The 110,177-nt window shown below is 70.3% G+C and carries 101 protein-coding genes, 2 other RNA genes and 1 riboswitch (2 of these 104 running past the window's edge); of the genes, 58 read left to right on the top strand and 45 right to left on the bottom strand.

Annotated elements, in window-relative coordinates:
- From pyrC to G8A07_RS22125, 4 genes are all read left to right on the top strand, one after another.
- On the top strand, nucleotides 1-208 hold the end of the coding sequence (gene pyrC, locus G8A07_RS22140) for a dihydroorotase (protein ID WP_195794113.1). 839 nt of this gene lie to the left of the window's left edge; 208 of the gene's 1,047 nt are visible here — the last part of the coding sequence; its start codon lies beyond the left edge, outside the window; the stop codon is at nucleotides 206-208.
- Between the two features lie 59 nt (nucleotides 209-267).
- On the top strand, nucleotides 268-921 hold the full coding sequence (locus G8A07_RS22135) for a DUF3025 domain-containing protein (RefSeq protein ID WP_249937093.1): 654 nt from the start codon (nucleotides 268-270) through the stop codon (nucleotides 919-921).
- A 64-nt stretch (nucleotides 922-985) separates the two neighbouring features.
- Complete coding sequence (locus G8A07_RS22130) at nucleotides 986-2,323, top strand: serine protease (RefSeq protein WP_249937092.1); 1,338 nt, start codon at nucleotides 986-988, stop codon at nucleotides 2,321-2,323.
- Nucleotides 2,299-3,282 (top strand): FHA domain-containing protein, encoded by a 984-nt coding sequence (locus G8A07_RS22125; RefSeq protein WP_195794111.1) that lies wholly within the window; start codon nucleotides 2,299-2,301, stop codon nucleotides 3,280-3,282. The genes G8A07_RS22130 and G8A07_RS22125 overlap by 25 nt, the downstream gene beginning before the upstream one ends.
- Before the next feature lie 10 nt (nucleotides 3,283-3,292).
- On the opposite strand, the gene G8A07_RS22120 is transcribed toward G8A07_RS22125, so the two are convergent.
- Nucleotides 3,293-4,159: a LysR family transcriptional regulator gene (locus G8A07_RS22120; protein WP_195794110.1), complete on the bottom strand. Its 867-nt coding sequence runs from the start codon at nucleotides 4,157-4,159 to the stop codon at nucleotides 3,293-3,295.
- Nucleotides 4,160-4,257: 98 nt separating this feature from the next.
- Between G8A07_RS22120 and G8A07_RS22115 the strand changes: the two genes are divergently transcribed.
- Nucleotides 4,258-5,151 carry a DMT family transporter gene (locus G8A07_RS22115; RefSeq protein WP_249937091.1) on the top strand — a complete coding sequence of 298 codons (894 nt, stop codon included), beginning with the start codon at nucleotides 4,258-4,260 and terminating at the stop codon, nucleotides 5,149-5,151.
- Here the strand turns inward: G8A07_RS22115 and G8A07_RS22110 are convergent.
- Nucleotides 5,146-5,222, bottom strand: a non-coding RNA gene (locus G8A07_RS22110) — sX9 sRNA. The genes G8A07_RS22115 and G8A07_RS22110 overlap by 6 nt on opposite strands.
- A gap of 62 nt (nucleotides 5,223-5,284) precedes the next feature.
- Complete coding sequence (gene cysK, locus G8A07_RS22105; protein ID WP_195794108.1) at nucleotides 5,285-6,202, bottom strand: cysteine synthase A; 918 nt, start codon at nucleotides 6,200-6,202, stop codon at nucleotides 5,285-5,287.
- Between the two features lie 191 nt (nucleotides 6,203-6,393).
- On the opposite strand from cysK, the gene G8A07_RS28190 reads away from it, so the two are divergent.
- Complete coding sequence (locus G8A07_RS28190) at nucleotides 6,394-7,971, top strand: methyl-accepting chemotaxis protein (protein ID WP_195794107.1); 1,578 nt, start codon at nucleotides 6,394-6,396, stop codon at nucleotides 7,969-7,971.
- A gap of 26 nt (nucleotides 7,972-7,997) precedes the next feature.
- Nucleotides 7,998-8,442: RNase P RNA component class A (rnpB, locus tag G8A07_RS22095), an RNA gene on the top strand.
- Between the two features lie 5 nt (nucleotides 8,443-8,447).
- Here rnpB and G8A07_RS22090 read toward each other — a convergent pair.
- Nucleotides 8,448-9,365 carry a LysR family transcriptional regulator gene (locus tag G8A07_RS22090; protein WP_195794106.1) on the bottom strand — a complete coding sequence of 306 codons (918 nt, stop codon included), beginning with the start codon at nucleotides 9,363-9,365 and terminating at the stop codon, nucleotides 8,448-8,450.
- 114 nt (nucleotides 9,366-9,479) lie between these two features.
- On the opposite strand from G8A07_RS22090, the gene G8A07_RS22085 reads away from it, so the two are divergent.
- On the top strand, nucleotides 9,480-10,406 hold the full coding sequence (locus G8A07_RS22085) for an alpha/beta fold hydrolase (RefSeq protein WP_195794105.1): 927 nt from the start codon (nucleotides 9,480-9,482) through the stop codon (nucleotides 10,404-10,406).
- On the opposite strand, the gene G8A07_RS22080 is transcribed toward G8A07_RS22085, so the two are convergent.
- Entirely contained in the window at nucleotides 10,346-11,335 is a 990-nt protein-coding gene (locus G8A07_RS22080) for a Gfo/Idh/MocA family protein (RefSeq protein WP_195794104.1), read from the bottom strand. The two genes, G8A07_RS22085 and G8A07_RS22080, sit on opposite strands and share 61 nt — an antisense overlap.
- A 114-nt stretch (nucleotides 11,336-11,449) precedes the next feature.
- On the opposite strand from G8A07_RS22080, the gene G8A07_RS22075 reads away from it, so the two are divergent.
- Together G8A07_RS22075 and G8A07_RS22070 are read left to right on the top strand one after the other, a co-directional pair.
- Nucleotides 11,450-12,703 (top strand): multidrug effflux MFS transporter, encoded by a 1,254-nt coding sequence (locus G8A07_RS22075; protein WP_195794103.1) that lies wholly within the window; start codon nucleotides 11,450-11,452, stop codon nucleotides 12,701-12,703.
- 38 nt (nucleotides 12,704-12,741) lie between these two features.
- Nucleotides 12,742-13,704 carry a carbonic anhydrase gene (locus G8A07_RS22070; RefSeq protein WP_249937090.1) on the top strand — a complete coding sequence of 321 codons (963 nt, stop codon included), beginning with the start codon at nucleotides 12,742-12,744 and terminating at the stop codon, nucleotides 13,702-13,704.
- A gap of 24 nt (nucleotides 13,705-13,728) precedes the next feature.
- Here the strand turns inward: G8A07_RS22070 and G8A07_RS22065 are convergent, their stop codons facing one another.
- The 3 genes from G8A07_RS22065 to G8A07_RS22055 form a co-directional block, all read right to left on the bottom strand.
- Nucleotides 13,729-14,460 carry an ABC transporter substrate-binding protein gene (locus tag G8A07_RS22065; protein ID WP_195794102.1) on the bottom strand — a complete coding sequence of 244 codons (732 nt, stop codon included), beginning with the start codon at nucleotides 14,458-14,460 and terminating at the stop codon, nucleotides 13,729-13,731.
- Between the two features lie 30 nt (nucleotides 14,461-14,490).
- Nucleotides 14,491-16,761 carry an ATP-binding protein gene (locus tag G8A07_RS22060; RefSeq protein ID WP_195794101.1) on the bottom strand — a complete coding sequence of 757 codons (2,271 nt, stop codon included), beginning with the start codon at nucleotides 16,759-16,761 and terminating at the stop codon, nucleotides 14,491-14,493.
- Nucleotides 16,762-16,931: 170 nt separating this feature from the next.
- The gene (locus G8A07_RS22055) at nucleotides 16,932-17,978 is read right to left on the bottom strand and encodes an ornithine cyclodeaminase (protein WP_195794100.1); all 1,047 of its coding nucleotides are present in this window, start codon (nucleotides 17,976-17,978) and stop codon (nucleotides 16,932-16,934) included.
- Nucleotides 17,979-18,121: 143 nt separating this feature from the next.
- Here G8A07_RS22055 and G8A07_RS22050 point away from each other — a divergent pair, with 143 nt between their 5' ends.
- From G8A07_RS22050 to G8A07_RS22040, 3 genes are all read left to right on the top strand, one after another.
- The gene (locus tag G8A07_RS22050) at nucleotides 18,122-18,553 is read left to right on the top strand and encodes an Lrp/AsnC family transcriptional regulator (RefSeq protein WP_195794099.1); all 432 of its coding nucleotides are present in this window, start codon (nucleotides 18,122-18,124) and stop codon (nucleotides 18,551-18,553) included.
- Nucleotides 18,554-18,625: 72 nt separating this feature from the next.
- Nucleotides 18,626-18,716: riboswitch (cyclic di-GMP riboswitch) on the top strand.
- Nucleotides 18,717-18,783: 67 nt separating this feature from the next.
- Entirely contained in the window at nucleotides 18,784-20,592 is a 1,809-nt protein-coding gene (locus tag G8A07_RS28185; protein ID WP_195794098.1) for a methyl-accepting chemotaxis protein, read from the top strand.
- 6 nt (nucleotides 20,593-20,598) lie between these two features.
- The gene (locus tag G8A07_RS22040) at nucleotides 20,599-21,189 is read left to right on the top strand and encodes a GAF domain-containing protein (protein ID WP_195794097.1); all 591 of its coding nucleotides are present in this window, start codon (nucleotides 20,599-20,601) and stop codon (nucleotides 21,187-21,189) included.
- Between the two features lie 173 nt (nucleotides 21,190-21,362).
- On the opposite strand, the gene G8A07_RS22035 is transcribed toward G8A07_RS22040, so the two are convergent.
- Nucleotides 21,363-21,560, bottom strand: coding sequence for a hypothetical protein (locus G8A07_RS22035; RefSeq protein WP_195794096.1), 198 nt, complete (start codon nucleotides 21,558-21,560; stop codon nucleotides 21,363-21,365).
- On the opposite strand from G8A07_RS22035, the gene mraZ reads away from it, so the two are divergent.
- The 22 genes from mraZ (at nucleotide 21,552) to G8A07_RS21925 (ending at nucleotide 45,872) form a co-directional block, all read left to right on the top strand.
- Nucleotides 21,552-21,980, top strand: coding sequence for a division/cell wall cluster transcriptional repressor MraZ (gene mraZ, locus G8A07_RS22030; protein ID WP_195794095.1), 429 nt, complete (start codon nucleotides 21,552-21,554; stop codon nucleotides 21,978-21,980). The two genes, G8A07_RS22035 and mraZ, sit on opposite strands and share 9 nt — an antisense overlap.
- A gap of 1 nt (nucleotide 21,981) precedes the next feature.
- Nucleotides 21,982-22,962, top strand: coding sequence for a 16S rRNA (cytosine(1402)-N(4))-methyltransferase RsmH (rsmH, locus tag G8A07_RS22025; protein ID WP_195794094.1), 981 nt, complete (start codon nucleotides 21,982-21,984; stop codon nucleotides 22,960-22,962).
- Nucleotides 22,959-23,246, top strand: coding sequence for a cell division protein FtsL (gene ftsL / locus G8A07_RS22020; RefSeq protein ID WP_195794093.1), 288 nt, complete (start codon nucleotides 22,959-22,961; stop codon nucleotides 23,244-23,246). The genes rsmH and ftsL overlap by 4 nt, the downstream gene beginning before the upstream one ends.
- A complete protein-coding gene (locus G8A07_RS22015; protein WP_195794092.1) occupies nucleotides 23,243-25,039 on the top strand; it encodes a penicillin-binding protein 2 in 1,797 nt (598 codons plus the stop codon). Before ftsL ends, G8A07_RS22015 begins: the two co-directional genes overlap by 4 nt.
- Nucleotides 25,039-26,514 (top strand): UDP-N-acetylmuramoyl-L-alanyl-D-glutamate--2,6-diaminopimelate ligase, encoded by a 1,476-nt coding sequence (locus G8A07_RS22010; protein ID WP_195794091.1) that lies wholly within the window; start codon nucleotides 25,039-25,041, stop codon nucleotides 26,512-26,514. The genes G8A07_RS22015 and G8A07_RS22010 overlap by 1 nt, the downstream gene beginning before the upstream one ends.
- A 1-nt stretch (nucleotide 26,515) precedes the next feature.
- On the top strand, nucleotides 26,516-27,985 hold the full coding sequence (murF, locus tag G8A07_RS22005) for a UDP-N-acetylmuramoyl-tripeptide--D-alanyl-D-alanine ligase (RefSeq protein WP_195794090.1): 1,470 nt from the start codon (nucleotides 26,516-26,518) through the stop codon (nucleotides 27,983-27,985).
- Nucleotides 27,975-29,153 carry a phospho-N-acetylmuramoyl-pentapeptide-transferase gene (gene mraY / locus G8A07_RS22000; RefSeq protein WP_195794089.1) on the top strand — a complete coding sequence of 393 codons (1,179 nt, stop codon included), beginning with the start codon at nucleotides 27,975-27,977 and terminating at the stop codon, nucleotides 29,151-29,153. The genes murF and mraY overlap by 11 nt, the downstream gene beginning before the upstream one ends.
- A 7-nt stretch (nucleotides 29,154-29,160) precedes the next feature.
- Nucleotides 29,161-30,924 carry a UDP-N-acetylmuramoyl-L-alanine--D-glutamate ligase gene (murD, locus tag G8A07_RS21995; protein ID WP_195794088.1) on the top strand — a complete coding sequence of 588 codons (1,764 nt, stop codon included), beginning with the start codon at nucleotides 29,161-29,163 and terminating at the stop codon, nucleotides 30,922-30,924.
- Complete coding sequence (gene ftsW / locus G8A07_RS21990) at nucleotides 30,924-32,192, top strand: putative lipid II flippase FtsW (protein WP_249937089.1); 1,269 nt, start codon at nucleotides 30,924-30,926, stop codon at nucleotides 32,190-32,192. The genes murD and ftsW overlap by 1 nt, the downstream gene beginning before the upstream one ends.
- Nucleotides 32,189-32,344 (top strand): hypothetical protein, encoded by a 156-nt coding sequence (locus G8A07_RS21985; RefSeq protein ID WP_195794087.1) that lies wholly within the window; start codon nucleotides 32,189-32,191, stop codon nucleotides 32,342-32,344. The genes ftsW and G8A07_RS21985 overlap by 4 nt, the downstream gene beginning before the upstream one ends.
- Complete coding sequence (gene murG / locus G8A07_RS21980; protein ID WP_195794086.1) at nucleotides 32,341-33,420, top strand: undecaprenyldiphospho-muramoylpentapeptide beta-N-acetylglucosaminyltransferase; 1,080 nt, start codon at nucleotides 32,341-32,343, stop codon at nucleotides 33,418-33,420. The genes G8A07_RS21985 and murG overlap by 4 nt, the downstream gene beginning before the upstream one ends.
- Before the next feature lie 85 nt (nucleotides 33,421-33,505).
- The gene (gene murC, locus G8A07_RS21975; RefSeq protein WP_195794085.1) at nucleotides 33,506-34,897 is read left to right on the top strand and encodes a UDP-N-acetylmuramate--L-alanine ligase; all 1,392 of its coding nucleotides are present in this window, start codon (nucleotides 33,506-33,508) and stop codon (nucleotides 34,895-34,897) included.
- A gap of 130 nt (nucleotides 34,898-35,027) precedes the next feature.
- Complete coding sequence (locus G8A07_RS21970) at nucleotides 35,028-35,999, top strand: D-alanine--D-alanine ligase (RefSeq protein ID WP_195794084.1); 972 nt, start codon at nucleotides 35,028-35,030, stop codon at nucleotides 35,997-35,999.
- 13 nt (nucleotides 36,000-36,012) lie between these two features.
- Nucleotides 36,013-36,846: a cell division protein FtsQ/DivIB gene (locus tag G8A07_RS21965; protein WP_195794083.1), complete on the top strand. Its 834-nt coding sequence runs from the start codon at nucleotides 36,013-36,015 to the stop codon at nucleotides 36,844-36,846.
- Between the two features lie 7 nt (nucleotides 36,847-36,853).
- Complete coding sequence (gene ftsA / locus G8A07_RS21960) at nucleotides 36,854-38,083, top strand: cell division protein FtsA (protein ID WP_195794082.1); 1,230 nt, start codon at nucleotides 36,854-36,856, stop codon at nucleotides 38,081-38,083.
- 119 nt (nucleotides 38,084-38,202) lie between these two features.
- Nucleotides 38,203-39,423, top strand: a complete 1,221-nt coding sequence (gene ftsZ, locus G8A07_RS21955; RefSeq protein WP_195794081.1) for a cell division protein FtsZ — start codon at nucleotides 38,203-38,205, stop codon at nucleotides 39,421-39,423.
- 230 nt (nucleotides 39,424-39,653) lie between these two features.
- Nucleotides 39,654-41,681, top strand: coding sequence for a sensor histidine kinase (locus G8A07_RS21950; protein ID WP_195794080.1), 2,028 nt, complete (start codon nucleotides 39,654-39,656; stop codon nucleotides 41,679-41,681).
- Nucleotides 41,682-41,698: 17 nt separating this feature from the next.
- Entirely contained in the window at nucleotides 41,699-42,634 is a 936-nt protein-coding gene (lpxC, locus tag G8A07_RS21945; protein WP_195794079.1) for a UDP-3-O-acyl-N-acetylglucosamine deacetylase, read from the top strand.
- Nucleotides 42,635-42,729: 95 nt separating this feature from the next.
- Nucleotides 42,730-43,257, top strand: a complete 528-nt coding sequence (locus G8A07_RS21940) for a TRAP transporter small permease (protein ID WP_195794078.1) — start codon at nucleotides 42,730-42,732, stop codon at nucleotides 43,255-43,257.
- A complete protein-coding gene (locus G8A07_RS21935) occupies nucleotides 43,254-44,552 on the top strand; it encodes a TRAP transporter large permease (protein WP_195794077.1) in 1,299 nt (432 codons plus the stop codon). Before G8A07_RS21940 ends, G8A07_RS21935 begins: the two co-directional genes overlap by 4 nt.
- Nucleotides 44,553-44,596: 44 nt before the next feature.
- Nucleotides 44,597-45,643 carry a DctP family TRAP transporter solute-binding subunit gene (locus tag G8A07_RS21930; protein WP_195794076.1) on the top strand — a complete coding sequence of 349 codons (1,047 nt, stop codon included), beginning with the start codon at nucleotides 44,597-44,599 and terminating at the stop codon, nucleotides 45,641-45,643.
- A 43-nt stretch (nucleotides 45,644-45,686) separates the two neighbouring features.
- Nucleotides 45,687-45,872: a hypothetical protein gene (locus G8A07_RS21925; RefSeq protein WP_195794075.1), complete on the top strand. Its 186-nt coding sequence runs from the start codon at nucleotides 45,687-45,689 to the stop codon at nucleotides 45,870-45,872.
- 4 nt (nucleotides 45,873-45,876) lie between these two features.
- Here G8A07_RS21925 and G8A07_RS21920 read toward each other — a convergent pair whose 3' ends face one another.
- Both G8A07_RS21920 and G8A07_RS21915 read right to left on the bottom strand, forming a co-directional pair.
- The gene (locus G8A07_RS21920) at nucleotides 45,877-46,137 is read right to left on the bottom strand and encodes a helix-turn-helix domain-containing protein (RefSeq protein WP_195794074.1); all 261 of its coding nucleotides are present in this window, start codon (nucleotides 46,135-46,137) and stop codon (nucleotides 45,877-45,879) included.
- Between the two features lie 29 nt (nucleotides 46,138-46,166).
- Nucleotides 46,167-47,084 carry a LysR family transcriptional regulator gene (locus G8A07_RS21915; protein WP_195794073.1) on the bottom strand — a complete coding sequence of 306 codons (918 nt, stop codon included), beginning with the start codon at nucleotides 47,082-47,084 and terminating at the stop codon, nucleotides 46,167-46,169.
- A gap of 97 nt (nucleotides 47,085-47,181) precedes the next feature.
- Here G8A07_RS21915 and G8A07_RS21910 point away from each other — a divergent pair, with 97 nt between their 5' ends.
- Together G8A07_RS21910 and G8A07_RS21905 are read left to right on the top strand one after the other, a co-directional pair.
- Nucleotides 47,182-48,198 (top strand): NAD-dependent epimerase/dehydratase family protein, encoded by a 1,017-nt coding sequence (locus tag G8A07_RS21910; protein ID WP_195794072.1) that lies wholly within the window; start codon nucleotides 47,182-47,184, stop codon nucleotides 48,196-48,198.
- Nucleotides 48,199-48,294: 96 nt separating this feature from the next.
- Nucleotides 48,295-49,197, top strand: a complete 903-nt coding sequence (locus tag G8A07_RS21905; RefSeq protein WP_213086192.1) for a sterol desaturase family protein — start codon at nucleotides 48,295-48,297, stop codon at nucleotides 49,195-49,197.
- On the opposite strand, the gene G8A07_RS21900 is transcribed toward G8A07_RS21905, so the two are convergent.
- Nucleotides 49,166-49,918, bottom strand: a complete 753-nt coding sequence (locus G8A07_RS21900; protein WP_195794071.1) for a helix-turn-helix transcriptional regulator — start codon at nucleotides 49,916-49,918, stop codon at nucleotides 49,166-49,168. The genes G8A07_RS21905 and G8A07_RS21900 overlap by 32 nt on opposite strands.
- A gap of 160 nt (nucleotides 49,919-50,078) precedes the next feature.
- On the opposite strand from G8A07_RS21900, the gene G8A07_RS21895 reads away from it, so the two are divergent.
- On the top strand, nucleotides 50,079-50,672 hold the full coding sequence (locus G8A07_RS21895; RefSeq protein ID WP_195794070.1) for a histidine phosphatase family protein: 594 nt from the start codon (nucleotides 50,079-50,081) through the stop codon (nucleotides 50,670-50,672).
- 3 nt (nucleotides 50,673-50,675) lie between these two features.
- On the opposite strand, the gene G8A07_RS21890 is transcribed toward G8A07_RS21895, so the two are convergent.
- The 4 genes from G8A07_RS21890 to G8A07_RS21875 form a co-directional block, all read right to left on the bottom strand.
- Complete coding sequence (locus G8A07_RS21890; protein ID WP_195794069.1) at nucleotides 50,676-52,445, bottom strand: patatin-like phospholipase family protein; 1,770 nt, start codon at nucleotides 52,443-52,445, stop codon at nucleotides 50,676-50,678.
- The gene (locus tag G8A07_RS21885) at nucleotides 52,442-54,259 is read right to left on the bottom strand and encodes an ABC transporter ATP-binding protein (protein ID WP_195794068.1); all 1,818 of its coding nucleotides are present in this window, start codon (nucleotides 54,257-54,259) and stop codon (nucleotides 52,442-52,444) included. The genes G8A07_RS21890 and G8A07_RS21885 overlap by 4 nt, the downstream gene beginning before the upstream one ends.
- 117 nt (nucleotides 54,260-54,376) lie before the next feature.
- Nucleotides 54,377-56,170, bottom strand: coding sequence for an ABC transporter ATP-binding protein (locus G8A07_RS21880; RefSeq protein WP_195794067.1), 1,794 nt, complete (start codon nucleotides 56,168-56,170; stop codon nucleotides 54,377-54,379).
- A gap of 80 nt (nucleotides 56,171-56,250) precedes the next feature.
- Nucleotides 56,251-57,711 carry a sodium:solute symporter gene (locus tag G8A07_RS21875; RefSeq protein WP_195794066.1) on the bottom strand — a complete coding sequence of 487 codons (1,461 nt, stop codon included), beginning with the start codon at nucleotides 57,709-57,711 and terminating at the stop codon, nucleotides 56,251-56,253.
- Between the two features lie 542 nt (nucleotides 57,712-58,253).
- Here G8A07_RS21875 and G8A07_RS21870 point away from each other — a divergent pair.
- Both G8A07_RS21870 and G8A07_RS21865 read left to right on the top strand, forming a co-directional pair.
- Nucleotides 58,254-61,061, top strand: a complete 2,808-nt coding sequence (locus G8A07_RS21870) for an ExeM/NucH family extracellular endonuclease (RefSeq protein ID WP_195794065.1) — start codon at nucleotides 58,254-58,256, stop codon at nucleotides 61,059-61,061.
- A 29-nt stretch (nucleotides 61,062-61,090) separates the two neighbouring features.
- The gene (locus G8A07_RS21865) at nucleotides 61,091-61,597 is read left to right on the top strand and encodes a PEP-CTERM sorting domain-containing protein (RefSeq protein WP_195794064.1); all 507 of its coding nucleotides are present in this window, start codon (nucleotides 61,091-61,093) and stop codon (nucleotides 61,595-61,597) included.
- A 53-nt stretch (nucleotides 61,598-61,650) separates the two neighbouring features.
- Here G8A07_RS21865 and G8A07_RS21860 read toward each other — a convergent pair whose 3' ends face one another.
- The 4 genes from G8A07_RS21860 to G8A07_RS21845 all read right to left on the bottom strand — a co-directional run bounded on the left by G8A07_RS21860 (nucleotide 61,651) and on the right by G8A07_RS21845 (nucleotide 64,183).
- Nucleotides 61,651-62,502, bottom strand: a complete 852-nt coding sequence (locus tag G8A07_RS21860; protein ID WP_195794063.1) for an anti-sigma factor — start codon at nucleotides 62,500-62,502, stop codon at nucleotides 61,651-61,653.
- Between the two features lie 19 nt (nucleotides 62,503-62,521).
- Nucleotides 62,522-63,052 carry an RNA polymerase sigma factor gene (locus G8A07_RS21855; protein ID WP_195794062.1) on the bottom strand — a complete coding sequence of 177 codons (531 nt, stop codon included), beginning with the start codon at nucleotides 63,050-63,052 and terminating at the stop codon, nucleotides 62,522-62,524.
- Nucleotides 63,053-63,076: 24 nt separating this feature from the next.
- Entirely contained in the window at nucleotides 63,077-63,487 is a 411-nt protein-coding gene (locus G8A07_RS21850) for a hypothetical protein (protein ID WP_213086190.1), read from the bottom strand.
- Between the two features lie 81 nt (nucleotides 63,488-63,568).
- Nucleotides 63,569-64,183 carry a LysE family translocator gene (locus G8A07_RS21845; RefSeq protein ID WP_195794061.1) on the bottom strand — a complete coding sequence of 205 codons (615 nt, stop codon included), beginning with the start codon at nucleotides 64,181-64,183 and terminating at the stop codon, nucleotides 63,569-63,571.
- A 151-nt stretch (nucleotides 64,184-64,334) separates the two neighbouring features.
- On the opposite strand from G8A07_RS21845, the gene G8A07_RS21840 reads away from it, so the two are divergent.
- Complete coding sequence (locus tag G8A07_RS21840; protein ID WP_195794060.1) at nucleotides 64,335-64,745, top strand: hypothetical protein; 411 nt, start codon at nucleotides 64,335-64,337, stop codon at nucleotides 64,743-64,745.
- A gap of 9 nt (nucleotides 64,746-64,754) precedes the next feature.
- Here the strand turns inward: G8A07_RS21840 and G8A07_RS21835 are convergent, their stop codons facing one another.
- The gene (locus G8A07_RS21835; RefSeq protein WP_195794059.1) at nucleotides 64,755-65,357 is read right to left on the bottom strand and encodes a YdeI family protein; all 603 of its coding nucleotides are present in this window, start codon (nucleotides 65,355-65,357) and stop codon (nucleotides 64,755-64,757) included.
- 123 nt (nucleotides 65,358-65,480) lie between these two features.
- Between G8A07_RS21835 and G8A07_RS21830 the strand changes: the two genes are divergently transcribed.
- Nucleotides 65,481-65,987 (top strand): endonuclease V, encoded by a 507-nt coding sequence (locus tag G8A07_RS21830; RefSeq protein WP_195794058.1) that lies wholly within the window; start codon nucleotides 65,481-65,483, stop codon nucleotides 65,985-65,987.
- Between the two features lie 42 nt (nucleotides 65,988-66,029).
- Here G8A07_RS21830 and ruvC read toward each other — a convergent pair whose 3' ends face one another.
- From ruvC to G8A07_RS21810, 4 genes are all read right to left on the bottom strand, one after another.
- Nucleotides 66,030-66,587: a crossover junction endodeoxyribonuclease RuvC gene (gene ruvC, locus G8A07_RS21825; RefSeq protein ID WP_195794057.1), complete on the bottom strand. Its 558-nt coding sequence runs from the start codon at nucleotides 66,585-66,587 to the stop codon at nucleotides 66,030-66,032.
- Nucleotides 66,588-66,729: 142 nt separating this feature from the next.
- Nucleotides 66,730-67,698: a phosphatidate cytidylyltransferase gene (locus tag G8A07_RS21820; RefSeq protein ID WP_371816387.1), complete on the bottom strand. Its 969-nt coding sequence runs from the start codon at nucleotides 67,696-67,698 to the stop codon at nucleotides 66,730-66,732.
- A gap of 14 nt (nucleotides 67,699-67,712) precedes the next feature.
- Nucleotides 67,713-68,345, bottom strand: coding sequence for a 1-acyl-sn-glycerol-3-phosphate acyltransferase (locus G8A07_RS21815; RefSeq protein ID WP_195794055.1), 633 nt, complete (start codon nucleotides 68,343-68,345; stop codon nucleotides 67,713-67,715).
- A 57-nt stretch (nucleotides 68,346-68,402) separates the two neighbouring features.
- On the bottom strand, nucleotides 68,403-70,025 hold the full coding sequence (locus G8A07_RS21810) for a methyl-accepting chemotaxis protein (protein ID WP_195794054.1): 1,623 nt from the start codon (nucleotides 70,023-70,025) through the stop codon (nucleotides 68,403-68,405).
- Between the two features lie 300 nt (nucleotides 70,026-70,325).
- On the opposite strand from G8A07_RS21810, the gene G8A07_RS21805 reads away from it, so the two are divergent.
- Entirely contained in the window at nucleotides 70,326-71,246 is a 921-nt protein-coding gene (locus G8A07_RS21805) for an alpha/beta hydrolase (RefSeq protein ID WP_195794053.1), read from the top strand.
- Nucleotides 71,247-71,259: 13 nt separating this feature from the next.
- On the opposite strand, the gene G8A07_RS21800 is transcribed toward G8A07_RS21805, so the two are convergent.
- From G8A07_RS21800 to G8A07_RS21775, 6 genes are all read right to left on the bottom strand, one after another.
- Nucleotides 71,260-72,876, bottom strand: coding sequence for a GMC family oxidoreductase (locus G8A07_RS21800; protein ID WP_195794052.1), 1,617 nt, complete (start codon nucleotides 72,874-72,876; stop codon nucleotides 71,260-71,262).
- Nucleotides 72,877-72,888: 12 nt separating this feature from the next.
- A complete protein-coding gene (locus G8A07_RS21795) occupies nucleotides 72,889-74,301 on the bottom strand; it encodes a coniferyl aldehyde dehydrogenase (RefSeq protein WP_195794051.1) in 1,413 nt (470 codons plus the stop codon).
- Nucleotides 74,302-74,543: 242 nt separating this feature from the next.
- A complete protein-coding gene (purH, locus tag G8A07_RS21790; protein ID WP_195794050.1) occupies nucleotides 74,544-76,127 on the bottom strand; it encodes a bifunctional phosphoribosylaminoimidazolecarboxamide formyltransferase/IMP cyclohydrolase in 1,584 nt (527 codons plus the stop codon).
- Between the two features lie 37 nt (nucleotides 76,128-76,164).
- Nucleotides 76,165-76,398: a helix-turn-helix domain-containing protein gene (locus G8A07_RS21785; protein WP_195794049.1), complete on the bottom strand. Its 234-nt coding sequence runs from the start codon at nucleotides 76,396-76,398 to the stop codon at nucleotides 76,165-76,167.
- Complete coding sequence (dusB, locus tag G8A07_RS21780; protein ID WP_195794048.1) at nucleotides 76,395-77,447, bottom strand: tRNA dihydrouridine synthase DusB; 1,053 nt, start codon at nucleotides 77,445-77,447, stop codon at nucleotides 76,395-76,397. Before dusB ends, G8A07_RS21785 begins: the two co-directional genes overlap by 4 nt.
- A gap of 78 nt (nucleotides 77,448-77,525) precedes the next feature.
- Complete coding sequence (locus G8A07_RS21775) at nucleotides 77,526-78,368, bottom strand: ABC transporter substrate-binding protein (RefSeq protein ID WP_213086189.1); 843 nt, start codon at nucleotides 78,366-78,368, stop codon at nucleotides 77,526-77,528.
- 163 nt (nucleotides 78,369-78,531) lie between these two features.
- Between G8A07_RS21775 and G8A07_RS21770 the strand changes: the two genes are divergently transcribed.
- Entirely contained in the window at nucleotides 78,532-79,020 is a 489-nt protein-coding gene (locus G8A07_RS21770; RefSeq protein ID WP_195794047.1) for a YqaA family protein, read from the top strand.
- 43 nt (nucleotides 79,021-79,063) lie between these two features.
- The gene (locus tag G8A07_RS21765; RefSeq protein WP_195794046.1) at nucleotides 79,064-80,560 is read left to right on the top strand and encodes a carboxypeptidase M32; all 1,497 of its coding nucleotides are present in this window, start codon (nucleotides 79,064-79,066) and stop codon (nucleotides 80,558-80,560) included.
- Between the two features lie 85 nt (nucleotides 80,561-80,645).
- Here G8A07_RS21765 and G8A07_RS21760 read toward each other — a convergent pair whose 3' ends face one another.
- The 3 genes from G8A07_RS21760 to G8A07_RS21750 form a co-directional block, all read right to left on the bottom strand.
- Complete coding sequence (locus G8A07_RS21760; protein ID WP_195794045.1) at nucleotides 80,646-81,275, bottom strand: PEP-CTERM sorting domain-containing protein; 630 nt, start codon at nucleotides 81,273-81,275, stop codon at nucleotides 80,646-80,648.
- Between the two features lie 263 nt (nucleotides 81,276-81,538).
- Entirely contained in the window at nucleotides 81,539-82,759 is a 1,221-nt protein-coding gene (locus G8A07_RS21755) for a patatin-like phospholipase family protein (RefSeq protein ID WP_195794044.1), read from the bottom strand.
- A gap of 8 nt (nucleotides 82,760-82,767) precedes the next feature.
- Nucleotides 82,768-83,349 carry a phasin family protein gene (locus G8A07_RS21750; RefSeq protein ID WP_195794043.1) on the bottom strand — a complete coding sequence of 194 codons (582 nt, stop codon included), beginning with the start codon at nucleotides 83,347-83,349 and terminating at the stop codon, nucleotides 82,768-82,770.
- A 184-nt stretch (nucleotides 83,350-83,533) separates the two neighbouring features.
- Between G8A07_RS21750 and G8A07_RS21745 the strand changes: the two genes are divergently transcribed.
- The gene (locus G8A07_RS21745) at nucleotides 83,534-85,528 is read left to right on the top strand and encodes an SDR family oxidoreductase (protein ID WP_195794042.1); all 1,995 of its coding nucleotides are present in this window, start codon (nucleotides 83,534-83,536) and stop codon (nucleotides 85,526-85,528) included.
- A 13-nt stretch (nucleotides 85,529-85,541) separates the two neighbouring features.
- On the opposite strand, the gene G8A07_RS21740 is transcribed toward G8A07_RS21745, so the two are convergent.
- Nucleotides 85,542-86,471 carry a zf-TFIIB domain-containing protein gene (locus G8A07_RS21740; RefSeq protein ID WP_195794041.1) on the bottom strand — a complete coding sequence of 310 codons (930 nt, stop codon included), beginning with the start codon at nucleotides 86,469-86,471 and terminating at the stop codon, nucleotides 85,542-85,544.
- A gap of 115 nt (nucleotides 86,472-86,586) precedes the next feature.
- Between G8A07_RS21740 and G8A07_RS21735 the strand changes: the two genes are divergently transcribed.
- Nucleotides 86,587-87,027, top strand: a complete 441-nt coding sequence (locus tag G8A07_RS21735; protein ID WP_195794040.1) for a VOC family protein — start codon at nucleotides 86,587-86,589, stop codon at nucleotides 87,025-87,027.
- A 29-nt stretch (nucleotides 87,028-87,056) separates the two neighbouring features.
- Here the strand turns inward: G8A07_RS21735 and G8A07_RS21730 are convergent, their stop codons facing one another.
- On the bottom strand, nucleotides 87,057-88,619 hold the full coding sequence (locus tag G8A07_RS21730; RefSeq protein ID WP_195794039.1) for a methyl-accepting chemotaxis protein: 1,563 nt from the start codon (nucleotides 88,617-88,619) through the stop codon (nucleotides 87,057-87,059).
- Nucleotides 88,620-88,714: 95 nt separating this feature from the next.
- On the opposite strand from G8A07_RS21730, the gene nudC reads away from it, so the two are divergent.
- Nucleotides 88,715-89,536 carry an NAD(+) diphosphatase gene (nudC, locus tag G8A07_RS21725; protein ID WP_195794038.1) on the top strand — a complete coding sequence of 274 codons (822 nt, stop codon included), beginning with the start codon at nucleotides 88,715-88,717 and terminating at the stop codon, nucleotides 89,534-89,536.
- 7 nt (nucleotides 89,537-89,543) lie between these two features.
- Here the strand turns inward: nudC and G8A07_RS21720 are convergent, their stop codons facing one another.
- Nucleotides 89,544-90,581: a zinc-binding alcohol dehydrogenase family protein gene (locus tag G8A07_RS21720; protein ID WP_195794037.1), complete on the bottom strand. Its 1,038-nt coding sequence runs from the start codon at nucleotides 90,579-90,581 to the stop codon at nucleotides 89,544-89,546.
- 90 nt (nucleotides 90,582-90,671) lie between these two features.
- Here G8A07_RS21720 and G8A07_RS21715 point away from each other — a divergent pair, with 90 nt between their 5' ends.
- The gene (locus G8A07_RS21715) at nucleotides 90,672-91,661 is read left to right on the top strand and encodes a LysR family transcriptional regulator (protein ID WP_195794036.1); all 990 of its coding nucleotides are present in this window, start codon (nucleotides 90,672-90,674) and stop codon (nucleotides 91,659-91,661) included.
- 21 nt (nucleotides 91,662-91,682) lie between these two features.
- Here G8A07_RS21715 and G8A07_RS21710 read toward each other — a convergent pair whose 3' ends face one another.
- The 7 genes from G8A07_RS21710 to imuA all read right to left on the bottom strand — a co-directional run bounded on the left by G8A07_RS21710 (nucleotide 91,683) and on the right by imuA (nucleotide 99,643).
- Entirely contained in the window at nucleotides 91,683-92,492 is an 810-nt protein-coding gene (locus G8A07_RS21710) for a copper resistance protein NlpE N-terminal domain-containing protein (RefSeq protein ID WP_195794035.1), read from the bottom strand.
- Nucleotides 92,493-92,531: 39 nt separating this feature from the next.
- Complete coding sequence (locus G8A07_RS21705; protein WP_195794034.1) at nucleotides 92,532-93,092, bottom strand: hypothetical protein; 561 nt, start codon at nucleotides 93,090-93,092, stop codon at nucleotides 92,532-92,534.
- 16 nt (nucleotides 93,093-93,108) lie between these two features.
- Nucleotides 93,109-93,330: a hypothetical protein gene (locus G8A07_RS21700; RefSeq protein WP_195794033.1), complete on the bottom strand. Its 222-nt coding sequence runs from the start codon at nucleotides 93,328-93,330 to the stop codon at nucleotides 93,109-93,111.
- An 80-nt stretch (nucleotides 93,331-93,410) separates the two neighbouring features.
- Nucleotides 93,411-94,211, bottom strand: a complete 801-nt coding sequence (locus G8A07_RS21695; RefSeq protein WP_195794032.1) for a CHAP domain-containing protein — start codon at nucleotides 94,209-94,211, stop codon at nucleotides 93,411-93,413.
- A gap of 78 nt (nucleotides 94,212-94,289) precedes the next feature.
- On the bottom strand, nucleotides 94,290-97,511 hold the full coding sequence (locus G8A07_RS21690; RefSeq protein WP_195794031.1) for an error-prone DNA polymerase: 3,222 nt from the start codon (nucleotides 97,509-97,511) through the stop codon (nucleotides 94,290-94,292).
- 82 nt (nucleotides 97,512-97,593) lie between these two features.
- Nucleotides 97,594-98,913 carry a DNA polymerase Y family protein gene (locus tag G8A07_RS21685; RefSeq protein ID WP_249937088.1) on the bottom strand — a complete coding sequence of 440 codons (1,320 nt, stop codon included), beginning with the start codon at nucleotides 98,911-98,913 and terminating at the stop codon, nucleotides 97,594-97,596.
- Nucleotides 98,858-99,643: a translesion DNA synthesis-associated protein ImuA gene (gene imuA / locus G8A07_RS21680; RefSeq protein WP_195794030.1), complete on the bottom strand. Its 786-nt coding sequence runs from the start codon at nucleotides 99,641-99,643 to the stop codon at nucleotides 98,858-98,860. Before imuA ends, G8A07_RS21685 begins: the two co-directional genes overlap by 56 nt.
- A gap of 258 nt (nucleotides 99,644-99,901) precedes the next feature.
- On the opposite strand from imuA, the gene G8A07_RS21675 reads away from it, so the two are divergent.
- Nucleotides 99,902-100,549: a GNAT family N-acetyltransferase gene (locus G8A07_RS21675; RefSeq protein WP_213086188.1), complete on the top strand. Its 648-nt coding sequence runs from the start codon at nucleotides 99,902-99,904 to the stop codon at nucleotides 100,547-100,549.
- A 110-nt stretch (nucleotides 100,550-100,659) separates the two neighbouring features.
- Here the strand turns inward: G8A07_RS21675 and G8A07_RS21670 are convergent, their stop codons facing one another.
- Complete coding sequence (locus tag G8A07_RS21670; RefSeq protein WP_195794029.1) at nucleotides 100,660-101,049, bottom strand: RidA family protein; 390 nt, start codon at nucleotides 101,047-101,049, stop codon at nucleotides 100,660-100,662.
- Between the two features lie 160 nt (nucleotides 101,050-101,209).
- Between G8A07_RS21670 and G8A07_RS21665 the strand changes: the two genes are divergently transcribed.
- From G8A07_RS21665 to G8A07_RS21630, 8 genes are all read left to right on the top strand, one after another.
- Nucleotides 101,210-102,820 carry an ABC transporter substrate-binding protein gene (locus tag G8A07_RS21665; RefSeq protein WP_195794028.1) on the top strand — a complete coding sequence of 537 codons (1,611 nt, stop codon included), beginning with the start codon at nucleotides 101,210-101,212 and terminating at the stop codon, nucleotides 102,818-102,820.
- A gap of 15 nt (nucleotides 102,821-102,835) precedes the next feature.
- Entirely contained in the window at nucleotides 102,836-103,777 is a 942-nt protein-coding gene (locus G8A07_RS21660) for an ABC transporter permease (RefSeq protein WP_195794027.1), read from the top strand.
- Nucleotides 103,778-103,850: 73 nt separating this feature from the next.
- Nucleotides 103,851-104,693 carry an ABC transporter permease gene (locus G8A07_RS21655; protein ID WP_195794026.1) on the top strand — a complete coding sequence of 281 codons (843 nt, stop codon included), beginning with the start codon at nucleotides 103,851-103,853 and terminating at the stop codon, nucleotides 104,691-104,693.
- The gene (locus tag G8A07_RS21650) at nucleotides 104,690-105,712 is read left to right on the top strand and encodes an ABC transporter ATP-binding protein (protein ID WP_195794025.1); all 1,023 of its coding nucleotides are present in this window, start codon (nucleotides 104,690-104,692) and stop codon (nucleotides 105,710-105,712) included. Before G8A07_RS21655 ends, G8A07_RS21650 begins: the two co-directional genes overlap by 4 nt.
- Nucleotides 105,712-106,692: an ABC transporter ATP-binding protein gene (locus G8A07_RS21645; protein WP_195794024.1), complete on the top strand. Its 981-nt coding sequence runs from the start codon at nucleotides 105,712-105,714 to the stop codon at nucleotides 106,690-106,692. Before G8A07_RS21650 ends, G8A07_RS21645 begins: the two co-directional genes overlap by 1 nt.
- Nucleotides 106,689-107,996 (top strand): alanine racemase, encoded by a 1,308-nt coding sequence (locus tag G8A07_RS21640; RefSeq protein ID WP_195794023.1) that lies wholly within the window; start codon nucleotides 106,689-106,691, stop codon nucleotides 107,994-107,996. Before G8A07_RS21645 ends, G8A07_RS21640 begins: the two co-directional genes overlap by 4 nt.
- Before the next feature lies 1 nt (nucleotide 107,997).
- Entirely contained in the window at nucleotides 107,998-108,903 is a 906-nt protein-coding gene (locus G8A07_RS21635) for a MurR/RpiR family transcriptional regulator (RefSeq protein ID WP_195794022.1), read from the top strand.
- On the top strand, nucleotides 108,900-110,177 hold the 5' portion of the coding sequence (locus tag G8A07_RS21630; protein WP_195794021.1) for an amidohydrolase family protein. It continues 171 nt past the right edge of the window; only the first 1,278 of its 1,449 coding nucleotides appear in the window; its start codon is at nucleotides 108,900-108,902; its stop codon lies off the right edge, out of view. Before G8A07_RS21635 ends, G8A07_RS21630 begins: the two co-directional genes overlap by 4 nt.

The following is a 110,177-nucleotide window of genomic DNA, read 5'->3' as shown; positions in this document are numbered from 1 at the left end:
CGAGGCCTTCGAGCTGGCCGGCGCGCTGGACAAGCTGGAGGCCTTCGCGGCCTTCAACGGCCCGGACTTCTACGGCCTGCCGCGCAACCAGGGCCGGGTGACCCTGCGGCGCGAGAGCTGGACCCTGCCGGACAGCGTGCCCTTCGGCGAGGCGCGCCTGAAGCCGCTGCGCGGCGGCGAGAGCATCGGCTGGAAGTTCATTCCCTGATTCCCGAGATCGACTGGTCCGCGCCCTGGCTGGCGCCCTACCGGGCGCGGGGCCAGGTCTTGCACCGGCGCTGGCAGGCCGGCGCCTCGGTGGCCGAGGCCCTGAACGGGGCCGACGCCGAGGCGGCCATGCCGCGCTTCGTGCCACAGGCCGAGCTGCCGGCGGGCGAGGGCTACGAGGCCTTCATCCGCCGCAGCGGCCGGGTGCCGACGCGCGACAATCTGCACGACTTCTTCAACGGCCTCGTCTGGCTGCATCGTCCGGCGCTGAAGGCGCGGCTGAACGCCTGGCATGGGCTGGAGGCGCAGCGCGGCCCGCCACAGGAAGCGGGACCGCAACGCGGCCCGCTGCGCGACGCGCTGACCCTGCTGGACGAGAACGGCGCGCTGCTGCATGACGCGCCGCCGGCCCTGGCGCAGGCGCTGATCGAGCGCGACTGGCGGCGCCTCTTCATCGAGCTGCGGCCGCTGTGGCGCGGGGTGCGGCTGGAGATCGTCGGCCATGCGCTGCTGGAAAAGCTGCAGGCGCCGCGCAAGCCGATCTGCGCCCATGTGCTGCTGGCCGAGCCGCAGGACCCGCGGGCGCTGGCCGCCAAGCCCTTCCTGCCGCTGCCGGTGCTGGGCCTGCCCGGCTGGTGGGCGGCGAACGAAGACCCGGGCTTTTATGAAGACGCGGCGGTGTTCCGGCCCGGCCGCGCGCTGCAAACCGGCTAGCATGCCCGCACCATCTCCGGGAGGACTGCTCTTGTTGTCGTCGCGTGTATTTCCGATCCTTGCCTTGCTGCTGCTGAGCCTGCTGGCGCCGGTGCGGGCCCAACAGCCGCCTGCGGCCCCCGCGCCACCGGCCGCCCCGGCCAGCGCCGCCGCGGCGGCCCAGCCGGTCTCGGCCACCGCGCGTCGCGTCTACGAGCGCGCGCGCGGCCAGCTGCTGCAGATCCGCACCCTGCTGAAGAACCAGGACAGCCAGGCCTCGGTCGGCTCGGGCTTCCTGGTCAGCGAGCAGGGCCATGTGATCACCAACTACCACGTGATCAGCCAGGTCGCGCTGGAGCCCGAGAGCTACCGCCTGCGCTATGCCACCACCGAGGGCCGCGGCGGCGAGCTGGAGCTGCTCGACTTCGACGTGCGCCGCGACCTGGCGCTGCTGCGCGTGGTCGGCGACGGGCTGAAGGGTGCCGGCGCGCTGCAGTTCCGCCCGCTGGCGCAGCCGCTGGCCAAGGGCGACCGCATCTACTCGATGGGCAACCCGCACGACGTCGCCTTCGCGGTGGTCGAGGGTACCTACAACGGCCTGGTCGAGCGCAGCTTCGACCCGCTGATCTACTACTCCGGCAGCATCAACTCCGGCATGAGCGGCGGGCCGGTGGTGGACGAGGAGGGCCGGGTCGTCGGCGTCAATGTCTCGGCGATGTTCTTCGCCCAGCAGATGAGCTTCCTGGTGCCGGCCGAGTTCGCCAGCGCGTTGTTCCAGAAGAGTCGCGAGGCCAAACCACTGGCCGGCCCGGCCTGGCCGCGTCTGCGCGAGCAGCTGCTGGCCTACCAGGAGGCGTTGGTCACCGGTTTCATCGCCCAGCCCTGGCGCGGCGCCGGCAACAAGCGCTACCGCCTGCCGGTGCCGCAGGAGGAGTTCATGCGCTGCTGGGGCCGCGGCACGCCGGCCGACAGCAAGGGCCTGAACTTCCAGCGCTCGCAATGCCGCATGGACCATGCGGTGTTCATCAGCGGCAATCTGCAGACCGGCTATCTGGAGGTCTCGCACGAGGCCTACGACGGCCGCCAGCTCGGCGCGCTGCGCTTCGCCAAGCAGTATTCGGGGAGCTTCCGCAACGAGAACCTGGGCGGCTCCAACAAGCAGCGCACCGCGCCGCATTGCCGCGAGGAGTTCGTGCAGAAGGATCCGAAGGACGGGCCGCCGCTGCGCGCGGTGATCTGCCTCTCGGCCTACCGCAAGCTCAGCGGCCTGCATGACCTGACCGTGCTGGTGACGACGGTGGACGCCGCCGCCGAGGGCGCGCTGGGCCGCTTCGATGCCCGCGGCATCAGCTTCGACAACGCGCTCAAGCTGAGCGCCCATTACCTGGAGGGCTTCGGATGGAAGGCAGCACGGCCGCAGTGATCGAGGTGCTGGGCCGCGACGGCCATGTGCGCACCGTGCATCGCATCCAGGACTGGCCCGTGTCGATCGGCCGCTCGCCGGCCTGCGATCTGGTGCTGGACGATGCCCATCTGGCCGGCGCCCATGCGCGGCTGGAGCTGGACGAGGCCGGCCAGCCGCGCCTGAACCTGCTGGAGAGCCGCAACGGCGGCTGGCTGGGGCGGCAGCGCCTGGCCGCCGGCGCGGCGGTGGCGCTGGGGGCCGGCGCGGCCTTCCAGCTCGGTGCCACCCAGCTGCGTCTGCGCCGCGCCAGCGACCCGCTGGCGCCGGAGCGGCCGCTGCTCAGCGCCGCGCTGGCGCCGCGCCTGCCGCTGCTGCTGGCGGTGCTGGGCCTGTGGCTGGCGCTGCTGTGGGGCGATCAATGGTCGGCGCTGAACCCCGGCTCGGCCTGGGTGGACTATGCCGGCGCGGTGCTGGTGCCGCTGGGCCTGCTGCTGATCTGGGCCGCGGTCTGGGCCCTGGTGACGCAGCTGTTCCAGCACCGCTTCCCCTTCGCGATCCATCTGTGGCGCGCGCTGCTGGGCGTGGCGGCGCTGTACCTGCTGTCCTTCGCGCTGCCGCTGCTGGCCTATGCCTTCTCGGCGCGCTGGCTGCTGACCCTCGATGGCCTGCTGTTCCCGGTCGGCCTGGCGCTGCTGCTGTGGTGGCATTCGGCCCTGGTCTGGCCGCGCGCGCGGCGCGCGCTGGCCTGGGCCTTCGGCGGCCTGCTGATCGGCTCGATGGCGCTGCTGGTGGCCAAGCGCCAGGAGCAGCAGTACTGGTTCGGCCCGCCCTATCTGGCGACCCTGCCGCCGCCGGCGCTGCGCCTGGCCGGCCCCAAGCCGCCCGAGGCGCTGATCGAATCGCTGCGCCCGCTGCAGGACGAGCTGGCGCGCCAGGCCGACAAGGACGGCGAGTCCGGCGGCGCGGACGAGGAGTAGAGCAGGGGGCTCAGGCGCGCGGCGCCAGGGTGCGCAGCGCCAGCTCGTGCAGGGCCTCGACCGCCGCATCGCGGCGCGAGGCCGTGCTGCGCAACAGGGCCACCGCCATCTCGGGCAGCGGCGGCAGGCCCTGCTTCTCGCCCAGCACCTGCAGGCCCGGCGGCACGCAGCAGCGCGTCAGCACCGCCACCGCCAGCCCGCTCTCGACCGCGGCCAGCTGGCCCGCCAGGCTGGAGCTGTTGTAGACCACGCGGTAGGCGCGCCGCGCCTTCGTCAGCGCCGCCAGGGTGCCGTGGCGCGCCTGGCTGCCGGCCTCGTAGACGGCCACCGGCAGCGGGTCGCGCCGCCAGGCCTCGTAGGGCGGCGCGCCGACCCAGACCAGCGGCTCGTGGAACAGCAGGGTGCCGCGCGAGGCCTTGTCACGCGAGACCAGGGCCAGGTCCAGCTCGCCGCGGCCGATGCGCGGGATCAGCGCGGTCGACTGCTCGCAGAACAGCTCGATCTCGACGCCGGCATGGCGGCTGGCGAAGTTCCTCAGCACCGGGGTCAGGTAGCTGGCCGCATAGTCGTCCGGCACGCCCAGCCGCACCCGGCCGCTCAGGCGCGGCCCGCGCAGCGCCTGCAGCGCCTCGCCCTGCAGTTCCAGCATGCGCCGCGCATAGGCCAGCAGCTCCAGCCCGGCCGCGGTCAGCGACAGGTGCCGCGGCCCGCGCAGCAGCACCGGCCGGCCCAGCGCGTCCTCCAGCTTCTGCAGCTGGTTGCTGACGGCCGACTGCGAGCGGTGCAGCAGCGGCGCGGCGGCCGACAGGCTGCCGGCATCGACGACGGCGACGAAGGCGCGCAGCCAGTCGAGCTGCAGGTCGCGGGTGGACGACATGGGGATGCTCCTTCTTCGTTCATCCATTCGAAAACCGCATGCTAGCCCTTCGAACTATCCGCTTCACGGAATCCCGGGCGGGCCCCAGCATGCGCGGCATGAATGAAGCCTTGCAGCATCGGGAACAGCAGGGGCGCGGCCTGATGGTGGGCGGCGGCCTGCTGCTGGCGACCCTGGGCGTGTTCCTGGAGGAGGCCGGCCAGGCGCCGCTGACCGCGGTCTGGTTCCGCTGCGCCTTCGGTGCGCTGGCGCTGCTGGCCTGGGGCTGGGCGCGCGGCCGGCTGGGCGAACTGCGCCTGGCGCCGCGCGCGCTGGCCGCGGCGTTGGCGGCGGGCGTGCTGATGATCCTGAACTGGAGCTTGTTCTTCGCCGCGATCGAGCGTTGCTCGATCGGCGTCGCCACCGTGGTGTTCCATGTGCAGCCGCTGTGGGTGATCGGCCTGGCGGCCCTGCTGCTGGGCGAACCGCTGTCGCGGCGTCAGCTGGCGGCGGCACTGCTGGCGCTGGCCGGGCTGGCGCTGGCCTCGGGCCTGCTGTCCGGCGCCGGGCCGGGCGGCGCGGAGCTGGATCACAGCTACCTGATCGGCCTGCTGCTGTGCCTGGGCGGTTCGCTCAGCTATGCCGGCGTCACCTTGATCGCGAAGGCGGTGCCGGGGCTGAACTCCTTCGCGCTGGCCTGGTGGCAATGCCTGGCGGGCGTGCTGCTGCTGGCCTGGTGGCCGCTGGCGAATGGCTGGCCGCCCTTCGGTGTGGCCTGGGCCTGGCTGGCGGGACTGGGCGTGCTGCACACCGGCCTGGCCTATGTGCTGCTGTATGCCGGCATGGCGCGGCTGCCGGCGGGGCAGGTGGCGCTGCTGCAGTTCGTCTACCCGGGCGCCGCGGTGCTGGTCGACTGGGGCGTCTACGGCCGCGCGCTGGACGGCCCGCAGCTGGCGGGCGTGGCGCTGATGGGGGCGGCGCTGCTGGCGCTGCGCCGCCCGGCCAGAGGCTGAGAGGCTTCGTTGCGAGCCGCCGCCAGGCTAGGCGGACGGAGCGCAGGAACCGGAACGTACTTCCGGTACGTGAGGATTCCGAGCACCCGGCTAACGACGCATGGCGGTGGCGCAGCAGAAAACTCTCGGCCTCTCAGGCGGGGAGGAAGCCTTCGATCGAGAGGTAGCGCTCGCCGGTGTCGTAGTTGAAGCCCAGCACGCGGGCCTGCGGCCCCAGCTCGGGCAGCTTCTGCGCGATCGCGGCCAGGGTGGCGCCGCTGGAGATGCCGACCAGCAGGCCTTCCTCGCGGGCGCTGCGGCGCGCGTATTCGCGCGCGGCCTCGGCCTCGACCTGGATCACGCCGTCCAGCAGCGCGGTGTCGAGGTTCTTCGGGATGAAGCCGGCGCCGATGCCCTGGATCGGATGCGGGCTGGGCGCTCCGCCGCTGATCACCGGCGAGGCGCTGGGCTCGACCGCGAACACCTTCAGCGCCGGCCAGGCGGCCTTCAGCACGCGCGCGCAGCCGCTGATATGGCCGCCGGTGCCGACGCCGGTGATCAGCGCGTCCAGGCCGTCGGGGAAGTCGGCCAGGATCTCGCGCGCGGTGGTGCGCACATGCACCTCCACATTGGCCGGGTTGTCGAACTGCTGCGGGATCCAGGCCAGCGGGGTCTGGGCGGCCAGTTCCTCGGCGCGGGCGATCGCGCCCTTCATGCCCTTCTCGCGCGGGGTCAGGTCGAAGCTGGCGCCATAGGCCAGCATCAGGCGGCGGCGCTCGACCGACATGCTGTCGGGCATCACCAGGATCAGCTTGTAGCCCTTGACCGCGGCCACCATCGCCAGGCCAACGCCGGTATTGCCCGAGGTGGGCTCGATGATGGTGGCGCCGGGCTGCAGCAGGCCGCGCGCCTCGGCGTCCTCGACCATCGCCAGCGCGATGCGGTCCTTGATCGAACCGCCCGGGTTGCTGCGTTCGGACTTGATCCAGACCCGCGCCTGTTCGCCATACAGACGGTTGATGCGGATATGCGGCGTGTTGCCGATGGTGGCGAGGATGTTGTCGGCTTTCATCTGGAACTCTTTTCAGGGGAAGCCTATCGTAGCGGGACCCCTCAAGTCCGGCGGCCCGGGGCCGATAAAAGCCGGAAGCAGGAAATCCGCGTTCATCGATCCAGTCACTTTGCAGCAAGGCCATGCCGCCTGGGCCCGGGCGAGATGGCTCCAGGCTCGGGCCGGCGCCGCTGGCGCCCAGGGAGAGAAGCATGAACCTGCGTCATCTGCGCGTGAAAACCAAGCTGATGTTGTCGTTTGCCCTGCTGGCGGCCGTGGTGCTGCTGGTGTCGGGGCTGGCGCTGCGTTCGCTGTCACGCTCCAACGAGCGTTTCGCCGACTACCTGGACGGGGTGGGCCTGCGCGAACGCCTGGCCGTCGATGTGCGCGGCGCCGCGACCCGGCGCGCGATCGCGGCGCGCAATCTGGTGCTGGTCGCCCAGCCGGCCGAGCGCGAGGCCGAACGGCTGCTGGTCACGCAGGCGCACCAGGATGTGCAGGCGGCGATCGCCCGGCTCAAGGAATCGCTGGCCAAGGCCGACGACCTGGGCGAGCGCGACAACAAGCTGGTGGCCGAGATCGAGCGCATCGAGGGCCTGTACGGCCCGGTGGCGCTGGACATCGTCGGCATGGCCCTGGCCGGGCGGCGCGACGAGGCGGTGGCCAAGATGAATGCCGAATGCCGCCCGCTGCTGGCCGCGCTGCTGAAGGCGACCGGCGAGTTCATCGGCTACGAGCAGCAGCAGGCCGGCGAGCGGGTCAAGCTGGCCGCGGTCGACTATGCCGGCGACCGCGGCCTGATGGTGGCCGCCAGCGTGGCGGCGGTGCTGGCCGCGGTGGCGATGGGCTGGCTGCTCAGCAACGCGGTGACGCGGCCGCTGAACCGCGCGGTGCGCCTGGCCGAGGCGGTGGCGGCCGGCGACCTGCGCTCGCAGATCGAGGTCGACCGCGGCGACGAAACCGGCCAGCTGCTGGCGGCGCTGAAGCAGATGAACGAGAGCCTGATCGGCATGGTCGGGCGGGTGCGCAGCTCGGCCGACGGCATCGCGACCGCCTCGCAGGAGATCGCCAACGGCAACCAGGACCTGTCCAGCCGCACCGAGCGCCAGGCCAGCGCGCTGCAACAGACGGCTGCCTCGATGCAGCAGATGACCAGCACGGTGCAGCATGCGGCCGACAACTCGCGCCAGGCCAGCCAGCTGGCCGAATCGGCCGCGGCGGTGGCCGGGCGCGGCGGCGAGGTGGTGGCGCGGGTGGTCAGCACGATGGGCGAGATCAGCGCGGCCAGCCGCAAGATCGCCGACATCATCGGCGTGATCGACGGCATCGCCTTCCAGACCAATATCCTGGCGCTGAATGCCGCGGTGGAGGCCGCACGCGCCGGCGAGCAGGGGCGCGGCTTCGCGGTGGTGGCCGGCGAGGTGCGGACCCTGGCACAGCGCAGCGCGCAGGCGGCGCGCGAGATCAAGAGCCTGATCCTGGACAGCAGCAGCAAGGTCGAGGCCGGCAGCCAGCTGGTTGGCGAGGCGGGCAGCACGATGGACGACATCCTGGCCCAGGTGCAGCGCATGACCGGGCTGATGGCGGAGATCAACGCCTCGGCGGTCGAGCAGAGCAGCGGCATCGGCCAGGTGAACCAGGCCGTGGCGTCGATCGACCAGGGCACGCAGCAGAACGCCGCGCTGGTGGAGGAGAGCGCCGCCGCGGCCGAGAGCCTGCGCCGCCAGGCGGCCGACCTGCAACTGGTGATCGCGACCTTCAAGCTGCGCGAGGGCTTGCAGGCCGCCTGAAGGATCTGCGGGATAATGCCGCCCGTGAAGCAAGCCAGACCGCCGCTGGGGCAAGCGTGGAAACACGGCCCTGGAGGAAGGTCCGGACTGCATAGAGCGGCGTAGCAGCTAACGGCTGCCCGGCGAAAGCCGAGGATCAGAGCAACAGAGACGAGTTCTGTCAGACAACCCGATGGGTGGTCTATGAGGCGCCAGCGCAAGCTGGCGTGGGGTGGGGCGAAAGCCTCGCACCATCGGGCGCAAGCCCGAACCGAATAGCACCTCTGTCGGGCTCTGCCCGACAGAGGTGAAACGGGCAATCTCTACGCGCAGCAACACCAAGTAGGCCAGCGTTGATGCGGCTCGCAGAGCTGGCGGGTAGGTGGCACCGAGCCGGGCAGCGATGCCCGGCCCAGAGGAATGGCGGTCACGGGATCGGCTTCGCAAGAGGCCGGTCCCGCACAGAATCCGGCCTATCGGCTTGCTTCACTCTTTATTTATTCATTGTCGAGATCGGGATCGAGCGCCCGCAGCGCCTCGATCAGCACGCGCAGCTTGCGCGTCGGCGTGCGGGTGGCCGGGTAGACCGCGTGCACGCCGCCCTGTGGTAGCGCCCATTGCGGCAGCAGGCGTTGCAGCCGACCGGTCGCGACATCCTCGGCCACCGTGAAGTCCGGCAGCACCGCCAGGCCACCGCCGGCCAGCGCCGCGCTGCGCAGGGCATGGGCGGTGTTGACGCTCAGGCTCGACTTGAAGCGCAGGCGCCGGCTGCCGCCGTCGGCATGGCGCAGTGTCCAGGACAGCGGATGCGGCAGCACCGCGAAGGCGATCATCGGCAGGGCCTGCAGATCCTCGGGATGCTCGAGCGCCAGGGCCCGTTCGGCCAGCCAGGCCGGGCTGGCGACCAGCCAATGCCGGAAGCTGCCGATACGCAGCGCGCGATGGCCGGAGTCGTCCAGGCTGCCCAGACGTATCGCCAGGTCGATGCTCTCGCCGACCAGGTCGAACAGCCTATCGCCGCTCAGCAGCTCGATCCTGAGCTCCGGGTAGCGGCGCTGCAGCGCCACGGCCACCGGGGTCAGCACGGTGGCGCCATAGTCGACCGGGGCGGTGACGCGCAGCAGGCCGCGCGGCTCGGCGCTGGCGGCCGACGCGGCGCTGACGGCGGCATCGGCCGCGTCGACGATCTTGCGGCTGGCCTCGTAGAAGGCCTCGCCGGCCTCGGTCAGGCTCAGGCTGCGGGTGCTGCGCAAGAGCAGGCCGGTGCCCAGCTCCTGCTCCAGTTTCTGCAGATGGCTGCTGACCAGGGTCTTGGCCACGCCCATGCGCCGGGCCGCACCGGTCAACGAGCCGGCCTCGACCACCTGGACGAAGAACAGCAGGCGATTCAGATTGACCTCGGCCAGCTGTTTCATCGATTGTCCATTTTCATTGAACAGTGTTTTGGAAATTGTAGGCCTTCCCGCGCCTGAAGATCGCCCCTATCGTGTGGCCATGCCGTCAACCGACGGCGCCCACCAGGAGCGTTCATGAGCATCGCCGCGATCACCCACCACCATGTCGAGGTCCAGGGCCTGCGCCTCTTCTATCGCGCGGCCGGCGCGCCGGACCGGCCGCTGCTGCTGTTGCTGCACGGCTTCCCCTCGTCCTCGCAGCAGTACCGCCGGCTGATGGAGACGCTGGGCACGCGCTACCGCCTGATCGCGCCGGACTATCCCGGCTTCGGCCATAGCGACGCACCGCTGCCCAGCAGCCAGGGCGGCGACTTCCGCTACAGCTTCGACCGTCTGGCCGAGCTGACCGAGGCCTTCTGCGAGGCCCTGGGACTGCGCCGCTTTGTGCTCTATGCCTTCGACTACGGCGGCCCGATCGGCCTGCGGCTGGCGCAGCGGCACCCGGAATGGATCGCCGGCCTGGTGCTGCAGAACGCCAATAGCTATTGGGAGGGGCTGAGCGCGGTGGCCCGGGACTTCGTGGCGCTGAACCCGACCACCCCCGATGGCGCGGCCCGCCTGCGCCCGCTGCTGAGCCTGGAGAGCACGCGCGCCCAGTACGAGGGCGGCACGGCGCGGCCGGAGCGCATCGCGCCCGAGGGCTGGCTGCTGGACCAGCATTTCCTCGATCTGCCCGGCCGGGCCGAGATCCAGATCGAGCTGGCGCTGGACTATCACAGCAATGTGGCGCTCTACCCGCAGTGGCAGGCCTGGCTGCGCGAGCACCGGCCGCCGGCCCTGGTGGTGTGGAGCCGCAACGATCCCTTCTTCATCGAGGCCGGCGCCCATGCCTATCTGCGCGACCTGCCCGAGGCGCGCCTGCGCCTCTACGACACCGGGCATTTCGCGCTGGAGGAATGCGGCGTGGAGATCGCCGCCGAGATCGTCGACTGGATGGAGGGTCAGGTCTTGCCGGCCAGCAGCGCCTCGATCGTTTCCTGCACCGCCAGCGCCTCGGCATAGCCGGGCAGGCTGTGCGAGCGGCCCTCGATCAGCGCCACCCATTGCTCCAGCTGGTCGGCCTGGGCCGCGCCGCGCAGCGCCTCGGATTCACCGAGCGGCTGCACCAGCCCGCCCTTGCGCTGCTCGCTGAGGCCGAACCATTCGCGCAGCTCGACCTCGCCGTCGCTGGCGCGCCAGTGCATGCGGTTGCGGTCCGGCACCTCGATCTCGGGGCCGACCCGGCCCTCGATCGTCACCGGCACGCCGTCGGCGCGCAGGCTGGCGCTCAGCGCGGTCTCGGCGCTGCGGCCGTCGGCGGGATAGCTGACGCGGCTCTCCAGCACCTCGGCCCGGCCCAGCACGCGCTGCAGCACGAACACGAAATGCGACAGCACCTCGCGGGTGAAGCCACCCTCGACCCGCTCCGCCAGCCAGGGGCCGGCGCCGGCCTGCCAGGGGCGCGGCCAGGCGGCGAAGCCCAGCTCGATCTGCACCGACTGCAGCGCGCCCAGCGGCAGCTTGGCGGCGGCGCCGAAGGCCCGCTGCAGCGCGGCCAGGCCCGACGCGGAGGCGAGCGAGAAGTTCACCGCGGCGCGCTGCTTCTCGCGCCCGATGCGCGCGATGCAGTCGCGCGCGGCGTCGAAGTCCACCGTCAGCGGCTTCTCGCAGAACACCGCCAGGCCGGCGTCGAAGGCGGCATGGCTCAGCGCGATATGGGCGGCCGGCGGCGTCGCGATGTAGAGGCTGTCCAGCCCCGGCTGGCGGATCAGGGCCTCGGCGCTGTCGGCGGCGCGCAGGTGCGGATGGGCGGCCAGCGTGGTCGCGATGGCGGCCGGGTTGGCGTCCCAGACCCAGGCGGCGCGCAGGCGCGGATGGTCCTTCAGCCGGGCCAGCATGCGCTGCCCCATCACGCCCAGGCCGATCAGGCCGATGTTCAAAAGTTCCGCCATGTTGTGCTGCTTGCAAATCCTCGGGAGCGGCGAGTTTAGGGGGCGCCGCTACACTGTGTGGCCGTCCTTCCGCGCGCCTGCGCAACAGGGCGTTTAACGCACAAAAACCTCACAATGAATCCCGACGCCGGCACCCTCTGGCGCGCCCCGCGCTGGGCCTTGGCGGTCCTGCTGGCCTGCCTGGGCATGGTGGGCCCGTTCTCGATCGACACCTATCTGCCGGCCTTCTCGGGCATCGCGCGCGCGCTCGACGCGACGCCGCTGCAGATGCAGCAGACCCTGTCCAGCTACCTGCTGGGCTTCGCGGTGATGAACCTGTTCCACGGGGCACTGTCCGACAGCTTCGGGCGCCGCCCGGTGGTGCTGTGGGGCATGGTGGTATTCACGCTGGCCTCGCTGGGCTGCGCGCTGGCCGGCACGATCGGCCAGCTGGTGTTCTGGCGCACGGTGCAGGGCATGTCGGCCGGCGCCGGCATCGTGGTCTCGCGGGCCATCATCCGCGACATGTTCCCGCCCTCCGAGGCGCAGCGCGTGATGTCGCAGGTGACGATCTTCTTCGGCGTCGCGCCGGCGATCGCGCCGATGGTGGGCGGCTTCCTGTTCGTGCATGCCGACTGGCACGCGATCTTCTGGTTCCTGGTGCTGGTCGGCGCGGCCCTGGTGGTCGCCAACTGGCGCCTGCTGCCCGAGACCCTGCACAAGAGCCAGGCCCAGCCCTTCCATGTGCGCTCGCTGATGCGCGGCTATTGGGGCATGTGCACCAGCCGGCGCTTCCTGCTGCTGGCGCTGGCCAGCGGCATCCCGTTCAACGGCATGTTCCTCTATGTGCTGGCAGCGCCGGTGTTCCTGGGCGAGCACCTGCAGCTGGCGCCGACGCAGTTCTTCTGGTTCTTCTGCTTCTCGATCGGCGGCATCATGGGCGGGGCCTGGCTCAGCGGCCGGCTGGCCGGCAAGGTCAAGCCGCGGCACCAGATCCGCCATGGCTTCCTGATCATGCTGCTGGTCTCACTCTTGAACGTGGCGCTGAACCTGCTGCTGCCGCCCAGCCCCTTCTGGGCGTTGCCGGTGATCGCGGTGTTCGCCTTCGGCTGGGCGCTGATGGTGCCGGTCGTGACCCTGCTGGTGCTGGACCAGGCGCCGGACCGGCGCGGCATGGCCTCCTCGCTGCAGGCCTGCATCGGCAGCGCGGCCAACGGCCTGGTGGCCGGCGTGATCGTGCCGCTGGTGATGCACTCGACCCTGGCGCTGGCGCTGGCCTCGATCTGCATGATGGCGATCGGCCTGGTGGCCTGGATCTGGGTCAAGCGCGAGGTCGGTTACGCCGGCGAGGCTCAAGAAAGCCCGGCGGCGGCCGAGATCAAGGGCTGAAAGGCCCGCACTCCCGCGGTGCCGGGAGAAGTCTTCGCATGTGCCCCGCCCTTCCGCTGGCGCGCCGCCTCGCGCCGCTCGCCCTGATCGTGCTGCCGCTGCTGGCCCAGGGCCAGGGCCGGCCGGCCGGCATGCGCACGACGCCATCCAAGCCCTCGATCGCGGTGCAGGAGGAGGACGCGGCCTCCGCGGTCGGCGGCGGCGAGCTGCGCCAGCGCCTGGCCGATCGGCTCTCCTCCAAGGCCGAGCCGATCAACGCCCCGCCGGCCAGGACCGCCGCCGCGCGCCCCGAGTCGCGCCGCACCGCGCCGGCCAAGCCACCGGCCGAGATCCACTGGGCCTATGGCGGCGAGGGTGCGCCCGAGCATTGGGGCGAGCTGAAGTCGGACTACCGGCTCTGCGCGATCGGCACGCGGCAGAGCCCGATCGACATCCGCGACGGCATCCGCGTCGAGCTGGAGCCCATCCAGTTCGACTACCGCCCGAGCGGCTTCGCGGTGCTGGACACCGGCCACACGGTGCAGGTCAACCTGGCGCCGGGCAACGGCCTGACGGTGATGGGGCGGCGCTACGAGCTGCAGCAGTTCCACTTCCATCGCCCCAGCGAGGAGCGCATCAACGGCCGCCAGTTCGACATGACGGCGCATCTGGTGCACAAGGACGCGGAGGGGCGGCTGGCGGTGCTGGCGGTGCTGCTGGAGCGCGGCCGCGACCAGCCGCTGGTGCAGCAGGTCTGGAACAACCTGCCGCTGGAAAAGCATGAGCCGCTGAACGGCCCGGGCCTGATGGATATCGCCAAGCTGCTGCCCGAGGACCGCGGCTACTACACCTATATGGGCTCGCTGACCACGCCGCCCTGCAGCGAGGGCGTGCTGTGGATGGTGATGCGCCAGCCGGTGCAGCTGTCGGGCGAGCAGCTGGAGATCTTCGCCAAGCTCTATCCGATGAATGCGCGTCCGCTGCAAAAGGGCTCGGGCCGGCTGATCAAGCAGAGCAAGTAGCGCCGCGGCGGCGCTGTCGCCGCCTCAGGGCGCGTAGCCGTAGCTGCCGTAGATGCGGCGCAGCACGCCGCGCTTGTCCAGCGCGGCCAGCGCGGTGTTGAGCTGGCGCACCTGCTCGTCGGGCAGCTGGCGGTTGCAGGCCAGGTACATCTCGGAGCGATGGATGGTCAGCACCGGCTCGACGCCGGCCAGGCCCAGCTGTTGCAGACGGTAGACGCCGATCATCCGGCCGGTGGCCCAGAAATCGATGCGCCCGGCCAGCAGCTTGCGCGGATTGACATCGTCCGAGGGCGCGATGTCGACCAGGAAGCCGCGCGTCTGCAGCCAGCCGACGATCGCGTCGCCCTGGTAGCTGCCGATGCGCATGTTCTGCACCTCGTCGAGCTGGGTCGGCCGGCTGCTGCCGCTGCGCGCGAACAGGGCCCAGTCGTTCACCACCAGCGGGCCGATCCATTTGTACAGGGCCTCGCGCTCGGGCGTGCGCGACATCGAGTAGACGCAGGTGTTGATCTGGTTGCGCGCCATCGTGATCGCGCGCGCCCAGGGGTAGATGTTCAGCTCATGCTCGTAGCCGATGCTCTCCAGCAGGGCCTTGACGATCTCGGTGGACATGCCGATCACCTGGCCGCGCGAATCGCTCATGCTGAAGGGCGGGTAGTCCTCGGTGACGAGGATCAGGCGTTCGGCGGCGAATGCCGGTGCAAGGGCGAGGCTCAGGGCCAACAGCGTGTACGAGGGGCTGCACGACAAACGCATGGCGGACCTCCTTGCCGGGGTCCCACGATGCTACGCCCGGGCGGGCCGCCGGCTCAACCACAGCCTGAGGGTGGCGAACAGCTGTTCCGCCACCACCGGCTTGGCCACATGGTCGTTCATGCCGGCGTCCAGGCAGCGCTGGCGCTCCTCGGCGAAGGCGTTGGCGGTCATCGCCAGGATCGGCAGCTCGCGGCCGCGGCTGCTGGCGCGGATCGCGCGGGTCGCGTCCAGCCCGTCCATCACCGGCATCTGCACATCCATCAGCACCAGCGCATAGTCGCTCTGCTCGACCATGTCGACCGCCTGCTGGCCGTCCTCGGCCACGTCGACCTTCAGTCCGGCGCTGGACAGCAGCGCGACCGCCACCTCCTGGTTGACCGCGTTGTCCTCGGCCAGCAGCACCCGGGTGCCGGCGAACTGCTGCTGCAGGTCCTGCGCGATCTGGTTGCGGCTCAGCGGCAGCGGCGCGCGGCCATCGTCCGGCGCCGGCTGCTCGACCCTGAGGGTGAACCAGAACAGGCTGCCCGCACCGGGCTCGCTCTCGACGCCGACCTCGCCGTGCATCAGGTGCGCCAGGCGCCGGCAGATCGCCAGGCCCAGGCCGGTGCCGCCGTAGCGGCGCGTGGTGGAGCTGTCGGCCTGCTCGAAATCCTGAAACAGGCGCGCCTGCGCCTCCTCGCTGATGCCGATGCCGCTGTCCTGCACCTCGAAGCGCAGCTGCACGCGGCGGCCCTGTTCCTGCTCGACGCGGGCGCTCAGGCGCACGAAGCCCTGCTCGGTGAACTTGACCGCGTTGCCGGCGAAGTTCAGCAGCACCTCGGCAATGCGCTGCGAGTCGCCCAGCAGCGGCCGCGCGGCCAGGCGCGGGTCCAGGTCCAGGTCGATGCGCAGGCGCTTCTCGGCGGCGCGCTGGGCCAGCATGCTCTTGATGCCGTCCAGCACCTGGCCGACGCTGAACTCGGCCCGGGCCAGCTGCAGCTTGCCGGCCTCGATCTTGGAGAAGTCCAGCACATTGTTGATCACCGACAGCAGATGCTCGGCGGCATCGGCCACCTTCTTCAGCCGTTCCTGCTGCTCGGGCTCGAGGGTGTCGCGCCGCACCAGATAGGTCAGGCCGATGATCGCGTTCATCGGTGTGCGGATCTCGTGGCTCATATTGGCCAGGAAGGCGCTCTTGGCCAGGCTGGCGGCCTGGGCGGCCTGGGTCGCCTCGGCCAGCTCGGCGGTGCGGGCCTGGACCAGCTCTTCCAGATGGTGGCGGTAGCGCTCCAGCTCCAGTGCGTCGCGGCGCTGGCGCGAGATGTCGGTCAGGAAGCCGTGCCACAGCACCCCACCGCTCTCCGGGCCGTCCTCCAGCTGCGCGATCGCGTTGCCATAGAGCCAGCGCTCGCTGCCGTCGGCATGATGGGTGCGGAACTCCTGCTGCCAGGGCGTCAGGTGCCGGGCCGAGGCCATCAGCGAATCGCGCACCAGGGCACGGTCCTCGGCATGCAGCCGCTCGAACCAGGCGTCGGCCTGCTCGGCCAGCTCGGCCGGCGAGATCTGCAGATAGTCGCGCACCGCCTCGCTGACATAGGCAAAGGAGAACTGGCCGCCGCTCTTCATGCGCAGCTGGAACACCACGCCTGGCACGGTCTCGGCCATGCCGCGCAGGCGGTTGATCAGGTCGCGCTGCGACTCGAACTGCTGCTGCAGCGCGTCGCGCATATGTTCCAGATGGCCGCCCAGCCGGCCGATCTCGTCGCCGCGCTGGCGGCCCAAGGCGGCCGAGAAGCGGCCCTCGGCCAGGTCGTTGGCGAAGCCGCTGAGCTCGCGCAGCGGGCGCAGCAGCCGTGAATTCAACAGCATCAGGATCAGCAGCAGCGAGATCAGCAATTGGCCGCCCACCGTCAGACCGTAGAGCCAGCGCTGGCGCGCCAGCGCGGCGCTGGCCAGGTGGTCGTCCAGGTCGATCTGGATATGGCCGATCTTGGCGCTGCCGCGGTAGATCTCGCGCTCACCCTGGAACAGGCGGCCCTTCTGGCGCTCCGGATAGCGCATCTCGATGAAGGGCACACCCTGCGAGGCGTCGCTGACGCGCACGCGCACCACCTCGGGCGATTTCATGATCGCGGCCACCACCTCGCGGGCGGCCACCTGGTCCAGGTTCCACAGCAGCTCGGGCAGGCTGGAGGCCAGCACGTCCAGCTTGGCCTGCAGCTCGGCCTGCTGGGCCTGTTCGACCTGCTGCGGCTCGCGCAGGCCGATCCACAGCCCGCCGATGATCAGCGCAGGCAGCAGCAGGCCAATGCTGGCGCCCATCGCGAGCGCGACAAACAGCGAGCTGGAGGCGTTTCTGCGGCTCAATATGACCTCGGACGGCGTCCTGGGCGTAGGAATGCGTCCGACTGTACCCCCGGCTTCCGGGGGGAAACCGAGATCTGGGTGACCAAAGTCCGGCAAATGACCCGCGCCGGACCCGTCCGGCGGCCTCAGGCCGCGCGGCGCAGCTGGGCGCGGCGGTGCGCCGAGCCGGTGTGGCGGAACAGGTCCTTCGGATCATCGGCCGGCGGCACCAGCTCGACCTCCTGGCCGATGCCCAGCTCCAGCGCCAGGCGGTAGACCAGGCGCAGCGCCGAATAGTCCTCCAGCGCGAAGCCCACCGAGTCGAACACCGTGACCTGCTCGCGGCTCTGGCGCCCCTCGGCCTGGCCGGCCAGCACGCGCCACAGCTCGGTGACCGGATGGTCGGGCGCGAGCTGCTGGATGTCGCCCTCGATGCGGGTCTGCGGCTCGTACTCGACGAAGATGCGCGCGGCGCGCAGCAGCTCGGCATGCAGCTCGGTCTTGCCGGGGCAGTCGCCGCCGACCGCGTTGATATGCATGCCCGGTTCGATCATCTCGGGTGTCAGGATGGTGGCGCGGGTCTTGTCGGCCGTCACCGTGGTCACGATGTCGGCACCGCGCACCGCCTCGGCCACCGAGCCGGCGCGGCGGATGCGCAGGCCGGGGTAGGCGGCCAGATTGCGCTGCAGCTTGTCGGTCGCGGCCGCGTCGATGTCGTAGGCGACGATCTCCTCGATGCCCAGCTGGTTGTGGAAGGCCAGGGTCTGGAACTCGCTTTGCGCGCCGTTGCCGATCAGGGCCATGCGGCGCGAGTCGGGCCGCGCCAAGGTCCGAGCCGCCAGCGCCGAGGTGGCGGCGGTGCGCAGCGCGGTGGTCAGGGTCAGCTCGGACAGCAGCGGATAGCCGCTGGCCACCTCGGCCAGCACGCCGAAGGCCATCACGGTGTAGAGCCCGCGGCTGGTGTTGATCGGATGGCCATTGACGTACTTGAAGGCGTAATGCCGGGTGTCGGCGACCGGCATCAGCTCGATCACGCCGACCGGCGAATGGCTGGCCACGCGGGCGGTCTTGTCGAACTCCTCCCAGCGCAGGAAGTCCTCGCGCAGGGCCTCGGCCAGCTCGGCCATCAGCGGCGCCACGCCCTTGCGCTGCAGCAGCTGGGTCAGGGCGGGTACATCGATGAAGCGGGTCATGAACATCTCCGACGGGGCGGCTCTTGGCGTCGTGCTGGCCGTCCTTTGCGCAAATTCTGGTCGGGAGCATGGCTAATAAATAGCTGGCAAAGCGTTCAATATGTTGTGTTAACTTTGCAAAACGCCAGGCGATTCAAATCACTATGTCTAATATCGACGACACCGACCGCGAGTTGATCGCGCTGCTGCGCGACAACGCGCGGCTCTCGGTTGTCGCGCTGGCGCGCCAGCTGCGGGTGGCGCGGGCGACGGTGCAGAACCGCATCGCGCGCCTGGAGCGCGAGGGTGTGATCGTCGGCTACAGCGTGCGGCTCAAGCCCGCGGCCGAGGCCCAGCGCATCCGCGCGCTGATGAATGTGGCGGTGGAGGGCAACCGCACCGCCGAGGTGCTGCGCGAGCTGCGCGGCCACCCGAACGTCGCGGCCCTGCACAGCACCAACGGCCGCTGGGACCTGGTGGCCGAGCTGCGCGCCGACACGCTGGAGGAGTTCGACCGGGTGCTCAGCGGCGTGCGCCTGATCGAGGGCATCGCCAATACCGAGACCAGCATCCTGCTGTCGACCTACAAGGTGTGATGCCCGTCACGGGCTCGGGTTGAACCCGAGAGGGTAAACCCGCCCTCATTGGTGCGATCTGCATACAATGCCGCGCTTCTATCGCACACCCGTTCGAAAGGCGGGGTCGCAAAGCCTCCGGTCTACCTTCCCGACCCGGGACCAGGACAGCGGGGTTGCCGCACCGGCCGTCGCCGGTCGTCCGCAGCCGGCTTCGCGTCTCCGTCCCGCCCCAGGAAAGACCGCCCGCCATGCTGACAACCATCAAGAGCCGCCTGATCGCGATCTGTATGCTGATCGTGATCGCCGCGATCGGCGTCGCCACCCTGGCCAGCTATCTGAGCGTCAGCGCCCATGCGCGCCGCCAGGTGCTGGCGCAGCTGAGCGACCTGGGCGAGGCCCACGCCGGCACGATGGCGGGCTGGGTCAAGGCGCAGAAGGATATCGTCGCGGCGCTGGCCCCGGCCGCCGCGCTGGATGCACCGCAAGCGGCGCTGGAGCAGGCGCTGAAGTCCGGCCGGCTCGACCTGGCCTTCATCGGCCATGCCGACAAGCGCATGATCTCGGTGCCGGACCGCCAGCGTCCGGCCGACTACGACCCCACCGTGCGCCCCTGGTACAAGCTGGCCGAGGGCGCCGACGCGCCGGTGCTGACCGCGCCCTATATCGCCTCCTCCAGCAAGAAGCTGGTGGTCAGCTTCGCCAGCGCGATCAAGGCCGGGGGCGCGACCCGCGCGGTGGCCGGCGCCGACGTGGCGCTGGACGATGTGATCGCGACGCTCAAAAGCATCAAGCCGACCGAGAGCGGCTTCGCCTTCCTGCTGGCCAAGGACGGCAAGATCATCGCCCATCCCGATGCCGCCCTGACTCTGAAGCCGGTGGCCGAGCTGTCGGCCGGCTTCACGCCCGAGCTGCTGGCGCGCGCCAACGGCCGCGAGCTGGCCGAGGTCGAGGTGCGCGAGCGCCATTTCTTCGTCAAGGCCACGCCGGTGCCGGGCACCGACTGGACCCTGCTGGCCGCGGCCGAACAGGACGAGGCGCTGGCCGCGCTGTCCAGCCTGCTGGCGACGGCCGGCGTCTCGCTGGTGGCGGTGGCGGCGGTGGCCGCGGCGCTGTCGGCGCTGGCGATCGGCGTGCTGCTGAAGGGCCTGGGCCGGGTGCGCGGCGCGATGGACCAGATCGCCTCCGGCACCGGTGACCTGACCCAGCGCCTGGACGCCGAGGGCCGCGACGAGATCGCCGACATCGCACGCGCCTTCAATCTCTTCGTCGGCAAGATCGAGCATGTGATGCTGGACGTGCGTGCGACCAGCCAGTCGATGGCGGTGGCGGCGCGCCAGATCGCGGTCGGCAACCAGGACCTGAGCCAGCGCACCGAGGAGACCGCCAGCAATCTGCAGCAGACCGCCAGCTCGATGGAGGAACTGACCGGCACCGTGCGCCAGAGCGCCGATTCGGCCGCCAGCGCCAACCAGCTGGCCGACAGCGCCGCCCATGTCGCGCGCCAGGGCGGCCAGGTGGTGTCCCGGGTGGTGACGACGATGGAGCAGATCCAGCATGCCAGCCGGCGCATCAACGACATCATCGGCACCATCGACGGCATCGCCTTCCAGACCAACATCCTGGCGCTGAATGCGGCGGTGGAAGCCGCACGCGCCGGCGAGCAGGGCCGCGGTTTCGCGGTCGTGGCCGGCGAGGTGCGGGCGCTGGCGCAGCGCAGCGCCGAGGCGGCCAAGGAGATCAAGGGCCTGATCGGCGCCAGCGTCGAGCAGGTCGAGGGCGGCACGGCCTTGGTGGCGCAGGCCGGCTCGACGATGGACGAGATCGTCGCCAGCGTGCAGCGCGTCACCGCGATCATGGCCGAGATCAGCGGCGCGACTCGCGAGCAGAGCCAGGGCATCGACCAGGTCAACACCGCGGTGGCCCAGCTCGACCAGATGACCCAGCAGAACGCCTCGCTGGTGGAGGAATCGGCCGCGGCCGCCGAGAGCCTGCGCGACCAGGCCAACAAGCTGGCCGACATCGTCGCCGGCTTCCGCCTGAGCCAGCCGGCCGGCTGAACCATCGTGAGCGCCGGCGGACCATCCACCCTGGAGCGCCTGCGCCGCCTGGGTCTGGCGCTGGCGGACGGGCAGCTCAAGCGCCAGGCCTACCGCCTGGCGATGCTGGCCCTGCTGCGCGAGCAGTTCGATTGTTCGCGCACCAGCCTGTGGCGCTTCAGCGGCCAACCCGGCGACCTGCGCCTGGTGTGCCGCGCAAGCGTGGGGCGGGGCGGCGACAACGCGCTGCTCGGCGCCGAACTGGATCAGGCGCAGTACGGCGCCTACTTCGCGAAACTCGCCCGGGAGGGCGTGTTCGCCTGCGAGGACTGCGTGCGCGAGCCCGCGCTGGCGCCGCTGCGCGCGGCCTATCTCGATGCGCAGCGCGTGCGCGCGCTGCTGGACGTCAGCTTCGACGTCAACGGCCGGCTCTACGGCGTGCTGTGCTGCGAGCAGGCCGAGCTGCCGCGCGCCTGGCTGCCCGCCGAGATCGCCGCGCTGCTGCGCTTCGGGCGCATGGTCAGCCTGCAGGTCGCGCGCGCGATTCCCGACGAGCTGCGCCAGGCCGCCTTCGTGGCCGATCCGCTCACGCTGCCGCCGGGCCGCGGCCTACGCTGAGGCCCCGATCGCGCCCGTCCGGCGCGACAATCGCGGCATCCGCCCGGCCACGGCCTCGGGCCACCGCCATGCCTCAATGGCCCGCACCTCGACTGGTTGTTTACACAGTATTCATCGCGGTTTCGCCGGGTTTCATCGTTTTTCGATGCTGGCGCGAAATGTCCCTCCCAAGTTCATCCAGCACTTGCAGAGCAATCTGCAAGTCCTTCTTTTTGAACGATTTTTGCTCGCACCATCGCTGTAACAACGGGTTCTAAGTGCTTGATTTCATTGGAGATTTTTCCGTTTTCACCTTGACCGACGAGGCTTCGATCGTTAAAGTGGTGAAAAGTGCAATTTAGTGGGTCGCTGTGGCGAATTTCGTGTTTCAAGGGGCGTCGGCCTTGGCAATGGATGCCAAGGGGCGGATGGCCGTCCCAACACGCCATCGCGAGACCCTGCAGGAACTCTGCGCCGGCCAGCTGACGCTCACCAAGCATCCCGAGGGCTGCCTGATGGTGTTCCCGCGTCCGGCCTGGGAAACCTTCCGTGACCGCATCGCCGCGCTGCCGATGTCGGCCGCCGGCTGGAAGCGCGTCTTCCTCGGCAATGCCCAGGATGTCGAGATCGACAGCGCCGCGCGCGTGCTGGTCTCGCCCGAGCTGCGCGCCGCCGCCGGTCTGAACAAGGACGTGATGCTGCTGGGCATGGGCAGCCACTTCGAGCTCTGGGACGCGGCCCGCTATGCGGCGCACGAGGCCCAGGTGATGCAGTCCGAACTGCCGGATGCGCTGAAGGACTTCAGCTTCTGATATGAGCGCGCCGCAAGACCCCAATACCCCCGCTTTCACCCACACCACGGTGCTGCTGCACGAGACCGTGGATGCCGTGCTGACCCGCCCGGACGGCCTGTACGTCGACGGCACCTTCGGCCGCGGCGGCCATTCGCGCCTGCTGCTGCAAAAGCTCGGACCGGCGGGGAGGCTGGTCGCGATCGACCGCGACCCCGAGGCGATCACGGCGGCCACCTCGGGCGATACGCGGGTCTCGGACCCGCGTTTTTCCATTTGCCACGCGCCCTTTGCCGCGATGCGCGAGGAGCTGACCCGGCTCGGCGTGCCGCAGGTGGATGGCGTGATGCTGGATCTGGGCGTCTCCAGCCCCCAGATCGACAACCCGGCGCGCGGTTTCAGCTTCCGCTTCAGCGGACCGCTGGACATGCGCATGGACACGACGCGCGGCGAAAGCGCCGCGGATTTCCTGGCCCGCGCCGATGAGCGCCAGATTGCGGAGGTGATACGCAACTATGGGGAAGAACGGTTTGCTGCACAGATTGCAAAGGCGCTTGTTGCTCGCCGGACGGGCGGGAGTCCTGTTCGAACAACCGATGAGCTTTCCAAAGTCGTGGCTGGCGCGGTCAAAACCCGCGAACCGGGCCAGGACCCTGCAACGCGCACATTTCAAGCGCTTCGGATTCACGTCAATGCCGAGCTTGAAGAGCTCGAACAGGGGCTGAATGCGGCGCTGCGCCTGCTGGCGCCCGGCGGCCGCCTGGCGGTGATCAGCTTCCATTCGCTGGAAGACCGCATCGTCAAGAACTTCATCGGTGCGCACAGCAAGGAGGTCTACGACCGCCGTGCGCCCTTCGCGGCGCCGAAGCCGCTGGCGCTGAAGGCGCTGGCGCGCATCAAGCCCAGCGAGACCGAGGTGCGCGCCAATGGCCGCTCGCGCTCGGCGATCCTGCGCGTGGCCGAGCGCACCGAGGCGCCGCTGCCCGAGGAGCCGGGTCGATGAGCCGCATCAACCTGCTGCTGCTGATCGCGGTGCTGGCCAGCGGCATGGTGCTGATCAAGAGCGCCTATGAGTCGCGCCGCCTGTTCACCGAGCTGGATCGCGCGCAGTCCGAATCGCGCCGCCTGGACGCCGACCATCAGCGCCTGCTGGCCGAGCGCCAGGCCCAGGCCACCAATCTGCGCGTCGAGCAGGTCGCGCGCGAGCGTCTGCACATGCGCGTGATCGGCCCGGCGGTGACCCAGCAGGTCGAGCTGAGCCGCGCGGCCTCGGGGGTCGCACCGTGAAGAAATGGTTCGGCCAGTCCGGCGCCAAGTCCGCGCATCGCGCCGCGGTCAGCGCGCGCAGCGTCAGCTATTCGAGCAGCCCGCTGCTGGCCTCGAAGACGCCGCCCTGGCGTTCGCGCTTCCTGGTCGCGCTGGTGGGGCTGGGCTTCATCGGCCTGCTGGGCCGCGCGGTCTATGTGCAGGTGATCGGCAACGATTTCTACCAGCGCCAGGGCGAGGCCCGCTACGCCCACACGATGGAGCTGCCGGCCAGCCGCGGCCGCATCATCGACCGCAAGGGCCAGGTGCTGGCCACCAGCGTCGCGGTGCCCTCGATCTGGGCGATCCCGAAGGAAGTGGATGCCGACGCCGACAAGCGCCGTGCGCTGGCCAAGATTCTCGGCATCAGCCGCCAGGAGCTGGAGAAGAAGCTCGACCCCTCGAGCCGCTTCGTCTGGCTGCGCCGCCAGGCCGACGACGACATGGCCACGCAGATCAAGGCCCTGGGCCTGAAGGGCGTGTTCCAGGACCGCGAGTACAAGCGCAAGTATCCCGAGGGCGAGGCCGCGGCCCATGTGGTCGGCTTCACCAATATCGAGGAGCGCGGCCAGGAGGGCATCGAGCTCGCGTTCCAGAAGGACCTGCAGGGCCGCGACGGTTCGCGCTCGGTGGTGCGCGACCGGCTGGGCCGCGTGGTCGAGGACATCGGCGAGCGCGTGCCGGCCAGCAATGGCCGCGACATCGATCTGTCGATCGACTCCAAGGTGCAGTTCTTCGCCTACCAGCGCATCCGCGACGCGGTCGCCGAGCATCGCGCCAAGGCCGGCTCGGTGGTGGTGCTGGACGCCCAGACCGGCGAGGTGCTGGCGCTCTCCAACTTCCCCAGCTACAACCCCGGCGACCGCCAGAACCTCAGCGGCGCCCAGCTGCGCAACCGCGCGCTGACCGATGTGTTCGAGCCCGGCTCGACGATGAAGCCCTTCATCGCCGCGCTGGCGCTGGAGACCCACCATATCCGCCTGGACAGCGTGATCAACACCGCGCCGCGCAGCCTGGTGATCAGCGGCTGGTCGCCGTCCGACACCAAGCCGCATGGCGACCTGACCGTGGCCGGCGTGATCCAGAAGTCCAGCAATATCGGCACCGCCAAGCTGGCGATGATGATGCAGCCGCGCGAGATGCACGAGATGTTCACCGCGATCGGCCTGGGCCAGCGCCCGCAGCTGAACTTCCCCGGCGCGGTGACCGGCAAGCTGCGGCCCTACAAGAGCTGGCGCCCGATCGAGCAGGCGACGATGAGCTACGGCTACGGCCTGTCGGCCTCGCTGTTCCAGCTGGCGCGCGCCTACACCGTGTTCGCGCGCGATGGCGAGCTGATCCCCGCGACGATGCGGCACCAGCCCGAGGGCGAGCCGGTGCCCGGCATCCGGGTGTTCTCGCCCAAGGTCGCGCAGGAGGTGCGCCAGATGCTGCAGATGGCCGCCGCGCCCGGCGGCACCGCGCCGCTGGCCCAGGTGGCCGGCTACAGCGTCGGCGGCAAGTCCGGCACCGCGCACAAGCAGGAAGGCAAGGGCTATACCAACAAGTACCGCTCCTGGTTCGTCGGCATCGCGCCGATCAGCAAGCCGCGCATCGTCGTGGCGGTGATGGTCGACGAGCCCAGCACCGGCGTCTACTACGGCGGTGCGGTGGCCGGTCCGGTGTTCAGCCAGGTGGTGGCGCAGTCGCTGCGCCTCCTGAACGTGGCGCCCGACCTCGATGTGAAAACCCAGATCGTCGCGAAGAATGTGCCCGCGGTCGAGGAGAGCTTCTGATGCCGCTGATGCGCTTGAAATCCCCCGAGGCCGCCGCCCGCTGGCTGCGCGAATGGACCACCGGCACCCTGCGCACCGACAGCCGCCTGGTGCGCCCCGGTGATGCCTTCATCGCCTGGCCCGGCCATGCCCAGGACGGCCGCCGCTATGTGCAGGCCGCATTGGACGCCGGCGCCGCCACCTGCCTGGTGGAGCAGGAGGGCGTCGAAGCTTTTGGCTTCAACGACGGGCGCGTCGCCGCGCTGCCGGCGTTGAAAGCGGTCACCGGCCGCATCGCGGCCGACTACTTCGGCCAGCCGACGCATGAGGCGCTGCAGGTCGTCGCCACCACCGGCACCAACGGCAAGACCAGCACCGCCTGGTGGACCGCCCAGCTGCTGAGTGCGCTGGGCCGGCGCTGCGGCGTGGTCGGCACCCTGGGTATCGGCGAGCCGGGCGAGCTGACCTACACCGGCCTGACCACCCCCGATCCAGTGCAGCTGCAGGCGGGTTTTCGCCGCATGGCCGACGCCGGCTTCGCGGCCTGCGCGATCGAGGCCAGCTCGATCGGCATCGTCGAGCAGCGTCTGGCCGGCACCGAGATCGCGGTGGCGCTGTTCACCAATTTCACACAGGACCACCTGGACTACCACGGCGACATGGACGCCTACTGGGAAGCCAAGCGGCGCCTGTTCGACTGGCCGGGCCTGAAGGCCGCGGTGCTGAACCTGGACGATGCCAAGGGCCCGGCCCTGGCGGCCGAGCTGCAGGAGCGTCTGGACGTCTGGACCTATGCGGTCGAGGGCGCGGCGCGCCTGTCGGCCCATGGCCTGCATTACCTGGCCGGCGGCCTGGCCTTCAGCCTGCGCGAGGGTGAGCAGGAACTGCCGGTGCAGACCGGCCTGATCGGCGACTACAACGTGGCCAATCTGCTGGCGGTGATCGGCGGCCTGCGCGCCCTGGGCCTGCCGCTGGCCGACATCGTCGCGGCGGTCCCGGCCATCACGCCGGTGCCCGGCCGCATGCAGCGCGTCGGCGACGGCGCGGGCCAGCCGCAGGCGGTGGTCGACTATGCCCACACGCCGGACGCGCTGGACAAAGCCTTGCATGCCTTACAACCCTTGGCGGCCGCGCGCGGCGGACAATTGCTGTGCGTGTTCGGCTGCGGCGGCAACCGCGATCCGGGCAAGCGCCCGCAGATGGGCGCGATCGCCGGCCGGCTGGCCGACCGGGTCATCGTCACCAGCGACAACCCGCGCCACGAGCCGCCGCTGGACATCCTGGCCCAGGTGGCGGCCGGCGTCGGTAGCCCCTGCGAGCAGATCGAGGACCGCCATGCGGCGATCGCGCGCGCGATCGCCGGCGCGGACGCGCGCGACGTGGTGCTGATCGCCGGCAAGGGCCATGAGGATTACCAGGAGATCGCGGGTCAGCGCCGCCCGTTCTCCGATGTGGCCGAGGCCGAGGCGGCCTTGAGCGAGAGAAAGAAGGACTGAGATGAGCGCCCCCCTGATGACCCTGGCCCAGGCCCTGCACCTGCTGCAGCCCAGCCTGCCGCAGGCGCGGCTGATCGGCGATGGTGGCGTCGAGATCGCCCGCGTGCACAGCGACACCCGCAGCCTGCGCCAGGGGGATCTGTTCGTCGCGCTGCGCGGCGAGCGCTTCGATGCGCATGACTTCCTGCCCCAGGCCGGGGCGGCCGGCGCGGTGGCGGTGATCGCCGAGCGCGGCATCGTCGCAGCCGGCCTGTCCGGCATCGAGGTGCCGGACGCCAAGCAGGCGCTGGGCCTGCTGGCCGCGGCCTGGCGCGCCCATTGCCACCTGCCGCTGATCGCGGTCACCGGCAGCAACGGCAAGACCACGGTGACGCAGATGCTGGCCAGCATCCTGCGCGCCTGGCTGGGCAGCGGCGCGCTGGCCACCGAGGGCAACTACAACAACGACATCGGCGTGCCGTTGACCCTGCTGCGCCTGCGCCAGGACGACGCGCTGTGGCACCGCGCCGCGGTGGTCGAGCTGGGCATGAACCATCCCGGCGAGATCGCGCCGCTGGCCGCGATGGCGCAGCCGACGGTCGCGCTGGTCAACAACGCGCAGCGCGAGCACCAGGAATTCCTGCAGACGGTCGAGGCCGCGGCCGAGGAGAACGGCGCGGCACTGGAGGCGCTGAGCCCGGCCGGCATCGCGGTGTTCCCGGCCGACGATGCCTGCGCGCCGATCTGGCAGCGCCAGGCCGGTACGCGCGCCACGCTGACCTTTGCGCTGCAGGGCCAGGCCGATGTCGGCGGCCATGCGCAATGGGTGCAGGGCGGCACCGAGGGCGGCGCCGGCAGCGCTGGCCATTGGGCGCTAGAGCTGCAGACGCCGGCCGGCAACGCACCGGTGGCGCTGCGCGTCGCGGGCATGCACAACGTGCGCAATGCGCTGGCCGCCGCGGCCAGCGCGCTGGCCGCCGGCGTGCCGCTGGCCGCGATCCGCCAGGGCCTGGAGGCCTTCGAGCCGGTCAAGGGCCGCTCACAGCTGAAGAGCCTGCAGCGCGCCGGCCAGCGCGTCACCCTGATCGACGACAGCTACAACGCCAATCCCGACAGCGTGCGCGCCGCGATCGACGTGCTGGCGGACCTGCCGGGCGCGTCCTGGCTGATCCTGGGCGACATGGCCGAGGTCGGCGACCAGGGCGCGGCCTTCCACCGCGAGGTGGGCGCTTATGCGGCCGAGCGCGGCATCAGCGGCTTCTGGGCCGCGGGCAGCGCCTGCCGCGATGCGGCCACGGCCTATGGCGCCGGGGCGCGCCATTTCGACGATAGCGCCGCGCTGATCGCGGCCTTGGCCGACGCCGATGCGCCGCGCGCCAAGAACATCCTGGTCAAGGGTTCGAGATTCATGCAGATGGAAAAAGTGGTGGCCGCGCTCCTGGCCGGCGAGAAGGTGCAGCCGAGCACCGCGGGAGGCACCGATGCTGCTTAGTCTGACCCAATGGCTGCTGGCGCAATACCCGGACCTGGGCTGGCTGCGCATCTTCAACTACATCACCTTCCGCGCCGTGATGGCCGCGGTGACCGCGCTGCTGATCGGCCTGGCCTTCGGCCCCTGGGTAATCCGCCGCCTGACCGCGATGAAGATCGGCCAGCCGATCCGCGAGTACGGCGTGCAGCAGCATCTGGCCAAGAGCGGCACGCCGACCATGGGCGGCGTGCTGATCCTGATCGGCATCGGCGTCTCCACCGTGCTGTGGTTCGACTGGGGCAACCGCTTCGTCTGGGTCGTGATGCTGGTGACGATGGGCTTCGGCGCGATCGGCTGGGCCGATGACTGGCGCAAGGTGGTGCGCAAGGACCCCGAGGGCATGCGCAGCCGCGAGAAGTTCTTCTGGCAGTCGCTGATCGGCCTGGTGGCCGCGGTCTACCTGGCCTTCAGCGTCTCCGAGACCAGCTTCCTGGGCGTGGTGCAGCTGTTCTTCCGCTGGGTCACCAGCGGCTTCTCGACCGAGCTGCCGCCCAAGGCCGACCTGATCGTGCCCTTCTTCAAGACCGTCAGCTATCCGCTGGGCGTGTTCGGCTTCATCGGCCTGACCTACTTCGTGATCGTCGGCACCAGCAATGCGGTGAACTTCACCGACGGGCTGGACGGCCTGGCCATCATGCCGGTGGTGCTGGTCGGCTCGGCGCTGGGCATCTTCGCCTACCTGACCGGTTCCTCGGTCTATGCCAAGTACCTGCTGCTGCCCTATATCCCGGGCGCCGGCGAGCTGCTGATCTTCTGCGGCGCGCTGGCCGGTGCGGGCCTGGCCTTCCTGTGGTTCAACACCCATCCGGCCCAGGTCTTCATGGGCGATGTCGGCGCGTTGGCGCTGGGCGGCGCGCTGGGCACGATGGCGGTGATCACGCGTCAGGAGATCGTGCTGGGCATCATGGGCGGCGTGTTCGTCGCCGAGGTGCTGTCGGTGATGATCCAGGTCAGCTGGTTCAAGTACACCAAGAAGAAGTTCGGCGAGGGCCGGCGCATCTTCAAGATGGCGCCGCTGCACCACCACTTCGAGAAATCCGGCTGGAAGGAGACCCAGGTCGTGGTGCGCTTCTGGATCATCACGATGCTGCTGTGCCTGGTCGGCCTGGCGAGCCTGAAGCTGCGGTAAGCCCGGCATGAAACACCTTGCTGGCCTGCACACGCTGATCCTGGGTCTGGGCGACTCCGGCCTGGCGATGGCCGCCTGGGTGCTGCGCCATGGCGGCAGCGCCAAGGTCTGGGACTCGCGCGAGCAGCCGCCGCGGCTGGCGGCGCTGCGCGAGCGGCTGCCGGCGGTCGAGTTCTTCCATGGCGAGCTGCCGGCCTCGGCGCTGAACGATGTGAAGCTGGTGCTGAAGAGCCCCGGCCTGTCGCCGCTGGACGCGCGGCTGGCGCCGCTGCTGGGCCTGGCGCGCGCCACCGGCATCCCGGTGCAGGGCGAGCTGGAGCTGTTCGCGCGCGCGCTGGCCGATCTGAAGGCCGAGCGCCGCTACGATCCTGCGGTGCTGGCGATCACCGGCACCAATGGCAAGACCACCACCACCTCGATGACCGCGCAGCTGGTCGAGCGCGCCGGCAGGCGCGTCGCGGTGGCCGGCAATATCGGCCCGACCCTGCTGGACACCCTGGCCCAGGCGCTGGATCTGGAGCCGGCGCCGGTGGTGGCGGTGGAAGAGACCGTCGAAGCCGAGGCGGCGGAGCAAGACCCGACCCCGGAGACGCCGGTCGAGCCGGCCGAGTCAAACGAGCTAGAAACCGACGACACACCGGCCGCGGCGCAGGCGGAGCCGGCCCCGGCGCTCCTGGACGAAGTGGCGGCCCTGCTGGACGAGCAGCCGCTGCCGATCAAGCCGCCGCCGCCCAAGCCGGCCGTGTTCGAGCATCTGCCCGAGGTCTGGGTGCTGGAGCTGTCCAGCTTCCAGCTCGACGGCGTGACCGGCTTCGAGCCGACCGCCGCCGCGGTGCTGAACCTGACTCAGGACCATCTGGACTGGCATGGCGACATGCCGGCCTATGGCCGGGCCAAGGCGCGTATCTTCGGCGAGAGCGCGGTGATGGTGATCAACCGCGACGATGCGCTGGTCGAGGCGATGGTGCCTGCTCCCGTCAAGGTGCAGCAGGGCCGCGGCCGGCCCGCCAAGCTGGTGTCGCGCCAGGTGCTGCGCTTCGGCCTCGATGCGCCGCAGCGGCCGGGCGACTATGGCCTGGTGGAGGAGGGCGGCATGGCCTGGCTGGTGCGCGCCCGCGAGGCCGACGAGACCCAGCTGAAGCGCCGCCGGGGTGATACGGAAGAGGACGAGCTGTCGATCCAGCGCCTGATGCCGGCCGACGCGCTGCGCGTGCGCGGCCGCCACAACGCGGCCAATGCGCTGGCGGCGCTGGCGCTGGCCGGCGCGGCCGGCTGCCCGCTGGCGCCGATGCTGCACGGCCTGCGCGAGTACCGCGGCGAGCCGCATCGCGTCGAGCATGTGGCGACGGTGCAGGGCGTCGACTTCTACGACGATTCCAAGGGCACCAATGTCGGTGCCACCGTGGCCGCGATCACCGGCCTGGGCGCCGACCGCGCGCCGGCCCGGCTGGTGCTGATCCTCGGCGGTGACGGCAAGGGCCAGGACTTCTCGCCGCTGCGCGAGCCGCTGGCGCGCCATGCGCGCGCGGTGGCGCTGATCGGCCGCGACGCGCCGGCGATCGCCAGCGTGCTGCCGGAGGGCCTGCCGGCGCAGACTCATGAGACCCTGCAGGCCGCGACCCGCTGGGCGCTGACGCAGGCGCACAGCGGCGACAGCGTGCTGCTGAGCCCGGCCTGCGCCAGCCTGGACATGTTCCGCAACTATGCGCATCGCGCCGAGGTGTTCGTCGCCGAGGTGCAGGCCCTGGCCGACGAGGGAGGGCTGGCCTGATGAGCATGGCCCTGCTCCAGACCCTGCGCGACCGCGCGGCCGGCCTGTTCCAGCGCGGCGCCGCTGCCGGCGAGCGCGGCGGCGAGGTGCCGGTGCGCGACTGGGTCAGCGTGTCCTCGGGCCAGCCGGCCAAGCTCTCGAACTTCGACGTGACCCTGGTCTGGGTGGTGGTGGCGCTGCTGGCGCTGGGCCTGCTGATGGTCTATTCGGCCTCGATCGCGCTGCCGGACAACCCCAAGTTCGCGAAGTACCTGCCGACCCATTTCCTGGTGCGCCATGTGGTGGCGATCAGCCTGGCGCTGCTGGCGGCGCTGGTGGTGGTGCAGGTGCCGATCGCAACCTGGGAGCGTGCGGCGCCCTGGCTGTTCGTCGTGGCCCTGGTGCTGCTGGTGATCGTGCTGATCCCGGGCATCGGCAAGGGCGTCAACGGCGCGCGTCGCTGGCTGCCGCTGGGGGTGATGAACTTCCAGCCCTCCGAGCTGGCCAAGCTGGCGATCGCGATGTACGCGGCCAACTACATGATGCGCAAGATGGAGGTGAAGGAGAACTTCGTCCGCGCGGTCTGGCCGATGGCGGTGTCGCTGGCGGTGGTGGGCGTGCTGCTGCTGGCCGAGCCGGACATGGGCGCCTTCATGGTGATCGCGGCGATCGCGATGGGCATCCTGTTCCTGGGCGGCGTCAACGGCCGCATGTTCTTCCTGATCGTCGCGGTGCTGGTCGGCGCCTTCGTGCTGATGATCACCTTCAGCGAGTTCCGCCGCGAGCGCATCTTCGCCTACCTGAACCCCTGGGACGAGAAGTACGCGCAGGGCAAGGCCTACCAACTGACCCATTCGCTGATCGCCTTCGGCCGCGGCGAATGGTTCGGCCAGGGCCTGGGCGGCAGCGTCGAGAAGCTGCATTACCTGCCCGAGGCGCATACCGACTTCCTGCTGGCGGTGATCGGCGAGGAGCTGGGCCTGGTCGGCGTGGCCCTGGTGATCTGCGCCTTCTTCTGGCTGTCGCGCCGCCTGTTCCACATCGGCCGCCAGGCGGTCGCGCTGGACCGCGTGTTCGCCGGTCTCTATGCCCAGGGCATCGGCATCTGGATGGGCGGCCAGGCCTTCATCAATATGGGCGTGAACCTGGGCGCGCTGCCGACCAAGGGCCTGACCCTGCCGCTGATGAGCTTCGGCGGCTCGGCGATCCTGATGAACTGTGTGGCGCTGGCGATCTGTTTGAGGATAGATATTGAAAACAGGCAACTCATGCGAGGAGGCCGAGCATGAGCGCCTGGATGCAGGGCAGCCAGGCGTCGGCGCGCGTCAAGCGCGGCGATGGCCTGTTTCGGCGCAGGCTCATGTCGCGTAGCGACGTGAAGCGCACGCAGTGCGCGGGCCGTAGCCAGAACCGACAGCTCATGCGAGGAGGTCGCGCATGAGCACGAAACACCTGGTCATCATGGCCGCCGGCACCGGCGGCCACATCATCCCCGGCCTGGCAGTCGCCGAAGAGATGAAGCGCCGCGGCTGGAGCGTGTCCTGGGTCGGCACCGAGCAGGGCATGGAGAACAAGCTGGTGCCGCCCAGTGGCATCCCGCTGGACCGGCTGGCCTTCGCGGGCCTGCGTGGCAAGGGTCCGATGCACATGCTGCGCGGCCTGGTGGGGCTGGTGAAGGCCTTCATCCAGTCGCGCCAGGTCTTCGTGACGCGCAGCGCCGATGCGGTGCTGGGCATGGGCGGCTATGTCTGCTTCCCCGGCGGGCTGATGGCCTGGCTGATGCGCCGCCCGCTGATGCTGGTGAACGCCGATGCGGCGATGCTGATGTCGAACCAGGCGCTGAAGGGCCTGGCGCGCAAGATCGCCTTCGGCTTCGACGGCTCGGCCGCGGCCTCGACCGCCAAGGCGGTGGTGACCGGCAACCCGGTGCGCGCCGAGATCGAGGCGCTGCCGCTACCCGCCGAACGCTATGCCGGCCGCACGGGCCCGCTGCGCGTGCTGGTGGTGGGCGGTTCGCTGGGCGCGCGCGCGATCAATGCGGTGATCCCGAAGATGCTGGCGCAATGGAGCGACGCGGCGACGCGGCCCCAGGTGGTGCACCAGGCCGGCCAGGCGAACCTGAGCGCGGTGCAGGCGGCCTACCAGGCGGCCGGAGCGCAGGCGGAGATCCTGCCCTTCATCGACGACATGGCCGCCCAGCTGGCCGCGGCCGACCTGATCATCTGCCGCGCCGGCGCGGTGACGGTCAGCGAGCTTTGCGCCGCCGGCCTGCCCAGTGTGCTGGTGCCGCTGGTGGTCAGCACCACCAGCCATCAGCGCGACAACGCGCGCTTCATGGCCCAGCATGGCGCGGCCCTGCATCTGCCGCAGGAGGAGCTGAGCCCCGAGGGCCTGCTGGCCCTGCTGCAGGGGCTGGACCGCGAGCAGCTGCTGGCGATGGCGGAGAAGGCCCGCGGCCTGGCGCGCCCGCGCGCCGCGGCGCGCGTGGCGGACGAAATCGAGGGGATGGTGAAGTGATGAGCCACGCAGCGCAGGGCCGCCCCAAGCAAGTGGCCATCCCCTTGGGGGATCGGTCGACGTACCCGTCGGACGAGGGGCAGACATGAAACACGCGGTCAAACATATCCACTTCGTCGGCATCGGTGGTGCCGGCATGAGCGGCATCGCCGAGATCCTGCACAACCTGGGCTACACCGTGTCCGGTTCGGACCAGGGCGCCAGCGCCACCACCGAGCGCCTGAGTCAGCTGGGCCTGCAGGTGTTCATCGGCCATGCGTCCGGCCATATCGCCGGCGCGCAGGCGGTCGTGACCTCGACCGCGGTGAAGACCGACAACCCCGAGGTGCTGGCCGCGCGCGCGGCGCGCATTCCGGTGGTGCCGCGCGCGGTGATGCTGGCCGAGCTGATGCGCCTGAAGAAGGGCATCGCGATCGCCGGCACCCATGGCAAGACCACGACCACCTCGCTGGTGACGACGATCCTGGCCGAGGCCGGCGTCGACCCGACCTTCGTGATCGGCGGCAAGCTCAACAGCGCCGGTGCCAACTCGGCGCTGGGCAGCGGCGACTACATCGTGGTCGAGGCCGACGAGAGCGACGCCTCCTTCCTGAACCTGCTGCCGATGATGGCGGTCGTCACCAATATCGACGCCGACCACATGGACACCTATGGCCATGACTTCGCGCGGCTGAAGCAGGCCTTCGTCGATTTCCTGCATCGCATGCCCTTCTATGGCGCGGCGGTGGTCTGCGGCGACGATCCGGGCGTGCATGGCATCCTGCCGCTGATCTCGCGCCCGGTGGTCAGCTACGGCTTCGCCGAGGACAACCAGGTGCGGGCGGTCGATGTGCAGGCGCTGGCCGGCGGCCAGATGCGCTTCACCGCGCGCCGCCCCGGCCTGGCCGATCTGGACATCACCCTGAACCTGCCGGGCGTGCACAACGTGCTGAACGCGCTGGCCGCGATCGCGGTGGCCACCGAGCTGGAACTGCCCGACGCGCCGATCGCCGCGGCGCTGGCCAAGTTCGGCGGCGTGGGCCGGCGCTTCCAGCGCTATGGCGAGCTGCGCTCGGCCGACGGCGGCACGTTCACGCTGATCGACGACTACGGCCACCACCCGGTCGAGATGGCCGCGGTGCTGTCGGCCGCGCGCGGCGCCTTCCCGGGCCGGCGCCTGGTGCTGGCCTTCCAGCCGCACCGCTATACCCGCACGCGCGACTGTTTCGAGGACTTCGTCAAGGTGATCGGCGGCGCCGACGCGGTGCTGCTGACCGAGGTCTATGCGGCCGGCGAGGCGCCGATCGTCGCGGCCGACGGCCGCGCCCTGGCGCGCGCGCTGCGCGTGGCCGGCAAGGTGGAGCCGCTGTTCGTCGAGGACGCCGCGGCGCTGCCGCAGACCATCGCCGAGCAGGCGCGCGACGGCGATGTGGTGATCGTGATGGGGGCCGGCTCGATCGGCGCGGTGCCGGCCGCAACCGTGGAACTGCTGAAATGAGACCACCCCCTACGCGCTTCGCGCGCCCCCTCAAGGGGGCAGCGCCGACCGCCCGGCAAAGCCGGATCGGCGCCGCTCGCGCGGGAATGCAGCCGTTTCCTCTGTTGCGAAATGCGGTGGAGCCATTGACATGAGTATTGATCTGAATATCGACCCCAAGGCCCTGGGCAAGGTGGCCGTGCTGATGGGCGGCACCTCGGCCGAGCGCGAGGTCTCGCTGACGATGTCGGGCCCGGGCGTGCTGGCGGCGCTGCGCGAGGAGGGTGTCGACGCGCATGGCTTCGACCCGGCCGAGCGCGGCCTGCACGAGCTGAAGACCGAGGGCTTCGAGCGCGTCTTCATCGCGCTGCACGGCCGCCATGGCGAGGACGGCACGGTGCAGGGCGCGCTCGAGCTGCTGGGCATTCCCTATACCGGCTCCGGCGTGATGGCTTCCAGCATCGCGATGGACAAGATCATGACCAAGCGCCTATGGCTGGCCGATGGCCTGCCGTCGCCGCGCTACCAGATCGTGCACAAGAGCGAGCTGGGTGACGATGCGCGCCTGGCCGGGATCGTGCGGGCGCTGGGCCTGCCGCTGATCGTCAAGCCGCCGCATGAGGGCTCCAGCATCGGCATCACCAAGGTCAGCGAGGCCGGCGCGCTGCGCGCCGCGCTGGAGGCCGCCGCGCAGTTCGACGACGAGCTGCTGTGCGAGGAGTTCGTCGAGGGTCAGGAGTTGACCTGCCCGGTGCTGGGCGCGGACGACAAGGCCCAGCCCCTGCCGACCGTGCGCATCGAGGCGCCCGAGGGCAACTACGACTACCAGAACAAGTACTTCACCGACGTGACCCGCTATCACGCCGGCAGCCTGTCGCCGGCCTTGGAGGCCGAGGTCAAGGACCTGGTGCTGCGTGCTTTCCGCTCGCTTGGCTGCCGCGGCTGGGGCCGCGCCGACCTGATGCTGCGCAAGAGCGACAACAAGCCCTTCCTGCTGGAGATGAACACCTCGCCGGGCATGACCTCGCATTCGCTGGTGCCGATCTCCGCGCGCGCAGCCGGCATCTCCTATTCGAAGCTCTGCCTGTGGGTGCTGTCCCAGGCCCGGCTGGACCGCGCCTGACGCCAACTCCCCGATGAGCACGCTCGCCGCCGCTACCCCGCTGCCGCCCGACGTCCGCCTGATGAATGGCGTGACGGCGCTGCTGCTGGCCGGCCTGGTGCTGAGCGGGCTGGCGCTGGCCGTGCACAAGCTGGCGCGGCTGCCGGTGTTCGCGATCCGCCATATCCAGGTGGAGGGCGAGGTGTCGCGCAACAGCGTGGCCTCGTTGCGCGCCAACGCGTTGCCGCATCTGTCGGGCAGCTTCCTGAGCATGAACCTGCGCCAGGGCCGCGAGGCCTTCGAGGCCGTGCCCTGGGTGCGCAAGGCCCAGGTGCAGCGGGTCTGGCCGAACCGGCTGAAGGTGCGGCTGGAGGAACACAAGCCCGCCGCCTACTGGGAGCAGAAGGCCGAGGGCGCCGACGCCAACAGCGAGGCCAGCGCGGAGCGCGCGCTGGTCAACAGCTTCGGCGAGGTGTTCGAGGCCAATCTGGGCGATGTCGAGGACGAGGACCTGCCGGTGCTGGCCGGGCCGGAGGGCAGCTCGACGCGCATGCTGTCGATGTGGCGCCAGCTGCAGGCGGTCAGCCAGGGGCTGGGCGAGACGGTCGAGCGCCTGGACCTGTCCAGCCGCGGCTCCTGGCGCGCCACCCTGGACAAGGGCGCGGTGCTGGAACTGGGCCGCGGCGACGAGACCGAGGTGCTGGCGCGCTACCGCCAGTTCGCCGCCAGCATCACCCAGATCACCTCGCGCTTCCAGACGCCGCTGCTGACGGCGGACCTGCGCCATGCCGACGGCTACGCGGTGCGACTGCGCGGAATATCGACTATCACGACGCCGGCCCCCAAGGGCACGGCCAGAAAACGCTGAGGGGCATATGGCCAAGGAATACAAGGATTTGGTCGTCGGGCTGGATATCGGCACCGCCAAGATCATGGCGGTGGTGGCCGAGGTGCTGGGCAATGGGGAGTTGCGCATCGCCGGCCTGGGCGTGGCGCCCTCGCATGGTCTGAAGCGCGGCGTCGTGGTGAATATCGACGCGACCGTGCAATCGATCCAGCAGGCCCTGAAAGAGGCTGAAATGATGGCCGACTGCAAGATTTCGCGGGTTTTCACCGGGATTACCGGCAGCCATATTCGCGGCCAGAACTCCACCGGCATGGTGATCGTGCGCGACAAGGAAGTGACGCCGGTCGATGTCGCCCGGGTCGTGGAAACCGCCAAGGCCATCAATATCCCGAACGACCAGCGCCTGCTTTTGGTCGAGCCGCAGGAATTCGTGATCGACGGCCATGAGGTGAAGGAACCGATCGGCATGAGCGGCGGCCGGCTGGAGGTCAAGGTCCATATCGTGACCGGCGCCCAGAGCGCGGCGGAAAACATCGTCAAATGCGTGCGCCGCTGCGGCCTGGAAGTCGACCAGCTGGTTTTGAATCCCAGCGCCTCAAGCGCCGCGGCCCTGACCTCGGACGAGCGGGATCTGGGGGTGGCGGTGGTCGATATCGGCGCCGGCACCACCGATGTGGCGATTTTCACCGGCGGTTCGATCCGCCATACCGCGGTAATTCCGATCGCCGGCGATCTGATCACCAGCGATATCGCGATGGCGCTGCGCACGCCGACCAAGGATGCCGAGGAAATCAAGGTCGAGCATGGCGTGGCCAAGCAGCTGCTGGCCGATCCGTCCGACCAGGTGGAGGTGCCGGGCCTGGGCGACCGGGCCCCGCGCATGCTCTCCAAACAGGCGCTGGCGGGGGTTATCGAGCCGCGCGTCGAGGAGATTTTTTCGCTGGTCCACCAGGTGATCCGGGAAAGCGGCTACGAGGAATTGCTGTCCTCCGGCATTGTTTTGACCGGCGGCTCGGCGGTGATGCCGGGCATGGTGGAACTGGCCGAGGACATATTCCTGAAACCGGTGCGGCGCGGCAACCCGACCTATAACGGCGCGTTGTTCGACATGGTTTCGAATCCCCGCTCCGCGACCGTGATGGGCCTGCTGGAAGAGGCCCGCCTGTCGCGCACCCGGGGTTTGAAGGCGGCACAGCAGGCCGGTTCGGTGAAAACCATCATCGGCCGCGCCAAGGACTGGTTTCTGGGTAATTTCTAGAGCGCCGAGGAAGCGCTGTGGTATCAGGCCCGAAAAATACGGGCTGAAACGTAAAAAGGGGTCCTTCCCCTGTGGTTTTTATTTGCTGGCAACTGCACAATTGCTGAAGGAGGTTTGCTATGGCGATCGAGATGATCGAAGAGTTTGATCAGGGCACTCAGATCAAGGTGATCGGGGTTGGTGGTGGCGGCGGCAACGCGGTCGACCACATGATTGCCCAGGGTGTGCAGGGCGTGGAATTCATCTGCGCCAATACCGACGCCCAGGCTCTCAACCGCTCCAAGGCCGACCAGCTGCTGCAGCTGGGCACCTCCGGTCTCGGCGCCGGCGCCAAGCCCGAAATGGGCAAGGCCGCGGCCGAGGAAGCCGAAGCGCGCATCCGCGAATCGATCCAGGGCGCGAACATGCTGTTCATCACCGCCGGCATGGGCGGCGGCACCGGCACCGGCGCCGCGCCGGTGATCGCGCGCGTCGCCAAGGAAATGGGCATCCTGACCGTCGGCGTCGTGACCAAGCCCTTCGAGTTCGAAGGTGGCCGCCGCTCCAAGGCCGCCGATGCCGGCCTGGCCGAGCTGGAAGCCAATGTCGACTCGCTGATCGTCGTGCTGAACGACAAGCTGCTCGACGTGCTGGGCGACGACGTCACCCAGGACCAGGCCTTCGCGCATGCCAACGATGTGCTGAAGAACGCGGTCGGCGGCATCTCCGACATCATCCACATGCCAGGCCTGGTCAACGTCGACTTCGAAGACGTCAAGACCGTGATGAGCGAGCCGGGCAAGGCGATGATGGGCACGGCCGTGGCCGGTGGCCCGGACCGCGCGACCAAGGCCGCCGAGGCCGCCGTCGCCTGCCCGCTGCTGGAGGGCATCGACCTGTCCGGCGCGCGTGGCGTGCTGGTGCTGATCGCTGCGAACCGCAACACCTTCAAGCTGGCCGAAAGCCGCAACGCGATGAACGCGATCAAGCGCTACGCCGCGGACGATGCGCACATCATCTACGGCACTGCCTATGACGAGAGCCTGGGCGACCAGCTGCGCGTCACCGTGATCGCCACCGGCCTGACCAGCCAGCGCGCCCGCGTGCAGGCGCCGCTGCAGGTGGTGCAGCCGGCCGCGCAGCTGCGCACCGGTACCGACAACCTGCCGGTGCTGAACCAGGCCGTCAGCGTGCCGAGCGCCGGCGCCACCGTGGGCGGCGTCAACAACGACTTCGCCGGCATGAGCGTGCCCAGCGTCTGGCGCCATGGCCGCACCGCCGCGGCCAAGGTCGAGGCCCTGTCGTCCAACGGCATGGACGAGATCGAGATCCCGGCCTTCCTGCGCAAGCAGGCGGACTGATCGATCTTCCCTCCCGCCCGCGGCGGGAGCGCATCGGCCAGAGCAAGAGCCCGTCGGGCAGCGAACCCTCCTTCTCGCTGCCCCGGCGGGCTTTTGCGTTTGCGGGTGCGGCGGCCATGCCACAGCGGCGGGCCAATCTTGTAAGCGTCGTAGCCAGCGCGGCCGACTGCGGGCAGACTATTCGCCGCGGGCCGGCATCGGCCCCGCCCGATAACAACAACATTCTCAGGATGGGTCCGTCTTTTTCGCTGCTGTCGCGTCTGCTGCTGCTATGGCTGCTGGCCTGCTTGGCCATGGCGGCGCAGGCCCAGCGGCTGGGGCTGCCGGAAGCGCCGACGCGCAATGCCGGCGAACAGGCCACCGGCGCGCAGCTGGCGATCTCGAACTGGAGCCGTGCGGATCTGCGCGGCTGGTGGGCCGCGCTGCGGGCGATGGACGGCTCCGCCGCCCTGCTGCCGCCGCAGCTGCAGCCGCCCGAGGATCCGCAGGCCTGGTCGCCGGTGCAGCTGCCCGATGTGCGCCAGCGCGCCGCGGCCGGCGTCCACCATGCCGGCGACCCGCAGTTCCAGATGCGCTGGTACCGGCTGCGCTACGCGCCGCCGGACAAGCGCTGGCCGACCAGCGTCGCGCTCTACATGCCGCGCCTGGTGGGCATGGCGGCCGCGGTGCTGGTGCGCACCGAGGAGGGCTGGCGCCCGGTGTTCGACAACCAGAGCGGCGCGCGCGAGCAATGGGTGCGGCCGCTGTGGGCGGTGTTCCCCGGCGCCTTCACCGAGCTGCAGCAGGACCGCGCGATCGAGGTGGTCGTCGCGGTGCCGGTGCTGAAGGACAGCTTCTTCGCGGTCTCCAGCGCCTGGCTGGGCGCGCGCGAGGACCTGGAGCCGCTCTACGACACGCGCTGGGCGCTGCAGATCGGCGTGCCGCAGGCCACCGGCCTCTTGCTGGTGGTGCTGGGCCTGTTCGCCTTCACCCTGTGGCTGCAGCGGCGCGAGGAGCCGGCCTATCTGCTGTTCGCGCTGGCCACCGTGGCCTGGCTGGTGCGCAATCTGCATTACCACGTCGACCTGCCCAGCACCCGGCTGGGCCTGGAATGGTTCTGGTGGGCGACCCATGCCTCGATGTCCTGGGTGATGCTGCTGACCTTTTTGTTCGCGCTGCGTTTCGCGCGCCAGCGCTTCCCGCGCTTCGAGCGGCTGATGGGCCTGTTCGTCGTGCTGACCAGCGTGCTGACGATGCCGCTGGTGATCGACCTGATGGACCCGCTGGTGCTGCAGCACATCGTCAATGCGGTGGTGGGCCTGGTCGGCACCGTCTTCGTCGCGGTGGTGGCGCTGCGCGAGGGCAGCCGCGAGCTGCGCCTGATCGCCTTGAGCCTGCTGCTGGGCCTGGGCTTCGGCATCCACGACCTGGGTCTGCTGGCCGGCTGGGGCTGGAGCGAGCATATCTACCTGATGCCCTTCGCGACCCTGGTGATCGTCGCGAGTTTTCTCTATGCGGTGCAGCAGCGCTTCCTCGGCGCGCTGCGCCAGGTCGAGCGGGCCAACGATCAGCTCGGCCAGCGCCTGGCCCAGCAGGGCGCGCAGCTGCAAACCCAGCATGAGCGCCTGTCGGAGGCCGAGCGCCAGCAGGCCCTGCTGCTGGAGCGCCAGCGCCTGATGCAGGACATGCACGACGGCCTCGGCAGCTCGCTGCTGTCGGCGATGGTGGCGGTGGAGCAGGGCTCGATGCAGCAGGATCAGGTGGTCGAGGTGCTGCGCGAATGCGTGGACGATCTGCGCCTGGTGATCGACTCGCTGGAGCCGGTCGGCCATGACCTGGTCTCGCTGCTGGCGACGATGCGCTACCGCCTGGGCAAGCGCCTGCAGGCCGGCGGCCTGGTGCTGGACTGGGACGTGCAGGACCTGCCGCCGCTCGATTGGCTGGAGCCGCCCGACGCGCTGCATGTGCTGCGCCTGCTGCAGGAGGCGCTGAACAATGTGCTCAAGCATGCGCGCGCCTCGCGCGTGCGCATCGCGACGCGCGACCTGGGTCACAAGGTGGAGATCCGCGTCGAGGACGACGGCCTGGGCTTCGACCTCGACACCGCGCAGAAGGGCCGCGGCCTGCGCAGCCAGCAAAAGCGCGCGAACCGCCTGGGCGGCAGCGTGCATGTGGACAGCCGCCCCGGCCATGGCACCCAGCTGAGCCTGCGCCTGCCGGTGCGGCGGCGTTCGGCGGCGCCCGTCACGGAGACCTCGGGCCAGCAAAAACCAGGGTAATCACCGACAATCGGGGCATGCTGCAACAGAGAACGCTCAAGTCGCTGACCCGTGCGGTCGGCGTCGGCATCCACAGCGGGCAGAAGGTCGAGATGACCCTGCGCCCCGCCGCACCGAACACCGGCATCGTGTTCCGCCGCGTGGACCTGAACACGCCGGTCGACATCCCGGTGCGCGCCGACACCGTCTGCGACACCCGCATGGCCACCACGGTCAGCCCCGGCGGCGACCCCGGCGCGCCCAAGGTGCAGACCATCGAGCATCTGCTGTCGGCCTGCGCCGGCCTCGGGCTGGACAACCTCTATGTCGACATCAATGCCGACGAGGTGCCGATCCTCGACGGCTCGGCCGCCAGCTATGTGTTCCTGCTGCAGAGCGCGGGCATCGAGCTGCAGAACGCGCCGAAGAAGTTTCTGCGGGTCAAGAAGACCGTCGAGGTGCGCCAGGGCGAGGGCAAGCGCCTGATGTGGGCCAGGCTGGAGCCGCACCATGGCTACACCCTGAGTTTCCAGATCGAGTTCGACAACCCGGCGGTGGCGGCCACCGGCCAGCAGTTCGTGTTCGACATGGGCTCGGGCCAGTACAAGAAGCAGATCGCGCGCGCCCGAACCTTCGGCATGACCAGCGACATCGAGACCATGCGCTCGCGCGGCCTGACCCTGGGCGGCTCGATGGACAACGCGATCGTCGTCGACGACTACCGCGTGCTGAACGCCGACGGGCTGCGCTACGACGACGAGTTCGTCAAGCACAAGATCCTCGACGCCATCGGCGACATGCATGTGGCCGGCCATCCGCTGCTGGCCGCCTACACCTCCTTCAAGGGCGGCCACGCGCTGAACAACAAGCTGCTGCGCGCGCTGCTGGCCGACAGCGAGGCCTGGGAGATCGTCAGCTTCGAGGACGAGAAGCAGGCCCCTGCGGGCTTCGCGGAGCTGGCGCCGGCCTGGTGAGGCGTAGCGCGCGGGCTTCAAGGTAAGCCCCAGGGCGGCGTGCGGGAACCGCGGGCTAGGATGGGCCGAACCCATCCCGCCCGCCGCGCCGCACGATGACGCCCGACTCTGCCGAGCCCGACGCTCCCGAACCCGCTGCCGTTGACGAACCCACCCGGGTGCCGCTGGCGCTGGAGGACTGGGCCACCGTGATCATCATGGCCTTGCTGGCCGGCATCACCTTCGCCAATGTGCTGGTGCGCTACTTCACCGATGCCTCCTTCGCCTGGACCGAGGAGGTCTCGGTCTTCCTGATGATCCTGCTGGTGCTGGTCGGCACGGCCGCCGCGGTGGCGCGCGATCGGCATATCCGCATCGAGTTCCTGCTGGAGCGCGGCAGCGCGGCGCGGCGCCGGCGTCTGCAGCAGCTGGGCGCGGCGGTGCTGCTGCTGCTGTTCGGACTGATCGCGGGCCTGAGCCTGCGCGTGGTCTGGGACGACTACCGCTTCGGCGAGACCTCGCCGGGCATCGGCGTGCCGCAATGGTGGTATTCGATCTGGCTGCCGTTCGTGTCGCTGGCGATCGCCTTGCGCGCGCTGGGCCTGCTGATCCGCCGCAGCCGCCGCGGGCCGGACGGCGCATGATCGCCGCGCTGCTGTTCGCGGCCTTTGTCGTGCTGATGCTGGCCGGCGTGCCGATCGGCGCCGCGATGGGCCTGGCCGGCGCGGCCTGCATCGCGCTGGCGAATGCCGAGGTGCAATGGTTCGGCCTGCTGGCGGTGCCGCAGAACTTCTATGCCGGCCTGGGCAAATACCCGCTGCTGGCGATCCCGATGTTCGTGCTGGTCGGCTCCATCTTCGACCGCTCCGGCGTCGCGCTGCGCCTGATGAATCTGGCGATTGCAATCGTCGGGCGCGGCCCGGGCATGCTGCCGCTGGTGGCAATCGGCGTAGCGATGTTCCTGGGCGGCATCTCCGGCTCGGGCCCGGCCACCGCGGCGGCGGTCGGCGGCGTGATGCTGGCGGCGATGGCGCGCGCCGGCTATCCGGCCGCCTATTCGGCCAGCGTGGTCGGCGCCGCGGCCGCCACCGACATCCTGATCCCGCCCTCGATCGCCTTCATCGTCTATTCGGTGCTGGTGCCGGGCGCCTCGGTGCCGGCGCTGTTCGCGGCCGGCGTGCTGCCGGGCCTGCTGGTCGGCCTGGCGCTGATGGCGCCGGCCTGGTGGCTGGCGCGCCGCCATGGCATGGGCGTGCAGGAGGCCGGCCTGCCGCGGCCGCCGTTCTGGCGCAGCCTGCGCGAGGCGGCCTGGGGCCTGATCGCGCCGGTGCTGATCCTCGGCGGCATGCGCGCCGGCTGGTTCACGCCGACCGAGGCGGCGGTGGTCGCGGTGTTCTACGGCCTGTTCGTCGGCATGGTGGTGCATCGCACGATCCGCGCGCGCGACCTGTTCGAGATCCTGCGCGAGGCGGGCGAGCTGTCGGCGGTGATCCTGGTGGTGGTCTCGCTGGCCGGCATCTTCGCCTTCTCGCTCTCGACCCTGGGCGTGATCGACCCGCTGACGCGCGCGATCACGAGCTCCGGCCTGGGCGAGTACGGCGTGCTGGCGGCGATCGTCGCGCTGCTGATCGTGGTCGGCATGTTCCTGGACGGCATCTCGATCTTCCTGATCTTCGTGCCGCTGCTGTGGCCGATCGTCCAGCATTTCCGCTGGGACCCGGTGTGGTTCGGCGTGCTGCTGACCCTGCTGGTGGCGCTGGGCCAGTTCACGCCGCCGATGGCGGTGAACCTGATGGTGGCCTGTCGCATCGCGCGGGTCAGCATGGATCAGACGGTGCGCTGGGTGCGCTGGCTGGTGCTGGCGATGCTGGCGGTGATCGTCGCGGTGATCGCCTGGCCCGCGCTGGCACTGTGGCTGCCGGCGCGGCTGGGCTATTGATGGATGGCATGCAGACCGACCCACCAACAACAGGAGACAAGCCGATGAAGACCCGCTTCCCCCGTCGTGCCCTGCTGGCGGCCCTGGCCGCCGCCGCGGCGCTGAGCCTCATCAATCCCTGCCTGGCGCAGGGCAGCTCCTACAAGAGCGAGTACCGCCTGTCCCTGGTGCTGGGCCCGGCCTTCCCCTGGGGCAAGGGCGGCGAGATCTGGGCCAACCTCGTGCGCGAGCGCACCCAGGGCCGCATCAACATCAAGCTCTATCCCGGCGTCTCGCTGATCCAGGGCGACCAGACGCGCGAGTTCAGCGCGCTGCGCCAGGGCGTGATCGACATGGCGATCGGCTCGACGATCAACTGGTCGCCGCAGGTCAAGCAGCTGAACCTGTTCTCCCTGCCCTTCCTGATGCCCGACTATGCGGCGATCGACGCGCTGACCCGGGGCGAGGTCGGCCGGGATCTCTTCGCCACCCTGGACAAGGCCGGCGTCGTGCCGTTGGCCTGGGGCGAGAACGGCTACCGCGAGCTGAGCAACAGCAAGCGCGCGGTGAAGACGCCTGAGGACCTGAAGGGCCTGAAGATCCGCGTGGTCGGCTCGCCGCTGTTCCTCGACACCTTCACGGCGCTGGGCGCGAACCCGACGCAGATGAGCTGGGCCGATGCGCAGCCGGCCTTCGCCAGCGGCGCGGTGGACGGGCAGGAGAACCCGCTGGCGATCTTCACCGCGGCCAAGCTGCACAGCGTGGCGCAGAAGCACATCACGCTCTGGGGCTATGTGGCCGACCCGCTGATCTTCGTCGTCAACAAGGAGGTCTGGGCCTCCTGGACGCCAGCCGACCAGGCCATCGTGCGCCAGGCCGCGCTGGACGCCGGCCAGCAGCAGATCGCGATCGCGCGCAAGGGCCTGGTCGAGCCGGGCCAGCCGCTCTTGAAGGAGATCGCGGGCCTGGGCGTCACGGTCACCCAGCCCAGCGCCGCCGAGCGCGAAGCCTTCGTCAAGGCCACCCGCGGCGTCTACGGCAAATGGAAGCCGCAGATCGGCGCGGAGCTGGTGAGCAAGGCCGAGAAGGCGATCGCGGCGCGCAAGCCCTGACCCCGGCTACCATCGCCACCATGTCTCACCAGGATTTGCGCCCGTGCTGATCTTCCGCCTCGTCGTCGGTCTGCTGCTGTTCGCCGGCATCCTCTGCTTCGCGCTCTACATCGGCACGCGCCAGCCCGTCTGGCGCCACCGCGGCATCGTGATCATCAAGTGGACGGTGATCGCGGCGCTGGGCTTCTTCGCGGTGCTGATCCTGGAGCGCCTGGCGCTGATGCTGTGACCGTTCAGGGCGACGGCGGGATCTCCGCCGCGCCCACCGCCAGGCCGTAGAGCGCCAGCAGCCCGACCATATGCCCGATCGCCACGCCCGGTTCGCCGGACTCGATGCGGGCGATGGTCTGCACATGCACGCCCAGCCGCGCCGCCGCCGCGGCCTGGCCTTCGCCCGCGCGCAGCCGCGCCTGCTTGGCGGCCGCGCCCAGGTCCTTGATCGCCTGCAGCGCGGCGCCATCGATCTCTGCGGAAATTCGTTTGCCTTGAGCCATCGGGCGATTGTGCCGTCGTCCGACGTTCGTCAGCTTGCCGCCGCCGCCTTGCCGCGGCGCGGGGCGGTGTAGTCGCGCAGGCCGCGCACCAGCGCGTCGAAGGTGACGCGGCAGCGCGGGCTGCTGCGCAGGCCTTCGTGCATCACGATCCAGCTGTCCAGCGCCAGCAAGAACTTCTGCGGCAGCAGCCGCACCAGGTCCGGGTCGCGCCGTGCCAGCGCGAGCTGGCAGATGCCGATGCCCAAGCCGGCGCGCAGCAGGGCCAACTGGCCCAGGTCGCTGTCGCAGCGCGCCGCGAACTGCTCGCGCGACCAGGCGGGTAGTCCCGCGCCGGCCGCGCGCAGGAAGGGCGTTTCCTGGTCGAAGCCGATCAGCCGGTGCCCGGCCAGATCGGCCAGCTTCGTCGGCTCGCCATGCCGCTCCAGATAGCGCCGGTGCGCATGCAGGCCCAGGCTCACCTCGCCGACCCGGGTCGCCAGCAGCACATCCTGACGTGGCGCGGTCATGCGCACCGCGATGTCCGCCTCGCGCCGCACCAGGTCCTGCACGCGGTTGCTCAGCACCAGCTCGATCTCCAGCCGCGGATGCTGTGCCTGCAGCGCTGCCAGGATGGGCGGCAGCACCTCGACGCCGATCACCTCGCTGGCCGAGATGCGCACGGCGCCCTGCACGGCCTGGCCCAGGCCGCGCGCCGCACGCTCCAGCGCGGCGGCGGTGCTGCGCATCAGCTCGGCATCCTCGCGCAGCGCCAGCGCCGCCTCGGTGGCCTGCAGCCCGGCCTGCGAGCGAGTGAACAGGCTCAGGCCCAGCGCCCGCTCCAGCGCCGAGACATGGCGCCCGATGGTCGGCTGGGTCAACCCCAGCGAGCGCGCCGCGGCCGAGAGCGAACCCTCCTGCAGCACCGCGAGAAAGGAGCGGTAGAGCTCCCAGCCGATGTTCCGAGTCATGCATAAATGTATAGCGACTGTGCGGTGTTTCGTAATTTCCTTTTATCGAGCGCGGGCCAAGAATTCGTCCATCGCAACCAGCCAGGAGCAGGAAAAAATGTCGAAGCAGGAACAACAGCAGCAAGCCCTGGTGCTGGGCGCCACCGGAGGCATCGGCGGCGAGCTGGCGCGGCAGCTGCGCGCGGCCGGCTGGGCGGTGCGGGCGCTGCACCGCGGGACCGCGGAGTCGGCCGGCCGTGACGCGCAGGGCATCGAATGGGTGCGCGGCGACGCGCTGAATGCGGCGGATGTGCTGGCGGCCGCGCGGGGCTGCGCGGTGATCGTGCATGCGGTCAACCCGCCCGGCTACCGCCGCTGGTCGGAACTGGTGCTGCCGATGATCGACAACACCATCGCGGCGGCGCGCGCGCAGGGTGCCACGGTGCTGCTGCCGGGCACGGTCTACAACTACGGCCCGGACGCCTTTCCCTTGCTGCGCGAGGACTCGCCGCAGCGGCCGCTGACCCGCAAGGGCGCGATCCGGGTCGAGCTGGAGCGACGCCTGGCCACCGCGGCCGAGGCCGGCGGCATGCGCGCGATCGTGCTGCGCGCTGGCGACTTCTTCGGCCCGCGGGCCGGCAACAGCTGGTTCACCCAGGCGATGGTGAAGCCGGGCCGGCCGGTGCGCGCGGTGCAGCTGCCCGGCCGCGCCGGCGTCGGCCACCAGTTCGCCTATCTGCCCGACGTGGCGCGCACGATGCTCGCGCTGCTGGAAAAGCGCGGTGCGCTGCCGGCCTTCGCGAGCTTCCAGATGGCCGGGCATTGGGATGCCGATGGCCGCGAGTTCGGCCGCGCGATCCAGCGCGTGGTGCAGCGCCGGGGCGGCGCCGCGCCGCGGCTGCGCGCCTTTCCCTGGTGGCTGGTGCGCCTGGTCTCGCCCTTCGTGGCGACCCTGCGCGAGCTGCTGGAGATGCGCTATCTGTGGCAGCGCGAGGTTCGCATGGACAACGCCCTGCTGCTGCGCACCCTGGGCCATGAGCCGCACACGCCGCTGGACGAGGCGATCGAGGCGACCCTGGCGGGCATCGGCTGCCTGGACGGCGAAGCCGTCCAGGCGGCGCCGGCCCGCGCCTGAGCCGGACTCGGGTCGACCGGAACGTTCAAGCCAGCGGCGCGGCGCTCGCCGATGCTGGGCGCCATCGATCTTTCTTTCCGACCCTGAGGCGATGCGATGACGAAACTGACCCACACCCTGCGGGCCGCGCTGCGGCTGTCCTTCGCGCCGGGCATGCTGCTGCTGTTCGGCGCGGCGGCGCTGGCGCTGATCCAGGCCGGCCACAGCCATTTCTGGCTGCTGGGCCTGCTGGCCGCGGCGGCGCTGCTGTCCTGCCTGGCCGAGCGTTTCGCGCCCTATGAGCCGCGCTGGAACCGCGCGCAGGGCGATCTCGGGCGCGACCTGCTGCATGCCCTGGTCAACGAGAGCGGGGCGATGGCCTCGGTGCTGCTGCTGCCCTGGCTGAGCGCCTATGCGCCGTTCGCGGAACTCTGGCCCGCGCAATGGCCGCTGTGGCTGCAATGGCTGCTGGCGGTGCTGGTGGCCGATGCCGGGATCACCCTGACGCATTGGGCCAGCCACCATTGGGCGCCGCTGTGGCGGCTGCATGCGGTGCACCATGCGGTCGAGCGCTTCCATGGCCTGAACGGCCTGGTCAAGCATCCGCTGCACCAACTGATCGAGACCGGTGCCGGCACCCTGCCGCTGCTGCTGATCGGCCTGCCGGCCGAGGTGGCTGCGCTGCTGGCCTTTGCGGCCGGGCTGCAGCTGCTGCTCCAGCACAGCAATGTGGACATGCGGATCGGCCCGCTGCGCCATGTCTGGGCCGTCGCGCCGGTGCACCGCTTTCACCATCGCAAATGGGCCGGCATCGGCGATGTGAACTTCGGCCTGTTCACGACCTTCTGGGACCGGCTGCTCGGCACCGCGGTCTTCGATCCACAGGCCCGCTTCGGCCCGGGCGACTTCGGCATCGGCACCCGGCCGGACTATCCGCAGACCTATCTGGCCCAGCTGGTCGAGCCCTTCAAGCCCGAGCCGGCGGCCATCAGCGGATCAGCCTTGCCCGACTCGCGTTGAGGCCGAAGGTCGAGCGCAGGGTGCGCGCGAAATGCGCGGCATCGGCAAAGCCCGCACCATGCGCCGCCTCGGTGATGCTGGCACCGCGCTGCAGCCAGGGCCCGGCCAGCAGCAGGCGCCGCCACAGCACGAAGCGCCGGAAGTTCATGCCGATGCGATCGGCAAACACATGGCGCAGCCGCTCCGGCGACAGGTATACCCGGCGCGCAATCTCGGCCAGCGCGACCGCGCCCTGCGGCGCCAGCTCGTCGATCGCCGCACGCACCGTGGCCTCCCAGGCGTCCTCTTCCGCCGGAACATCGGGGCCGGCATCCGCCTGCCACGCAGACCAGAACCCGGTCGAGGTCGGCGGCAGCATTCGCGCGCTGCCCATCGCCGCGCTCAGCGCGGCCCGGATCTCGGCCGGCAGGCTCGCCGCCGGCCGGCGGCGCGGTTCGATGAACACGACCCGGGCCGGGCCGGATGATGCCGAATGCAGCAGGCGATGCGGCTGCAGCGGCTCGATCAGCAGCGCCGGCGCATGCAGCACCTCTCCATTCGCTGCCGCGATGGCTAGCGTCGATGGACCATCATCCGGCCGCTGCGCCAGCACCGCCTGCGCCGCGAAATGCCGATGCACCGAGGTGTCGCCGATCGTGCCCTCCCACAAGGCCCAGTCCGTGCCGAGGGTCAGGGTGCCGTGCCAGGTGTTGTCGGCATCGGGAGCGGGGGTTGCGGTCATGGTCCGTAGGGGGCGGGTCGATGGCGGGCATTTGACCCGAAGAAGAAGGCGGAAGGCGGGAGAGGGGGATGCTCCCTCGCAGGTGCGATTGACCGGCCCGGCACACCCACGTCCAATCACGCCGCATTGGCTTGATCGCCGCCTGCGAACGCGCTCGTTCATGACCCGGCCCCTCTACTTCATCACCCATCCCAATGTCGTCATCAGCCGTGACGTCCCGGTGCCGCGCTGGCCGCTGTCCGAGCTGGGCCGCTTGCGCATGGAGCAGGGCGTGCGGGCGCAGCCCTGGATGGCCGAGCTGACGGCGATCTACTGCAGCACCGAGCAGAAGGCGCTCGACGGCGCCGAGATCCTGGCCGGGCGGCTCGGCCTGGGCTTCACGCCGATCGAGGCGCTGGGCGAGAACGACCGGTCCTCGACCGGCTTCCTGCCGCCGGCGGAGTTCGAGGCGATGGCGGACCAGTTCTTCGCGCGCCCCGTGGAGGCCGTGCGCGGCTGGGAGCGGGCCGTCGATGCGCAGGCGCGCATTGTGCGCGCCGTGACCGAACTCGCCGCGGCCGACCGGTCGTCGGGGGCCATCGCCATCGTCTCGCATGGCGCGGTCGGCACCCTGCTGTACTGCCACCTGAGCGGCCGGCCGATCTCGCGGCGCTGGGACCAGCCCGCCAACGGCGGCGGCAACTACTATCGCTTCACGCTGTCGCCGCGCGGCGTCGACGCGCATTGGCGGGCCATCGATGCTGAGGACGCGTGAGCGTCACTTCACCGCCACGCACTCCACCTCCTCGGTAAACCCGCCCGGCGTGCCGCGGTTCTTCATCAGCACCCGCTGCTGCAGGGGCAGGCGCGCAAGCGACCCGATCGGGCGGGGTTGGCCGCAGCTGGCGTCGACCTTCAGGCCATGGCCCTTCAGCCAGTCGCAGACCATGCGCTGATGGCGGCCGTCCTCGCGGACCAGCAGGGTGGCGGCCTCCTGCAGCGAGGCGCGGATCAGCTCGGGTGAACATTGGGCCGGGCCGGCGAGCCGGAAGTTGGTGGCGACCTGGGACACCAGATGCTGGTGCAACCCGAGCTGCTCCTCCAGCGCCGCGGTCAGCTCCGGGGTCAGGTCTTGTTGAGGCTGCTGCTTGGCGTCCTGCTGCAGCGATTCGAGATGGCCCAGGCCGATATGCCAGGCGGCGCAGCGGAAATGGTCGGCCGGCACCGGCTGGGTCTCGAGGCGCGGCGCATCGCCCCCCACCGGCCGCACCTGGCCGAGGCGGCTGGCCGCGAGCGGCACGTCGAAGTGGACGACGCGCGAGCTGCGGGCGGCGCCGCCGGCCATGCCGGGATCGCGCAGGCCGACATAGCCGAGCAGGTCGGCGCGCCGCACCTCCATCAGCGCGTCGATCGCCTCCAGGAAGTTCAGGTCGATGAAACGGCCCAGGGTGCCGCGCAGGTCCGGCCGGTGGTCGAAGCGGCTGGGCACGCCGCGCGGGTGGGCGTCGACGACGACCAGCAGGCAGCGGCCCGGGCCGGCCGGCCTGCCCGCCGCCGATGCGGGGGCACGCCCCTGCGCGCGCAGCGCGCGCTCATGCGAGGTGGCCAGGCCCAGCAGGGCCTCGATGCCGAGGTTGTCGGTCGGGCCGCCGTCGATCAGATGCTTGTAGCGGACCTGCGGTGGCGCTGCGGCGGCAGCCGCCTTGCCGCCCTGGGCCGGCGGCTGGTAGGCGGTCGCGAAATGGCGCAGGGTCACCGAGTTGAAGACGCCGGGGAAGGCGGCCGAGGCCATCACCGCCTGCGAGATCGGGAACGGGGCCAGCGCCGAGTTGATGCGCGCGAACTCCCGCTCGGCGAAGGTGAAGCGGCGCGCATGGCCGATCTCGGTGGCGTTGGCCAGCCAGATCGGCGCGATGCCGGGGCGGAACTCGCCGAGATCGCCATAGGTATGGCCGTCGACGAAGAGCTCGTCGAACACCGCGGCCATCAGGTCGGAGCGGTTCTCCTCGGTCGCGATCACGCTGAACAGCGCGATCGGGTCCAGGTTCTTGCCGATCCAGGGCGCCAGGTAGTCGCGCGCCATCGCGTCCTCGGCGGCGTCCCAGTTCATGAAGCGGGCATTGAGCGCGTAGTAGGCGCCGGGCAGGCCGCCGCCGGAGGTGGTCGAGACGGCGCTGACATGGTCGAGGATGCCCAGCCGCGACAGCTCCCGCAGCGCGCGCATGCCGAACACCGCCGCGCGGCTGCCGCCGCCGGAGATCGCGACGCCGATGAACTGCTCCGGCAGGTCGCGGTCCTGCTCCTCGAAGCGGTCGCGGGCGCGCGGCACGCGCGTCGGCGCCAGCGGCGCATCGGCGCCGGGGCCGGTGCAGCGGACCTGCGTACCGCTCACCAGCGCCGGGCTCAGGGCCTGCGTCGGCAGCGTGCCCGGCGGGCAGGCCGGGGCGTTGCGGGCCACCAGCGCCGGGCGCGAGGCGCAGCCGCCGAGCAGGGCCAGGGCCAGGGCCGCGCCCAGGGCCAGCAGCCAGCGCTTGCTGCTGGTCTTCATTGCGGCCCGCTGGTGTCCAGCGCCTGCAGCGCCACCAGGCGCTGGTAGATGCCGCCCTCATGCGCCATCAGCTGCTCATGCGTGCCGCGCTCGGCCAAATGGCCATGATTCAGCACGACGATCTGGTCGGCCGCGCGGATGGTGGAGAGGCGGTGCGCGATCGCGACCACGGTGACGCGGCCATGCAGCGCCTCCAGCGCCTCGCCGATCACGCGCTCGGTGGCGCTGTCGATATTGGAGGTGGCCTCGTCCAGGAACAGCACGGTCGGCGCGCCGGCCAGCGCGCGGGCCATCGCGATCAGCTGCTTCTGGCCGGTCGAGACGCGCGCGCCGCCCTCGCCCAGCAGGGTGTCGTAGCCCTGCGGCAGGTTCTCCAGGAAGTCGTGGATGCGCGCGGCCTTGGCGGCGGCGATCAGGTCGGCCTCGGCGATGTCCTGGCGGCCCATCGCGATGTTCTCGCGAGCGCTGGCGGCCATCAGATAGGGCTCTTGCGGCACCAGGCCGACGCGGTCGCGGAAGACCTGGTCCGGGATCTGCGCCAGCGGCTGCGCGTCGATCTCGATGCGGCCGGCCTGCGGCGCATAAAAGCGCAGCAGCAGCGACAGCAGGGTGGACTTGCCGCTGCCGGTATGGCCGACGATGCCGACGAAGCTGCCGGCCGCGAAGTCCAGGCTCAGGTCGTGCAGCACCGGATGCGCCGGGTCGTAGCCGAAGCTGAGCGAGTCGATCGCGATCCGGCCCTGGGTGATGGCGAGCGGCGGGCGCGGGCCGTCGGCGGCGGGCTGCACGGCCTGCGTCTCCTGCAGCAGGGTGCGCACGCGCGCGGCGGCCACCATGGCCTGCTGCAACTGGCCGAACTGCAGGGTGATCTGGATCAGCGGCTCGACGACGCGGGCGATATAGCCGAGGAAGGCGTACAGCAGGCCCACCTCCAGCGCGGCCGTGCCCAGGCCGGTCTCCAGGTTCAGCTGGCGCTGGCCGAAGCCGTAGATCAAGCCCACCACCAGCAGCACGTTCAGGAGGTCCAGCGCCGGGCGCAGCAGCCAGGCATTGGCGCGCAGCTCGTCCATGCGCGCCTTCAGCTGGCGCTGGTTGGTGCCGGTGAAATGGGCGGCGAAGCGCGGCGCGGCGCCGGCGGCCTGCAGCACCGCCATGCCGGCCATGCTCTCGGACATCTGCGCATTGATGTCGCTGCGCAGCTGGCGCGAGCGCGCCACCGCGGCGCCCGAGAGGCGTTGGTAGAGCGTGATGATGATCAGCATCGCCGGCACCAGCATCGCGACGATCAGCATCAGCCGCCAGTCCAGCCAGGCCATCGCGATCATCGAGCCGAGCACGACGATGCTGGAGTCCAGCATCACGTAGAGCACCTGGCGGTAGAGCTGGTTCACCGCCTCGGTGTCGTTGGTGACGCGGCTGACCAGCTGGCCGGTGATGGCCTTGTCGAAGAAGGCCATCGGCAGCGCCAGCACATGGGCATAGACCCGCTCGCGCAGGCGCAGCACCGAGCGCCGCGCGATGCCGGCCATGCGCGCGAGCTGGCCATAGCGGATCCAGCTGGCGGCCCAGCCCGACAGCAGCAGCGCGAGCAGCAGGCCGGCCATCGCGCCGAGGCTGTGGTCGAACTGGCGCGGCAGCAGGTAATGGTCGATGAAGAACTTGCCGATGATCGGCCCCAGCGCCTCCAGCCCCGCGGCCAGCACCAGCCAGGCCAGGCCGCGCAGCAGCTCGGGCTTCTCGCCGCGCGCCGATTCCAGCAGCAGGCCGACCGAGCGCCAGGGTTTCTCTTGTTTGTCGGTATCTGGATTCGTCACGTGGCACTCTCGTTGCAAACGTCGGGTCTTGACCCAGCGGAGCCCGAGGATCCGGCTTGGCCGGTCCTGCGAGCTCGCTCCCTTGAGGGGGCCGGCGCAGCCGGTAGGGGGTGGGCGTCAAGCCGCATCGAGGCTGGCCTCCAGTTGTTGGTAGCGCCATTGGGTGGCATACCAGCCGTCCGCGGTCAGCAGCTCGTCGTGGCTGCCGCGTTCGGTGATGCGGCCCTTGCGCAGCACCGCGATCTGGTCGGCCTCCATCACCGCCGAGAGGCGGTGGCTGACGATGATCACGCAGCGCTCCGGGCGCTGGGCACGCAGCTCGCGCAGATGCTCGAGGATCTGGGTCTCGGTGCCGGTGTCCACCGCCGACAGCGCATCGTCGAGCAGCAGGATCGGGGCGTCGCTGAGCAGGGCGCGGGCGATCGCGACGCGCTGGCGCTGGCCGCCGGACAGGGTCACGCCGCGCTCGCCGACCAGGGTGTCGTAACCCTGCGGCAGGCGCCGCACATCCTCGTGCACCGCGGCCAGGCCGGCGGCCCATTCGACCTGCTCGCGCGTCGCGCCGGGCCGGGCCAGCGCGATGTTGTCGGCGATCGAGGCGGAGAACAGGAAGGGCTCCTGCGGCACCCAGGCGATGCCGCCGCGCAGCGCGGCCAGGCTGTAGTCGGGCAAGGCCTGGCCCCCGAGCGTGATGCGGCCGGCGTCCGGCTCGAACTGGCGCAGCAGCAGGCGCAGCAGGGTGGACTTGCCGGCGCCGGTCGGGCCCACCAGGCCCAGGGTCTGGCCGGGCGCCAGGCTCAGCTCCACCTCCTCGAGCGCGGGGCGCGCAGCGCTCGCCGCCGGCGGCTCCTGCTCCTCGGTGGGGGCCTGGGCCGGATAGGCGAAGCCGACCCGCTCGAAGGCGATCGCGGCGCGCGCCGGCAGCGCGGCCTGGCCGCCGCGATCGTCCAGGGTCAGCGGCGCCTCCAGCACCGGCGCGAGCCGGCCCCAGGCGGCGCGGCCGCGTTCCAGCAGGGACAAGACCCAGCCGGCCGCGAACATCGGCCAGATCAGCTGGCCCAGGTACATCGTGAACGAGGTCAGCTGGCCGATCGTCAGCTCCTGCTGCGCCACCAGCCAGCCGCCCAGGCCCAGCGCGATCACCATCGCGGCGGTCAGGGTCATGCCCACCGCCGGCTCATAGGCCGCCTCCCAGCGCTGCGCGCGGTAGCTGGCCTCGCCGGCGCTGTCGGCCAGCGCATGGAGCTGCTGGGCATTGCGCGGCGTCAGGCCCAGCGCGCGCAGGGTGCGCACGCTGCTCATGCCCTCCTGCACATGCTGGTTCATCAGCGAGAAGCGGTCCAGCGAGCTCTTCCAGGCCTGGTGCACATGTTCGGAGATGCGCCAGAAGGCCAGCGCCATCAGCGGGAAGGGCAGCAGCGCTGCCAGGCCCAGGCGCCAGTCCACGCCCACCGTCATCATCGCCAGCACCAGCACCAGGGTCAGCGTGCCGTCGAAGGCCGCGAGCAGGGCCTCGCCGGCGGCCAGTTCGACCGCGTCGACATCGTTGGTGGCCAGGGCCATCAGGTCGCCGGTGCGCTTGGCCTGGAAGAAGGTCGGGCCCTGCAGGGTCAGGCGTTCATAGAGCCGGATGCGCAGCTGGCGGCCCAGCTTGTAGGCCGCACCGAACAGCGCGATGCGCCAGCCCACCCGCATCAGGTAGATCGCCGCGCCGGCGGCCAGCAGCAGGCCCAGCTCGTTCAGCAGGCCGCCGCTCTGCAGCCGGCCGGCCACCATGCCGTCCACCACCGCGCCGACCTGGCGCGGGATCCAGACGGTCAATACCGCGATGCCGGCCAGCATCAGGGCGGAGGCGGCATAGGCGGGCCAATGCTGGCGCACGAAGCCGGCGATCAATCGGGTCAGGGTCATGCGGGCAGGGGGCGATGACAGCGAGGAGCGGCGATTGTGCCCAAAGCCCCGCGCGCCGTCCCGTGCCGGGACTCAGGGCTTCATGTTCGCTGCTCGCCCGGTGCCGGGGCGGAGACCAGCCACAGGCCCGCGAAGGTCAGCAGCCCATTGAGCAGCAGCAGCTCCAGCCCGATGCCGTAATGGCCGAACAGGCTGGCCTGCCGGCTGTCGACCAGCCAGCACAGCAGCGGCGCGGCGATGGCCACCGCTGGTACCCAGGCATCGCGCACCGCGCGCCGGGTCAGCATGCCGAAGGCGAACAGGCCCAAGAGCGGCCCGTAGGTATAGCCGGCCAGCTTCAGGATCAGGCCGATCATGCTGGGGTCGTTGATCCACTTGAACACCATCACCAGCAAGAGGAACAGAGCTGCGAAGGCCAGGTGCACGCGCTTGCGCACCGCCAGCTTCTTCGCCTCGCTCCAGTCCTGGCGGCGCTGCAGGCCCAGCAGGTCGATACAGAAGCTGGAGGTCAGCGCGGTGATCGCGCCATCGGCGCTGGGGAACAGAGCCGAGATCAGCGCGATGATGAAGACCAGCTGCACCCAGGCCGGCAGGTGGTTCAGCACCACCGCGGCGAACAGGTCGTCGCCCCGGGCCGCCAGGCCCTGCTGGGCCGCGAACAGGTGCAAGAGGCCGCCCAGGAACAGGAACAGCAGCACCACACCCAGCATGATGGTGGCCAGCACCATCACGTTCTTCTGTGAATCGGCCAGGCGCTTGACCGAGATGTTCTTCTGCATCATCTCCTGGTCCATGCCGGTCATCGCGATCGCGATGAACATGCCGGCCAGGATCTGCTTGGCCCAGAAGCTCTTGCTCATCGGGTCGCCGACGAAGACCTGGGACAGGCCGGTCTCGTTCAACCTGACCAGGCTCTGGCCCAGCCCCAGGTCCAGCGCCTGCAGCAGATAGGCCACACAGACCACCAGGCCCAGCAGCATGCCGCTGGTCTGCAGGGTGTCGGTCCAGACGATGGTCTTGACCCCGCCTTCGTAGGTGTAGGCCAGGATCATCAGCAGGATCACCAGCGCGGTGACCCAGAAGGGCAGGCCGAAGCTGTCCAGGATCGCTTCCTGCAGGATCTTCACGACCAGGTACAGGCGCGCGGTCGCGCCCAGGGTGCGCGACAGGATGAAGAAGCCGGCGCCGGTCTGGTAGCTGCGCGGGCCCAGGCGCTGGCCCAGGTAGTGGTAGATCGAGGTCAGCTGCAGCCGGTAGTAGAGCGGCAGCAGCACGAAGGCGATCACCGCATAGCCGAGGAACTGGCCCAGCACGATCTGGAAATAGCCGAAGGCCGAGGCGCCGACCTGGCCCGGCACGCTGATGAAGGTCACGCCCGACAGCGAGGTGCCGACCATGCCGAAGGCCACCAGGCCCCAGTTGCTGTTGCGGTTGCCGATGAAGAAGCTCTGGTTGTCGGCCGCGCGCGAACTCCACCAGGCCACGCCCAGCAGCAGCGCGAAATAGGCGAGCACGACGGTCAGCAGCAGCAGGGGCGACATGGATGGGCAGGGGGGAGGGGAGGCCGGGACGGCGCCGATTATGGGTAGCGGGTCGCGCACCGGCTCATTCCGGTCGGTGGCCCGGGCATAACCGGCAGGACGCGGGTTCCCCCGGGGTTTGACTGGGTTTGCCGCGGCCCGCCGCACCAAACCCCGGGAAAGTCCCAGGCGTTCCAAATCGGGGCGCCGCGCCCCATCGGCGGCCGCGGCGCCAGGGCCGGAATTGCGCCGCCCAGCGCGCAGAATCAAGCACTTGCCCGAGTATGTGCAACCGTTTGCGCGTTTGCGTTCAATTTGCGCTGTATTTGCGCAAAATTTGCGTGCCTTTGCTACGCAGATACCCTGAATCAATATCGGGCCGCGCAGTATCTCGGCGCCGACACCCCCGCGTTCATGGTGTCTCAAGCTGTCATATTGAACCGCTAGCATCGCGCCGGTGCCGCTCCCGACGGTTCGCGCAAGCCCATGATTCCATGGGGGTTTCGCGGGCATGACCGGTCGGCGGATGTGTTTTCCCCAAGCTCCACCCTCGTCCTTCTGCCATGAAACTAAAACCCCTTGTTTTCCTGCTGGCCGCGGTATTTGCGGCGCCGACGGCGATGGCCTCGGCAAATGGTGTCGTGATCAGCCAGGTTTTCGGCGGCGGCGGCAACGGCGGCGCGGTTTTGAAGAGCGATTTCATCGAGCTCTTTAATGCCGGCAGCGCTCCGGTCAATCTGAAGGGCTGGTCGGTGCAATATGGCTCGGCCAGCGGCCTGATCGGCGGCAATGCCGGCCAGATCAACCGCATCTCGGACAACGACCTGTTCCTGGCCCCGGGCAAATACCTGCTGATCAAGGGCGCCGACGGCACCGGCGGCAGCGAGAACCTGCCGACCCCCGACGTGATCGGCAGCCTGGCCCTGGGCGGCAGCGACGGCAAGCTCGCGCTGGTCTCCAGCAGCGCCGGCCTGAACAGCGCCACCCCCAGCGGCGGCAATCTGGTCGACCTGGTCGGCTACGGCAGCGCGGCCTTCTTCGAGGGCAGCGGTGCCACCGGCAAGCTCAGCGCCACCACGGCCGCGCTGCGCGCGGGCCAGGGCTGCACCGACAACAACGACAACAAGGCGGACTTCAGCGTCGCCGCCCCGGCGCCGCGCAACAGCGCCAGCGCCGCCGTCAGCTGCGACAACGGCGGCAACCCGCCGGCCGGCGAGGCCGCGGCGATCTACAAGATCCAGGGCAGCGGCAAGCAGAGCCCCTACAAGGACCGCACGGTCACCACCACCGGCGTCGTGACCCATGTGACGGCCACCGGCTTCTACCTGCAGGACCGCCTGGGCGACGGCGACGCCGCCACCTCGGACGGCATCTTCGTCTACACCAACGCGGCCAACAGCGCCCAGCTGGGCCAGGAGCTGAAGATCACCGCCAAGGTCGGCGAGTTCGTCGTCTCCAGCGGCAGCGCCGATGCCCAGGCCAACCCGATCACCCAGCTGAGCGCGCCGACCGCGCAGACCGTGCTGAGCAGCGGCCATGCGATCGCGCCGATCGAGGTGGACCTGAACCAGCTGGCCAGCGGCGGCCTGGAGGCTTATGAAGGCATGCTGGTCACGCTGAAGGGCCCGCTGACCGTGCAGCAGAACTACTTCCTGGGCCGCTACGGCCAGCTGACGATGGCCGCCGGCGGCCGCCTGCAGCAGCCGACCAATCTGCACCGCCCCGGCTCGGCCGATGCGCAGAGCCTGGCGCTCGACAACGCGCGCCGCATGTTCATTCTGGACGACAACACCACGGCCCAGAACCCCGACCCGACGCCCTATATCGGCGCCGACAACACCGTGCGCGCCGGCGACACCACGCCCGCGCTGACCGGCGTGATCGACTTCGGCCTGGCGACCAACAACACGGCCGGCGCCGCGATGTACAAGCTGCAGCCGACCCAGCCGGTGGCCTTCGAGCGCAGCAACCCGCGCACGGCCGCGCCGGCCGCCGCGGGCGGCAACTACAAGGTGGCCAGCGCCAATGTGCTGAACTACTTCACCACCTTCACCAACGGCCAGACCGCCAGCGGCCAGAGCGGCCAGGGCTGCAGCCTGGGCGGCGCGGTCTCGGCGAGCAACTGCCGCGGCGCCAGCAACCTGGCCGAGTTCCAGCGCCAGCAGACCAAGCTGGTGGCCTCGCTGTCGACCATCAATGCCGATGTCGTGGGCCTGATGGAGATCCAGAACAACGGCGACGTGGCGGCGCAGAACCTGGTCGACGCGCTGAACGCCAGGTTGGGCGCCAACACTTACAAGGTCGTGCCCAAGGGCGGCCTGGACACCGGCAGCGATGCGATCCGCGTCGCGCTGATCTACAAGCCCGGCCGCCTGAGCCTGCGCGGCGCCGCGCTGTCGGACACCGATGCGGTGAACAACCGGCCGACCTTCGCCCAGGGCTTCGAGGCGCCCAACGGCGAGCGCTTCGCGGTGCTGGTCAACCACCTGAAGTCCAAGGGCAGCTGCCCCAGCGGCGGTGGTGCCGATGCCGACCAGCGCGACGGCCAGAGCTGCTGGAACGCCACCCGGGTGGAACAGGCCCAGCGCCTGCGCGAGTTCGTCGGCACCGTGCAGGCCCAGGCCGGCACGCCCGACGTGATGCTGCTGGGCGACTTCAACGCCTATGCCCAGGAAGACCCGATCCACGCGCTGACCCATGACGGCTTCGTGCTGGACCAGGAAGGCCGCTTCGAGCCGGGCGCCTACAGCTATGTGTTCGACGGCCTGGCCGGCCGCCTGGACCATGCGCTGGCCACCCCGGGCCTGTCGGCCAAGATCGTCAGCGCCGCGCCCTGGCACATCAATGCCGACGAGCCGCTGATCATCGACTACAACCTGGAGTTCAAGAAGCCGGCCTGCGCCACCTGCGGCCCCGACTACTACGCGCCGACCGCCTACAAGTCCTCCGACCATGACCCGGTCGTGCTGGGCCTGAACCTGCAGAAGTCGCTGCTCGGCACCAGCGGCCGCGACACCCTGGTCGGCACGGCCGGCGACGACCTGATCGAGGGCGGCGCGGGCGCCGACACCCTGACCGGCGGCGCGGGGCGCGACAACTTCGTCTACGGCAGCCTGCTGGACGCCGGCGACACCATCACCGACTTCACGGTCGGCGAGGACCGCCTGGTGCTGACCAAGCTGCTGCAGTCCATCGGCGTGGCCGGCGGCGACCCGCTGGGCCAGGGTCATGTGAGCTGCAGCATGTCGGGCGCCAATGCGGTGGTCGGCATCGACACCGACGGCGCGGCCGGCCCGGCCAAGAGTCGCCCGCTGGTCCAGCTCAAGGGCGTGGCCTGCACGGCCCTGAACGCCTCCAGCTTCAAGTTCTGATGAGCGCGCGCCGCTTCAAGGAGAAAACCATGATGAACAACATCGCCAAGAAATCCCTGCTGGCCCTGGCGGCCCTGAGCCTGGTCGGTGTGGCCCAGGCCGCGACCTACAACTTCAGCGGCAGCATCGAGGACGGCCTGCTCAAGGGTCAGGTCTTCAGCGGCCAGTTCAGCTTTGACGACAGCCAGCTCACGGCCGGCACCGAATGGCTGTCTCTGACGGCGCTGCAGTTCAGCTTTGCCGGCAAGAGCTACGCCCTGGCCGGTGCCGAGCCCAATTCGGCCTCGGTCTCGTTCATCGATGGACGAGTCGTGGGCCTGGATGCCGTGTACAACGTCGGCAGTGCCGACAATCTGCTGCTGAGCAGCGGGTTCGGCGAGCCCTATCTGCGATACGAAACCTCCAGTGGTGATTTCGGCAGCGGCGCGCTGAGCATCAGCGCCGTTCCCGAGCCCAGCACCTGGCTGATGAGCCTGGCCGGCCTGGCGGCCGTGGGGGCGATCGTGCGCCGTCGCAAGGCGGTGGCGGCCGTCTGAGCAGGTCCTGGCGGCCTCTCATCCTCAACGGGGCCCTCGGGCCCCGTTTTCTTTCATGGCGGCGACGGCTCCTGCCGCAGCTGTCGGTAGACCTGTTCGCCCAGCCGCGCCAGCTGCTCGCGCGGCAGCCGACCGGTCAGCGCATAGCCCAGCCGGCCGTCGACCCAGTAGAAGCTGCGGCGCTGGCCGTCGGCCGACTCGCTGAAGCGGAAGGCGGTGCCGTCGGGCCTGGCCTGCGCGGTGCCGAGCACCGAGACATACAGGGTCAGCCGCTCGCCCGCGGCGCCGTCCCGTTCTTCGTACATGAACTGCGCGCGGGCCTGCGGCGGGCCTTCATCCTGCTCCGCGCCGGCCGGCAGCAGGCGCCCGCCCATCAGGCGCCAGCCCAGGCCTTCCAGATGCGGCACGCGCAGCGGCTCGCCCAGGCGCTTGCTGAGCCATTGCACCAGATGGGCCTGCTGCTCGGCGCCGACCTCGACCGGATGGCGGCGCTCGGGCTGGTAGACGGCATGGGCGATGCCGGCATCGCGGACGAAGCCGGGCGTGGCGATGGCGGGCGCCGTTGTCGTCCACTCGCGCGCCTGCCAGCCGAGTGCGAGGCCCAGGCCCAGCAGGGCCACGCCGGCCAGGGCCTGGAGCCGGAAGCTCGGTGCATTCGCGGCCAGGCCGCGCTCGCCGCGGCGCAGGCCCTGCAGCAGGGCCCGCGGCAGCGGCTCGTCCAGCAGCCCGGCATGCAGGCCCCGCAGCGCCTCGCGCTGGCGGCGCCAGTCGGCCACCCGCTGCGCCTCGGCCGGATGCTGCTGCAACCAGGCGGCCACCGCGGCGCTGGCCTCGGCATCCAGCCGGCCGTCCACATAGGCATGCAGCCGGGTCTCGTCCATGCTGCTGATCTCTTGTGTGCTCATGATGGGGATGCGGCGGTGCTCACTTGATCACCCGCAGCGCGGCCGGCGCGCGCTGCAGGGGTTGCTCCTGCATCAGCTGGCGCAGCCGCTCGCGGGCGCGCGACAGGCGCGACATTACCGTGCCCAGCGGCAGGTCCAGCACCCGGGCCGCCTCCTCGTAGCTGAGCTCCTCGACGCAGACCAGCAGCAGCACCTCGCGTCCCGCGGCCGGCAGCGCGGCCAGCGCCTTCTCCAGGTCCAGGCGCAGCGGCAGCGCGTTGTCCTGCGCGCTAGCGCCGCCATGCAGCGCATCGTCGAATTCCTCATGCGCATGGCGGCGCTCGTCGCGCAGCTGGTTCAGGAACAGCCGGTGCATCAGGCTCAGCAGCCAGGCGCGCAAGGCCTGACCCCGGTCTGGCCCGCCCAGCTCGGGCCGCCACAGGGCGGCCTTCAGCAGCGCGCGCTCCAGCGTGTCCTGCAGCAGATCGTCGGCGCGCGCCGCATCGCCGGTCAGGAGCCGCGCATGGCGGCGCAGGCGCGGCAGATGCGGCAGGGCCTCGTCGAGGATCATGGGAGCAGGGAGTGATGCGCCGGCTCAGGGCGTAGCGGTGCGCCAGACCTGGTTGACGCCGTCGCCGGTGCGGTCGCCGGGCTTCTGGTCCTTGACCCAGTAGTACAGCGGCCGGCCCTTGTAGGCCCATTGGCGGCTGCCGTCGTCGCGCAGCACGATGCTCCAGTCGCCCTGCGCCTTGTCCTCGGCCCGCGCGACCATCAGCGGCGGCCAGTTGGTGGCGCAGGGGCCGTTGCAGACGCTCTTGCCGGAGCCGGCGTTGTCGCGGTCGAAGGTGTAGAGCGTCATCTTGCTCGGGCCGACCAGGGCGCCGTTGTCGGCCATCGCCGGCGCGGCAGGCTTTTTCTCTGGCTGCATGCCGGCGCAGGCGGCCAGGGCCAGGACCGTCAGCAGCAGGGCGCCGCGGTGCAGGAGTCGCTTGGAGGAACGGATCATCATGGGTCTCCTTGGGGGTATGACCCTGCATGAACACCGGGACGAGGCGCTTTATTCCATGCTGCGCCGAAAAAATTCAGTTCAGCGCGATAGCGCCAGCTTCAGGCCGAAGCCGATCAGCACCGTGCCGGCCAGCTTCTCCAGCGCCTGGCTCAGGCGCGGGCTGTTGCGCAGGCGATCGGCCAGGCGCAGGGTCAGCAGCGCGACGATCAGGCCATAGGCCAGGGTCAGCACCGCGATCGTCGCGGCCATCGCGCCGAAGCTGATCAGGCCCTGGTGCCGCGCCGGATCGACGAAGAGCGGGAAGAAGGCCATGTAGAACACGATGGCCTTGGGGTTCAGCAGGGTGATGATCAGGGCCTGCTGGAAATACTGGCGCGGCCGGATCTGCAGCACCGGCCCCTCGCCCGGCCGGGCGCGCAACATGCGCCAGCCCAGCCAGGCCAGGTAGGCCGCGCCCAGCCATTGCACGCCGGCGAACAGGCGCGGCGAGGTCGCCAGCAGCGCCGCGACGCCGGCCACCGCCAGCCACATCAGCACCTGGTCGCCGACGATCAGGCCCAGGGTAGCGGCCAGCCCGCCCTTGAAGCCCCCCTTGCCGGTAGACGAGATCAGTGCCAGATTGCCCGGGCCGGGAATCAGCAGGAAGACGATGATGGCGGCGACGAAGGCGCCGTAGTCGGAAATGCCGAACATGGTGGGACTGCTCCTGGCGTGCGGGTGAGGGCGGGGAGGGGGAGGCCGCGCGCTGTTCCCGATGGTACGCGTGTCGCATCGCCCCGTCGCCGCGGGGCAGAATCGGCGCCAGCAACCGTCACCATCATCCAAGCCACCAGGAGCGAAACCCATGTCCGACCCCCAATCGACCCCACAGCTGCTGACGCAGCGCTGCCAGGCCCTGCGTCAGGCCCTGCTGGACCTGCACCGCCAGCTGCTCGAGCTGGAGCGGCGCCGTTACGAGAAGCTGCATGGCGCCCAGAGCGCGGGCGACTTCCTGCAGCTGGTGGCCTTCTCGGACGAGATGCGCTGGCTGGAGCCGCTGAACCGCCTGATCGTGCTGCTGGACGAGGCGCTGGAGGGCGCCGCGCCGGAAGCGACGCCGGTCGTCGTGGGCGCGCGCCTGCAGCAGCTGCTAGGCCTGGACCGCACGCGCGAGGACGATGCCTTTTCCCTGGCCTATATCGCCCATTTCGACGCCTCGCCGGAGCTGGCCGCCGCGCATGTGCGCGTGCTGGGGCTGCTCAAGGCAGCGGCCTGAGGCAGGGGCTTATTTCTGCTTGCCCTGCGGGTAGATCGTCTCCCCGCGCTTGAGCATCTCGACGAAGCTCGCGATCTTGCGCTCGCGACCGGCCGCGGCCTTCAGGTTGTGCACGCGTGATGCCAGCGCGAAGCGGTTCTGCGCAGTGAGCCGGGCCAGCATGGCCCGAGCCGCGGGCTCGGCATCGATCGCGGCCTGCAGATCCTCGGGCATCTGCATGTTCTTGCTGCCGGCGTAGGCGCGGTCCCAGCGCCCGTCGGCCTTGGCCGCCTCGACCTGTCGCAGCCCATGCTCGGTCATCCGGCCCGCCGCGATCAGGCGCGCGACATTGTCGACATTGATCTGGCTCCAGATGCTGCGGCTGCGGCGCGGCGTGTAGCGCTGCAGATAGCTCTGCTCGTCCAGCCCCTTGCGGATGGCGTCGATCCAGCCCCAGCACAGGGCGACGTCGATCGCCTCGATCGGCGTGATCGAGGCCAGCCCCGAAGCCAGCTTGTGGATCTTGATCCAGACCTCGGTTTCCCGGTCGTGATGCCGGCCCAGCCACTGGTAGAAGCTCTCGGCATTCTTGAACTCGTGGACTTTGCCGGGATCGACGATGACGGGGGCCATGGGGTTCCTATCTGTTCTTCCTGCGCGGCGGCTTGACCTGCCGGACGGCGCCGGCCGCCGCAGGCTATGCGATCTTGCTTGGCGGGGCAAGCCAGCGGATGGCGCGCTTCATAATCCCGCCGCATGAAACTCGCAGTCGCTGTTCATTTCGAGGGGGCGCAAGCCATGGCCGCCGGCGTGGCTTTCGAGGCCTGGGACGCCCCGGAGGCTGAGAAGACTTATCTCTCGCCTATCGCCGAGGTCGAGAAGAAGGTAGCGAAGCCCGGCGAGCTCGACCTGCGCGTGCTGCCCTGCGTGATGCAGCTGCTGCGCGAACACCGCCTGGAGCCCGAGCTGATCCTGATCGACGGTTTTGTCCACCTCGATGCCGAGCAGACGCCGGGTCTGGGTCAGCACCTGTTCCAGGCGCTGGGCGGGAACACGCCCGTCGTCGGGGTGTCGAAGACGGCCCGGCCCGGCCTGTCGTCGCAATACGAGGTCATGCGGGAAGAGGAAACGGCGCCGCTGCTCGTGACCTGCGCGGGCATCGACATCGGCGCGGCCAAGGTGCGCCTGCGCTCGATGCATGGCAGGAAGCGCATCCCTACGCTCCTGAAGCTCGTGGCCCGCCTGGCGAAGAACCGGGACTGAAGGGCGGCCCGACGCTCAGTCGAGCCGTCGAGGGTTGGCGGTTCAGTAGGTCCGCCCGCCGCGGAACTGCGCATGCTGCTTGCGCTGCAGCGTGGTGTTGCGGCTCATCGCCTCGAAGGAGACGCGCGCATGGGCATGCATGATCGCGATGCCCAGCGCGTCGGCGGCGTCCTTGCCAGGCTCGCCGGGCAGGTTCAGCAGGCGCTGCACCATCATCTGGATCTGCTCCTTCTTCGCGTGGCCATGGCCGACGATGGCCTTCTTCATCTGCAGCGCGGTGTATTCGCTGACCGGCAGCTCGCAGGAAACCAGGGCCGTCAGCGCCGCGCCGCGGGCCTGGCCCAGCAGCAGGGTCGATTGCGGGTTCACGTTGACGAACACGATCTCGACCGCCGCGCATTGCGGCTGGTAGCGCGCATGGACCTCGCGGATGCCGTCGAACAGGATCTTCAGCCGCCCCGGCAGGTCACCGATCGCCGCGCCCTGGGCGCCGGTGGTCTTGATCGTGCCGCTGGCCACATAGGCCAGGCGCGGGCCATCGGCATCGATGACGCCAAACCCCGTTGTCTGCAAGCCGGGGTCGATGCCTAGGATACGCATGGTCGAAGACCTCGCGGGTTGTTGGCATTGATAGGGGTTCTGCGCAGGCTCACATTCGCATCGCGAATGTGAAGGCGCGCCAGCGCCGGGCCGCAGCTAAAGCCGGTGGTCTGCAGACCCGGGTCGATGCCAAGAATTCGCATCAGAGATCCAACTTGAAGTACCAGCGCACGGAATGGAAGAACACCGGGGCCGCGAAGCACAGCACCGCGATGCGGTCCAGCAGGCCAACCGCGCCGGTGATCGAGCTGCGGTTGCCCCAGTAGATCACACCGGCGTCGCGCTTGAGCGCCTTCATCACCAGGCCGCCCAGGGTGCCGGCGGCGGCGGCGATCACCGCCATCACCAGGGCCTGGCCGGCCTTGAAGGGCGTGATCCAGTACAGCAGGGTGCCGCAGACGGCCGCGGCGGCCAGGCCCAGCCACCAGGCGCGCAGCGAGAAGCTGCGGCTGATGCGGCGCGCCACCGGCCGGCGCCGCAGCGAGCGGCTGGCCGCCTCCTGCACGATCTGCGCGATGCCGACCACGAACACCATGAAGAACAGCAGGAAGGCGCCGCGGCCCTGGTAGCCCTTGAAGTCCAGCAGCAGCAGGGCCGGCGCATGCGAGAGACCGTAGATGCAGACCATGATGCCCCACTGGATCTTGGCATTGCGCTCCAGGAAGCGCTGCGGATCGTCGGCCAGCGCGCTGGCCACGGGAATAGCGACGAAGCCGTAGACCGGGATCAGCACCGAGAACAGGTCGAAGTGGCGCGTGCCCACCAGCACATATTGCAGCGGCAGGATCGCGAAGAAGGCCAGGATCAGGCTGCGGTGGTCGGCGCGGCGCGTGTGCATCAGGGTGATGAACTCGCGCAGCGCCAGAAAGGACAGCACGCCGAACAGCAAGGTGGCGCCGATCGGCCCCGAGACCCAGGCGGCCCAGAACATGCAGGAGCCGACCCAGATCGCCTTCAGGTCGCGCTTGAACTGGCGCCAGTTGTCGGTCGAGCGCTGGCTGCGCTGCGCCTCGACGCTGCGCAGCGACAGCAGGAAGCCGCCCAGGGTGATCAGCACCAGCAGGCCGAACAGGATCAGGAACAGCAGCGCGATCTGGTCGCTCGCGCTCATCAGACGCAGCGACCTCATGCGCCGCCCCCGATGGGACGTTGCGCCATCACCGCGGCGCGCGCGCGTTCCAGGAAGGCGCGCTTGTCCTCCTCGGGCCCGGGCGGTGCCAGCGGCTCGCCGAAGGTGACGGTGCACAGGATAGGCACCGGCACGACCTCGCCCTTGGGCATCACGCGCTGCACATTGTCGATCCAGGTCGGGATCAGGCGCACCTCGGGGAACTGCTGCGCCAGATGGAACAGGCCGGCCTTGAAGGCCTGCGGGTCACCCTTGTTGGAGCGGGTCCCCTCGGGAAAGATCACCAGCGAATCGCCGGCGGCCAGCGCCTCGACCAGCGGTTCCAGCGGATCCTCCTCGGGGCTCGAGCGGGTGCGAGAGACATAGATCGCGTTGAACACCGCCGAGGTGAGCCAGGTCTTGAGCCGGCTGCCGGTCCAGTAGTCGCGCGCGGCGATCGGCCGCGTGCGGGCGCGCAGCTCGGCCGGCAGGGCGGCCCAGATCAGCACCCAATCGAAGTGGCTCTGGTGGTTGGCGAAGTAGATGCGCTGTTCCGCGATCGGCGGGCAGCCCTTCCAGTGGCCTTGTGCGCCGGTGATCAGGCGCGCCAGCCAGGCCAGGAATAGGCCGGTGAATTCGGCAAGGGACATGGGGCGGGATTATCCCTGCCAGCGCGCCCCGCGCTTTCGGGGCGCGCGCCTAAATCATCAATGCGGCCGAGCCGGCAGCTGGAAGCGCGAGACCTCGGTCGCCAGCGCATCGGCCTGGCGCTTCATCGAGGCCGCGGCGGCCGCGGTCTGCTCCACCAGGGCCGCGTTCTGCTGGGTGTTGCGGTCCAGCTCCTGCACCGCCTGCCCGATCTGGGCGATGCCCTGGCTCTGCTCGCGTGCGCCGCGGGCCACCTCGCCCAGCAGCTGGTCCACCCGCTGCGAACCGCTGACGATCTGGGCGATGGTGCCGCCGGCGCGCTGCACGATGGCGGTGCCGCTCTCGACCCGCTCGACGCTGCCGCCGATCAGGGCCTTGATCTCGCGCGCCGCGGTGGCGCTGCGCTGGGCCAGGCTGCGCACCTCGCCGGCTACCACCGCGAAGCCGCGACCCTGTTCGCCGGCGCGCGCGGCCTCGACCGCGGCGTTCAAGGCCAGGATATTGGTCTGGAAGGCGATGCCATCGATCGTGCCGATGATGTCCGCGATGCGGGTCGAGGCCGTGCGTATGCCCTCCATGGTCTGCACCACCTCCTGCATCACGCGCCCGCCGTCGGCCGCGGTGCCGGCATTGCCACGCGCCAGGCTGGAGGCCTCATGGGTGTGCTCAGTGCTGCTGTGCATCGTGGCGGCGATCTGCTCCATCGAGGCGGCCGACTGCTCCAGGCTGGCCGCGGCCTGCTCGGTGCGGGCCGACAGGTCCAGCGCCCCGCTGGCGATCTCCTCGCTGCTGCGCACGATCGCGTCGCTGGAATGGCGCACGCTCAGTACCATCCGGCGCAGCGACTGCTGCATCGCATGCAGATCGCGCATCAGCTGGGCCGCCTCGTCGCGGCCCCAGGGCGAGGGCGAGGTGGTCAGGTCACCCTCGGTCATCGCGTGCAGATGGCGCCGGGTCTCGTTCAGGCCGCCCTCCATCACCTTGTAGAAGCTGATGAAGAAATAGCCGGCCACCAGCAGGGCCAGCCCGACCACCAGGGCCACCTGCAGCGCATGGCGGCGCGTCTGTGCGCGCAGGTCGTCGACATAGATGCCGGTGCCGATGATCCAGCCCCAGGGCTCAAAGCCCTTCACATAGGAGAGCTTGTCCACCGGCTCGGCGCTGCCCGGCTTGGGCCATTGATAGCCGACAAAGCCCTGGCCCTCGCGGCGCACCAGGTCGACGAAGGCCTGGAACAGGCGCAGGCCGTTCGGGTCCTTGATGCCGCCGGCGTCCTGGCCGTCCAGCTCGGGCCGGATCGGGTGCATGACGACCCGCGGCTGCATGTCATTGATCCAGAAATACTCCTGGCCGTCGTAGCGCAGGCCGGCCACCGTCTTGCGGGCCAGGGCCTGGGCCTCCTCGCGTGCCATGCCGCCACCCTCCAGGCCATGGGCCCAGCGCAGCACGCCATGCGCCACCTCGACATGCTGGCGGGTCGCGTCCTGGCGCGCCTGCAGGGCATCGGCGGCGGCGCCCTGCAGCTGCCAGACGATCAGCGCCACCATCGGCAGCGCGAAGCAGGCGGAAATCAGCAGCGCCTTGCTGGCGAAGCGCAGATTGCGGAACAGGCGTATGCCCGGCGCCCAGAGGCCATGGTAGGCAAAGAAGCCCAGGTCTTGCGGGCGTGCGGAGCGGGTCATTGAAGGGTCTCAGGAGGAAAAAGGCGGGGCACCAGCTTAGAGGCAAGACCTGACCCCGCTCTCAAGAAAATGTCTACCAATCGGGTGTCAAATGACGATTCACGCCGCCGGCCGTGCATTCCTGCACGCTCCGTGGCCAGGCCGTGGCATTGGTGCGCGCAAAGGCGGTGCTGGCCGGCGCAAAAGCCGCGCCGCCGCCGCCGGCCGATACTCGGCGCCTCGTAGCGGATCTGCAGGAGGGCAGGCATGAACATGGCGCGCAGGACTTGCCTGGCTTGGCTGGGGCTGGGCGCGAGTGGCATGGCACTCGCGCAGGAGGCGGGCTCCACGCCGCCGGCCTTGCCCGCCCTGGAGCCGGCAAGGCTGGCGCATGCCCAGACATTCGCCCTGCGCTCGCGCCATACCGGCCAGGACTACCGCATCTGGCTTGGCCTGCCGGTCGGCGAGCCCGGCCCGCGCGGCTATCCGGCGCTGCTGGCGCTGGACGGCCAGGCGGCGTTCGCGCTGATGGATCCGCAACGCCCGCGCTCCGGGCTGCCGGCGCGCGAGTTCACGCGTCTGAAGCGCGGCAGCCTGGCGCCGGGGCTGGTGGTGGGCATCGGCTATGCCAGCGGCGATCCGGTTGACATCGATGCCCGCGCGCTGGACTACACCCCACCGGCCGGCTGCTCGCCCTGCGATCAGCTGTCGCCGCGCCATGGCGGGGCGGACCGTTTCCTGGACTTCATCGAGCTGGAGCTGCTGCCGCTGCTGGGCCGCCTGTACCCGCTGGACCCGGCGCGTCGCACCCTGTTCGGCCATTCCTATGGCGGCCTGTTCACCGTGCACACCCTGCTGAGCCGCCCGGCGCTGTTCGCGCGCTACTGGGCCTCCAGCCCCTCCCTGTGGTTCGACGACCATGCCCTGACCAAGCCGCTGGCGGCGCGGCTGGAACGCCTGGGCAAACCGGCCGGCGAACGCCGCGTGCATCTGGCCGCGGGCCTGCCGGAGCAGCAGTTCGACGCCGCGCTGGGCGAGGAGCGCAACCGCCATCTGCAGTCGCGCCGCATGCTGGACAACCTGCGCCTGCTGCGCGGGGCGCTGGACGCCGCGCGCTCGCACGACTGGCCCGGCCTGCGTGTGAGCCACGAGGAACTGGCCGGCCATGACCATGCGGCGATGTTCCGCCAGGGCTGCGCCGCGGCCCAGGGCTTTGCCTTCGGAGACTGGCCGGCGGCCTGAGCGAGCGCGCGGTTCAGTTCGGCAGGGGTGGCGGCGCGGCGCGGCCGCGCAGCAGGTCGGCCGCCTTCTCGCCGATCACGATCGAGGGCGCATTGGTGTTGCCGCTGACGACCTGGGGCATCACCGAGGCGTCGACCACGCGCAGGCCCTGGATGCCATGCACGCGCAGTTCGGCATCGACCACGGCCAGCGCATCGCCGGCCGGGCCCATGCGGCAGCTGCCCACCGGGTGGTAGACGGTGTCGACGCGCTGGCGCAGCAGGGCCTCGATCTCGGCATCGCTGTTCGCGTCGCGGGTCCAGATCTCGCGCGTCCAGAAGGCCTTCAGGCTGGGCGCGCGCATCAGCTCGCGGGTCAGGCGGTAGCCCTCGATCAGCTGCCGCACATCGTCCGGATGCTGCAGGAAGGCCGGGTCGATCAGGGGGGCGGCCAGCGGGTCGGCGCTGGCGAGCTGCAGGCTGCCGCGGCTTTGCGGCCGCAGCAGGCAGACATGGCAGGACAGGCCATGGCCCAAGCCCAGCCGGCGCGCATGGTCCTGCACCAGCGCGACGACGAAATGCAGCTGCACATTGGGCGCCGGCAGGCCGGGGCGGGTGCTGAGGAAGCCGCCGCATTCGGCGAAGTTGGTCGAGACCATGCCGCGGCGTTCGCGCCGGTAGAGGCCGATCTGCTGCAGCAGGCGCAGGCCGCCCCGCAGCGAGATGCCCACCGTGTCCAGGCTGTCCGACAGATAGCCGAACACGAAGTCCGGGTGGTCGTGCAGATTGCGCCCGACGCCGCTCAGATGCTGCGCGACCGCGATGCCCAGCCGCTGCAGCGCCGCGCCGTCGCCGATGCCCGAGAGCATCAGCAGCTGCGGTGACTGCAGCGCGCCGGCGCTCAACACCACCTCGCGCGCGGCGCGCAGGCGGCGTTGGTGCCCACCTTGCAGGATCTCGACGCCGACCGCGCGACGGCCCTCCAGCAGCACGCGCAGCGCGCGCGCGCCGGTCAGCACCTGCAGATTGGGGCGCCGGCCCAGATGCGGCTGCAGATAGCCGCGCGCCGCGCTCCAGCGCTCGCCCTCATGCTGCGTGACCTGGTAGACGCCCAGGCCCTCCATTTCGCCGGCATTGAAGTCGTCTAGCACCGGGTGGCCCTGCGCGCGCGCGGCTTCCAGCCAGGCGGCATGCAGCGGGCTGTCGGTGCGCAGGTCGCCGACCCGCAGCGGCCCGGCCTGGCCATGCCAGGGCGCGCCCAGACGCGCGTTGTGCTCGGAGCGGATGAAGTAGGGCAGCAGCTCGTCGAAGCCCCAGCCGGGGTTGCCGGCGGCGGCCCAGGCGTCGTAGTCGCTGCGATGGCCGCGGATATAGACCATCGCATTGATTGCCGAGGAGCCGCCCAGCACCTTGCCGCGCGGCTGGTAGCCGCGCCGGCCATTGAGCCCGGCCTGGGGCACGGTCTCGAAGGCCCAGTTGTTGAGTTTGCTGGGGATCTGCAGCACGCCGGCGAAGGGCGTGTTGACGACCCAGCCGTCGCCGCGGCCGCCGGCCTCCAGCAGCAGCACGCGGCAGTCCGGATCCTCGCTGAGCCGGCCGGCCAGCGCCGCGCCGGCCGAGCCGCCGCCGATGATCAGGTAGTCGGCATCCATCGCGGGCGGGCCTCAGGCGATCTTCTTCAGCAGGCCCAACAGGCGCTCGAAGGTCCGGCCATAGGGCGGGTGGAACAGCTTCGTGCCGGCCAGGCGCGGCTGGTGGAACACCGGCTTCAGATGGCTGAAGCGGTTGAAGCCCCAGACGCCGTGATAGCTCCCCATGCCGCTGGCGCCGATGCCGCCGAAGGGCTGTTCCTCCTGGCCCAGATGCCAGATGCAGTCGTTGACGGTGACGCCGCCGGCATGGGTCTCGCGCAGCAGATAGTCGCGCGCCGTGGCGTCGCGGCCGAACCAGTACAGCGCCAGCGGCCGGTCATGGCGGTTGATGTATGCGATCGCCTCGGCCGGCTGCTCGTAGGGCAGGATGGGCAGCAGCGGGCCGAAGATCTCCTCGCGCATCACGGCCATCTGCTCGTTCACGTCCAGCAGCAGGGTCGGCAGCAGGCGGCGGTCGGCGGGCGGCGGCTCGTCGTGCGCGCTCAGCAGGGTGGCGCCGCGCGCGCGGGCATCGTCCAGCAGGCCCCGCAGGCGCGCATGGTGGCGCGGCGTCGCGATCGCGGTGTAGTCGGGATTGCCGGCGATGCGCGGATACAGGCGCCGCATCGCGGCCTGCAGCGCCTGGGCCAGCGGCCGCACCAGCTCGCGCGGCGCCAGCACATAGTCGGGCGCGACGCAGGTCTGGCCGGCGTTCAGCAGCTTGCCGAAGGCCAGGCGCTCGGCGGTCAGCGCCAGGTCGGCGCTGCGGTCCACCACCACCGGCGACTTGCCGCCCAGCTCCAGGGTGACCGGGGTCAGGTGTTGCGCGGCGGCCTGGGCCACCAGGCGGCCCACCGCGGTGGAGCCGGTGAAGAACAGATGGTCGAAGGGCAGGGCGCTGAAGGCGCGGCCCAGCTCGGCGTCGCCGACCAGCACGGTCATCTCGTCGGGCGCGAAATGCTCGGCAACGATGCGCGCCATCAACGCCGAGGTGAGGGGCGTCAGCTCCGAGGGCTTGATCATCACCCGGTTGCCGGCGGCCAGCGCCGCCAGCGCCGGGTTCATCGCCAGGTTGTAGGGATAGTTCCAGGGCGAGACGATGCCCACGACGCCCAGCGGCTGGGGCATCAGGCGGTTGCGGCCGGGCAGGAAATGCAGCGCGGTCGGCGCGCGCTTGACGGCCATCCAGCGCGGCAGATGGCGGATCGCGTGGCGCGCGCCGGACTCGACGGTGAAGATGTCGGCCAGCAGACTTTCCTGGCGCGCGCGATGGCCGAAGTCCTGCGCCATCGCGGCGGCCAGCGCCTCGCCATGCTGGCGCGTCATCGCCAGCAGGCGCCGCAGGCGGTCGCGCCGCTGGGCCAGGCTGGGCAGGCGCTCGCGTTCGAAGGCGGCGCGCTGTTGTTCCAGCACCAGGTGCAGGCGTTCTTGCAGGGACTGGTCCATCGTGAGTCTCCATCCTTCCTTGTCGTTTGGACCGAGGCTAAGCCCAAACGGGATGCAGACCAAGGGTGCGGACCCTGGACTAGAGAGGCGGGACTAGTCGCGAAGGCGACAGGCCCGGCTGCTGTGCCGAGCGTTCGGCGACGCCGACGCGAGTGATCGCGCGAACGCCGCCGATCCGGCTTTGCCGGTCGGTCGGCGTTGCCCCCTTGAGGGGGCGCGCGAAGCGCGTAGGGGGTGGGCTGTCAGTGGCGGAAGTGACGGATGCCGGTGAAGACCATCGCGATGCCGCGCTCATTGGCGGCGGCAATCACTTCCTCATCGCGCATCGAGCCGCCCGGCTGGATCACGCAGCTGGCGCCGGCGTCGGCCAGCACGTCCAGGCCGTCGCGGAAGGGGAAGAAGGCGTCACTGGCGACGGCCGAGCCCTGCAGGGCCAGGCCGGCGTTGGCGGCCTTGATCGCGGCGATCTTGGTCGAGTCCACGCGGCTCATCTGGCCGGCGCCGACGCCCAGGGTCATGCCGCCGCCGCAGAACACGATGGCGTTGCTCTTGACGTACTGTGCGACGGTCCAGGCGAACATCAGGTCATCGAGCTGCTGCGCGCTCGGCTGCAGGGTGGTGACGACCTTCAGGTCGGACTTCTGCAGGAAATGGTTGTCGGCGCTCTGGATCAGGATGCCGGAGCCGACGCGCTTGCTGTCCTGCGCGTTGCGGCCCTGTTCCCAGGGCGTCTTGCCGCCGGCGGCGGGCAATTCGATCTGCAGCAGGCGCACATTGACCTTGGGCGCGAAGACGGCCTTGGCCTCCTCGGTGAAGCCGGGCGCCATCAGCACCTCGACGAACTGCTTGACCACCAGTTCGGCGGCTGCCTTGTCCACCACGCGGTTGAAGGCAATGATGCCGCCGAAGGCGCTGGTCGGGTCGGTCTTGAAGGCCTTGGCATAGGCCTCGGCAGCCGTCGCCGCGACGGCCACGCCGCAGGGGTTGGCATGCTTGACGATCACGCAGGCAGGCGCTTCAAACGACTTCACGCATTCCCAGGCCGCGTCGGCATCGGCGATGTTGTTGTAGCTCAGCTCCTTGCCCTGCAGCTGCTTGCCCGTCACCAGGGAGCCGGGGGCGGGGTAGAGGTCGCGGTAGAGCGCGGCGCTCTGGTGGCTGTTCTCGCCGTAGCGCAGGTCCTGCACCTTGACGAAGCTGCTGTTCATCTGGCCGGGGAAGGCGTTGTGCGAGCCGTCCTCGTTGATCGCGCTCAGGTAGTTGCTGATCGCGGCGTCGTACTGGGCGATGCGGTTGAAGGCGGCCACCGAGCAGGCGAAGCGGGTCTTGTCGCTGGTCTTGCCGGCGCTCTTCAGCTCGGCCAGCACGCCGGCGTACTGCGAAGCGTCGGTCAGCACGGTGACGTCCTTCCAGTTCTTGGCGGCGCTGCGCACCATCGCCGGGCCGCCGATGTCGATGTTCTCGATCGCGTCTTCCAGCGTGCAGCCGGGCTTGGCGACGGTGGCCTCGAACGGATAGAGGTTCACCGCCAGGATGTCGATCGTCGCGATGCCATGCGCTTGGATCGCGGCGACATGCTCGGGCAGGTCGCGACGCGCCAGCAGGCCGCCGTGGATCTTCGGGTGCAGGGTCTTGACGCGGCCGTCCAGCATCTCGGGGAAGCCGGTGTGCTGGGCGACTTCGGTCACCGGCAGGCCGGCCTCAAGCAGCAGCTTGGCGGTCCCTCCGGTGGACAACAGCTTGACGCCGAGGCCGTGCAGGGCCTGGGCGAATTCAAGAATGCCGGTCTTGTCGGACACGGAGATCAGGGCGGTGAGTTGGCTCATGGCGGATACCGGGGATCAGGGGTTTCGAATCGGGTTACTACAGCAGCTTGTGGTCGGTGAGCTTGCGGCGCAGGGTGTTGCGGTTGATGCCCAGCCAGTCGGCGGCCTTGCTCTGGTTGCCGCCGGTGCGCTGCATAACCATCTCGAGCAGGGGCTTCTCGACCAGCTTGATCAGCATCTCGTGCATCGAGTGCGGCTCCTCGCCGTCCAGGTCGTGGAAATAGGCTTCGAGGTTCTCGCGAACCACGGTATCGATGGGCTTGGGCGTCATGCTGCCGTCACGTCTTCTTCTTGGTCTTCGTCATTGGCCGCCACCAGGTCCAGGTAGGGCAGCCGCTCGTGGTGGTCGGCCAGGGCGTCAAAGAACTCGCGCAGCGCGGCCACCTGGGCTTCGCAGCTTTCCAGCCGGTTCATGCGCTGGCGGAAGTCTTCGCCGCCCGGCAGGGCGCGCACGGCCCAGCCGATATGCTTGCGCGCGGTGCGCATGCCGGTCAGGGCGCCATACAGGCCGTAATGGTCGTCCAGATGCTCCAGCAGCCAGTCGCGCGCCTGCGCGACCGGCGGCGCCGGCAGCTCCTCGCCGGTGGCGAGGAAATGGGCGATCTCGCGGAAGATCCAGGGCCGGCCCTGGGCCGCGCGGCCGACCATGATCGCGTCGGCGCCGGTGCGCTCCAGCACCTCCCGGGCCTTGAACGGCGAGTCGATGTCGCCGTTGGCGACCACCGGGATGCTCAGTGCGGCCTTGACCGCCCTGATCGTGTCGTATTCGGCCTGGCCCTTGTAGCCCTGCTCGCGGGTGCGGCCATGCACGGTGACCATCGCGATACCGAGCTCCTGCGCGCCACGCGCCAGCGCCACCGCGTTCTTCTCGGCCGCGCACCAGCCGGTGCGCATCTTCAGCGTGACCGGCACCTTGTAGGGGCGCGCCGCCTCGACCACCGCGGCGACGATGGCCAGGGCCAGCGGCTCGTCCTGCATCAGGGCCGAGCCGGCCCATTTGTTGCAGACCTTCTTGGCCGGGCAGCCCATGTTGATGTCGATGATCTGGGCGCCGCGCTCGATGTTGTAGGCGGTGGCCTCGGCCATCATCGCGGCCTCGGTGCCGGCGATCTGCACCGCGATCGGCGCGGTCTCACCCTCATGGTTGGCGCGGCGCGAGGTCTTCAGGCTGTTCCACAGGTCCTTGCGCGAGGTCACCATCTCGGAGACCGCGTAGCCGGCACCCAGGCGTTTGCACAGCTGGCGGAACGGCCGATCGGTGACGCCGGCCATCGGCGCCACGAACAAGCGGTTCGGCAGCTCATGGGGGCCGATGAACATGGGGTGGGGGAGGGGAGTTCTGCTGAAAAATGAGGCAGGATTATACCCCCGACCCCGGTCGAGGCGATGTCGCCGTCCTCAGGGGCTCTGGCGTTTCCAGAGCTGGATGTGCTTGTCGACCCAGGCCTGCATCAGGCCCTGGCGCGCCAGCTTGTACATCGCGCGGGCGATGCGGCCGCGCAGCTCGGGTGTGTTGCAGGCCGAGCGGTGCGACAGGGTCAGGTGCAGGTTCTCGTTGGCGACCGGCGGGGTCAGGGCCTTCAGGTCGCCGATGTTCAGCCGCGCCTGGTAGGCGGCGGCCGGGCTGTCCTCGTAGACCAGGTAGTCGGCGCGCGAGCGCTGCAGCATCTGCAGCGCCTGCTCCAGGCTGGCCACCTGGGCCAGCTTCAGGTGCTCGCGGGCGTAGCGATCGAACTCCTCGCCGAAGCTGTTGTTGATCACGGTGATGCCCTGCAGCGGCGCCAGATCGGCCCAGCGCCGGTAGTTGAGCCGGCTGCCCTCGCGCACCCAGACGACCGAGCGCGTCTCGCGAAAGGGCGGATGGAAATAGTCCATGTACTCGGTGCGCGGCAGGGTGAAGAAGGCGCCGGCGATCAGGTCGATGCGGCCGGCGCGCGCCTCCTCCTGCACCCGGCCCCAGGGACCGATGTAGCGCGCCTCGATCGGCAGGCCGAGTTCCTTGGACAGCCAGGTCAGCATCTCGGCATTGGCACCGACCAGGCGGCTCTCGTCCTCGGTGTCGCGCCACAGATAGGGCGGGTATTGCGGATTGCCGGAGGCGATCAGTTGCTTGCAGGCGGCAGCACCGCCCTCCTGCGCGCGCGCGGCGGACGCGCCCAGCAGGCCGGCGCCGGCCAGCGCGCAGCACAGCAGACGGCGCCAGGTCTTGCCCGGGCGCCACAAGGGCAGGGATGGCAGCATGTTCTTGTGTTTGATCCTCAACGATGGCTCCCGCACCTCTTCCTCATCGCGGGGCTCCATCAGGCTGGCTTCTCGGGGGTGAGTCTGCATTGCTTCATTGCCTCCCGACAAGCCGCCGATTACCCGCGAATGTGCGCTGGCCGCCCTGCACATAATCGCGCTGATGGAGGCCTGGCTGCAAGAGTTGATTAACGCGCTGCTGGACCGGCTGGCGCTGCCGCAGCTGGGGCTGCCGGCCGTCTTCATCGTCGCGCTGGTGTCGGCCACCCTGCTGCCGCTCGGTTCGGAGCCGGCGGTGTTCGGCCTGGTCAAGCTGAACCCGGAGCTGTTCTGGCCGGCGGTGCTGGTGGCGACCGCCGGCAACACCCTCGGCGGCGCGATCAGCTGGTGGATGGGCTATGGCGCCGAGCGCCTGTACGAGCGCGCCGCCCATCATCCGCCGCGCGAGCGCCGGGTACTGACCTGGCTGCAGCGCTTCGGCGCCAAGGCCTGCCTGCTGAGCTGGCTGCCGCTGGTCGGCGATCCGCTGTGCGCGCTGGCCGGCTGGCTACGGCTGCCCTTCTGGCCCTGCGTGCTCTACATGGCGATCGGCAAGTTCGCCCGCTATCTGTGCATGACGGCGCTGCTGCTGTGGGTCTTTCCGAATCCCTGACAATGCCGCGCAGCACCATCACCACTCCATCACTGCGAGCCTCATGAGCACCACCCCCGCTTACGACGACCTGTGCCGCCGCCATCAGCGCATGCACCGCCTGGCCCATCTGCAATCGATCGCCTCCTGGGACCAGTCGGCCCATATGCCGCCCAAGGGCAACGAGGCCCGCTCGCTGGCCCTGGCCGAGATGGGCGGCCTGCTGCACCAACTGGCCACCGAGCCCGCGCTGCAGGGCCTGCTGGATGCGGCCGCTGGCGAGAGCCTGGACGAAGTGCAGCGCGCCAATCTGCGCGAGATGCGCCGCGCCTGGCGCGCCTCCAACGCGCTGCCGCAGAGCCTGGTCGAGGCCAAGAGCCTGGCCAACTCGCGCTGCGAGCATGCCTGGCGCAGCCAGCGCCCGGCCAATGACTGGGCCGGCTATGTGGAGAATCTGCGCGAGGTCGTGCGCCTTGCTCGCGAGGAGGCCCGCCTGCTGGCCGAGGACAGCGGCCTCGCCAAGTACGACGCGCTGATGGACCAGTACGAGCCCGGCATGCGCGCGGCCGAGGTGGACCGCCTGTTCGGCGATCTGCGTCAATGGCTGCCGGGCCTGATCCTGCGCGTGCAGCAGCGCCAGCAGCAGGAACTGGTGCGCGTACCCGAGGGCCGCTTCCCGGCCGCCGCGCAGCGCGCGCTGGGCCTGGACGCGATGCGGCTGATGGGCTTTGACTTCGAGGCCGGTCGCCTGGACGAGAGCGCCCATCCCTTCTGCGGCGGCGTGCCCGAGGATGTGCGCATGACCACGCGCTACCGCGAGGACAGCTTCCTGCCCAGCCTGACCGGCACCATCCACGAGACCGGCCATGGCCGCTACGAGCAGAACCTGCCGCGCGAATGGCTGGGGCAGCCGATCGCGCGAGCCCGTTCGATGGGCCTGCACGAGAGCCAGAGCCTGTCCTTCGAGATGCAGCTGGCCAACCATCCTGCCTTTGCCGGCCTGCTGAGCCCGCTGGTGGTCAGGCACCTGGGCGAGCAGCCGGCCTTCGAGCCCGCCAACCTGAACCGGCTGATGACCCGCGTGGTGCCGGGCCATATCCGCGTCGACGCCGACGAGGTGACCTACCCGGCCCATGTGATCCTGCGCTACGAGATCGAGCGCGCGCTGATCGAGGGCGAGATCGAGGTCGAGGACATCCCGGCGCTGTGGGACGCCAAGATGCAGGAACTGCTGGGCATCGACACCCGCGGCAACTTCAAGGACGGCCCGATGCAGGACGTGCACTGGGGCGCCGGCCTGTTCGGCTATTTCCCCTGCTACACCTTGGGCGCGATGTACGCCGCCCAATGGTTCGCCGCGATGCGCCGCACGATGCCCGACCTGGACGCGAAGATCGCTGCCGGCGAGCTGGCGCCGGTGTTCGACTGGCTGAAGGCCCAGGTCTGGAGCCAGGGCAGCCGCTGGGAGACGCCGGAACTGGTGCGTCGCGCCAGCGGCGAGGCCGCGCTGAACCCGGCGCATTTCCGGGCGCATCTGGAAAGCCGCTATCTGGTGGGTTGAGCGGCTCAGATTCCCGAATGCAAAACGCCCGGTACCGCGATCGCGGTCCGGGCGTTGTTCGTTCTTACGTGCTTGGGTGGGTTTCTCAGACCGTCGGGCGTCGGCGCACGAAGCCCATCAGCGCCAGGGCCGACAGCGCCAGTGCCAAGCCGGCGGGTTCGGGCACGGTGTTCAGCAGCTCGTAGTTGAGGCCGATCACGCCGGTGGTGCCGCCCTCTTCCTGCCACACATTCTGGGCCTGACCCAAGCCCTGGAAGCCCAAGCGCACTAGATCGATATTGAAACCGCCAAGCTGCGTGCTGTAGTTGCCGCCTTGGTTGCGGTAAGGCGTGGAGTTGTCGCCGCCGCTGTAACCGAGCACGCCAATGATGTCTCCCGCGCTGACCTGGATACTGGTGCTTACCGACCCCACATTGGCCCAAAAACCCAGCGAACTGAAGTTATTGGTGGTGGTCGGGTAGTCGGTGACGTCGCTGTTGAAGCGCAGCAATTCAAGGGTTGAACCGTCGCCAGCTGCGGCTCGTCCGGGCAGATAGATGCCGGTGATCAGGAAGTCGGTCGGTGCCGTGAACCAATAGCCGCGAGTTAGGCCGGAGGGGCCGTTGCTGCCCCAGACACCCACGTCGAGTGCTACCGGCGCTGCGATGGCGGGGCTCAGGCTGCTGAAGCCCAGGACAAGGGCCGCAACCGTCGGGCGCAAGGAAAAGACTGACATGGCGTGACTTCCTCTGTTGGTGTTGATGTACGAACCGCATCGGCAAGCAAATGCCGGGCCTGGCAGGGTTTAACTCCGTGTTTTCAAGGATTTACGACTGTCTCCAGAATAGGCGGTAGGGAGCTCTGTAAAGAAAACCGACGCTGAGCATTCACCGGTCGGATGCGACAAGCCCGTTTGCTGCATGTCGACCATTGTTCTGGTCGTGCATGGTTCGTCGATCCCGCGAGCGCAGGGGCTCGAGGGTCGCGGCGTGACATTGATCACGCCGCCCGGCGCTGCTCCAGCCGCTCCAGGCTTTCGTGCAGGCGCTGCAGCGCCGCTTCGGTGCGGGCGGCGGCCGGCGTGGCGGCGCGGCCCGGCGGCAGCAGGCGTTGCGCGCCATCGGCCAGCGCGGAACTGTCGCGCAGGGTCAGGCCTTGCCGGGCCAGCTTGGGCGCCAGCTCCGCGCGGCGCGCGCGCAGCGCGGCGCGGGTGGCCTGGTAGGCATGCTCGGCCAGATGGCGGCGGCGCGAGTAGCTGAAGGTGTTGGCCAGGAACATCTCGGCATCGCGCGGGTCGGGCTCGAACAGCAGGATGTCGGTGTGCGGATGGCTCAGCTCGTAGCGCTTGAGACCCAGCTCCAGGCGCGAATGGATCAGCGCGCGCAGGGTCTGGCTCAGCACCAGCGGCAGGCCGCCATCGGCCAGGCGCGGGATGCGCGAATGCTGCTGCGGGCCGGCCGCATAGGGCACCAGCGGATTCAGGCAGATCAGCAGGTCCAGGCCCTCGTCCAGCAGCACCGAGGCATGGATGGTCTTCTTCAGCGCGCCGTCCACATAGTGGCGGCCGTCGATCTCGACCGGCGGGAACAGGCCCGGCAGCGCCGCGCTGGCCTGCACCGCGCGGGAGATCGGCACATGGTCCAGGCCGGGCATGCCGAAGGGCGTGGCCTCGCCGCTGTCCAGGTCGGTGGCCACCAGCACCAGGCGCTTGCCGAGGCGGCGGAAATCGTCGCTGCGGCCGGGGCGGTCGAACTGGCGCCGCAACTGGGCTGCCAAGGCCTCGCCGGACAAGAGGCCGGTCGGCAGCGCGCGGCCTAGGCGCTCGAAGGCGGCCAGCATCGAGCGGCCCTGCAGGGTGCTCTGCCACAGCGCCTGGCCCAGCAGGACGGGCAGGCCGCGCAGGCGGCCGGCATATTCGTCCCAGGCCGGGCGCAGCAGCAGGCCCGGATCGAAGCGGTCATGGGCCGGGCCGCTGTTCTCGATGAAGGCGGCGCAGAGCTGGCGCGGCGTCAGGCCGTTGGCCAGGCCCGCGGCGACGAAGCCACCGGCGCTGACGCCGATGAAGCTGTCGCAACGCGTGAAGTCCAGCCCCTCGATCGCCTCCTCCAGCGCGCAGAGGGCGCCGATCTCGTAGATCGCGCCGAGCGGCCCGCCGCCGGCCAGGGCCAGCCCGATGCGCGGCGCGCAGGTCTTGCCGGGGCGGCGGTGCGGCTGGACCATCTAGCGGCTCAGGCGCGCGCCGGCTTGGCGCTGGCCCGCTTGCGCGGCGCGGCGGCGGCCTTCTTGGCCGGCGCCTTGCGAGCTGCAGGCTTGGCGGCGGCGGGCTTGGCGGCCGCGGCCTTCTTGCGTGTCGCCGGCTTGGCGCTGCCATTGACCGCGGCGCTCAGCGCGTCGATGCGCTCGATCAGGGCCTCGACCTCCTTGGCGGTCGGCACGCCCAGGCGCTTCAGCGCATTGGCGACGCGGTCCTCGAAGATCGATTCCAGCTTGTCCCAATGCTGGCCGGCCTTGGCGCCGACCTCGCCGGCCATGCCGCTCATCTTGCTGGCGACGGCGCCAAGCTTTTCCTCGGCGGCGCTCTGGGTCTTCTTCTGCAGCTTCATGCCTTCGCCGACCAGGGTCTCGAACACCTTGCCGCCTTCGCCCTGCGCCTTCGCGAAGGCGCCCAGACCGGCCGCCCAGATCTGCTGGGCCGAGTCCTTCACCGTCTGCGCGAGCTGGCTGTCCAGCAGGCCGGCGGGCAGTCCGGGGATGGCGCTGCTGTCGGCGGCCTTCTTCTTGGCGGCCATCTTCTGAAGCTTCTTGACCATGTCTGCAGTCCTTTGTCGTCGATGGAATAAGGTGTTTCTGGCTTCACTATAGGGCCGCGGGGCGGCCCGACCACGCGCAATCCTAGTGAGGATGCTCTATCGGCGTCTCCGGGAAAGCGCGCAGCGGCCCCCTCGCGGGCATCGACAAGAATCGGGCAAAGCACCAACGATCAGGAGACAAGGCATGCAGTATTTCGTCACGGGCGCGACGGGTTTCATCGGCAAACGGCTGGTGGCCAAGCTGCTGGCCAGGCGCGGCAGCACGGTGTATTTCCTGCTGCGCGAGGAGAGCCGCGACAAGCTGCCCGAACTGCTGGCCTTCTGGGGCGTGAGCAAGACGCGCGCGATTCCGGTGTTCGGCAATCTAGACGCGAAGAGGCTAGGTGTCGCGGCCGACGCGATCAAGGCGCTGAAGGGTCAGATCGACCATGTCTACCACCTGGCCGCGATCTACGACCTGGCCGCGGCCGAGGAATCGCAGGTGCGCGCCAATATCGACGGCACGCGCGCGCTGGTCGAGTTCGCGCAGGCGATCGACGCCGGCCATGTGCACCATGTGAGCTCGATCGCCGCCGCCGGCCTCTACGAGGGCGTGTTCCGCGAGGACATGTTCGACGAGGCCGAGGGCCTGGACCATCCGTACTTCATGACCAAGCACGAGAGCGAGAAGATCGTGCGCAAGGAGTGCAAGCGCCCCTGGACGGTCTACCGCCCGGCGATGGTGGTGGGCGATTCGAACACCGGCGCGGCCGAGAAGATCGACGGCCCCTACTATTTCTTCAAGCTGATCCAGCGCCTGCGCCAGATCCTGCCGCCCTGGATGCCCTCGGTGGGCCTGGAGGGCGGGCGGGTCAACATCGTGCCGGTGGACTTCGTCGTCGACGCGCTGGTGCATATCAGCCACCAGGATCGCAAGAGCGGTTCCTGCTTCCATCTGGTGGACCCGGTCGGCTACCGCGTCGGCGATGTGCTGGACATCTTCTCCAAGGCCGCGCATGCGCCGAAGATGAACCTGTTCGTCAATGCCGCGCTCCTGGGCTTCATCCCGAAGAGCGTCAAGAAGGGCCTGATGGCGGTGGCGCCGGTGCGCCGCATCCGCAATGCGGTGATGAAGGACCTCGGCCTGCCCGAGGACATGCTGACCTTCATCAACTACCCGACCCGCTTCGACTGCCGTGAGACCGACAAGGCGCTGAAGGGTTCCGGCATCGTCTGCCCGAACCTGAAGGACTATGCCTGGCGGCTGTGGGACTACTGGGAGCGCCATCTCGACCCGGACCTGTTCATCGACCGCAGCCTGCGCGGCGCGACCGCCGGCAAGGTGGTGCTGGTGACCGGCGGCTCCTCGGGCATCGGCCTGGCGGCGGCCAAGAAGTTCGCCGAGGCCGGCGCGATCACCGTGATCTGCGCGCGCGACGAGGCCAAGCTGGCCGAGGCGATCAAGGAGATCCGTGCCTTCGCCGGCGCCAAGGCCCAGGTGCACAGCTACTCGGCCGACATCGCCAGCGAGCAGAGCTGCGCCGAGATGATCGCCTGGCTGAGCGAGCAGTTCGGCGGTGTCGACTTCCTGATCAACAACGCGGGCCGCTCGATCCGCCGCGCGATCGAGTCCAGCTACGACCGCTTCCACGACTACGAGCGCACGATGCAGCTGAACTACTTCGGCTGCCTGCGCGTCACGATGGGCCTGCTGCCCGGCATGGTGGCGAAGAAGAAGGGCCATGTGGTCAACATCTCCAGCATCGGCGTGCTGACCAATGCGCCGCGCTTCTCGGCCTATGTGGCCAGCAAGGCCGCGCTGGACGCCTGGACGCGCTGCGCCTCCAGCGAATTCGCCGACCAGGGCATCACCTTTACCACCATCAACATGCCGCTGGTGCGCACGCCGATGATCGCGCCGACCAAGATCTACAACAATGTGCCGACCCTGGCGCCGGAGGAGGCGGCCGACATGATCGCGCAGGCCTGCATCAGCAAGCCGGTGCGGGTGGCGACGCGGCTGGGCATCACCGGCGAGCTGCTGCACGCGCTGCTGCCGCGCGTCGCGCAGATCGTGATGAACACCAGCTTCCGCATGTTCCCCGACAGCGAGGCGGCCAAGGGCGACAAGGCCGGCCGGCCCCAGCTCTCGGCCGAGGCGATCGCGCTGCAGCAGATGATGCGCGGCATCCACTTCTGAACGCGACAGGCGTTCAGAAGAACCAGCGCCAGGCCAACCACAGCAGCAGACCCAGCCCGAACTGCCAGCCCAGCGCCGCGACATCCTCGCGCTCGGGCGGCAGCCGGTGCAGCAGCCGTGCCAGGCCGGTGTCGCGCCAGTCGCGCACGCGGCGGCGCGGCGGGCGCTGCGCCGGCGGCGTGCGGGACGCGATCTCGGCGCGCAGCTCGGTCTCGACCTGATCTAGCAGCGGCGTGACGTCCAGCAGCGAGGGCGCCAGCACCGCATGGCCGCATTGCGGGCAGCCGGCATGGCGGCTCGGGTCCAGCGCCGCACCGCAGCCGCGGCAGGGCCAGGCCAGCGGGCGGCCGCGGGGCGCTGGTGTCGGGCTCTTCGTCTCGTCGCGGCCCGGCCGCAGGCGCAGCGCCTGGGCCAGGCGCGGCAGGTCCAGCATCACGAAGGGGCTGCGGCAGTAGGCGCAGGCCTCGCCCTGGCCGTCGGCCGGCGCGCCGCAGTTCAGGCAGCATAGGCGCCGCTGCTCGTCCTCCTGCAGCGTGCGGCGCTCCACCGGCAGCAAGGGGCGCACCAGGCCGCGCTCGGCCAGCACGCCGGCATGGCTGTGCAGATGGCCCTGGCAGCGCGGGCATTCCAGCGCCGGGAAGCGGCCGAAGCGGGTTCGGTTGTGCACCGGCTTCAGCGCGACGCGGCACAACGGGCATGCCAGCCGCGCGGTGCGCGGCGGCGGCAGCGGGTCGCCGAGGCCCTGCTGCAGCTCGCGCAGCAGCGCGATCCAGCCCAGGCCGGCCAGCTGCACAGACTCGAAGCGGTCGAACCAGACCAGGCGGCAGGGCGTGCAATGGTCCACCGGCACCGTCCGGCCATCGCGCCCGGCCAGGCTCAGATGGCTCATCGGCGCGGCGCATTGCGGGCAGGCCAGCTGGTGGGGCTGGCCGATCAGCTGCATGGGGGCTCGTGATTTCTCATCAAGGTGAAGAGGCAAGGGCGGCGGGCTGCGGCATCATCGCAGCTTTGCGGCGTCGCCCTTTGGGGCTGCTTCACCCGGCACAGGACCCATCGTCATGCAAGGACCCCAACAATCGCTCGGACTCCTCACCCTGGTCGTGCGGGACTATGACGAGGCGCTGGCCTTCTTCGTCGGCAAGCTGAACTTCAGGCTGGTCGACGATGCCTTCGTCCCCGAGCAGAACAAGCGCTGGGTGGTCATCGCGCCGCCCGGGGCCACGGGCGGTGCCCATCTGCTGCTGGGACGGGCGGCGGACGAGGAGCAGGCGCGCTGCATCGGCCGGCAGACCGGCGGGCGCGTCTTCCTGTTCCTCTACACCGACGACTTCTGGCGCGACTACCGCGACTATCTCGCCAAGGGCGTCGAGTTCCATCGCGAGCCCGCGGAGCAGCCCTATGGCACGGTCGCCGTCTTCAAGGACCTGTACGGCAATCTGTGGGACCTGGTCCAGATGAAGAAGCAGGAGCAACGGCCGGACGCCGCCGATCCGGCCTGAGGTCCGCGCCGGTGCCGGCGCGCAGGGCGCTAGACGTGGAACACCTGCACCGCCTGCGCCAGCCGGCCGGCCTGGTCTTTCAGCTGCTCGCTGGAGGCGGCCATCTCCTCGACCAGCGCGGCGTTCTGCTGCGCGACGCGATCCAGCTCGCGCACCTGCAGTTGCAGCTCGGCGATGTCCTCGTTGTCCTGGCCCGAGCTCTGGTCCAGCCGCGCCATCAGCCCGCCCAGGCGCTGGATCTCCTCGACCATCTGCGCCAGGGTGCGGCCGGTGTCCTCGATCCGCTGCGAGCCGGCCTCGCTGCGCGTTGAGGCCTCGCCGATCAGGCTCTTGATCTCGCGTGCGGCATGGGCCGAGCGCTGGGCCAGCGCGCGCACCTCGGACGCGACCACCGCGAAGCCGCGCCCGCTCTCGCCGGCGCGTGCCGCCTCGACCGCGGCGTTCAGCGCCAGGATATTGGTCTGGAAGGCGATGCCGTCGATCACGCCGATGATCTCGGTGATGCGCTGGGTCGAGCCGCTGATGCCGCGCATCGCGTCGATCGCTTCCTCCATCTGCGTGCCGGCTTGGCGCGCCACGGTCTGGCTGGCCTCGGCCAGCGCGCGCGCCTCGCCGGCATGGCCGATGCGCAGGCGCAGGCGCTGCATCACTTCGTCCAGCCGCGCGCTGGCGCGCTGCGTGGTGGCGGCGGTCTCCTCGGTGCGGTTGGACAGGTCCATATTGCCCTGCGCGATCTGACCCGAGGCGGCATGCAGCTCGTCGACATTGGCCCGCACCTCGCCGACCAGGGCCGCCAGCGCGCGCTGCATGCTGTGCATGAAGGCCATCACGCTGCTCTGGTCGCCCTGGGCCACGGTCAGGCGCTGGTTCAGCGCGCCGCGCGCGATGCCCTGGGCCACGTCGCGCACCGCGCTCGGCTCGGCGCCCAGCGAACCCATGATGCGGCCGGTGATCAGACCGGCGACGCCGATGCCGACCAGGCAGGCGATGACCAGCCCCGCCAGCGCGCTCCAGCGCGCCCGCTCGTAGCGCGCCAGGCCCTGCTCGTATTCCTGCTTGGCCACCTCCAGCTGCACCGCCACCAGCGCGTTGAGCTTGTCGCCCAGCGGGTCGATCACCGGGTAGAGCTCCTCGCGCGCCAGCCGCTCTAGCCCGGCCGTATCGCGCGCGTTCAGCAGCGCCTGCAGGCGCTTGCCGAGCGCATCGGCGCGCGCCATCAGCGGCCCGATCTCGGCCACCAGACGCTGTTCCTGCGGGACCAGGAAGGTGCGGGTGTATTCGCCCCAGTGGCGCTGCACGCTGACATCGGCCGCCTCGACCAGGCGCGCGCCGGCAGGCCAGTCCAGCACGCCCATGCGCACCTTGTGGGTGGTGTCGACGATGTTGACCGCATACATGTCGGAGACGGTCTTCAGCTGGCGCAGCGGTATCACGCGGTCGTCGTAGACGGTGCGCAGCGCCTCGTTGGCCTGGGCCAGCAGCAGCACGCCGCCGAAGGCCAGGGTGGCCATCAGCAGGCACAGGATGGCGGTGAGCAGGGTGAGGCGGGCGCGCACGCTCGGTACGCGCGCGAACAGGGCGTCGAGGGGCATGTTGTTCTCTCCCTTGGACGCCCGCCCGGGGCGCCTGCAGCGACTATAGCCAGCGGAGCGCCGCACGCCAAACGCTGACGTACAGTGGATGCATCATGCAATTTGACGCCGCCGTATTCCATGACCGCGGGGCCGCCAGCGCCTCGGCCTGGTGTTTCGCCTTTGTCGAGGGCCAACTGTTGCTCCTGCAGGAGCAGCAGAGCCTGACGCCGCAGCCCGCGACCCTGTTCGATGCCGGCGGCCTGCGCCGGCGCCATTACCTGGGCCGGCTGGAGGGGCTGGACTGCTGGGCCCTGCAGCTGGAGCAGGCGCCGCCCGGCTGGCAGGCGCTGCCGCTGCGCGCCGCGATGATGGCCTTGCCCTCGCCGCTGCTGGAGCTGGCCGGGCGCGCGGCCCAGGTGCTGGAATGGGACCGGACGCATGCCTTTTGCGGCGTCTGCGGCACGGCCACCGAGGCGCTGGCGCAGGAGCGCGCGCGGCGCTGCCCGGCCTGCGGCCATCAGGTCTATCCGCGCCTGAGCCCGGCGATGATGTGCCTGGTGTGGCGCCGCGGCGCCGCCGGCCCCGAGCTGCTGCTGGCGCGCTCGCCGGGCTACAAGCCGGGCGTCTACAGCGCGCTGGCCGGCTTTGTCGAGGCCGGCGAGTCGCTGGAGGACTGCGTGCACCGCGAGGTGGCCGAGGAGGTGGGCGTGCGGCTGCGGCCCGCGCTGCGCTATTACGGCAGCCAGAGCTGGCCCTTCCCGCACAGCCTGATGGTGGCCTTCAGCGCCGAATGGGCGGCGGGCGAGATCGTGCCGCAGGCCGGCGAGATCGAGGATGCGCGCTGGTTCGCGCTCGACGCGCTGCCGGGCATCCCGCCGCGCTTCTCGATCGCCGGCCACCTGATCCGCGACCTGGCGGCCGAGCTGGCCGGCTGATCGCCCTTCAGAACCCCTGCAGCACCAGCTTGCCGCGCTGGCGCTGGCTCTCCTGCAGCGCATGGGCGCGCTTCAGGGTGGCGGCATCGATCGGGCCCAGCACCTCGGCCAGGGTGCTGCGCAGCTCGCCGGCGTCGACGCGGCGCGCCACCTCGGCCAGCAGCCTGCCCTGCTCGGCGATGTCATGGGTGCCCAGCATGCTGCGGGTGAACATCATCTCCCAGTGCAGCGAGAGGGACTTGCCCTTCAGCGCGGTCACGTCGATGTCGCCGGCGCCGAAGTCGTCGATCAGCCCCAGCCGGCCTTGCGGCTCCAGCGCCGCGACCAGGTCGGCCAGATGCTGCGGCGTGTGCGTCAGGCTGGCCACATAGCGCAGCGGCGGCAGGCCGGCCCCGGCCTGCAGGGCGGCGATCTGCGGTGCCAGCCGCCGACGGTGGTCGATCACATGATGGGCGCCCAGGCCGCGCAGCCAGGTGCCGCCGGGGCCGTCCGGCTCGGAGCTGGTGCCGACGATCGTCAGGTGCGGCAGCGCGCGTGCCAGTTGCACGAGGATGGAGCCGACGCCGCCGGCCGCGCCGGTGGCCAGGAGCGCCACCGGCCGCTCGGGCTGCTGCTGCACCTGCAGGCGGTCGAACAGCAGCTCCCAGGCGGTGATCGCGGTCAGCGGCAGCGCGGCGGCCTCGGCATCGCCGAGCGAGGCGGGCGCGCGGGCGGCGATGCGGTGGTCGACGGCCTGGAACTGCGCATTGCTGCCGGGGCGGGTGATGTCGCCGGCATACCAGACGCGGTCGCCGATCGCGAAGCCGCGCACCTCGGCGCTGGTCTCGCGCACGATGCCCACCGCGTCCCAGCCCAGCACGACCGGGGTCTGCCCGTCGGCGCTGGCGCGGCGCATGCGGATCTTGGTGTCGACCGGGTTCAGCGCGATGGCGCGCACCTCGACCAGCAGGTCCTGCGCGCCGGGCCGCGGGCGCGGCAACTCCAGGTCGAGCAGGGATTCGGCGTCATGGATCGGCAGGCTCTTGAAATAGCCAACGGCTTTCATCGGTGATCTCCGGGTTGGATGGTGTGATGGCCGCCATCTTGCCGACTCGTGCAGAATCAATGAATACCTAGTAATCGCTATCAATTTCAAATGGAAATTGAAAATATCGCAGAGCTGCGCCTGCTCGTCGAATGCGCGCGCGGCGGCAGCCTGACCGCCGCGGCTCGGGTGCTGCAGATCACGCCGGCGGCGGCCAGCGCGATGCTGAAGAAGCTGGAGGCGCGGCTCGGCGCGCGCCTGGTGGAGCGCAGCACGCGGGCGCTGCGCCTGACGGCCGCCGGCGAGCAGCTGCGCGACTATGCGCAGCGCGTGCTGGAGCTGCTGGAGGAGGGCGTGTCCCTGCTCGGCGAGGGCCATGCCGCCGCGGGCCGTGCCGGCGCGGCGGCGGCGGCAGCGCCGCAGCTGCGCGGGCGCATCCGCGTCAGCGCGTCCAGCGATCTGACGCGGCGCGTGCTGCTGCCGCTGCTGGACGAGTTCCTGGAACTGCACCCGGGTGTCGAGCTGCAGCTGCATGTCGGCGATTCGCTCTTGGACCTGGTGCGCGATCAGGTGGACCTGGCGCTGCGCTACGGCGAGCTGGCCGATTCGGGCCTGGTGGCGCGCAAGCTGTGGGAGGGCCGGCGCCTGCTGGTCGCCTCACCCGCCTATCTGCAGCGCCATGGCCGGCCGCGCCAGCCGCAGGACCTGGCCGGGCATGACTGCATCCGCTTCCGGATCGGCAACCGGCTGGAGCAGGACTGGCGCTTCTGGCGCCGCGGCGCGCTGCAGGCGCCGCCGGTGCAGGTGCGGGTGCAGGGCCGGCGCCTGGCCGACGATGGCGGCATCGCGCATCAATGGCTGCTGGAGGGCCATGGCCTGAGCTACAAGAGCGAGCTGGACGTGCAGGGCAGCCTGGCCAGCGGCGCGCTGGTCGAGGTGATGCCCGACTGGGTCGGCGCGCGCATGCCCCTGCACGCGTTGCTGCCCAGCCAGCGCTTCCTGCCGCAGCGGGTGCGCGCGCTGGTCGAGCATCTGGCGCAGGGGCTGCAAGGGCTTCAGGCGGCGGGCTCGGGGCGGTCGCGCGGCGCGAGGGCCAAGTAGCCGCCGCGCCGCTTGGCTACTTCAGGGCTGGGACGGCGCGAAGCGCGCCAGCGGCGCCATGCGCGCGCGGTGCAGCTGCAGCTGCTTGGCGTCGGCATGGTAGCCATCGGCCTGGCCCAGCATCTGCAGGAACTGCTGCTCCAGCGTCATCTCCGGGCAGGCGCGCAGGGTCGCGGCCATCTGGCCGAAGCGCAGGCGCTGCGGCGCCTTGCCGAGCTCGACGCTGCCGCCGAACTGGTTGCAGCCGCTGTAGCCGGAGACGCTGGCGCCATCGGCGCCGAAGATCAAGGTCGGCGTGCCGGGGCCGGCGGGTACCGGCTTGCCCATCAGCTCCACCAGGCGCCAGGCGCGGCCGCCGGCGATCAGCTGCGCATCGGGCGGCGTGGCCTTGGCCAGCACATAGCGATCGGCCAGCGCGCCGGTGATCGGCGCGCCGCTCATATCGAGCTGGATCAGCCGGCCCTCGGCGACGCGGTAGCGGTCCGGGCCGCCCTGGATGCCTTCCAGCCGGATCGTGCCGCCGGCGGCGTCCCAGCTGAAGCGCCCGCGCTGCTCGAACAGCCGGCCGTCGCCCTTGCCCTCATAGCGGGTCTGCAGCAGATAGCTGCGGTCGGCGTTCAGCTGCAGGGTGGTGGCAATCGCCTCGCAGTCGGCGCAGGGCAGGCGGCCGCTGTAGCGGCCGGCCCAGTCGAGCGAGTTGGCGCTGTTGTGGGCCGCGTCGGGCTTGGCAGGAGGCGTGGGTGGCGCGGCGCAGGCGCCGAGCAGCAGCGTCGTGCCCAGCAGGCCGGCGATCAGCAGGGAAGAAGGGGTGGGGCGGGGGCATCGGTACATCTTGATGGCTTCCTCGTTGGGGTAAAAGAACGGTGGGCGTCAGAGCGCCATATTGAGCGGGGTCAGCGTGGTCTTCTTGACATGGATGCTGATGATCGCGACCACCTCGTCCGCCGGCGCGGGGCGCAGCAGTTGGTCCGATTCGACCGTGACCTTGCTGACCAGCGCATCGTCCTCCAGCAGGCAGAAGAAGGGGCTGGGATCGGCCTGCTCGGGCAGCTCTGCGCGGCCCTCGTTGGCGCCATGCGGCACGCGCAAGCCGTCGAGCAGGGTCTTGAGCCGGTTGTCGATGTCGCCGCCGTCGGTCAGCAGCTGGCCGCGCGGCTGCTGGCGCAGCAGCAGCACCGAGATCTCGGCATAGAGGTCCAGCTTGGGGCTGACCAGGGGCGCGAACAGCAGGCCGCCCTTCTCGACGATCAGCGAGGGACGGTCAGGCAGCGCCGGGTGCGCCAGCAGATGCGCGGCCTGCTCGCGCAGGGGCCGCTGCGTGGCCCAGAGCTGCTTGAGCTGCGGATGCAGCGCGCGGCGGATTTCCCATTTGTGCGGGGACTTCGCGCCCTGGCCATGCAGGGCGCCTTCGTAGATCAGGCGGAACTCCATCGGACCCCGAAGCGTATCAGGGCTTGCGGCCGCCGATCAGCAGCAGGACCACGCCGGCGGCGATCGCGCCGATGCCGGCCCAGGTCGGCACGGACACGGTTTCCTTTTCCTTCACGCTCAGCTCCACCGGCCCGAGCTTCAGGTCGTGGCTGTCCTTGGTGTAGCTGAACTTGCCGTACAGCAGGCCGGCGACGCCGGCGGCGATCAACAGGATGGCGACAAGGCGCAGGGCATTCATGGGTCGACGCTCCTTGATGGGGACAGGTCTTGCGAGCGGCCCAGCATAACCCGGACGCGCGGACCCCGGCCCCGGGGCGCTCAGACGCCGGCGTAGTCGATGAAGCCCTTGTTGATGTCGACCAGCTTGCGCGACAGGCGGTAGACGCCGCCGCCCTCGCGGGTCTTGGAGGCATCGGTGTTGCCCTCGATGGTGGCGATCAGGCCGCCGTCCAGACGCTCGACCAGGCCGGTGTGGCCGGCCCCGCCGCCGAAGTCCATGATGAAGACCATGCCGGGCCGCACCAGCCCCGGATCGGCCACCGCCTGGTGGCGCTGAATGCGCCGGGCGCCGCGGCCGACCGCGCCGCTCCAATGCGCCAGGCAGCCGGCGGTCCTGAGCATCGGGTTGGCCCGGCCCTGCTGGTGGGCCGCCTCGTCGAAGCACCAGTAGACGAAGGCGCAGCACCAGGCATAGCCAGGCCCCAGGCCGACGCGAGCCAGGTAGCGCTCGACCTCGGGGCCGCGGTTGGAGTTGGGCGGGCGCTCGCGCACGCCGCGGTCGCATTCGGCGCCGGCGGTGCTCAGCACGCGCGCCAGCAGCGGGTCCGCGCTGCCGGCGGCGCCGGGCACGGCCTGCGATCCGAACAGCGCCGCCCAGGTGATCGCGCCGATCTCGCCATCGGTCTTCAGCGGCCGGCCGCTGGCATCGACATGGCGGGCCTGGAACAGCCGCACCGCCTGCTTCATGTTCGGCCCGAAGTTCGGGTTGTCCGGGTCCAGCGGCGCGAACCCCGCGGCCTGGTCCTGCAGGGCCAGCACCTGGTTCAGGCGTTGCTTCAGCGCCCTAACGATGCGGGCGTCCTGCTCGCCCTGCTTGATGCTGCGACCCGGGTAGTCCATGCGCGGTCTCCGTACGGCTGTCGACCTGGGCCGATGCTAGGCCGTGGCGTGGGGAGCGCTATCCGGCAAGCTAGGGGCTCAATGAAAATCCCGGCTGGGCGTGAAGATCGCGCCCAGCAGCGGCGACAGGTCCTCGAAATGCTGGGCCAGCAGATGCGCGACGCCGTTCTCCTCCTTCTGCCAGCGGCCGCGCACCGCCAGCAGCCGCGCGCCGATGATGGTGGAGCGGTACTTGGCGTAGACGTCGTGCCAGACGATCACCTGCACATTGCCGTGCTCGTCCTCCAGCGAGACGAAGATCGTGCCCTTGGCGGTCTGCGGGCGCTGGCGCACCGTGACGATGCCGCAGGTCTGCACCGGCCTGCCGCTGACCCATTGCGCCAGCTCGGCCGAGCTCTTGATCCCGCGCTCGGCCAGGCGCGGCCGCAGGATGGCCAGCGGGTGGCGGCGCAGGGTCAGGCCGGTGGCCGCATAGTCCCAGCGCACCTCCTCGCCCTCGGGCGCGACGGGCAGCTCCAGCTGGGCCTCGCCCTCGGCCTCCTGCGCGCCGGCCTCGCGCAGGAGCGGCGGCAGGCGCTGCCAGGCCGTGGCCTGCCAGACCTGCTGGCGGCGATGGCCGGCCAGCGACTTGAGCGCATCGGCCGCGGCCAGCTGCTGCATCTCGCGCTGCTCAAGCCTGGCGCGCAGGGCCAGGTCTTGCGCATCGGCAAACGGTGCCACGGCGCGAGCCGTGGCGATGCGCTGCGCCGCCTCGGCCGACAGGCCCGACACCAGGCGCAGGCCCAGGCGCACGGCCAGATCACGCGCGGCGCCGGGATTGGGTTCCAGACTGCTGTCCACGTCGCTGACGCTCACGTCCGGCGGCCGCACCTCGACGTCATGGCGGCGCGCGTCCTGTACCAGCTGGCTGGGCGTGTAGAAGCCCAGCGGCTGCGAGTTCAAGAGCGCGCAGAGGAAGATGCCGGGCTCGTGGCACTTGATCCAGCAGGACACATAGGTCAGCAGCGCGAAGCTGGCGGCGTGGCTCTCGGGGAAGCCGTAGGAGGCGAAGCCCTTGATTTGGCGGAAGATCTGCTCGGCGAACTGGTCGCTGTAGCCGCGCTCGCGCATGCCGCCGATGATCTTCTCGTAGAACTGCTGCAGGTCGCCGGGGCGCTTCCAGGCCGCCATCGCGCGGCGCAGCTGGTCGGCCTCGCCGGCGGAGAAGCCGGCGGCGATCATCGCGACCTGCATCACCTGCTCCTGGAAGATCGGCACGCCGAAGGTGCGCTCCAGCGCGGCCTCCAGGCCCTTGGGGTAGTCGATCGTGCCGCCGGCGCGATGGATGGCGCGGTTCTTCAGATAGGGGTGCACCATGCCGCCCTCGATCGGACCGGGTCGCACGATCGCCACCTCGACCACCAGGTCGTAGTAGTTGCGTGGCCGCAGGCGCGGCAGCATCGACATCTGTGCGCGGCTCTCGATCTGGAACACGCCGACGGTGTCGGCCTTGCAGATCATGTCGTAGGTCGCGGCGTCGCCCTCGGGGATGCTGGCCAGGTCGTAGTCCTTGCCGCGCCATTGGCGGTAGAAGTTGAAGCAGCGCTGCAGGCAGGACAGCATGCCCAGGGCCAGCACGTCGACCTTCATCAGCCCGACCGAGTCGAGGTCGTCCTTGTCCCATTCGATCACCGTGCGCTTGTCCATCGCCGCGTTCTCGATCGGCACCAGCCGGTCCAGCGGCCCCTGGGTCAAGACGAAGCCACCGACATGCTGGCTCAGGTGGCGCGGCATGCCCATCAGCTGGCGCGACAGCTGCACCAGCTGGCGCAGGGTCTGACCGTCCTCGTCGAGGCCCAGCTCGGCGCAGAGCTGGCGCAGGCGCGCATCGGGCAGTGATTCCTCGGACCAGCCATGGTGGTCTAGCGCCAGCCGCTCCAGCAGCGTCTCGTCCATGCCCAGCGCCTTGCCGACATCGCGGATCGCGCTCTTGGCGCGGTAGCTGATCACGGTCGCGGCCAGCGCGGCGCGGTCGCGGCCGTATTTCTCGTAGAGGTACTGGATCACGAGCTCGCGCTTCTCATGCTCGAAATCGACATCGATGTCCGGCGGCTCGCCGCGCTCGCGGCTGATGAAGCGCTCGAACAGCAGGGTGCTGCGCCCGGGGTCGACCGAGGTGATCTTCAGGCAGTAGCAGACCACGCTGTTGGCCGCCGAGCCGCGGCCCTGGCAGAGGATGCCGAGGCGGCGCGCATGGGCGACGATGTCGGCCACGGTCAGGAAGTAATGCTCGTAGCGCAGCTCCTCGATCAGGGCCAGCTCATGCTCGATGCGTTCGCGCCACTGGTCGGGCACGCCGCCCGGCCAGCGGTCCGCCATGCCGGCATAGGTCAGCCGGCGCAGATGGCTGGCCGGCGTCTCGCCCGCGGGCACGACCTCGCTGGGGTAGCGGTAGCGGATCTCGTCCAGCGAGAAGCTGCAGCTCTCCATCAGCAGCAGGGTCTGCGCCAGCAGGTCCGGCGGATAGAGCTGCGCCAGCCGCAGCCGGCTGCGCAGATGGCGCTCGGCATTGGGCTGCAGGTCCATGCCGCAGTCGCGCACCGGCTTGCCCAGGCGCGTGGCGGTCATCACGTCCTGCAGGGCCTTGCGCGAGCGCACATGCATGTGCACATCGCCGCAGGCCAGCAGCGGCAGCGCGGTCTGCTCCGCGACCGCGCGCAGGCGCTGCAGCCACAGCTCGTCGCCGATGTCGCGCAGCAGCTCGACGCCGATCCAGGCGCGGCCGGGGTGATGGCGCAGCAGCCACAGCGCCGGCGCCAGCAGGGCCGCGTCATCGGCCTCGCGGCGCGGCAGCAGGATGATCTGGCAGCCGGCCAGCCGGCCCGGCATCAGCTGCGAGCGCCGCAGCCGGTACTGGCCCTTGGTCGCACTCTCGCGCCGCAGCCGGGTGATGAACTGGCAGAGGTTGCCGTAGCCCTCCAGGTCCCGGGCGATCGCGACGATCTTGAAGTCCGGCTCGCCGCTGAGGTCATCGCGCACCAGGAACTCGGCGCCGATCAGCAACTGCGGCAGCACGATCTCCTGTCCCTCTGCCTCTGCCTCTGCCTCTGCCTCTGCCTCTGCCTCTGCCTCGGCCGCGGCACGCAGGCGCTTGAGCTGGGTATAGGCGCGCACCACGCCGGCCAGCGAGCATTCGTCGGTGATCGCGAGGCCGGCATAGCCCAGGCGCCAGGCGCGCTCGACCAGCTCCTCGGGATTGGAGGCGCCGCGCAGGAAGCTGAAGTTGCTGAGGCAATGCAGCTCGGCGTACTCCGGAATCATGGAGCCCCCCGCCCGCGGGTACGCGGTCGGCCCCCCGAGGGGGCTCGGCCGTTCTTGGGAGCGGCCCGGCGAACGGCCATGCTCATGCGAAGACTCCATGCAGAAACCAGCCCGACTCCTCCCCCGAGAGGCGCTGCTGGTAGATCCACAAGAGCCCCGCCTGCGCGCTCTGCGCCAGCACATAGTCGCGCTGCACCAGGCCCTGGCCGCGGGCCTGGCCGGCCCACCAGCCGCCCTCGACGCGCTGTGGCTTGGTCAGCAGCTGCAGTGGCTCGCCCAGGTAGCGCGGCTGGCTGTGGACGGCCTCCAAGGGCTGCGGCGGTTCCAGCAGCCAGGCCGGCTGCGGGTAGAGCGGCGGCCGCGCGGCGCTCGGCCGCGCCGGGCCGGGCCAGGGCAGCCAGCGCTGCATCAGCTCCATCCGGTGGTCCTCCCGCAGCTCGCCGGCGCGCACCCGCTCCGGCCCCAGGCGCACCGACAGGCGTTCCAGCAGGCGCGGCAGCGGCTCGATGGCCTCGTCCGGCGAGCTGGGCAGCAGGCTGGCCGCCTGCTCGGGCTTCAGCATCACCTCGTCGGCGCGCAGCGTCAGTTCGCCGACCGGCGCGGCCAGCTCCAGCCGCGCCAGATGCTCGGCCAGCAGCCGGCTTAGGTGGCGCAGCTCGCGGGTCGGGTCGGCGGTGCCGAACTGCAGCTCGCCGTCCAGCGCCACGTCGCGGCCGCGCATCGCGTCATGCTGCCAGGCCAGGGTCAGCTGCTTGATGCCGGCCTGGCGCGCGGCCAGCCAGCCGCACAGCTGGCGCAGCAGGACCTCCGCGTAATGCACCAGGGCCGGGGCATGCTCGATGCGAAAGGGCAGCTCCAGCCGCGCCTCGAAACGCTCCGGCGCCTGCAGCCAGGCATGGGCCTCCTGGCTGTGGCCATAGGCGCGGTCCAGCGCCAGCAGCAGTCCGTCGCCGAAGCGCCGGCCGAGGGCGCGGCGCGGCAGCGCGCGCAGCTGGCCCAGGCTGCGGCAACCCAGGCGCAGCAGCATGGCCTGGTGTTCGTTTGCGGCGCTCAGGGCCGCCAGCGGCAGCGCGTCCAGCAGGGTCTCCAGCGGCTCGGCCAGGCCGTCGTGCCGGCCGGCGCGGGCCAGGGCCAGCGCGCCCAGGCTGGTCGGCGCCCAGGCCATGCCGCCCAGGCCCAGATCACGCGCCTCGCGCCACAGGCGGCGGTGCAGGCGCGTGGCGCCGCCGAAGAGACGCAGGCTCGCGCCGACCTCCAGCACGACGGCCTCCTCCAGCCACGCGACGCGCGGCGTGAACTGCAGCGCCCACCAGCCCAGGGCGCGCAGTGAGGCCTCCAGGGTCTGCTCAGACCCCGAGTCGCTGCTCGACGCGAGCAGGGCGAGCCAATGCGGCGCCGACATCGCGGGACTCCTGAGGGACAACGGTGGGCAGCGGGCCGCCCTGCAGCAGCCGGCTGGACAGGACCGGCGCCAGCGCCGGCGGCACGGCGCGCAGCCGCAGCGGCGCCGCCAGCGCCGGACCGCGGCGCTTGAGGATGCGCAGCTCCAGTTCCCAATCGGCCCGCGGTTGCAGCAAGAGGCGCAGCGGCGCGGCCGAGGATTGCGTGGCCGCCGCCGCGGCGCGGAACACGAAGCAGGGCGCCTGGGCCCCCAGCGCGCAGGCCTGCAGCCGACGCAGCTGGTCGGGCCGGGTCGATTCCGGCAGCCAGGCCAGCAGGGCGCCGGCGGCATTGGCCTTCAGCGCCTGCTCCAGGGTCCAGAGCACCTGGGTCGCGCCGGCGGGGGCCAGCCAGACGATCTGCCGCGGGTTCAGCCCCCAGGCGGCCAGGCCGGGCAGGTGCGGCGTGAAGGGCGGGTTGATCAGCAGCAGCGAGCGGCCGCCGGCCTGCTGTGCGGCGGCCAGGGTCGGGCCCAGCAGGCGCAGCTCGCAGACGCCGGCGCGCGGCTGCAGGATCTCGCTGAGCGCGCGGCCCGGCCAGCCACCGCCCGGCAGCAGGGCATCCAGCGCCGCGAAGCCCGAGGCCAGGCCGGGCGCATGGCCATGGGCCAGCTCCGAGCCGCGCCACAGCGCCTGGCCCAGCGGGCCGCCGAGCAGGGGGACGGAGGCAGCGGCGGCGCGCGTCCCCGGCATGGGTGGGGACGCCGGCGGCTGCCGTGACGGGGCGGCATGCATGGCTGTGCGAGGGGCGTGGTGGGGATGTTGGCTGTATTTTTATACAGTATACGAGGCCGGGCGGCCCGCCAAGCCCTGCCGGCTTATCCGAGCGATTCGTGCAGCTTTTTGCGGCCTGTCTGTTTTTGGCGGCAAATCCGGCCCGCCACGCCCGGGCAGGGGGGCATGGAAACAGATGAGGCTTGAGATATGAGGTAAAACCCTGATCTCTGCCAAGTGGCCCCGAGCCACCAGCAATCCGCCCAGGAGGCCGAGCCGAAGATGCCGTTGCGAGAGGATCAGTTGCCGCTGTCGACGACGCCGCTGGAAACCGCGCGGCTGCTGTTGCGCATGCCCCGCGAGACGGACCTGGACGCGATCTACGAGCTGCATGCCGACCCGGTGACGAACCGCTTCAGCCCCGGTGGGCTGCTGGGCTCGCGGGCCGCGGCCGAGACCTTGTTGCAGGGCTGGCTGGCGCATTGGCAGGTCCAGGGCTTCGGCTACTGGGCGATCGCGCTGCGCGAGCAGCCGGACGAGCTGATCGGCCTGGGCGGCATCATGAGCCGGCCGGTGGCGGGCCAGCCGGGCCTGTATCTCTACTTCCGCTTCCGGCCCCAGCATTGGGGCCAGGGCTATGCGTCGGAGATGGCGCAGGCCGCGCTGGCGCTGGCCTTCGAGCAGCTGCAGGCCGGCGCGGTGCAGGCGGTGGTGCAGCCGGCCAACACGCCCTCGCGCAAGACCCTGGACCGGCTGGGCCTGCTGCTGAAGGGCTCGCTGGCCGATGTGCCCGGCCAGGCCCCCAGCCTGCAGTATGAGATCACCGCGGCGCGCTGGGCCGCGCTGCCGAGGACGCCGACCGAGCCGACGCCGTTTGGCGCCTGATCCTCACGCCTGCCAGGATTGCCTTTCCGCGCGAGCGGCGCCGATCCGGCTTCGCCGGGCGGCCGGCGCTGCCCCCTTGAGGGGGCCGGCGCAGCCGGTAGGGGGTGGGCTCAGTTCTTGGGCTTGTAGGCGATGACGTCGATCTCGACCTTGGCGTCGACCATCAGGCGGGCCTCGGTGGTGGAGCGGGCGGGCTTGCCGTTCGGGAAGTAGCTCATGTAGACGCGGTTGAAGGCGCCGAAGTCGCGCGCGTCGTCCAGCCACACCGTGCTCTTGCAGACATCGTCCAGGGTGCAGCCGGCCAGGGCCAGCACGGCCTTCAGATTGGCCATCACCTGATGGGTCTGGGCCTCGATGCCGCCGGTGATGATCTCGCCCTGGGCATTGGCGGGCACCTGGCCGGACACATAGACGAAATCGCCGGCACGCACCGCGGGCGAGAAGGGGCGGGCCTGCTGGTCGGAGGCGACGGGCGGGGCGCCCAGGTATTCCAAAGGCATGGCGAGGTTCCTGATGGGTGGATGGATGAAAGGGTGGCTGTTGGTGTGAAAGTGTATTTCAGTAAAGTCGCCATGTCATCGGGTTTTCTCTAGGATTTGGCGCACAAAAACCGCATATCGTTCTCGCAGCTGAAACTAATTTTCAAGCGGAGACATCAGTATGCGTCGTGACCCAGCAGCAGCTTCCCCTGCCTCCACGCCCTCGCCGCAGCGGCGCCAGGCCTTGAGCCGGATCGCGGCGGCCCCTCTGGCCGCGGCCTGCCTGTCGATCTGCAGCGCCGGCTTCCTGCCCGGCGCGGCGCTGGCCCAGGCCCCCGCCAGCCATGCCACCCTGGCGATGGTGGGCGAGCCGCAGACCCTGGATCCGATGGCGTCGACCGCGGACCTGGTGGGCACGATCATGCAGCATGTGTTCGAGCCTCTCTACACCTTCGACGCCAAGTGGCAGCTCACGCCGATGCTGGCCGAGGCGCTGCCCAAGGTCTCGGCCGACGGCAAGACCTACCGCATCGCGCTGCGCAAGGGCGTCAAGCTGCATTCGGGCCGCGACCTGAACGCCGAGGATGTGGTCGCCAGCCTGCAGCGCTGGATGGACAACGCGCCGCGCGGCAAGGCGGTGGCCAAGGAGCTGGCCGGCATCAAGGCCATCGGCGCGCTGGAAGTCGAGCTGAGCCTGAAGAACCCCTATGCCCCGCTGGTGGCGCAGCTGGCCCTGCCGACCGGCATGGCCGCGATCATGGCCAAGGAGGCGATCGCCCAGCCGCTGAAGGATTTCGTCGGCACCGGCCCCTACCGCTTCAAGGAGCGCCGCCCCGACCAATATGTGCTGCTGAGCCGCTTCGAGCAGTACAGCGCGCGCAAGGAGCCGGCCAGCGGCTATGGCGGCAAACGCGAGGCCCTGATCCAGGAGCTGCGCTTCGTGCCGGTGCCCAATGCCAACACGCGGGTCGAGGGCGCGCTGGCCGGCCAGTACCACTATGCCGACCTGCTACCGGTCGAGGCGATGGCGCGGTTGGAGAAGGCGCAGGGCAAGACCGTGCCGATCATGACGCCGTCCTTCGGCTTCCCCTACATCGTCTTCAACACCAAGGAAGGTGTGCTGGCCAATGCCGCGCTGCGCCAGGCGGTGCAGACCGCGATGGGCCCGGGCGAGATGCTGGCCGCCGGCTTCGGCGACACGCGCTTCTTCAGCGCCGAGGCGAATCATTTCCCCAAGGGCTCGCCGTTCTACTCGACCGCCGGCGCCGACAAGTACAACCAGCGCAATGCGCGCCTGGCCAAGGAGCTGGCCGAGAAGGCCGGCTACAAGGGCGAGACGATCCGCGTGTTGACCAGCCGCCAATACGACTTCCACTACAACATGGCCCTCTTGATGGCCGAGCAGTTCAAGCGCGCCGGCCTGAAGGCCGAGCTGGTGGTGGTGGACTGGGCCACCCTGGTGCAGCGCCGCGGCGAGTCCAAGCTGTGGGACCTGTACATCACCCATTCCGGCCAGTTCCCCGAGCCGATGCTGTCGCCGCCGCAGCTGGGCGACGGCGCGCCCGGCTGGTGGGGCAGCCCGGCCAAGACCGCCGCGCTGGAGGCCTTCAACCGCGAGAGCGACCCGGCCAAGCGCGGCCAGCTCTGGAGCAAGGTGCAGCAGGTGGTCTACGACGAGGTGCCGTATGTCAACGTCGGCAAGTTCGCCGGCCTGTCGGCGCGCAGCCCGGCCCTGACGAACTACCAACCGTCCGCCTGGCCCTTCTTCTGGAACGTGACAGTCAAGAACTGACCCCGGGCCGGCATCATGTTGAAGTACCTGCTTTCCCGCCTGGGCGGCATGGCGGTGGTGATGGCCATCGTCGCCGTGCTGGTGTTCCTGCTGACGCGCGCCGCGCCCGGCGACCCGGTGGCGGTGCTGCTGGGCGACCAGGCCACGCCTGCCGACATCGCCCGGGTGCGCGTGCAGTACGGGCTGGACCAGCCGCTGCCGCTGCAGTTCGGCTACTGGCTGCGCGAGCTGGCCCAGGGCAATCTGGGCGACTCGATCTTCCTGCAGCGCCCGGTCACCCAGGCGCTGTGGGAGCGCGCCGAGCCGACCCTGCTGCTGGCCCTGCTGGCGGTGGCGGTGGCGGCGCTGATCGGCGTGCCCTGCGGCGTGCTGTCGGCGGTGTTCCGCGGCCGCTTCATCGACCAGTTCTTCACCGGCATCGCGATGCTGGGCGCCAGCATCCCGAGCTTCTGGATGGGCCTGGTGCTGATCCAGATCTTCGCGGTCTCGCTGGGCTGGTTCCCTGTCTCGGGCTATGGCGATCCGGGCGCGCCCCTGTCGCAGCGGCTGCACGCGCTGGTGCTGCCGGCCCTGGTGCTGGGCCTCCTGAACTCGGCGCTGATCATCCGCTTCACGCGCGCCTCGATGCTGGATGTGCTGAGCGAGGACTATGTGCGCACCGCCCGCTCCAAGGGCCTGCCCGAGGGCGTGGTGGTGTTCAAGCATGCGCTGCGCAACGCCCTGGTGCCGATCGTCACCGTGCTGGGCCTGACGGTGGCGCTGATGATCGGCGGCGCCGTGATCACCGAGACGGTGTTCGGCCTGCCCGGCGTCGGCAACCTGGTGGTCAACGCGGTGCTGCGGCGCGACTACCCGGTGATCCAGGGCGCGCTGCTGGTGATCGCGGCCATCTATGTGCTGATCAATTTCTTCATCGACCTGCTCTACATGGTGGTCGATCCGCGGGTCAAAGTATGACGCCCCTACGCTCACTTCGTTCACTGCCCCCCGAGGGGGCGCGGCTTCCCTTTGGGCGGCCAGGCAGGAAGCCATGAAAGTCCCACTCGCTCTCAAGCTGCTGGTGCGCCGACGCATCGTGCTGCTCGCGATGATCGTGCTGACGCTGATCGCGGTGCTGGCGATCGGTGCCGAGCTCTTTGGCCGCGTCGATCCCAACGACACCGCGGTGCTGGAGCGCCTGCGCGGCCCCAGCGGCGCGCATTGGCTGGGCACCGACGAGCTGGGCCGCGACGTCTATGCGCGCATCGTGCATGGCGGGCGCTACTCGCTGATGATCGCGGCCGGCACCGCGCTGGGCGCGGTGCTGATGGGCACCCTGCTGGGCCTGGTGGCGGGCTTCTTCAAGCGCCTGGACGGGGCGCTGATGCGCCTGGTCGACGCGATGATGTCCTTCCCCGACATCTTGCTGGCGATCGCGCTGGTGGCCATCCTCGGCCCCTCGATGTTCAACGTGGTGCTGGCCCTGGTGCTGGTCTACACGCCGCGGGTGGCGCGGGTGGTGCGGGCCTCGACCCTGGTGCTGCGCGAGCTGCTGTTCGTCGAGGCGGCGCGCGCGGTGGGCGTGGGCACCGCGCGCATCCTGTGGCGTCACATCCTGCCGAATCTGCTGTCGCCGGTGCTGGTGCAGCTGTCCTTCATCTTCGCCTATGCGATCCTGGCCGAGGCCGGCCTGTCCTTCCTGGGCGTCGGCGTGCCGCCCGACATCCCGACCTGGGGCACGATGGTCGCGGGCAGCCAGAGCTATGCGCACCAGGCCTTCTGGGTCGTGCTGTTCCCGGGCCTGGCCATCATCTTCACCGCGCTGTCGCTGCAGCTGGTGGGTGACGGTGTGCGCGACCTGCTCGACCCCAAGCTGAAGAAGTCCATGAAATGAGCGCGAGCCAAAACTCCCTGTCACCCCTGCTGAATGTCCAGGGTCTGGGCACGGCCTTCCCGACCCATGATGGGCTGGTGCGCGCGGTGGCCGATGTCAGCTTCAGCGTGCAGCCGGGTCGCACCACGGCCCTGGTCGGCGAGTCGGGCTCCGGCAAGTCGGTCACCAGCCTGACCCTGATGGGCCTGCTGCCCAAGGACTGCGATGCGCGCATCAGCGGTCGCGCCGACTTCCGGTGCCGCGACGGCCGCCAGGTCGATCTGCTGAGCCTGCCGGCCCGGCAGGCGAGGGCGCTGCGCGGCAACGAGATCGCGATGATCTTCCAGGAGCCGATGACCAGTCTGAACCCGGTGCTGACCATCGGCGAGCAGATCGCCGAGAGCCTGCGCCTGCACAAGGGCCTGGACCGCGCCGCGGCGCTGGCCGCGGCCCGGCGCATGCTGGAGCTGGTCGAGATCCCGGCCGCCGGCCAGCGCCTGGGTGAGTACCCGCACCAGCTTTCCGGCGGTATGCGCCAGCGCGTGATGATCGCGCTGGCGATGGCCTGCGAGCCGCGCCTGCTGATCGCCGACGAGCCGACCACCGCGCTGGATGTGACGATCCAGGCGCAGATCCTGGCGCTGATGGGCCGGCTGCAGCGCGAGACCGGCATGAGCGTGCTCTTCATTACCCACAACCTGGGCGTGGTCGCCCACCATGCCGACGAGGTGGTGGTGATGTATGCGGGCCGCGTGGTCGAGAGCGCACCGGTGCGGCCGCTGTTCGCCGCGCCGCGCCATCCCTACACGCAGGGCCTCTTGAACTGCCTGCCGGCCAAGGCGCGCAAGCCCGGCGAGCCGCGGCCCAAGCGCCTGTTCGCGATCCGCGGCCAGGTGGCCAGCCCACTGGCGCCGCCGCCCGGCTGCGCCTTCGAGCCGCGCTGCGACCAGGCTCAGGCGCGCTGCCGCGAGGTGATGCCCGGCCTGGTGCCGCTGGCCGGGCGCCAGGCGCGCTGCATCCATGCCGAGGAGATGGTGTGATGGTCCACGAGCAAGAACAGCAAGCCCTGATCGAGGTGCGCCACCTGAAGCGCTACTTCGGCGACGTGAACAAGAAGCCGGTGCGCGCGGTCGACGATGTCAGCTTCGCGATCCGTCCCGGCGAGACCCTGGGCCTGGTCGGCGAGTCCGGCTCGGGGAAAAGCACCCTGGGCCGCAGCGTGCTGCGCCTGATCGAGCCCAGCGCCGGCCAGGTGCTGTACCGCGGCGAGGACATCGCCCAGGCCAGCGCCAAGCGCATGCGCGAGCTGCGTCGCAAGCTGCAGATCATCTTCCAGGATCCCTATGCCAGCCTGAACCCCAAGATGCGCATTGCCGACATCCTGGGCGAGGCGCTGGACACCCATGGCCTGGCCAAGGGCCGCGAGGCGCGCGCGGCGCGCATCGCCGAGCTGCTGAGCCTGGTGGGCCTGCGGCCCGAGCATGGCGCGCGCTACCCGCATGAGTTCAGCGGCGGCCAGCGCCAGCGCATCGGCGTGGCGCGCGCGCTGGCGGTGGAGCCGGAGTTCATCGTCGCGGACGAGCCGCTGTCGGCGCTGGACGTGTCGATCCAGTCCCAGGTGGTGAACCTGCTGATGGAGCTGCGCGAGCGCTTCAAGCTGACGATGCTGTTCATCTCGCACGACCTGGACGTGGTCGAGTACCTGTGCGACCGCGTCGTCGTGCTGTATCTCGGCCGCGTGATGGAGGTGGCCGAGACCGACGCGCTCTACGAGCGGCCGCTGCACCCCTACACTCGTGCGCTGCTGGCGGCCTCGCCGCAGCCCGATCCCGAAGCCCCGCATCGGCCGGTGCCCCTGCAGGGCGACATCCCGAGCCCGATCAACCCGCCCTCGGGCTGCGTGTTCCGCACCCGCTGCCCCGAGGCCGAGGCGCGCTGCGCGCAAAGCGTGCCGCCCCTGACCGAAGTGCGCCCTGGCCGTTTCGTGGCCTGCTGGCGCCAGGAACTCCTCACGACATGAATAACGACCACGACCCCCTGCTGAGCCCGGCCCTGAAGGGCTTCCCGCTGACCGAGCCGGCGCTGCCGCTGTCCGCGCTGCCTGGCCGCCACTGGAACATGCTGGCCGGCGATCTGCCGCTGCCGCTGGCGGTGATCAAGCGCGAGGCGCTGGAGCACAACCTGCGCTGGATGCAGGACTATGTGCGCGGCCAGGGCATCGAGCTGGCCCCGCATGGCAAGACCACGATGAGCCCGCAGCTCTTCCAGCGCCAGCTCGACGCCGGCGCCTGGGGCATCAGCTTCGCCACCGTCAAGCAGCTGGCGGTCGGCGTGGCCAGCGGCCTGCGCAAGGCTGTGATCGCGAACCAGGTCTGCAGCGAGGCCGACCTGGCCGGCCTGGCCGCGCTGCTGGCCCAGCATCCGGAGCTGCGCGTCGTGTTCCTGGTCGACTCGCTGGCGCAATGCGCGCTGATCGAGCGCTGGCGCTCGCGCCGCGCCGATGCGCCGGTGTTCGAGGTGCTGCTGGAGATCGGCGCCGAGGTCGGCATGCCGGGCGGCCGCACCGGCGCGCGCACGCAGGACGAGGCGCTGGCCCTGGCCGCGCATCTGCATGCCGCGGCCGGTTTCCGGCTGGTCGGCATCGAATGCTACGAGGGCCTGGGCGCCAAGGGCGACAGCGCCGCCGATACCGCCTATGCCGACGCGCTGATGGCGCGGGTGCGCGCGGTGGCCGAGATCTGCGCCGAGCGCGGCTGGTTCGATGTCGCCGAGGGCGAGCCGGTGATCGTCTCGGCCGGCGGCTCCGGCATCTTCGACCTGGTGGCCGGCGCGCTGCGCCCGCGCCTGGCGGGCCAGCGGCCGGTGCTGGGCCTGTTGCGCTCGGGCTGCTATGTCACCCATGACCATGGCAACTACAAGCGTCTGGTGGCCCTGGTCGACCAGCGCCAATGCATCCATGACGGCCTGCGCAGCGCGCTGGAGGTCTGGGCCCTGGTGCAGTCCTGCCCCGAGCCGGGCCTGGCCATCCTGGCGGTGGGCCGGCGCGACATCTCCTACGACCTGGAGCTGCCGATGCCGGTCTGGCATGCGCCGCTGGACAGCCTGGCCGCGCCGCTGGCCGCGCCGGCGGCCTGGCGCATCACCGGGCTGAACGACCAGCATGCCTATCTGCGCTGGGACCCGGCGCTGGCCGCCGGCCCGCAGGTCGGCGACCGCCTGGGCCTGGGCATCTCGCATCCCTGCACCACCTTCGACAAATGGACCTGGCTGCCCATCGTCGAGAACGACTACCGGGTCAGCGACGCGGTGCTGACGCATTTCTAAGATGAGCAGCAGCAACGGCAACCACAAGGGGCTGATGGCCGCGATCGCCGAGGCGCAGGAAACCGCGCCGGCGGCGCGGCGCGCGATCTTCGCGCTGATGCTGGAGGACCCGGAGCGGGTGCTGGAGGAGAGCTTCGAGCATCTGGCCGCGCGCAGCGGTTCCTCGGTGCCGACCATCATGCGGGCCTGCCGCGATCTCGGCTTCGCGGGCCTGCGCGAGTTCAAGCTGGCGCTGGCGCAGGATCTGGCGGTCGGCGGCTCGCCGCTGCACCGCCGCGTGCAGCTGGAGGACACGACCGAGCAGGTCGCCGGCAAGATCTCGCGCAGCGCCGCCGGCACGATCGCCGGCCTGGCGCAGCAGTTCGACGCCGCGGCGCTGGACGCCGCCGCGCAGGCGATCGCCAAGGCCTCGCGCATCGACGCGCTGGCCGTCGGCGCCACCTCCAACTTCATGGCCGCCGACCTGCATGCGCGGCTGTTCCGTCTGGGCCTGGTGTCCAACGCCTGGTCGGATTTCCATTCGCAGCTGCTGGCCGCGGCCACGCAGGGGCCGGGCGGCGTCGTGATCGCGATCTCGCATGTGGGTGGCATGCCGCTGCTGCTGGAGGCGGTGACGGTGGCGCGCGCGCAGGGCGCGACCGTGATCGCGCTGACCCAGCCTGGCACCAAGCTGGCCGCCAATGCCGACATCGTGCTGGGCCTGAAGGTGCCGGACGATGCCACGATGCATGTCGGCACCGAAGCCTATCTGGCGCACCTGACCGCGATCGAGGTGCTGACCGTGCTGATCGCCAAGGCGATCGGCGAGCCGGCCGTGTACCGGCTCAAGAGCGTGCGCGAGGTGCTGCAGCGCCATGGCATCGACACGCATGACCATCCGCTTCTCAACTGGCAAGTACCTCAATGAGCGCAACAGAAACGGTACTGCTGAAGGGCGGCCTGATCGTCGACGGGTCCGGCGCCACGCCGGGCTGGCCGGGCGATGTGCTGCTGAAGGACGGCCGCATCGCGGCGATCGGCGCGGCGCTGTCCGACGCTGGCGCCGAGGCGATCGACTGCACCGGCCTGGTGGTTGCACCCGGCTTCATCGACGTGCACACGCATGACGATGCGCTGGCACTGGAGCAGCCGGACTGCCTGCCGAAGATCTCGCAGGGCATCACCACCGTGGTGGCCGGCAACTGCGGCATCTCGGTCGTGCCGCTGCGCACCACCGAGCCGCCGCCGCCGCTGAACCTCTTGGGCCGCACGGCCTTTCGCTTTGAGAGCTTCGCGGCCTACCAGGCGGCGTTGCAGGCGGCGCAACCCGCCGTCAACGTGGTCTCGCTGATCGGCCATACCGCGCTGCGCTTCGCGACCATGGGCAGCGATGTCGGCCGGCCGGCCGATGCCGCCGAGCTGGCGCGCATGGAGGCGCTGCTGGACGAGGCGCTGGCGCAGGGCGCGCAGGGCCTGTCCTCGGGCCTGTTCTACACACCCGCCGCGGCCGCGCCGGCCAGCGAGGTGCTGGCGCTGGCGCGCGTGGTGGCCCGGCATGGCGGCGTCTATGCCACCCATCTGCGCGACGAGATGGCCGCGATCCTGGAGGCCATGCACGAGGCCGCCGACACCGCCCTCAAAGCGGGGGTGCCCGTGATCTTCTCGCACCACAAATGCGCCGGCCCGGCCAACTGGGGGCGCACCCAGGAAACCCTGCCGCTGATCGATGCCTTCGCGGCGCGCCAGGACGTGGGCCTGGACGTCTATCCCTATCTGGCCGGCTCCACCGTGCTGCGCGAGGACCTGGTCGATGGCGTGATCGAGGTGCTCTTGACCTGGTCCGACAGCTACCCGGAGATGAGCGGGCGCAGCCTGGCCGACATCGCCGCGGAGTGGGGCGTCGACCAGCAGGAGGCCTGCCGGCGCCTGCAGCCCGGCGGCGCCTGCTACTTCCAGATGCACGAAGAAGACGTCGAGCGCGTGCTGGCGCATCGCCTGACGATGATCGGCTCCGACGGCCTGCCGCATGACCGCCATCCGCATCCGCGCCTGTGGGGCGCCTTCCCGCGCGTGCTGGCGCGCTACTGGCGCGAGAAGGGCCTGTTCGGCCTGGAGGAGGCGGTGCATCGCATGACCGGCCTGTCGGCGCGCCAGTTCCGGCTCAAGGACCGCGGCGAACTGCGCGAAGGCTGGGCGGCCGAC

The sequence above is a fragment of the Roseateles sp. DAIF2 genome (assembly GCF_015624425.1).
Taxonomy (GTDB): Bacteria; Pseudomonadota; Gammaproteobacteria; order Burkholderiales; family Burkholderiaceae_C; genus Kinneretia.
The sequence above is the reverse complement of the archived record's forward strand: the minus strand, read 5'-3'. Positions and strand labels throughout refer to the sequence as shown.

Excerpts from the sequence above, each read along its gene's own strand:
- G8A07_RS22125 (WP_195794111.1), top strand. The coding sequence starts at position 2,299 with ATGGAAGGCAGCACGGCCGCAGTGATCGAGGTGCTGGGCCGCGACGGC.
- G8A07_RS22120 (WP_195794110.1), bottom strand. The coding sequence starts at position 4,159 with ATGTCGTCCACCCGCGACCTGCAGCTCGACTGGCTGCGCGCCTTCGTC.
- G8A07_RS22115 (WP_249937091.1), top strand. The coding sequence starts at position 4,258 with ATGAATGAAGCCTTGCAGCATCGGGAACAGCAGGGGCGCGGCCTGATG.
- cysK (WP_195794108.1), bottom strand. The coding sequence starts at position 6,202 with ATGAAAGCCGACAACATCCTCGCCACCATCGGCAACACGCCGCATATC.
- G8A07_RS28190 (WP_195794107.1), top strand. The coding sequence starts at position 6,394 with ATGAACCTGCGTCATCTGCGCGTGAAAACCAAGCTGATGTTGTCGTTT.
- G8A07_RS22090 (WP_195794106.1), bottom strand. The coding sequence starts at position 9,365 with ATGAAACAGCTGGCCGAGGTCAATCTGAATCGCCTGCTGTTCTTCGTC.
- G8A07_RS22085 (WP_195794105.1), top strand. The coding sequence starts at position 9,480 with ATGAGCATCGCCGCGATCACCCACCACCATGTCGAGGTCCAGGGCCTG.
- G8A07_RS22080 (WP_195794104.1), bottom strand. The coding sequence starts at position 11,335 with ATGGCGGAACTTTTGAACATCGGCCTGATCGGCCTGGGCGTGATGGGG.
- G8A07_RS22075 (WP_195794103.1), top strand. The coding sequence starts at position 11,450 with ATGAATCCCGACGCCGGCACCCTCTGGCGCGCCCCGCGCTGGGCCTTG.
- G8A07_RS22070 (WP_249937090.1), top strand. The coding sequence starts at position 12,742 with ATGTGCCCCGCCCTTCCGCTGGCGCGCCGCCTCGCGCCGCTCGCCCTG.
- G8A07_RS22065 (WP_195794102.1), bottom strand. The coding sequence starts at position 14,460 with ATGCGTTTGTCGTGCAGCCCCTCGTACACGCTGTTGGCCCTGAGCCTC.
- G8A07_RS22060 (WP_195794101.1), bottom strand. The coding sequence starts at position 16,761 with ATGGGCGCCAGCATTGGCCTGCTGCTGCCTGCGCTGATCATCGGCGGG.
- G8A07_RS22055 (WP_195794100.1), bottom strand. The coding sequence starts at position 17,978 with ATGACCCGCTTCATCGATGTACCCGCCCTGACCCAGCTGCTGCAGCGC.
- G8A07_RS22050 (WP_195794099.1), top strand. The coding sequence starts at position 18,122 with ATGTCTAATATCGACGACACCGACCGCGAGTTGATCGCGCTGCTGCGC.
- G8A07_RS28185 (WP_195794098.1), top strand. The coding sequence starts at position 18,784 with ATGCTGACAACCATCAAGAGCCGCCTGATCGCGATCTGTATGCTGATC.
- rsmH (WP_195794094.1), top strand. The coding sequence starts at position 21,982 with ATGAGCGCGCCGCAAGACCCCAATACCCCCGCTTTCACCCACACCACG.
- ftsL (WP_195794093.1), top strand. The coding sequence starts at position 22,959 with ATGAGCCGCATCAACCTGCTGCTGCTGATCGCGGTGCTGGCCAGCGGC.
- G8A07_RS22010 (WP_195794091.1), top strand. The coding sequence starts at position 25,039 with ATGCCGCTGATGCGCTTGAAATCCCCCGAGGCCGCCGCCCGCTGGCTG.
- murF (WP_195794090.1), top strand. The coding sequence starts at position 26,516 with ATGAGCGCCCCCCTGATGACCCTGGCCCAGGCCCTGCACCTGCTGCAG.
- mraY (WP_195794089.1), top strand. The coding sequence starts at position 27,975 with ATGCTGCTTAGTCTGACCCAATGGCTGCTGGCGCAATACCCGGACCTG.
- murD (WP_195794088.1), top strand. The coding sequence starts at position 29,161 with ATGAAACACCTTGCTGGCCTGCACACGCTGATCCTGGGTCTGGGCGAC.
- ftsW (WP_249937089.1), top strand. The coding sequence starts at position 30,924 with ATGAGCATGGCCCTGCTCCAGACCCTGCGCGACCGCGCGGCCGGCCTG.
- G8A07_RS21985 (WP_195794087.1), top strand. The coding sequence starts at position 32,189 with ATGAGCGCCTGGATGCAGGGCAGCCAGGCGTCGGCGCGCGTCAAGCGC.
- murG (WP_195794086.1), top strand. The coding sequence starts at position 32,341 with ATGAGCACGAAACACCTGGTCATCATGGCCGCCGGCACCGGCGGCCAC.
- murC (WP_195794085.1), top strand. The coding sequence starts at position 33,506 with ATGAAACACGCGGTCAAACATATCCACTTCGTCGGCATCGGTGGTGCC.
- G8A07_RS21970 (WP_195794084.1), top strand. The coding sequence starts at position 35,028 with ATGAGTATTGATCTGAATATCGACCCCAAGGCCCTGGGCAAGGTGGCC.
- G8A07_RS21965 (WP_195794083.1), top strand. The coding sequence starts at position 36,013 with ATGAGCACGCTCGCCGCCGCTACCCCGCTGCCGCCCGACGTCCGCCTG.
- ftsA (WP_195794082.1), top strand. The coding sequence starts at position 36,854 with ATGGCCAAGGAATACAAGGATTTGGTCGTCGGGCTGGATATCGGCACC.
- ftsZ (WP_195794081.1), top strand. The coding sequence starts at position 38,203 with ATGGCGATCGAGATGATCGAAGAGTTTGATCAGGGCACTCAGATCAAG.
- G8A07_RS21950 (WP_195794080.1), top strand. The coding sequence starts at position 39,654 with ATGGGTCCGTCTTTTTCGCTGCTGTCGCGTCTGCTGCTGCTATGGCTG.
- lpxC (WP_195794079.1), top strand. The coding sequence starts at position 41,699 with ATGCTGCAACAGAGAACGCTCAAGTCGCTGACCCGTGCGGTCGGCGTC.
- G8A07_RS21940 (WP_195794078.1), top strand. The coding sequence starts at position 42,730 with ATGACGCCCGACTCTGCCGAGCCCGACGCTCCCGAACCCGCTGCCGTT.
- G8A07_RS21935 (WP_195794077.1), top strand. The coding sequence starts at position 43,254 with ATGATCGCCGCGCTGCTGTTCGCGGCCTTTGTCGTGCTGATGCTGGCC.
- G8A07_RS21930 (WP_195794076.1), top strand. The coding sequence starts at position 44,597 with ATGAAGACCCGCTTCCCCCGTCGTGCCCTGCTGGCGGCCCTGGCCGCC.
- G8A07_RS21920 (WP_195794074.1), bottom strand. The coding sequence starts at position 46,137 with ATGGCTCAAGGCAAACGAATTTCCGCAGAGATCGATGGCGCCGCGCTG.
- G8A07_RS21915 (WP_195794073.1), bottom strand. The coding sequence starts at position 47,084 with ATGACTCGGAACATCGGCTGGGAGCTCTACCGCTCCTTTCTCGCGGTG.
- G8A07_RS21910 (WP_195794072.1), top strand. The coding sequence starts at position 47,182 with ATGTCGAAGCAGGAACAACAGCAGCAAGCCCTGGTGCTGGGCGCCACC.
- G8A07_RS21905 (WP_213086192.1), top strand. The coding sequence starts at position 48,295 with ATGACGAAACTGACCCACACCCTGCGGGCCGCGCTGCGGCTGTCCTTC.
- G8A07_RS21900 (WP_195794071.1), bottom strand. The coding sequence starts at position 49,918 with ATGACCGCAACCCCCGCTCCCGATGCCGACAACACCTGGCACGGCACC.
- G8A07_RS21895 (WP_195794070.1), top strand. The coding sequence starts at position 50,079 with ATGACCCGGCCCCTCTACTTCATCACCCATCCCAATGTCGTCATCAGC.
- G8A07_RS21890 (WP_195794069.1), bottom strand. The coding sequence starts at position 52,445 with ATGAAGACCAGCAGCAAGCGCTGGCTGCTGGCCCTGGGCGCGGCCCTG.
- G8A07_RS21880 (WP_195794067.1), bottom strand. The coding sequence starts at position 56,170 with ATGACCCTGACCCGATTGATCGCCGGCTTCGTGCGCCAGCATTGGCCC.
- G8A07_RS21875 (WP_195794066.1), bottom strand. The coding sequence starts at position 57,711 with ATGTCGCCCCTGCTGCTGCTGACCGTCGTGCTCGCCTATTTCGCGCTG.
- G8A07_RS21870 (WP_195794065.1), top strand. The coding sequence starts at position 58,254 with ATGAAACTAAAACCCCTTGTTTTCCTGCTGGCCGCGGTATTTGCGGCG.
- G8A07_RS21865 (WP_195794064.1), top strand. The coding sequence starts at position 61,091 with ATGATGAACAACATCGCCAAGAAATCCCTGCTGGCCCTGGCGGCCCTG.
- G8A07_RS21860 (WP_195794063.1), bottom strand. The coding sequence starts at position 62,502 with ATGAGCACACAAGAGATCAGCAGCATGGACGAGACCCGGCTGCATGCC.
- G8A07_RS21855 (WP_195794062.1), bottom strand. The coding sequence starts at position 63,052 with ATGATCCTCGACGAGGCCCTGCCGCATCTGCCGCGCCTGCGCCGCCAT.
- G8A07_RS21850 (WP_213086190.1), bottom strand. The coding sequence starts at position 63,487 with ATGATCCGTTCCTCCAAGCGACTCCTGCACCGCGGCGCCCTGCTGCTG.
- G8A07_RS21845 (WP_195794061.1), bottom strand. The coding sequence starts at position 64,183 with ATGTTCGGCATTTCCGACTACGGCGCCTTCGTCGCCGCCATCATCGTC.
- G8A07_RS21840 (WP_195794060.1), top strand. The coding sequence starts at position 64,335 with ATGTCCGACCCCCAATCGACCCCACAGCTGCTGACGCAGCGCTGCCAG.
- G8A07_RS21835 (WP_195794059.1), bottom strand. The coding sequence starts at position 65,357 with ATGGCCCCCGTCATCGTCGATCCCGGCAAAGTCCACGAGTTCAAGAAT.
- G8A07_RS21830 (WP_195794058.1), top strand. The coding sequence starts at position 65,481 with ATGAAACTCGCAGTCGCTGTTCATTTCGAGGGGGCGCAAGCCATGGCC.
- ruvC (WP_195794057.1), bottom strand. The coding sequence starts at position 66,587 with ATGCGTATCCTAGGCATCGACCCCGGCTTGCAGACAACGGGGTTTGGC.
- G8A07_RS21820 (WP_371816387.1), bottom strand. The coding sequence starts at position 67,698 with ATGAGCGCGAGCGACCAGATCGCGCTGCTGTTCCTGATCCTGTTCGGC.
- G8A07_RS21815 (WP_195794055.1), bottom strand. The coding sequence starts at position 68,345 with ATGTCCCTTGCCGAATTCACCGGCCTATTCCTGGCCTGGCTGGCGCGC.
- G8A07_RS21810 (WP_195794054.1), bottom strand. The coding sequence starts at position 70,025 with ATGACCCGCTCCGCACGCCCGCAAGACCTGGGCTTCTTTGCCTACCAT.
- G8A07_RS21805 (WP_195794053.1), top strand. The coding sequence starts at position 70,326 with ATGGCACTCGCGCAGGAGGCGGGCTCCACGCCGCCGGCCTTGCCCGCC.
- G8A07_RS21800 (WP_195794052.1), bottom strand. The coding sequence starts at position 72,876 with ATGGATGCCGACTACCTGATCATCGGCGGCGGCTCGGCCGGCGCGGCG.
- G8A07_RS21795 (WP_195794051.1), bottom strand. The coding sequence starts at position 74,301 with ATGGACCAGTCCCTGCAAGAACGCCTGCACCTGGTGCTGGAACAACAG.
- purH (WP_195794050.1), bottom strand. The coding sequence starts at position 76,127 with ATGAGCCAACTCACCGCCCTGATCTCCGTGTCCGACAAGACCGGCATT.
- G8A07_RS21785 (WP_195794049.1), bottom strand. The coding sequence starts at position 76,398 with ATGACGCCCAAGCCCATCGATACCGTGGTTCGCGAGAACCTCGAAGCC.
- dusB (WP_195794048.1), bottom strand. The coding sequence starts at position 77,447 with ATGTTCATCGGCCCCCATGAGCTGCCGAACCGCTTGTTCGTGGCGCCG.
- G8A07_RS21775 (WP_213086189.1), bottom strand. The coding sequence starts at position 78,368 with ATGCTGCCATCCCTGCCCTTGTGGCGCCCGGGCAAGACCTGGCGCCGT.
- G8A07_RS21770 (WP_195794047.1), top strand. The coding sequence starts at position 78,532 with ATGGAGGCCTGGCTGCAAGAGTTGATTAACGCGCTGCTGGACCGGCTG.
- G8A07_RS21765 (WP_195794046.1), top strand. The coding sequence starts at position 79,064 with ATGAGCACCACCCCCGCTTACGACGACCTGTGCCGCCGCCATCAGCGC.
- G8A07_RS21760 (WP_195794045.1), bottom strand. The coding sequence starts at position 81,275 with ATGTCAGTCTTTTCCTTGCGCCCGACGGTTGCGGCCCTTGTCCTGGGC.
- G8A07_RS21755 (WP_195794044.1), bottom strand. The coding sequence starts at position 82,759 with ATGGTCCAGCCGCACCGCCGCCCCGGCAAGACCTGCGCGCCGCGCATC.
- G8A07_RS21750 (WP_195794043.1), bottom strand. The coding sequence starts at position 83,349 with ATGGTCAAGAAGCTTCAGAAGATGGCCGCCAAGAAGAAGGCCGCCGAC.
- G8A07_RS21745 (WP_195794042.1), top strand. The coding sequence starts at position 83,534 with ATGCAGTATTTCGTCACGGGCGCGACGGGTTTCATCGGCAAACGGCTG.
- G8A07_RS21740 (WP_195794041.1), bottom strand. The coding sequence starts at position 86,471 with ATGCAGCTGATCGGCCAGCCCCACCAGCTGGCCTGCCCGCAATGCGCC.
- G8A07_RS21735 (WP_195794040.1), top strand. The coding sequence starts at position 86,587 with ATGCAAGGACCCCAACAATCGCTCGGACTCCTCACCCTGGTCGTGCGG.
- G8A07_RS21730 (WP_195794039.1), bottom strand. The coding sequence starts at position 88,619 with ATGCCCCTCGACGCCCTGTTCGCGCGCGTACCGAGCGTGCGCGCCCGC.
- nudC (WP_195794038.1), top strand. The coding sequence starts at position 88,715 with ATGCAATTTGACGCCGCCGTATTCCATGACCGCGGGGCCGCCAGCGCC.
- G8A07_RS21720 (WP_195794037.1), bottom strand. The coding sequence starts at position 90,581 with ATGAAAGCCGTTGGCTATTTCAAGAGCCTGCCGATCCATGACGCCGAA.
- G8A07_RS21715 (WP_195794036.1), top strand. The coding sequence starts at position 90,672 with ATGGAAATTGAAAATATCGCAGAGCTGCGCCTGCTCGTCGAATGCGCG.
- G8A07_RS21710 (WP_195794035.1), bottom strand. The coding sequence starts at position 92,492 with ATGTACCGATGCCCCCGCCCCACCCCTTCTTCCCTGCTGATCGCCGGC.
- G8A07_RS21705 (WP_195794034.1), bottom strand. The coding sequence starts at position 93,092 with ATGGAGTTCCGCCTGATCTACGAAGGCGCCCTGCATGGCCAGGGCGCG.
- G8A07_RS21700 (WP_195794033.1), bottom strand. The coding sequence starts at position 93,330 with ATGAATGCCCTGCGCCTTGTCGCCATCCTGTTGATCGCCGCCGGCGTC.
- G8A07_RS21695 (WP_195794032.1), bottom strand. The coding sequence starts at position 94,211 with ATGGACTACCCGGGTCGCAGCATCAAGCAGGGCGAGCAGGACGCCCGC.
- G8A07_RS21690 (WP_195794031.1), bottom strand. The coding sequence starts at position 97,511 with ATGATTCCGGAGTACGCCGAGCTGCATTGCCTCAGCAACTTCAGCTTC.
- G8A07_RS21685 (WP_249937088.1), bottom strand. The coding sequence starts at position 98,913 with ATGTCGGCGCCGCATTGGCTCGCCCTGCTCGCGTCGAGCAGCGACTCG.
- imuA (WP_195794030.1), bottom strand. The coding sequence starts at position 99,643 with ATGCCGGGGACGCGCGCCGCCGCTGCCTCCGTCCCCCTGCTCGGCGGC.
- G8A07_RS21670 (WP_195794029.1), bottom strand. The coding sequence starts at position 101,049 with ATGCCTTTGGAATACCTGGGCGCCCCGCCCGTCGCCTCCGACCAGCAG.
- G8A07_RS21665 (WP_195794028.1), top strand. The coding sequence starts at position 101,210 with ATGCGTCGTGACCCAGCAGCAGCTTCCCCTGCCTCCACGCCCTCGCCG.
- G8A07_RS21660 (WP_195794027.1), top strand. The coding sequence starts at position 102,836 with ATGTTGAAGTACCTGCTTTCCCGCCTGGGCGGCATGGCGGTGGTGATG.
- G8A07_RS21655 (WP_195794026.1), top strand. The coding sequence starts at position 103,851 with ATGAAAGTCCCACTCGCTCTCAAGCTGCTGGTGCGCCGACGCATCGTG.
- G8A07_RS21650 (WP_195794025.1), top strand. The coding sequence starts at position 104,690 with ATGAGCGCGAGCCAAAACTCCCTGTCACCCCTGCTGAATGTCCAGGGT.
- G8A07_RS21645 (WP_195794024.1), top strand. The coding sequence starts at position 105,712 with ATGGTCCACGAGCAAGAACAGCAAGCCCTGATCGAGGTGCGCCACCTG.
- G8A07_RS21640 (WP_195794023.1), top strand. The coding sequence starts at position 106,689 with ATGAATAACGACCACGACCCCCTGCTGAGCCCGGCCCTGAAGGGCTTC.
- G8A07_RS21635 (WP_195794022.1), top strand. The coding sequence starts at position 107,998 with ATGAGCAGCAGCAACGGCAACCACAAGGGGCTGATGGCCGCGATCGCC.